Genomic DNA, 114,065 nt, shown 5'->3' with positions numbered 1-114,065 from the left:
TGGTGGGCGGCTATCTGGTGGAAGGCCACGTGCCAGCCGCCGATGTGCACAAGCTGCTGAGGCAAAAACCCAAGGCCCTGGGCATCGCCGTACCGGGCATGCCCATTGGCAGTCCCGGCATGGACGGGCCCGAATATGGTGGCCGCAAGGACCCCTACGACGTGCTGCTGGTCAAGAGGAACCTCATGAACAGCGAGGTCAGCACTTCCGTCTTCACCAGCCACCGCGGCTGACCCCCATTCAGGAGAACATGATGAAAAAACTCTTTCACACCCCTTGGACAGCCCTGAGCCTCGGCATTGCACTGGCTTCTCCCGCCTTCGCACAGGATCACTCGGCGCATGCAGGTCACGCTGCGACGACCAATGCTGCGGCAGCCGCACCAACCGGCCAGACCGAGGTGCTGACTGCAGGTGAAATCACCCGTGTGGATGGCCGCACCGGAAAGCTGACGATCCGCCATGAAGAGATCAAGAACCTGGACATGCCTCCCATGACCATGGTGTTTGCGCTGTCAGACTCCGCACAGTCGGCCTCCTTCAAGCCCGGTGACAAGGTGCGGTTCCGTGCGGAGGACAGGGACGGCACGCTGATCATCACCCGCATTCAGCCAGCTTCCTGATGCTGCCTCGCGGCTGAGCCGATGGCGACGCCATGCGACCATGGCATCTCGTCATCCCGTCACCGCCCTGTGGGCGGGGCGGCCACATGGCCTGCCACACGCTCCAGCAGATCCCCGGGCACATCACGACCGCCGTGCACCAGCAGATCATGGGCATTGCGACCCTGGGCGTCTCTTCGCCGGAGATCGACCCCGGCCGACCAGAACCAGCGCACAGCCTCCCAGGCGCCATGCTCCACAGCCAACAGATACGGGGTGCGGCCTTTGCCATCCCCGGTCTTGTCGAGATCTGCACCCGCTTGCCGCAACACCTGCAGCATCTCTGTGCGCCCGTTGAAGGCCGCCCAGGCGGTAGCAGTCATGCCCGTTGCCAGGCTCACCTGATCCAGCGGGCTGCCTTGCTCCACCAGCCATTGCGCTGCGGCATCGTTGCCGCAATTGAGGGCCGTGATCAGCGCATTGAGGCCTGTGCTCTTTTGCACATAGGCAATATCGTCACCGTCCTTCAGGCGCAGCGCCAGTGCCGAGATCTCCCCTTTTTCAGCAGCCTTGAGCAGTTTCAGGCTCATCTCCGTACCTCCATCGTGCGTGGAGCTTAGACTGCGCGTCCTATGTTGACGCTAGAACAGTTTCACTCCGGGCTGGCCAATGGTTCACTGGCCGGCGCCCACCATATCAGGCTCAGCGATGGCCTGAGCGAGTTCCCAGCCGCGCTTTATCAGCTGACCGAGACGCTGGAGATCCTCGATCTTTCGGGCAACCAGCTCAGCACCCTGCCCGATGATCTGACGCGTTTTACGCGGCTGCGCATTCTGTTTGCCTCGAACAATCCGTTCGGTGAACTGCCCCACGTGCTGGGCCGCATGCCGCAACTCGAAGTGGTGGGCTTCAAGGCGTGCCGCATCAGGCATGTGCCAGAGGACAGCCTGCCGGCGCGCCTGCGCTGGCTGATTCTCACGGACAACCACGTGCAACAGCTGCCAGAGTCCATTGGTCAATGCACGCGCCTGCAAAAGCTCATGCTGTCGTGCAACCAGCTGGGCCAGCTCCCCCGGAGCCTGGAGCATTGCCAGGCACTGGAGCTGCTGCGCATTGCAAGCAACCGCTTCGAAGATGCGCCCGAAGTCATCTTCCGGCTGTCACATCTGGCATGGCTGGCGCTGGCAGGCAATCCAATGACTCAAAAACAGGAGCTGGATACGATTTCAGGGCATGGGATTGAGCCCATTTTTTATCAAAATCTGCAAATCGCCGGCAAGCTGGGCGAAGGTGCCAGCGGCCATCTCTACCGCGCCAGCCTCAACGGACAGGATCTGGCGCTCAAGGTTTTCAAGGCCGCCCGGACCAGCGACGGCACACCGCAGTCCGAACTGGCAGCCGGCATTGCGGCAGGGCAGCACCCTCATCTGCTGACGCCACTGGCGCAGGTCATGGGTGCGCCCGGCGGGAAAATGGCCACGGCCCTGCCTTTGCTGGATTCCGCCATGCAGCCGCTGGCCGGTCCGCCCAGCTTCGACAGTTGCACACGGGATGTCTATGACCCCGAACTGCGTCTTCAGGCGGGCTTGGCGCGTCAGCTGCTGCAAGGCATACGCTCTGGCATCGCCCACCTGCACGGCCGAGGTCTGCTGCATGGCGATCTGTATGCGCACAATGTCCTGTGCAATCTGCAGACCGGGCAGGCAGTGCTCGGCGACTTTGGCGCCGCCGCGCTTTTGCAGGGTCTGCCCGAAGCGCAGAAAGCGCAGCTGCAGCAGATCGAGCTGCGTGCGCTGCGCCATCTGGAGCATGAGGTTCAGGCCCTGGTCGGCTGAGGCCTATTGCAGAAAGGCAGGCTTGGCATAGCCCGCAAACCTGCTGTCCACCACGCCCTTGAACTCGGCGGACTTGTAGGCTGCAGCCAGATCCTTGGCCCACTGCGCATCCTTGTCCCTGGTCTTGACGGCCACGATGTTCAGATAGTGCTCGGGGGTCTTTTCCAGCAGCACCGAGTCTGAAAGCTTCAGGCCCGAGGAAATCGCAAAGTTTCCGTTGATGATGGCGTACTGCGCATCGTCAAGCGCACGCGGCAGATGGGCCGCATCCAGAGGCACGAGCTTGATCTTCTTGGGATTGGAGGCCAGATCCAGCTCGGACACCCGCAGCGGGTTCACGCCTTCCTTGAGCTTGACCAGCCCCGCCTGCTGCAGCAGCAGGATGCCCCGCGCCAGGTTGCTGGCGTCGTTGGGCAAGGCGATACGATCTCCCTCCTTCAGTTCGGCCAGGCTCTTGCGCTGCTTACTGTAGACGCCCATCGGCGCAATCGGCCCCTGCACCAGGGCAGTCAGATCCAGCTTGCGATCCCCCTTGAACTGGTTGAAATACACCTCGTGCTGGAAGAAGTTGGCGTCCAGCGAACCGTCGGCCAGGGCCAGATTGGGCTGCACATAGTCGTTGAACTCCACCAGGCGCACCTTGTAGCCCTTCTTCTGCAGGATGGGCACGATGCCATATTGCAGCTGATCGATGTTGGAGCCGGCCGTGCCGCCGATGACCAATTGCTTTTTGCCGGCGTCCTGCGCCGCCGCCGGCAGGGCGCCCATGACCAGTGCAGCGCCTGCCAGCAGAGTGGTGGTCAGAAAACTGCGGCGGCGCGGTGCCACGGAAAAAAGGTGGGTCATGCTTGCTCCTCGTCGATGTACTGAGTTTTGATGCGAAAGGTTTGGCTCTGCAGCATGCAGAGGCCTTTGCAGTATCCAGACCGCGGAGGCAAATTCCAACTAATAAAAACCCATGCTCTTATTTGCTTTTCATCTAAAACCAGCCAATCCACGGGTATGAAAAAAGGGCCGCATTGCGGCCCTTGGCGTCTTCAGTCCAGCCCGATCACTTCAGGAAGGCAGGCTTGGAGTAGCCGGGAAACTGGCTGTCCACAACGGCCTTGAACTCAGGCGAGCGGTAGGCGGCGGCCAGATCCTTGGCCCACTGGCTGTTTTCGTTGCCGGTCTTCACGGCCACGACGTTCAGGTAAAGATCGGGAGTCTTTTCCAGCACCACGGCCTCGCTCAGCTTCAGGCCCGAGGAAACGGCAAAATTGCCGTTGACCACCACATAGTCGGCATCCTCCAGCACGCGCGGCAGCTGGGCGGCCTCCAGCGCCACGAACTTGAGCTTGTGGGGGTTTGCGGCCAGATCCAGCTCCGAGATGCGAGCCGGGTTCACGCCATCCTTGACCTTGACCAAACCGGCCTGCTGCAGCACCAGCAATGCACGGGCCAGATTGCTGGGATCGTTGGGCAGAGCCACCTTGGCACCACTCTTGATATCGACCAAGGATTTGTGCTTCTTGCTGTAGACGCCCATGGGTGCCACCGGGCCTTGCGCAATCGCGCTCAGCGCCAGCTTGCGGTCAGTGGTGAACTGCTCGAAATAGGCGCGATGCTGGAAGAAGTTGGCATCCAGCGATCCGTCCGACAGCGCCAGATTGGGCTGCACATAGTCGTTGAACTCGATCAGCTTGATCTGGTAGCCCTTTTTCTGCAGCTGGGGCACGATGCCTTTTTGCAGCAGGTCGTAATTGGAGCCGGCGGTGGCGCCAATCAGCAGGTTCTTCTTGACCGGGTCCTGCGCCAGAGCGGGCACGCCGGCGGTCGCCAGCAATGCGACTGCAGCAGTGGCGAGAACGGCCCGGCGACTGGCAGCAAAGGAAAAATGGGCGGGCATGGATCACTCCTTGAATGTGGTGCGCGTGGGCAGCACGGCTCTCATTTGTTTACCGCGCTGCAACAATGTAGTAAGTATGAAGCTTGCACGGGCAAACCCTAAAGAATAAAAAACCATTCATTTATGCAAATAGTCACATAAAGAATTCAAGGAGCACAGTCATGAGCGCTATTTCAACCATTCAGGACCTGCTCGCACATGAGGGCCATATCGGCCTTGTGCAGGGCATTTCCGTCGGGCATTTCAGCGACTCGCGCCGCCCCACGGGCTGCACCGCCGTGCTTTGTCCCCTGGGTGCCGTGGGCGGGGCGGATGTCCGCGGCGCAGCCCCTGGTACGCGCGAGACCGATTTGCTGCACCCCAGCAACCTGGTTCAGGAGGTCCACGGCATCCTCCTGGCGGGCGGCAGCGCCTGGGGGCTGGACGCAGCCACAGGGGTGGTGCGCTGGCTGGAAGAACAAGGCGCGGGCCTGAATATCGGCGTGGGCCGGATTCCGCTGGTGCCCGCAGCAGTGCTCTTCGACGTGATGATGGGCGACTGGCGCATCCGCCCCGATGCCGCCTCCGGCTATGCCGCCTGCAGGAATGCGGGGGCGCACTCCGTCACGGGGCGACCCGCAGAGGGCAGCGTGGGTGCCGGCACCGGTGCCGTGGTGGGCAAGGTCTTCGGACATGAGCGCGCCATGAAGGGCGGTATAGGCACGGCCAGCTTCAGCGTCGATGGCGTCACCGTGGGAGCCATCATTGCCTGCAATGCCCTGGGCGATGTGTTCAATCCCTTTACCGGCGAGTTGCTGGCCGGGGCACGCACGGCAGACGGCCTGCAATTGCGTGGCACCCGCGATGCCCTTCTGGCGGGCGAAGAGCCCAGGCCGGTGCTGGCCGGCAGCAACACCACGGTCGGTGTCGTGGCGACCGACGCCGTCCTCACCAAGGCCCAGGCCCACCGCCTGGCCGTGGTCGCCCACGATGGCCTGGCACGTGCCATCAATCCCGTGCATACCATGAGCGATGGCGACAGCCTGTTTGCCCTGGGCACGGGGCGCAGTGGCAAGTCGCCTGGAATGATGACGCTGAGCACCTTGGCAGCCGAAGCCGTGGCCGTTGCCACCGCCCGCGCTGTATTGCTCGCCCAATCGGTGCGGATCGAAGGCCAGACAACACTGCCCAGCCATCAGGATTTGCGCACAGGCAGCTAAGCCATCGCCTCAAGCCGCCGCAGCTGTCCCTGAGCCAGCAGCTTGTCGCGCATCCGACGCGTCATCGACTGCGTGCTCCCATCCTCGGCAGTGAACAGAAAAAGGCTCTGCTGCGGGCTGACCCAGGTCAGCTTGGTTCGCAGTTGCTGGCGCTCGTTGCACAGTTCCACCCACGTGCCCAGTGGCCACTCTGCAGCCTCCACGGGTCTGCTCTGGATCGGGGAAGCCTGCAGCGGCGACGCAGGGCAGGCAATGGCTCCCGGGCCAAGCTCGGCGTCTGCGACCATCTTCTGCGGCAGCGTCTTGAAAACAGGCCGGGAAGAATACTGTGCCGCCCGGGTGTGCATTTCTCGCGCATCCGTCTCCAACGGCATGTCCTGGATGCTGTCGGTCAGTACGGGCAAGGTGATCTCCAGCCCTGCACCCACGGTTTCCGCGCCTCCTTCCAGGCTCGACAGCAGGCTGGGCAGTTCCCCCAGCACACCCCCTCGGGCCAAATCGTCCGAGCCGATCCGATTCGCGGCCTCGGCCGCATCGAGCGCCCGCTGGTGCAGACTGCCCAGACGCGCTGCAAGCGCGGCGATCTCGGCGTCGGTACGGCCGACGCTGCGCAAGCCACGGGCCAGACGACGTTGCAGTCTGGGCGCAAGTTCCACCAGTCGCGCCGCATCCTGAGCTGCCTGCGGGGACACACTCCACAGCAAGCTGGGAACCAATGCCAGATAGCCGCCAGGGTCGCGCTCCTGTCCTGGCTCGGCCTGCTGATGTGCCTGGGCAATCACGCCGGCCCAGGGGCCGGTCACGAAATCCAGAATATCCTCGGGCACGCCCTTGGCACTGGGCAAGCCGCGAATCATCTGGGCGACCTGCCGGGCATCCGGCTTGATCCGTCCGACGGAACCCGCGATCGGCCCCTCCAGCGACGCCAGCGCCAAGCCCATCAGCCCCGACCGGGTGGATGGCTCGGCTTCGGTCTGCTGGCGTATCGCCGTGGTGCGGCTCATGCGACCTTCCGGCGGCCACTGCTCGCGCACGAACTGCAGGACCTGCGCAAACACATGGGCATTCGCGCCGCCGGAGCCGGCCAGCTGGTTCGCCGCAGCCTCGGCAACCGCGATGAAATGCGCGAATCCCAGAGCAGATTCACTGGCAAACCAGAGACTTCGAGCCGTCAGCTCATCCAGCAGTTGCCGCGCAGGATGCCAACGATCCTCGAAGAACGACGCGTCATGTGCCACCAGCTGGCTCAACACGGGCTCGATTCTCAGCAGGATCCGCTGCACGGGCGGCAACAGTCGACCGTCACTGGTCATATGGCTCATCATGCGATGCAGCGTGCGTATCTGAATCAGAGCGCTGGGCGCCTGACTGGGCTGCGCGGAGCGCTGCCCCCCCAGCACACTGGGCACCCAGGGCTGCCGAGAGGTCTGCAAGGCATTCGCCGAGTAGGAAGTCCAGCCAGGCTCCAGACCTGGATCCTGCACGGAAGACATGGCAACGGCAGCAGGCTCGGTCTCAGGCCAGCTCGCCAGCATGGAATCCGTCAGCGACTGGGGCACGGTGCAGCGCGAGTCATCGATCCAGCGCAGATCCGAGGCCAGCTCCTGCAGCAGCCGAAGGGTCAGCAGACATGGATGCCGGGTATCCCCCTCCGCGCCATAGCGGGCAGGCTGCACACCATGCTGGCGCAGCACATGGGCTGCGCGGGAATATTCCGAAGCCAGAATGGGCCCCAGCTGCTGCGACATGAACTCGTGCCAGCAATCGGCCACTTCGGTGGCGGGCTGCACGGCCGTCAGCGACTGGCTCAAAGCCCGTACATAGTTCTGCAGTCGCAACGGGTTGCATTCGGGTCGGGCAGACTCCAGTCCCTGCGCCCCGCTCATCAAGGCATCCAGGTCAGCCAGCACCAGCTCGACCTGGGGCTCGACCATCTGCGCCATCTTGTGCTCGGCCTTCAGCTGCCGACTGGCTGACTCGGCCACGGCCGCCAGCGGCAAAAGCGGACCATTGACGGTATCCAGTGTCTGTGCCGAAAAGGAAAAAGGCTGGCGCGCCGACAGTACCAGCGCTTCGAGCAAATTCTGCGCAAAGCTGCTGATCACCGAGGCCCGGTGCTGCTGCAGGTTATGCAGTGCGGCACCAAGCACATCGCGCCTTGCGGAGTGGAAACCTGTTGAAAGCGACTGCTCCAACGCATATTCGGTGCGCTGCAGCAATCGCAGCGCGAATGCATCAGCGCCACGCACTGCCTGGACAAGGCAGGTGCGCAGCACGGAAACGGATGCATGTGCGAGGCTCATAGCCCCTAAGAATACCCGTTCCAGCCGAGGCTGGAATCATTTTGTCGCTTACTTCAACGCCTTGTAACGAACACGCTTGGGTGCAGCACCTTCCTCACCCAGTCGCTTCTTCTTATCAGCCTCGTATTCTTGATAGTTTCCATCAAAGAAAACCCATTGCGAGTCACCTTCTGCGGCCAGGATATGCGTGGCAATCCGGTCCAGGAACCAGCGGTCATGCGAGATCACCATCACGGTGCCAGCGTATTCGAGCAGTGCGTCTTCCAGCGCACGCAGGGTTTCCACGTCCAGATCGTTGGAGGGCTCGTCCAGCAGCAGCACGTTGCCGCCCTGGATCAGGGTCTTGGCCAGGTGCAGGCGGCCGCGCTCGCCCCCGGAGAGGTTGCCGACCTTTTTCTGCTGGTCCTGGCCGTTGAAGTTGAAGCGCCCCGCGTACGCTCGGGAGGCCATGGTGAACTTGCCCACGTTGATCATGTCCAGACCACCGGAGATGTCTTCCCAGACGGTCTTTTCATTGGAGAGTTCATCGCGATGCTGGTCGACAAAGGCCATCTTCACGGTCTGGCCGATGTCCACCGTGCCGGAATCGGGCTGCTCCTTGCCCGCGATCAGCTTGAACAGCGTCGACTTGCCCGCGCCGTTGGGGCCGATGATGCCGACGATGGCACCAGCCGGAACATTCATCGACAGGTTGTCGATCAGCATGCGGTCACCAAAGGACTTGGAGACATTGGTGAACTCGATGACCTTGGAGCCCAGGCGCTCGGCCACAGGAATGAAGATTTCCTGTGTTTCGTTGCGCTGCTGGTATTCGTAATCGCTCAATTCCTCGAAGCGTGCAATACGGGCCTTGGACTTGGCCTGACGTCCCTTGGCGTTCTGGCGCACCCACTCCAGCTCCTTCTTCAGGGCCTTGGCGCGGGCTTCCTCGCCCTTTTGCTCGGCTTCCAGGCGGTTGCCCTTCTGGATCAGCCAGTCCGAATAGTTGCCCTTGTAGGGAATGCCATGTCCACGGTCCAGTTCCAGAATCCACTCGGCGGCGTTATCGAGGAAGTAGCGGTCGTGGGTAATGGCCACCACGGTGCCGGAGAAGCGATGCAGGAACTGCTCCAGCCAGTCCACGGACTCGGCGTCCAAGTGGTTGGTCGGCTCGTCCAGCAGCAGCATGTCGGGCTTGGACAGCAAGAGCTTGCACAGCGCCACGCGGCGCTTTTCACCACCGGAAAGCTGGCCGACGATGGCATCCCAGGCAGGCAGACGCAGCGCGTCGGCAGCGATTTCCAGCTGGTGCTCGGAGTCCGTTCCCGCAGCAGCGATGATCGCTTCCAGTTCGCCCTGCTCGGCGGCCAGGGCGTCAAAGTCCGCATCTTCTTCCGCGTAAGCGGCATAAACCTCTTCCAGGCGTGCCTTGGCGTTGTTCACTTCCGCCATGGCTTCCTCCACCGCCTGGCGCACGGTGTGCTCGGGGTTCAGCTGGGGTTCCTGAGGCAGGTAACCGATGGACAGGCCTGCCATGGGGATGGCTTCGCCTTCATACTCCTTGTCCACGCCAGCCATGATCTTCAGTAGCGACGATTTGCCCGAGCCGTTCAAGCCCAGCACGCCGATCTTCGCGCCCGGGAAGAAACTCAGTGAAATATCCTTCAAGATCTGGCGCTTGGGCGGCACAGTCTTAGTCAGGTGATTCATCGAAAAAACGTATTGAGCCATGTCCGAAATGCTTTGAGTTACTTGAATTTATGCAAAAAAGTGTGCCGCTTTACACGGCAATCAAACCATGATTATCGGTGCATGCGACAATACCCCTCGCAACAGGCGTCCAGTTGCCTGCTGCAGCAGCACTTCAGCTGGGGACAAAGGAAGCGTTTCCAAGCTCCCGACACGCAAACTTATCTGCCTACAACTGGCCAGGTGCCCCACGGGCGCCATGACAGGCTGATACCCCGCGCCCAGGATTGGCGCAATTGATCACAATGACATTTGAAGAACTGAATCTGGCCCCAGCCATTCTGAAGGCCGTACAAGAACAGGGCTATGAAAACCCGACCCCCATTCAGGCACAGGCCATCCCTCTCGTTCTAGCCGGTCACGACCTGCTGGCGGGTGCCCAGACCGGCACCGGCAAGACGGCCGCCTTCACGCTGCCCATGTTGCAGCGCCTGGCAAACGGCACTGCGCCCAAGAACAAGTTCGGCGGCAAGGGCATTCGCACGCTGGTTCTGACCCCTACTCGCGAGCTGGCGGCCCAGGTGGAGGAAAATCTGCGCAGCTACGCCAAGTATCTGGACATCACCTCCACCGTGATTTTTGGCGGTGTGGGCATGAAACCGCAGATCGCCCGCATCGAAAAAGGGGTGGACGTTCTGGTCGCGACTCCCGGCCGTCTGCTGGATCTGGCCGGTCAGGGCTACATGGATCTGTCCACGGTCGAAATGCTGATCCTGGACGAAGCCGACCGTATGCTGGACATGGGCTTCATCCATGACGTCAAGAAAGTGCTGGCACTGGTGCCCAAGGACAAGCAAAGCCTGCTGTTCTCGGCCACCTTCAGCGACGAAATCCGTGAGCTGGCCAATGGCTTGCTGCGCAACCCCCAGTCGATTCAGGTCACTCCACGCAACACCACCGTGCAGCGCATCAAGCAGGTGATCCACCCCGTAGGTCGCAGCAAGAAGAAGCAAGTGCTGCTGCACATCATTCAGGAAAACAACTGGAGCCAGGTGCTGGTCTTCACCCGCACGAAGTTTGGCGCGAACAATGTCGCAGAGTACCTGACCAAGAATGGCGTCTCCGCCATGGCCTTGCACGGCAACAAGAGCCAGAGTGCCCGTACACAGGCCTTGGAAGGGTTCAAAACGGGTGAACTGCGAGCGCTGGTCGCGACAGATATTGCAGCACGCGGCATCGACATCGACGAACTGCCCAACGTGGTCAACTACGAGATCCCCAATATCTCGGAGGACTATGTGCACCGTATCGGCCGCACAGGCCGCGCCGGCCGCGAAGGCAATGCCGTCAGCCTGGTCTGCATGGACGAGGAAGGCTTCATGATGGATATCGAACGCTTCACCAAGCAGGAGATTCCGGTGCAGCCCATCGACGGCTTTGGCCCAGAGGAAGGTGAGGTTGCAGAGCCTATCGCCATGGGCCGCCAAACCCTGTGGGGTGGCGCTGGCAAGCCCCCCAGCCGCGATGTGATGCAGGCAGCTGCGAAAGCGGCCCGACAGGAAATGATGGAGCGCATCCGTTCCAACAAGGCCCCCAATGGCGGCCGCGGCGGCCGTCGTCCTGCCGCAGATGCCCAGCCAGGCGAAGCGGAAGGCGAAGCACAACAACGCCCCGCACGCCAGCACAAGCCCCGTGGCAGCAACCGCGTCAACAACCAGCGCGGCCAGGGTCCGCAAACCGCGGAACGCAGCGAACGCATCCCGGACCGCGGTGCTGAGCGCAGCGGCTCCTTCGGTCAAGGCGACCGTGCTCCACGCCCTCAGGGCAACAGCGATCCACAGCGCGCTCCCAAGCGCGGTGGTGCCCGCCAGTTCGGGGATCGCGAGCGCGGCAACCGCTACGACGACCAGCCACCGCGCGCCGATGCACACCTGGGTACGCAGCAAGGCCATGCACGCCACAACGGCGCGCGCGGCAGCAATGCCGGTGGCCAGCCCGATCCCATGCGCACCAGCGTGGACAGCATGGCCGACCGTGGTCGGCGCGGCGGCTTTGGCGGCGGACGCGGTGGTTTCGGTGGAGGCAATCGCGGTGGCAATCGCGGAGGCTTTGGCGGCGGCTACAGCCGTTAAGTCACCACTCCCATGGCTGAAGGTGTGAAATCGCCTTCAATCCAGGCTTCGAAGGGCTGCAATCTCCAATATTGCAGCCCTTCTGTTTTTCAGCGGCAACATCGCTGCCCGCTGACAGCGGATCGCAAGCCAGCCGGCCTAATATGGGTTCCAGATGTGCGAAGCTTGGGCTCTCGCTCTTGGCATGTTCTTTCTATCTGCGTTGAACTTATGACATTTCTCACCAAGCCTGTTTCCTCTCATGCCAAGCATTCTCAGTCCATCTGGACTCAAAGCATGCTCAAGCTGACGACGGTGGGCTCGGCAGTGCTGTTGACGGCCTGTGCCAATGTGCAACTGCCGCCCTGGACTGGCATGTCAGGCCCGGCACCGGCCACGGTGCCCCCGGCAGCAAGTTCTCCTGCTGCCCCCAATGCGACTGCTGCCCCCGCGCCGCCGCTGACCACCCTGCCCTACAACCCGACCATCGAATCTCGGTTCACCGACCCCGCCACGGTCTATGACACGCCCGGTCTGGGCAACGGAAGACAACAGTTCAGTACACAGACAGAAATTTCTGCGTGGCTGCAGTCACTGAGCAGCAAAGCCGGCAGCGGCACCCAACTGTCCGCCGTCACCATCGGCACGTCGCAAAGAGGACTGCCGATTCAGGCACTGATCGCGACCCTGGCTCCCAGCACACAGGCAACGGCCATCAACAACAGTGGCAAACCCACGGTGCTGCTGGTCGGAGGCCAGCGCGGCGACGAGCCCGCCAGCACCGAGGCCCTGCTGGTCGTCGCCCGCGAGCTGGGCCAGGGTGGCCTGCTGGCACCCTTGCTGCAGCAGATCAATATCATCATCCTGCCACGTGCCAACCCTGATGCGGCAGCCACGGCCAGCCACGTCACGGCGGACGGCACAGACCTGATTCACGACCATCTATTGCTGAGCACTCCGGAAGCACAGGCGCTCGCGCGCCTGAGCCGCAATTACCGCCCTGCTGCAGTGATTGATTTGCGTGAATTTGCCGCTGCGGGTGCCCTGCTGCAGAAATTTCAGGCCGTGCAGCGCTACGACGTGCTGCTGCAGCCCGCTGCCACGGCCAACGTCCACGAATTTGTCAACAAGGCTGCACGTGAGTGGTTCAGCCTCCCCGTACGCGCCGCTCTCAAGCAGGCAGAGCTGAGCAACGAATGGTTTTTTCAGCCCAGTGCTCAGCCCGAGGACAAGTCGCTTTCCATGGCCGGCTTGAACGCCGACACCCTCGCCAACACCAGCGGCCTCAAAAACTCTGTGGCCCTGCTGATCGCCAGCCGCGGCTCCGACCTGGGGCGCCTGCACATTCAGCGTCGCGTGCACAGTCTGGTCACCGCAGCAACGGCTGCATTGCGCGCAACGGCCGACAAATCGAGAAATCTGAAGCAGGTCGAGTCCTTCGTCTCACGCGATATTTCCGCCCTGGCTTGCCGCAACACCCTGACCATTCAGGCCAGGCAAACGCCCGAGCAGCGCACCATCAGCATGCTCCAGGCCGAATCCGGCCAGGAAGTTGAGGCCCGCGTGGACTGGAATTCATCGCTGAGCATCAAGGCCGAACAAAGCCGCCCTCGCCCATGTGGTTACTGGCTGTCGGCGGACTCCGGGCGAGCCGTCGATCGCTTGCGCCTGCAAGGAGTGCAAGTCATGCAGATTGCGGAATCTGGCCAGATGCTTGCCGAAAACTACACTCCGTCCCGCTCTGGCAGCAACGCCCCCGTGCTGACACGTGGCGCCATTGAAGCGCCCATGGGCAGCTACTACATCACCCTCAACCAGGCAAAAGCCCATCTGGCGGTGGCAGCCCTGGAGCCTGACACCCCGTTCAGCTATGTGAGCAAGAGCCTGATTACAGCCCCCACGGACATTGCACGCGTCGTTGCCGCACCGTCGGTCGTGTTTGAAGAAGAGATGGAATGAAGGAGTAGAGACAGATCTGCGAAGCTTTCAATACCCTCCGCAGCAGGCCGCCGACACGTCGAAAAAAAAAAAAAAATCCACTCATGCCGCGGCATGAATGGATTTTTCATATGGCCTGCCCGACAGGGATCGAACCTGTGACCCACAGCTTAGAAGGCTGTTGCTCTATCCAACTGAGCTACGGGCAGATGATTGATTTCACTAGGCTTTTCTACTTCACCGGAACCTAGATTTGCGGAGCGCTCCGCATCGGTCATTTCTCGTTTGATATGACCGGTCGTTATTATGCCTTGGTTCGGGCCGTCCTCGGCACAACGTGCAGCAGGGACACATCCACCACCAAAAGGGTCGCACCGCACTTGACGGTGATCCATTGATATACTGTATTTATGTACAGTCACCGACTCTTGAGCGGCATGCCCGTCCCACTCACCGCCTCCCCGGTTGCCTTGCCGCTGGTCGACAGCGGCATGCCGGCCGGCATGCCCGCGGCAGCCAATGACTTCGCAGGCAAGTGCCTGAATGTTGCAGAGTTGCTGGTGGAGCACCCGCACGCCACGTTCGTGCTGCGCGTGGCGGGTCCGTCCATGCAGGAGTACGGCATTGATGACGGCGATATCGTCGTGGTGGACAGGGCACTGCGCGCTCGTGATGGAAGCGTCGTCGTGGCGCTTGTCGACAGCGACTTCACCATCCGAGTGCTGGACAGCGATGGCGGCACCTGCAAGCTCAGGGCAGGCTCCCCCTCTTCCCCAGACATCGCTCCGAAAGAAGGACAGGCTGCGGAAATCTGGGGTGTCGTCACCAGTTGCATCAAGCGTTTTGCCAGGTGAGCACATGCACATTCCCGCCCAGCGAAGGCCAGAATTCGAAGCGGCCCGCATATACGAATACCCTGAGCATCTTCTCGCCTCGCTAGAGGGTGTGCCGGCTGCACCGGGCGTCTATATTTTTCATGCGGCCGAGGACGAGCTGCCGCTGTACATCGGTAAAAGCATCAACCTGCGCGCTCGCCTGCTCTCGCACTTTCGCACCGAGGACGAGGCCCGGATGCTGCGCCAAGCCGTGCGCATCAGCTTCATACGCACTGCCGGGGAAATCGGGGCCCTGCTGCTGGAAGCCCAACTCATCAAGCAGCAGCAACCCTTGTTCAATCAGAAGCTGCGCCGCAACCGGCAACTGTGTGCGCTGCGGCTGTCCGGCGATCTGCCGGAAGTCATTTACTCCCGAGACATCGACTTTGCCAACACGCCGGACATTTTTGGTCTGTACGCCAGCCGCCATGCAGCCCTTGAGGCGCTGCGCGACTTGGCCGACCAGCACCAGCTTTGTTACGGCGCGCTGGGTCTGGAAAAGCTGGCCAAAGGCCGCGCCTGCTTTCGCAGCATGGTGCGCCAATGCGCAGGCGTCTGCCATGGCGCAGAAACCTCCGAGCAGCACCGGGCCCGGCTCATCGAGGCCCTGGAAGGCCTGCGCGTGGTGACCTGGCCCTTTGCAGGCGCCATCGGCATTGAGGAAAAGTGCCAGGACATGCGGCAGATCCATGTCATCCACAACTGGTGCTACCTGGGCAGCGCCCCGACCCTGCCAGCCGCGCGCAAGCTCAACAGCGTCGCCGCAGGCTTCGATGCGGATGGCTACAAGATCCTTTGCCGCCCCATCCTAGGCGGCAGCGCCAGGATCATCCCTTTGTAGGGGGAGCCCATGTTTGCGCTCATTGACGGCAACCATTTTTTGTCAGCTGCGAGCGGGCATTTCGCCCTTCCCTGCAAGGCGTTCCTCTTGTTGCCCTGGGTAGCCGTTTTTTCAGCTGCACGACCCGGTCAAGTCCAAGGGACTGGTCTGCCTCTGGGCCAGACGATGTGGCCGACGAACGCGGCGAACTGGCTGCAGCCCTGCAACTGGGACACAGGTCAGTGCAGACGACCCAACGCCACTATCTGCGGCACTGGGCCAAGGTTCAGGCGACCAGATAGCGGGGCTCTTGCTTCGCAGGCATTCGCGTGAAACCTTGTGCGGTCTTCAAAGGCTGGCGCAATGCCTGCAATCGACCATGAGCGGACTGCGAAGTAAAGGACGGGCGGCCACATCAAGCACCTGTCGTCTTCTCGGGCAGGCCACCGCACGATGACATTTTCCTCGATGCCCTCATTTTGAAAATGACTCCCGACTCAGGCAACAAACGTAACGCCTCATGGTGAGGGTTCGCCCGCATTACCCGATATCTAGTCGATTCCAGCAATCAACTCATTGACTGTTAGCTGCCGCAAAGCATGGAGTGCGACCAGAACGGCCGAGCAGCCGTGAGCTCGATCCGTGCACCGGCTCATGGAGTTTGTTTCGTTTCCTTTGGCTACTTTTGGCCGAACTTCATGCACTAGAGTCCGCCGTTTAGCTAATTGTCGAGAGTCAGCGGAGGTGCGGTCACCGCCGGTGCTGCCAGCCAGAAGCCGTCACACCCTACCGTTGCCATGCCTCGATTCGTATTGATCCAAGTGAAAAAAATCATTGCACCATTCATTGAGGGATGCCGCATGAAAGCGCTTATCCCATTTTGCATTGCCTCTCTGTGCTCCGTCGTATCGGCTCAGACCAACGTGCCCTCGGGCCGCATAGTCCCGACTCCCATCTACGGCGTCACCGTGGACGACGTGAGCAGGCTCAGCGACATCACACGCAGCCTATCGTCGCTGGCCTACCGGCCTACCACGCGCATCGTCTTCGATGAGTTCGTGAACCCGGACTATTACCGCAAACCCGCAGTGGAGATCTCCAAAGTTTCCTATGTGATGGGTGAGATATTGGACTCGTACTACGTCAAGCAGTACAGCGTGGATGGGTATATACAACGGACCAACCAATACCTCAGTGCATTGTCGGATGTGGTGGATATCTGGGAAGTAGCCAACGAGGTCAACGGCGAGTGGCTGGGGGCCAATGTCGATGTGGTGGCGAAGATGACCAGCGCCTACAACATCGTGAAGGCGCAGAACAAGACGGCCGCGCTCACGCTCTACTACAACCAGGGCTGCTGGTCGCAGCCCTCCAATGAAATGTTCAAGTGGGCCGAGGCCAATGTTCCTGCCTACATGAAGCAGGGTCTGGACTACGTCTGGATTTCCTACTATGAGGATGACTGCAATGGACTCAAGCCCAACTGGCAGCAGGTGTTCGACAAGCTGCACGTGATGTTCCCCAATTCCAAGATCGGGTTCGGGGAAGTGGGTACCTCGCGCAAAACCAAGAAGGCCGAGTACCTGACCCGCTATTACACGATGAAGATCACCACCGCGAATTACGTAGGCGGTCACTTCTGGTGGTACTTCAGGCAGGACATGGTGCCCGTCACCAAGGAGCTGTGGGCAACCCTGAATGCGGCGATCAAGGCGGAGCCGACGTCCCCCCGTTTTCAGTAGCACAAGGCTTTGGAGTCCGAGGTTAATTTAACTGCTTTTGCATCAGCCTCTGGGCATAGGCTGTGGGCGTGAGTCCACCAAGCGATCTCTTGGGCCGCTCTTCGTTGTATTCCCGGCGCCAAGCCTCGACGATCACACGGGCATGTGCCAGACTGGTGAACCAATGTTCGTTCAAGCATTCATCCCTAAAGCGCCCGTTGAATGATTCGATGTAGGCGTTCTGGTTGGGCTTGCCCGGTTCGATCAGAAACAGCTGAACGCCCCTGGCGTGGGCCCAGTTCAGCATGGCTCGACCGCAGAACTCCTTGCCGTTGTCAGTTCGGATCGCCTTGGGTAGCCCCCTTGTCCTGGCGAGTTGCTCCAGGATGCGCACCAGTTGGTTGCCACCCAGGGCCCGCTCCGGCACGATGGCCACAGCCTCATGGGTTGCGTCATCCACTACCGTGAGGTTTTTGATGCTGCGTCCTTCCGCTGTGCGGTCAAAGACAAAGTCCATGGACCACACCTGGTTGGCAACTGTCGGGCGTACCAAAGGGTGGCGCTCCGATATCGGGATCTTCTTGCGCCTGCGCTTTTTGATCTGAAGACCGGCTTGGGCATACAGACGATCCACCCGCTTGTGATTCACGATCTCTCCGGCTTGGCGCAGCTTCAGATAGATCATGCCGGCCCCGTAGCGACGATGACGCTGTGCCAGAGCGATGATCTTCTCCTTCAAGGCACAGTTGTGGTCGCAGGCTGGTTTGTAGCGCAGGGCACTGGCGCTCATGCCGATGACACGCAGCGAACGACGCTCGCTCAGTCCACGGCTGACCATGTGACGCACCAACTCGCGCCGTGCGGGTGCGCTCACCACTTTTTTCTCAAGGCTTCTTTCGTCGCCTCGTTCTCAAGCAGGGCTTCGGCCAGCAGCCGTTTGAGCCGTCCGTTTTCGGCTTCCAGCTCCTTCAGACGTTTGGCATCGGACACGCTCATACCGCCAAACTTGCTGCGCCAGAGGTAATAGCTGGCCTCGGAGAAGCCGTGCCGCCGGCACAGCTCGGCCACCGGTAAGCCCGATTCGGCTTCCCGCAGGAAGCCAATGATCTGTTCTTCCGTAAATCTCTTCTTCACGTCCAATCTCCTGTTGCATGGGATTGGACTCCAAGCTCACCTGCTACTCAATTCCGGGGAGACGTCGGAGGCAGCCTTATCGTAGCGCGCAACCCGCTCCACTGTTTGCGTGGGACCTGCGTGAAACCTAGTTGTTATGGTGCCGGAGACATGAATCGAACACGCGACCTTCTCATTACGAACTCTGGCGCGGAGTATTGCCGATTGATGCTCAGTACTGTCTTCACTCGAGACAAGTCAATTTTAGCATCCCAGATTGATGCCGAATAGTGCTGAAATTTTCCTCCAACTGTGACATAGCTGTGACACGGCAGAGGCCCATCAAACATCCATGATGACTTCTGTCTAGACTAGGGGCAAAGCATCCCTTGGAGCACTTTTGGCTGAAGAATCTACATCAACACCTGAGCCCTCGAACGAGCGGACTGCACAACAATGGGCATGGCAATTTCTGCGTCGTAATCCAGAGTATCTGATGGCCTACGAGATGCTCTCCGCACTTACATGGGAGCAATTTTCACAGCTGCAGTTTCTCATTGCACAGGCTCAGAATTTACTTGTCAGTGACTTATTTCTTGACGAGAAAATAATACGGACAATTGATATACGATTTTTTGAATCAGAAGGCTTGGAAATGCTTGATGAGAAAATAAAAGAAACAATTGGGGAATATATAGACAGAACTAGTAATTTTCCGGGACTTGAAGAGAAAATAATTTTCAGAGTATCAAAGCGTTATTGGCTCGAAACATACTGTTTGGTTGAGTGGCGCGATCCTCTAAAATTTTTAGAAGTTGATGTTGATACTGCTGCACATATGTGGCGATATACACCATTTATCGAACTAGGTACGGTAGCTACGCCTTGGTTGGAAAGGATAAAAGGTATAGATTCAGAAGGATTTAAGCCCTTGAAACGTAGCAAGCGTGGTAAGGGATATGAACTTAACGATCAGATGGTAAGAGGCGCTGACGGCTCAATTTTCATGCGCAGCGCAACAGTTTGGGGTGATGATTACGTTACCCCTTCGCTAGGGGTAACGGAGGTTGATATTCGGTTTGATTTGGAATTTCCTCTGGATTTTCAATTGAAAAATGCGGAGAAGGAGTTGTTGAAGCAATATTCACTACTTATCAAGGCAAATATTTTAGAAAAAACTCCAAAGCATGTTGATAGATTTGGCTTATATCAAGAGTATATTATGATCTTGGATGAATATAATAATGGAGCAGATATTAATAAGCTTGCCTTGAAATTTGGTGATGGGATTGTCGAAAAAGTTGTCAGATGGAAAAGAAAAAATAATAGTGTGCCAGTGCCGGAACGTGGACTAATTAATCCAGGTAGGCCATCGGATGATCGTGAGAAAATTACAGAAGGAGTCCGGCAAAAATTAGTTAGAGCAATTAAATTGCGTGATCAAAATTATAAAAAATTAGCCTTTCTTCGTTGCTGAGTTTTTCATTAAAATGAAATTTTAGTATTCCGATGAATTCATTTATATTTTTATCTATTTGCTTCAGAAATGAATTAAAGATACCACCGGAACCCTGATTCATATCGAATTTTCGCTATAGAAGAAGTCTCGAGTGACGCAAAATTTTGTGCGTTGTGCGTCACTGTTTCCGAGCCTAGAACCTGCAAAAGTAGAGGTTGTCAGCAAGTGCTGATGAACAATTTTGCAAGGATGAACAATTTTGCAAGGATTACGGTATGAAAATTTCTCTTGCGCCTTTGGCTGGCGTGAATCTTGTTGGTGGTGCTTACTTGGCAAGCGGCTCGAAACCTTTCTCTGTCCATAGCTATGTCCATCACCAAACGGAAGATGCCAAACTGAAAGTATCTTCTGCGCCCGAGTTGAAGGAAGTGCCTCCTAAAATTTCCTGGCTGACGGTGGCGCAGTTCAATGTTAAGCATCCCGCATTTAGCGAAAACGCGTTAAGAGCGCTCATTTTTGCGGCGAAGCCTCGTGTTGCTGCCGTTCGCAACGGTGTTGAAACCGTTTTACCCGGGAACGGGTTGGCAGTTGCAATCCGCCGTATCGGTCGACGAGTTCTCATCAACGAGAACGAATTCTTGAACTGGGTGGATCAACAAGGCCGCAACGCGCCCCCAGCACACCGCTAAGTCTGCACTGTCAGGGGCAGTGAATTGCTCTCTCAGTGCCTTCGCGCACTGTAGTAAGCCTATCGCAGCACCGACTCCGACCTTGCGATGAATCGCTAAACATCCCCGCACTTTTTCGTATCGCATGTGCTTGTTGATCAGGTGCAGGGGCTTCGCTTTGCCAATTTTTTCCACCGAGGAGCTATCAGCCCATGAATACGCCAAATCCAAGTGAAATCAATGCTCAAAAACCTGCAGCGCCAGCTGTGAAGAAGGATGCCCAAAGCAGCGATTCAGCCAAATCTTCAGTCCCTAGCAAATCCTTGCCTCTGGCTGAGTCTCGCTGCTATGGGGTTTCGGTAGGAGTAGGTGCTTCTGCCACCTTGGTTGCCTATGGAATCGCGGCTGACTTGTGCGCGGGAGGCACGATCTTCGGGTTACCTGTAGGAAAGCAAAAGAATGTCGAGATATTCGCGGCTGATCATGTTTCCGCAAGTGATCTGAAATTTCAGGTGTCGCGTTTGATCGATAGCGAAGTCAATATCTCCGTGCTCGTCCCTAAGACGCTGAATCCTCCCGACTATCGCAGCCAAGAAGGCCGTGCTCTCATGGGGCCGCCGAAAGCAGGGGGCTGTCGCGTCGTGGTTGTCCCCGCAGCTAACAAAAAGGCGCGCTGGTCCGAAGCTAATTTGTCTGCATTCAAGCGTGCTGTAGTCGGCAAGGGCGCGCTGGTCATTTTTATCTTTCAAGGGTTTAGCAAAGAGGAAGAGGCCTACTTGTCTTCCTGCTTTAACTGCGTATTCACAGTCTGCCCCTGTGAGCCTGACCAGGGCTACCCATCGGCGTTTACGGTCGCTCCCATCTCCGGTAGTTTTTTTGCAGCGACGGGCCACAGTGCTGTGATCGAAAACATCCGCGTGGACGCTGAGGGCCGCATTAAACGCCACTGCCTGCCCTGCGTTTCTCCAGACAGACGGGATCGCGAAATCTATCGCCTTCGTAAAGAAGAAAACAAATCGTTGGAGGAGATCGGCGAAGTCTTGGGCTGCAACAAGAGCACTATCTCCCGCCGCTTGAGCGCACTGGCTTTTCATTTGCGCGGTCACTGCCTGTGATCCCTGTGTTGCACGTGTTGCGTGATTTGCGGCTTTCCCATGCAAAGCCTGATTTCACGCAACACCTGCAACGTCCCTCCCCCATCTCAAGAAGACTCATCATGATTATCGAGAACAACGCGGTGTCTCGTTCACCTGTATATGGGGCTGATCGTGTGACGATATGGCTAGACCGCCCGGCATCAGAAGCTGAGTTTGAAGAGCTGCGCGAGCACTGCACCTTTCTGACTGTGACGAACGATCAGCCCAAGTTTCAGGCCAACCGCAAGTGCAAGTTGGACCTGTTTCAGCCGACGCGCAAATGCCTGCCTATAGCGAAAGAAATCCTGAGGGCGGAAACTAATGCCGATCCAACCTATGCCGAGTTGGCACGTGATGTGACTCTACCCAACAAGGCTCGCACGGCGCTACTTACTGCGTTTCTCGGTTCCGTAAAAGTGACGAGCCAGCGGTCACACTTCGTTCAATGTAAAGGCACCTTTTACTGCGGCAAGCGGGCAGGAAATGGTGGCCGTGACGGCAGTGTCCTGGCGGTCTACGCAGATAAAGCCAGCAAGATCAACAATGCGCGTCCAGGTGCCGATGCCATCAAGTGCTTTCACGTTGAGCTGCGCTTGAGTGGCAAGGATGCCTTGAGAAAGCACGGCATCCGCACGTTGGAAGACCTCATCTCTTTTAACCATAAGCAGCTCTGGGAGAAATGCTTGAAGTTCTACGCGCTGCCGCGAAGCAAAACCGAGTTGGGCCGTTTGCTGGCCGCTTGCTGTGGTGGCCGCGCAGATGCTTCGGACACGGCATACCTTAAACGTGCAAACCGTTGGATCGACAAGCACAGCATAGATGCGAAATTCATCATGCATAACGCGCTGAAGGCGACTCCCAAGCTTGAGTGCTATCTGGCAAAAATAGACTGGAACGGCCTGATGAAGAGCATCAAGAAGTAGGCCGAGCGCTACTGATATAGAAGCCAATTATTTCGGAAAACACATCAAAAAAACGAATCATCTCACCAGCTATTTTCTTCAAAAAACATGTGTTTTCTCGATGATTCTTTGATCTGCATGGCACATGCAATCACTGAGTTTCAGGCCATAAAACCATAACCCAAATGAAGCCAACCAGTCATCAGCGCCAGATAGTGCGGACCACGCTGCAAAACGTGGAAGTGCGCGCCAGTCCTGGCAGTGGCAAGACCACCACGCTCATTCAGCGTATCAAGCACTTGGTGCGCAACGGAACACCAGCTTCACAAATTTTGGTCTTGAGCTTCGCCAAAAATTCTGTAGGTGAGTTCCGTGATCGACTTCAGCGCAGCCTCGAGCAGAAGGGCAATTCTGGTAAGAATTTTTCAACTAGCAAGAAGACTGCTGATGGTAATGAGTTGCCCACCACACAGACCACTCACGCCTTTGCCCTGAGTCTAGTGACCCGCGCAGGTGGCGGCGGTGGTGGTGTGCCTACAAGCACAGAAAGTCTTGCGTTGTTGAAAGAGGCTTTGCGCCGTTGCCGGAAAGATGCCACTGATCAAAAACTGTGGCAAAAACTAGATGACACCACACGCCGGGAGCGGCTTCGTCTGGTGCGTGAGTTGCAGAAGGACTCGCGTCGTTTGAAGCAGTTGTTGAAAGCGCTGAGCTTTGCTCAGGCCTCGAAGCAGAAGCTCCGTGAGGTGGTGACCTCACGAAAGTTCTCAGCTGGTCTGGCTACTTATGCCCCCATTGCGTTGGCTGTGCAGAAGCGCTTTGCGCACGCCAAGAAAGCGGCGGGCAAGCTGGACTTCGGAGACATGCTAGAAAAAGCGGTTGATGTACTTGATGGCGGCGCTGAAATTCCCTACACCCATGTGCTGGTCGATGAGTTCCAAGATGGCAGTGCCGCCCAAAATTTGCTGCTCGCCACATTGGTTAAGCGTGGTTGTCAGCTTATGGTCTTTGGCGACCCTGAGCAGGCGATCTACGGCTTTAGCGGTAGCAGCTACACGCCGCTGGATCAGATCGTCGATGGCGCTGTGGTCATGCCTCTGCCGGAGTCTCACCGCCTGCACCGCCAGACCGCAGAGCTGGCAATGGCTGTTGCTGGCAAGAGCACTCAGAAGATAGTGACCATGCGAAGCGGTGTGAAGCCAGTATTGGTGACCAGTGGTGGCCCCATAGAGCAAATCCACGCTGTTGTCCGCGATATTCAGCAGTTGCTGGAGCAGGGCGTTGATGCCTCAAGCATTGCCGTGCTTGCTCGTACTAAAGCAATTCTGAAGACAGTGGAGCAGAGCTTGCTGGCTCTGGACATAAATACTGCGAGGAAGGGCGTTGTGCGTGATCTACAGCATGTTCAGCGTGTGCTGCGCCTAGTTCGCCTGGTTGACCGGAATGCACGTACTCAAACGCCAATTGATGCTAATGCGGTGGCTCATGTGTTTCGCAAGGTGAAGCTGGTGGACGAGCAGGACTGGAAAAGCAGGGCGCGCAGTCTGCAGAAAGCAGCCAGCTCATCCTCGCTAGAGGGGCGCTACAAAGAATGCCGGGACATTTACTTGAAAATTCTCGGCGGCGTTCGTTCTAACAATGAAGTCCGAGTTGGTCTAAATTTTTGGCTCGCGAAATGCCGTGACTATGCCAATGGCCTTGAAATGCTCCGGGCCACCAAGCAAGAGAAGCCTGTGGTGCAGACCATGACCATCCACACCGCAAAGGGTGGTGAATGGGACTACGTCTTTGTGGTCGGTGTCGCTGACGGTGAGTTGCCGATCTTCTATGCCAAGTCAGAGAGTGCGTTGGCAGAGGAGCGCAGGCTGCTGTATGTGGCCGTTACGCGGGCTCGCAATGCCGTTTGGCTGTACTACGCCCCTATGCCGCATACTCACAGCTATAAAAAGTCTAAGGAACTCAGTAGTCTGCTGCAGCCAGCCAATGTTCAACGAACTTTGACTCAGGTGCTGGGCTAGCTTTTTGTGATGTTGGTGGCCGTGTGGCATGCGCTGTCTGGTCATTTTTCGTTCCAAGAGCGTTTTTTTTTGTCGCCAAGCTACCACCATAACCAAGCTGCAGAAAACGTCGCCATGGCCGTTTTGGTGGCTTCTCGCTGGCATTGCGGATTACTGCTGATGTGCAACCACGCTGCAAACGTTGATTGGCCGATGCCGTCCAGACTGTCCAGTTGGCTTTGAATTGGTGACTGCTGGCTGCAACCAAAAGACCTTGCTTGAATAGATTCTTATCTCAGGCGTTCCGGTGAATATTCGTTGTCGGCGCTCAATGTGAAAATCGATCCTCTTTTCGTAAATTCCCAGAAAGTGGCGGCTTCAGGCTGGTTGCCGCCGCTGAGATTTTGCAAGCCTGTGGCAACTGCTGCCGATACCAGACATTGATCTGCGATCTGGAAAGACTTCCTCTGTTTGCCTCAAACCGGAAACTGGCTGGATTGCAGTAAGCCAGCCAATCTGAACGGCGGCTCTCGTAAGTACCGAACTGGTGCTGCCGACCCGTATGCGTCACTCGACGATCCGTACCGAGCGACTGCAATAGCGGCAATTGCCGCCAATGATCACAATGGCCTGGTCTATTAGCGGCAGTTCTATAGCTGCCCTCCGACTGCCGCGTTTGACTGTCACCCGATAGAGCGAAATTGAAGTTTCTGATCCTTGTTCATGTAGCGCGCGACACGAAGCGCATGAATACCCCGATTCAGTCCTACTCACGCTTGGGCATGGGCCTCACCAGGCCTCGGAAAACAACATAGTTGCTGTCATCCACGTACTGCAACTCTTTCCCGTCACGCACCACTCGGTAGCAGATCGGTTCGACCTTGCTTATCTCTGGTTGCAGCAAGCACAGCCGGTCGTTCTTGATAGACCAGTGAGCTGATTTCAATCGCTCGTTCTCAAGCCGCTCAACGCGCCCATCAGGGAAATACTTGTGCCCCCAATGGTGGTCATCAGTCACATACTTGCCAACGATTACGGCGTGAATTTGCGAGCCGGTGAGCTCGCCATGCCCAACTGCGGCTGAAGCGGCAGTCAGGCTTACGGCCTGGACACATACGGCGAGCGCGAGGCGGGAGACCCAGGCTCGATGACGGACCTGGGGTTGTAGAGAGAGGGCAAACATTTTGATGATCTCGATCTAGGTGATTAGGCAGTCATCGCGGGAGGCCACTTGTGCGTCTCGGCCTGACAAGAGCGGCACCATGCATAGAGCGCGTCGTACATCACGAGCCCATGCTTGAGCATCTCGTGGTCGTCGCTGAAGTTGTGCGACAGCCCAAGCGACAGCGCATAGAGCCCGGCCGACTGTGGCGTCAGGTCGAGCCGCGAGGTGTCGGCGCCGCGCACGATCCCGGCCAACTGATCCAGAGCCGGGTTATGAAGGCTGTACTTCGTCAGAAACGCATCGAAGCTGCACAACTCGCCCACGTGGCTCAGCTCGATATTCGGGATGTCGTAGGGGATGGCATCGGTGGCCTTGGCGGTGCTCAGCACCTCGCTGGCCGGCACATAGAGAAACTCGGGCTCCTTGTCGATGAAACGCGCGATCAGCCAGGGGCAGGCGATGCGATCGATCTTCGGGCGTTCTCGGGTGATCCATTTCATGGTGTTACTCCTTCGCTTCCAGCGCCACGCCAGCGGCGCGACTGGCCTCGATGCCACCGGCCACATAGCGCGCATCGAAGCCACGTGCCCGCAGCGCGAGCGCCACGGACTGGCTGACTTCATGGCCGTGCACGCAGTACACGAGGACGGGTTGGGATACGTCGAGCTCGGCGCTCCATTCGGCCAACCGGGCGGGGTCGTGCCACCTGGCCCCAGCCACGCGGTCGGCGGCCCCTGCGTAGCCTGCGGCGCGGCGCACGTCGATGAGCTGCACGCTGCCTCGAGCGGCCTCGGGTTGCACCGACCAGGGCAGCGCGTCGGCCTCGACGGCCGTACCGTAGCGCCGCGCCACTTCCTGCCAGCGGATGTTCTGCATGAAGGCATCCACATAGGCAGCCGCCTTGGCGCCGAAGTCCATGTGGTAGGCGTGCTCGTACATGTCCAGCGCCAGGATCGGAGTGGCCCCGGCCAGCAGGTGCGTGTGGTCGGCAGCCCAATGGGTGATCAGCCGCGATTCACGGTTTGACCAGGACAACAGTGCCCAGCCCGAGCCGCCCCCCATGGCCTTGGCCAGCGCGGAGAATTCCGCGCGCCAGCGGTCGGTGCTGCCGAAGTCGCGGGCCAAGGCCACGGTCAGGCCCGAGTCTGGCAAGGCGCCGTCACCGCCCAACGAGTCGAAGTACAGCTCATGGAGCCAGGCCGAGTTGGCGGCGATCAGCTCCTCGCGTTTCAGCCCATTGACCGTGAACACCGGCGAACTTGACCAGTCCAGCTGCGCCAACTGCTGGCGGATGGCGCCCAGGCGCTTGACGGCCCCGGTGTAGTTGTTCGCGTGGTGGCTGACGATCAGTTTCTCCGACAAGCCGTTGAGGGTCGCCGGGTTCAGGGCAAGGGGGCGGGGTTGCATATCCATGGGATGCTCCTGTGTGGGGATGTCGTTAGTTGCTTGAACCCGCGTGAAAGCGGCTGAAGGCGGTGACGCTATCGGCCTTGGTCCAGACGCCAGCAGCGCCAGGGCCGGAGATATGGCTGTCGTCCAACTCGATGTAGCGCTTGCCGTCCAGCGCAACCGAGATATGCGTTCCGGAGAATTCAACTCGCAGGGTGTGCCACGAGGCAGCGGCCACTGGTGCATCGGTGTACTTGATGGTCTTGCGGCTGCCACCCTCAACGTAGTACAGCGAAACGTTGTTCTCCAACGCATTGGCGCGGGCGACGTAATAGTTGTCGGCGTTTTTCCAGCGCCAGACGACGCCGCCTGCCTGGTCTTCCCGGCCCGCCAGGGGCTTGAACCGTGTTTCGACATAGCCGTCGGTGATCGAGGTTCCGACTTTCACGCACCAGGGATAGGTGCCGTACCCATCCTGCAGCAACACCGTGCCAGAATGAGAGGCGCCGGGTTCGGTAGTGATGACCCAATGGGGTGTACCGCCGCCAGTGACGCCGCAGTTCCAATAGTGAGGAGATGCGCCAAGGACAGTGCCATCGAAGCCCGGAGCCTGCGCACTCGCACTGGAAGCCAGCGCAGCCACGGTGATACCAATCAAGATGCGTTGCATGCTGTTCTCCAATCAGCCGTGCGTAACCAGCGGGTGGACGACCAAACCGATGACGGCTGCCGCAACCACGATGACCGGCTCAGGAAGCTTCTTGAAGCGCCACAGGATAGCTGCGGTCGCCATGGCCAGCGCAGCGGTGATCCAGTCGGAGATCGAGCGCTGACCGATGACGATCACTGCCCCCGCGATGGAGCCGATGGCGGCGGCCGTGACGCCATCGACAAAGGCGATGACATCCGGGCGCTTGCCGTATTTCTTGAAGTACGGCGCGGGGATCACCGTGAACAGGTAGCAAGGCACGAAAGTGGCTAGCGCTGCCACCACGGCGCCCCAGAAGCCTGTGACCAGATAGCCGATGAAGCCCGTGGTGATCACCACCGGGCCCGGCGTGATCATGGCCACTGCCACCGCATCCACAAACTGCTGGTCGGTCAGCCAGCCGTACTCCTTGACGACACCACCGTAGAGAAAAGGCACGATTGCCAGGCCGCTGCCGAAGACAAAGCTGCCGGCATAGGCAAAGTACAGACCAATCTGCTTGAGCTTGATCCAGTCGATGGTGCTGAGCGCGAACATTCCGACCAGTGGGGCCGCCACGCCGTTCAAATTGCCGCCGCGCTTGAGCCATACAGGGGGAGCACGCCAGAACCACACCAACACGCCAGCACCGAGGAACAGCCAGACCTCTTCTGACTTGGTGATCACCGTGACGGCTGCGCTTATCAGGAAAATAGGCCACAGCAGCTTGTCCTTGCCGATGCTCTTGGTCGTCAGCTTGTAGGCGCTCATGGCGATGATGCCGATCACGGCGGCGCCCACGCCGTAGAACACCGACTGCATCCAGCCGATGCCGCCGTAGGCCGTGTAGGCCGCGCCCAGTCCGACCACCATGAAGAAGGATGGCAGCACGAACGCCACGCCGACTAGCGAGGCACCGACAAAGCGGTAGTGCACGTATCCCAGGTAGATGGCCAGCTGTGCGGCTAGCGGCCCTGGCATCAACTGGGCCAAGGCCAAGCCTTCCTTGTAGTCCGCTTCGGTGATCCACTTCCGCCGCTCCACCAGGTCGCGGTACATATAGCCCGCCAGTGCCACGGGGCCGCCAAAGCCCCAGGTGCCCAAGGCCAGCATGTAGCGCACGAGCTGCCAGAGCGTGTAGCCGGGGGGGCTTGAGGCGCTCTCTTCGGGCGCCTTCGTTGTGTTGAGGTCGTTCATATGGGTCTTTGCAGTTGTTAATGCTTACGGTTTGCGCGGGCTGGAAAAATGGGCATGAAGCGAGTCCAGCACTCCACCGATGTCTGTGAGGAGTGAGTCGTCGTCGGACCAGCGCTTACGCGCCCCGGCCAGAACAGCCTCAAAGCCGCTGGCCTCGGGCGTTGCTGCACCGCCTACGTCCAACGCATGCACCATCTCCGCGAGGCGTGACAAGCCCCGTTCATCCTCCAAACCAAAGCTCGTGAGCAGCACCTCGAAGGTCACGCGCTCGCCCACATGCGTAAAGGTCGCGCCATCGAAATCGAAGCCCAGCGCATCTGCAGGGCAGTCGGCCGGCGCCTCCAGCCACTGGAAGCGTGCGTGCGGGTCAATAAAGCGCTGGATGAGCCAGGCACTGGCCACGCGATCTACCCAGAGATTGCGGCGCGTCGCCCAGAGACGCCCTTGGTATTGCATGCGATCGCGCCGGGCTATGCGTCCAGCAGTGGCCTGTGGTTCGCCCGGCGACTGCAGGGCTTCGATGGCGTTGTTGAAGTCCCGCCACTGGGCTTCGGCGCGGATCGAGGTTTCTGCAGGGAAGAAGTCGATCCTGCGGATGGCTTCATAGGCCCGCGCGTGCTTGCGCTGCACACGGCCCAACTCGGTCGCGCTCAGGCCGGAAAGTGTCTGACGCGCTTGCGCCAGTTCTTCCAGCCAGGGGGTGTAGTCGACCGTTCGGTCGAAGAGCGCCTGGAAAGTGGCTTGTTCGGCTATATCGCGCGCTCGCACTTGTAGCAGCCAGGCTTGGCCACCTTCCTGCAGCGCATCGTCGGCAAGGGCTTGCAATTGTGCAGCTTGCTCAACTTGCGCTGGAAGCAGGTAGGCGCCGTCGCGCAGGGAAGCACAGCCTAATGTCTTCACGGCGCGCCAAATCCGCATGCGCGGCGTAGCGCTTGAGGCGGGGAGGCTGATGATCAGAGCCAGCCAGGAGTCCGAAGTGAGAGTCATGGCAGCAGCTTAGAGCGCTGTCATGAATGCTGCAATGATGTAGTGATCTCTACAAAATCATTCCAAACTTCATCAAAAAAGCCGTTGTGAAAGCCGCGGTTGCCTGAGAGCAGATAGTCCCGGAAATACCTCAAACATCAATGTTTGTGCTGATGATGAATATCTGGAAAGTGCTCATGGCTGTGTGTCATCGGCTCATGAGTGTGCAAATGCGTGTGCTTACCAGTTGGCGTCGACCCGCCCGAATGGACATGCTGATGATGCTCATCATGTTCGTGCTCATGGCTATGCTCTATCAACTCATGGGTGTGCTCGTGCTGATGGGTTTCAGTAAGGTGTAGCCAAACCCCGATACCCATCAGAACGCCTGCGATGAGCAATCTAGGCGATGCTGGCTCTCCCAGGAGAACGATCGCCAGGATGGCTCCAAAAAATGGCGCGATGGAGAAGTACGCGCCTGTGCGAGCTGTACCCAGATAGCGCAAGGCGATCACGAACAAGACCAAGCTCGTGCCATAGCTCAGGAAGCCAATCACTGTACCCAAGACCACGACTCCTGGTGACGGCCAGACTGCACCAGTTGCCAGAGCCAGCAATAAATTGGTAGCACCGGCAGCCAGGCCCTTCATCATGGCAATGAAGGATGCGTCGGCAATCGACACTTTGCGGGTCAAGTTGTTATCAATGGCCCAGGATAGACAAGCCCCGAGCACTGCAAGCGTGGGCCAAAGACTCGCGGAGCCCGTTTGACTCGGCCAGCTGAGCACGACGGCACCAGCGACGATCGCCACCATACCCAAGGCGATACGGCGATCAAAGTTTTCTTTGAACACAAACCACGCGAGAACGGCTGTCAGTACGCCCTCGGCGTTGAGCAGCAAAGATGCGTCGGTCGCAGCCATCCCAGACAAGCCTGTCATCAAAAGCAGCGGCCCCACCATGCCGCCCGCAATGACAGCCCCAGCAAGCCATCCCATCTCATTTCGCTTCAGGGCGACTGCGGGAGCTTTCGTAATCAGCCTGTAGATCAGCAGGCCGATACCAGAGCCGAGGTAGAGAATGCCTGCCATCAACCAGGGACTGGCATGCTCCAGCAGCATCTTGACTGCTGGGGTACCTGCACCAAACAGAACTGCTGCGCTGAGTGCGGCCACAACTCCACGGTTTGCCAGAACATTCATAGCTACCTCGTCTTACCTATGCTTTGTCGAGCTGGGTATTACTTGACCGAAAAACGCACGGTGACAGTTTGGCCTTCAACGCCGGTGATTGCTGCAACAACTTTGCTGCCCTTGGCAACCTTGATACCTGTTGCTTCAAGTTTGTTGCCACCGGCAGGCTTGATGTCGGCTTCAGATTTTTCCGCACCATTGAGCACGGTCAGTTTTCCGCCCATCTTGCTCACGTCAGCAGGATCGTCGTGATCGATTACGTAGATGGCAGCACCATTGGCTTGTGGAACCAGTTCAAAGGACAGATCGCTGGCCGATTGGACAATGCCGCCGTGCTGAGGCTTGGCAGTGCCATGCGCGATGGCGTTCATGCTGATCAGAGAAAGGCCCAGGACAGCTGCAGACAGCAGTTTTTTCATAACTATTCCTAGCTAAAGCGAGGCGCATCAAGGGCTGCGCCTCAAAGCCCGTAATTGCTTTAAAACGCTTCTTGCTGCTCAGGCGTGCCTTCGGCTTCTGGATTTGAAGCCAGAAGCTTTTCGGTGGCCGTTCGACCAAATGCCAGGTACATCAGTGGAGTCAACAACGTATCTAGGAGCGTGGAGCTCACCAAACCACCGAAGATGACCACCGCAACTGGATGCAAGATTTCCTTGCCAGCAGCATCGGCAGACAGCAGCAAAGGCGTCAGGGCAAACGCAGCCACCAGTGCAGTCATCAGAACAGGCGTCAGGCGCTCCAGCGAGCCCCGGACAACCATGGACTGGCCGAACTGCTCCCCTTCAAACTTGCAGAGGTTGATGTAGTGGCTCACCTTGAGGATGCCGTTGCGAACTGCAATGCCTGTCAAGGTAATGAAGCCCACCATGGAGGCCACGGAGAGCGTGATTCCCGAAAGCCACATTGCAATCACACTGCCCACCAGAGCCAACGGGATATTGGCCATGATGATCAAGGCCAGCGTCGTGGAGCGGTAGCGTGTGTAAAGCACCAGGAACACCAATGCCAGAGACATCAGCGATAGCCACGCAATCTTTTGCGCAGCCTGCTCCTGAGCCTGGAACTGCCCCTCCAGAGAGATGGAGTTGCCTGTCGGCAACTGGGTGCGATCTATCGCCGCACGAATATCACGCACGATACGACTCATGTCTGAACCGTCCGTGTTGGCATAGACCACGATTCGACGACGACCGTTTTCCCGGCCAATCTGGTTGGGTCCATCCGTCTCGGAGACCGTCGCAATCGCTGAGACAGGAATCCTGCCAGCCGGCGTGTCGATCTGGGTTCGAGCCAGGTCTTGCGGGCTGCGACCTTCATCGGGCAAACGCAACACCAGTTCGTAGCGACGAGGGCCATCCACGATCTGTGCACCATGAGCACCATCCGTCAGCGCTTGCAGCACACGAATAGCCTCCCCGGGAGCCAACCCCACCTGGGCGGCTTTCTGATGGTCAAGACGCACAGTAATCTGAGGAATCAGCACTTGCTTCTCGACGGTCAGGTCAACCAGGCCAGGGATGCTCGAAAGGCTTTGGCGCATCTGCTCGGCCAAGCCACGCAGCGTGTCGGTATCGTCGCCGGAAATCTTCAGGGCGATCTGAGCGCGGACACCAGACAGCAAGTGATCCAGGCGGTGAGAAATCGGCTGGCCTACAGCAACTTGTGCGGGTAGCACAGACAGCTTTGCGCGAATATCGGCCATCACGGCTTCACGATCACGCTCGCTGCGCTTCAGATCAACGTCGATTTCGGCAGAGTGAACGCCTTCCGCGTGCTCATCCAGCTCAGCCCGGCCTGTTCGGCGCCCAACCTGAGTGACCTCTGGCACTTCCATGATCAAGGTCTCAGCCAAGGAGCCCATGCGATTGGCTTCTGCCAACGACGTACCTGGGTTGAACACCATGCCCAGAACCAGCGAGCCTTCATTGAAGGCTGGCAGGAACGCTCTCGGGAAGAAGGGAACGCTAGCTAGTGCAATCACTACTGCAGCCAAGGCCGTAGCCATCAGCGCTTTGCTTCTTGGGAAAGACCAAGCCAGCAGCTTTTCATCCCATTGCTTGAGGCGTCTGACGATGGGGCTGTCCCCGTGATCAATGCGCTTCATTCTCGGCAAAAGGTAGGAACACAGTACCGGCGTCACCGTCATCGACACCAACATGGAAGCCAGAATGGAGATGATGTAGGCGATGCCTAGCGGCGAGAACAAGCGGCCTTCGACCCCTGGCAGGGCAAACAGCGGCACGAATACCAGCACCACGATGGCGGTGGCATAGACGATGCCGGAGCGAACCTCCACACTGGCTTTGCGGACAACCTCAAGCGTCGGCGCCGGGTGCTCCAGCTCCCGGTTTTGCTTGAGTCTGCGCAGAATGTTTTCTACGTCCACAACCGCATCGTCAACCAATTCACCAATAGCGATGGCAAGTCCACCCAGAGTCATCACATTGATGGATTGACCCAGCCAGTGAAATACCAGCGCCGTGGCAGCCAGCGACAGTGGGATCGCGACCAGTGAGATCAGAGTGGTTCTGGCTGACAGCAAGAAGGCAAACAGAACGATGGCGACCATGATGGCTCCATCACGCAGTGCTTCTGTCACGTTGCCAATGGAGGCTTCAATGAAATCCGCCTGTCGGAACAAGGCTCTGGGTTCGTTGATGCCTTCAGGGCGGCCCTTGCTGAGCTCTCGAAGTGCTTGCTCGATGTCACGGGTCACGCGAACGGTATCAGCATCAGGCTGCTTCTGAACGCTGACAATGACCGCGGGAGAGCCGTTGTAACCACCGTCACCGCGCTTCATGGCCGCAGCAAACCGGACGTTGGCAACCTGCTCCAGGCGGATCGGACGGCCATCACGCCAGGCCACTGCAGCTGCCTGCAGGTCCTCGACCTTGTTGGTGCGCCCAATGTGGCGGATCAGATATTCCTTGCTATTGAGGTCGATAAAGCCACCGCCAGCATTGCCTGCAAACCCTTTGAGAGACGTCTCCAGCTGAGAAAGGGTTACACCAAACTGAGCCATCCGGGCGGTGTCAGGCTCCACACGCAATTGACGTACTTCACCACCAATGGGAATGACTTGCGAAACACCCTGTACAGCCAGTAATCGGGGGCGCAGCACAAAGTCTGCATACTCCCGTGCCTGCATGGGTGTTGCGGCCGATGCGCCTTTTTCGCTCACATTCAAGGGCAGGGCCAGCAACATGACCTCACCCATGATGGAAGACACAGGGCCCATCACCGGCACCACATCGGCGGGAAGTCGCTCGCGCACGAGGGCAAGCCGCTCCGCCACCAACTGGCGATTACGGTAGATGTCAGTTCCCCAGTCAAACTCGGCATAGAGAATCGACAGACCGACCCCAGACATGGAGCGCACGCGAGTGACCCCCGGCATGCCATTCAATGCTGTTTCAATGGGGAAAGTCACCAACTGCTCGACTTCTTCAGGGGCCATTCCCCCGGCTTCGGTCAGAACAGTGATCAGAGGTTTGTTGAGGTCCGGGAAGACATCAACAGGCGTTTTGACTGCCGTGATGATCCCGTAGACCATCAATATCGCAGCGAACGCTAATACAAACAGCCGGTTATGCAGGCTGTTGCGAACAATCCAGTTGAACATGTGTCACCTCACAGTTCAGCGGATTTGTGCGATCAGCGCCGCACCTTGAACCACGACCCGGTTTTCATCGCCAAGCCCCTTGGTGACGACGATCCGGTTCGCGTCCAGCGCTTGGTACTGCACGGGTTGCGGGATATAGCGCTCTGCACCTGACTTGATCCAGACGACTGGCTCATTGGCCGGATTGCGGGTGATCGCCTGTGCGGGAAGAACAAAGCCTTTGACGCTTTGCTTGGAGTTGGCAATCACGGTGACAGGTTGGCCAATAGCAATCGGTAGCTGTTGCGTACCATCGGAAGCAACCGCCTTGAAGGTCAATGGCAACACGCCGTCACGCAAGCTTCGACCAGCACCGATGAGCTCCAAACGGACTCCCGGCGTCGCTTTGATCGTTGCTGCACTGATGTTGGCTGCTAGAGCAGGATCGGCCGTTGTGGCCTCCACCATGACCTTGGCTGGATCGGTGATCTCAAACAAGACATCCTTGGATTCAACAACCTGGCCGAGCACCACATTGGCGCTGGCGATGACACCTGAGACGGGAGCTACCACGTTTTCCTTGGCAGCAAGACCGCCACCAATTGCGCTTTCCCGTGCCCTTAGGCTTGCAAGCTCTGTCTGAGCTGCTTCAATCTCTTTGCGTGGGACAGTGCCTTCAAGCCCCTTGAGTCGCTCCACACGTTTTTGCGCGATTTCTCGGGCACCTCTGAGTTCTGCCAACTGAGCACGCTGTCCAGACAAGGCAAGTGGCTCTGCGTGGTGGGCTACGACCGCCAGGACTTCTCCTTTGCGTACAGTCTTGCCAGCGAACGGCAAGCCTTGGGCTCCGGCCTCAATCTTTCCGCCCACAACCGTCTGAACCAGGCCACTTGCATTGGGGTCCGCAATGACTTTGGCTGGCAGTTCGGTTGTTGCGCTTGCTTCGGACATCAAGGCAATTTCCGTGCGAATTGCCAATCGGCGCTGGGACAGCATGGGCACATTGACACTGCCATCAGGCAAGCGACTCAAACCTGCTGCCGATGGAGTGGCCGAGGCCGTATCCAGATGCTCTCCGTTGGGGCCATGAGCACCCGGAGAGGCTTGAGCCATGGTGACTGCCAAGACCGCAGACATGATGACGATGCGCTTCATTGGGCACCTCCCTTTGCTACCTTGCTGTTAGAGCCACGGCCCAAAAGCCATCCCAATCCGCCCACGGCGGCCAATGCGGCAATCGCCAATGCGCCAAACAGCAAAGCGTTTTCATCTCCGTGAGCATGGGCAGCCTCAGCAGCAGCCTGGGTCGCCCCGACTTCCAAAGTGCCGTCCAGCAGGTCAGACTCTTTGCCGTCCAGAATCGTGATCACCAGCGCGTGGGACCCTTTTTTGCCGAGTTCTGCCAAAAATTTCTCGTCAGCCACGGCATAGTCACCCTGGTCCGAGTGATAAGGCGCAGGGGCTTTCAGTTGGCCCAGCTCGACTTCCACCTTGGCTTGATCTACGGGCTCATTGGTAGCGAATCGATTGATGAACATCGAGAACTCGCCACCCTGCAGGCGACCAACCAGTTCGTAGTTTTCGGACTTAGCCTCGAACCTGGGTGCAGAAGAAGTGGCTCCTGCCGTAGGTGCTGCGTCCAAATGCTCTCCATTGGGACCGTGTGCACCAGGGGATGCCAAGGCGATCCCTGTAGTAAGGGCGAAGCCACCCAGTAAGAGCAAGCGCTTCACAGCGCAAGGAGTTGAAAACGGGGAATTCATGGCAGTTGTCCGTAGGCTTGTTGAAGACGTGCACGTGCGAGGCCAAATGCAGCTTCTTGCCGAGCAGCGCTGTAGTCGGCTTGAGCTGCGGCACTGGCTGCGCGCAGAAGCTCTGGGAGCGATGTCTCGCCTGCATTGAAGGAGGCACGAATCAGCTTGGCTCGTTCGTTAAGCAAAGAGGCTTTTTCACGCTCGGTCTGCAACTGCAACTGACTTGCCTCTGCTGCAGCCTTGGCGCTTTCCATGCGAGCAGACAACTGAGCACGAAGCACCTGTTCCTTGCGCTGAGCTATGTCCAGCTCGGTCAAGGCGGCAGCTTGCAAGGGTGCATTTCTATCGTCTGTGCCAAACGGGATACGAACAGCAAGCCCCAGGCTGTAGGCGGAACCCTGGCCATGGCCTGGAATGTCTTGCCTGAGCTTGGTGATCAGCTCTGGAGCACTGCGATTCGATTTGGTAGCCAAATTCAAACGCTTACGTGCCAGGTCTACTTGCTGTTCTGCACGCAACAACTCGGGATGCTCAGCCAACAGACGAGGAGATGGGTTTTCAGCACTTGCTAACGTAGCTTCAGGTGCTTGGGCCAACCCTGTCAGGGCTGTCCACTGGTGCATTGCTGCTTCAAGCTGGGTTTCAGCCTGTGACTGAGCTGCTTGTGCGCTTAAAAGCTCCCCCTTGGCTGCCAACGCATCTGCTCTGGCCAGATCACCAGCTTTGACACGTTTATCCACGTCGGATGCGATGGCCGCAAAAGTGCTGGTCTGCTGCTTTGACAAAGATTGGCTGGCCTGCAGCTCCGCAATCTGCCAATGCAACTCACGAACTACCTCGGCAACTCGCAACCTGCCTTCAGCTTCAGACAACTGCGACAGCGATGACAGCGCGTCTGCGGTTTGCTGTTTGGCATTTTTCTGCCCAGGGAGCCAGAGCGGCACTGCCAAAGCTACTTCAGTCTCGCGGGCGCCATTGTTGCTTTGCAAGCGGTCATTGCGGTGGCTCAGCTCCATTGAGGGAGGTGCAGCCCAGAGAGCGCTTGACGCTTTCTTTTCTGCCGTGGCCTGGCGAGAGATACCTGCCGCCTCTGCAGAGGCAACGGCACGGCTCCAGGCCACCTCAACGGCAGTCGCCAAGGTTGTTTTTTGAATATTGCTGCTCGATTTTGGCGAAGCAACGCTTTCCATTGGCTGTGCGTACGAAGTACACGCCAACGTCAGCCCTGCAAGGATGCAGAGCTTCCATTTGAATTTGGGGTTCACAAAGCCTCTAAATGCTCTGGGTACATAGCAGTACCGTCGCGAGGTACTGCGACAGATATGACATGCACGAACGAAGGGATGGCTTCAGACGGATGAAGCCGACCTAAAGAGAGCTAGGCTGTGAGTCTGGGAGGCCGTCGAAGACCTTCCAAGATGGGGTATGGGAGTATGGAATCGAGGGCTGAGCTGGGGGGGGAGCTTCCCCAGTCAGGCACAGGAATGCTCAAGGCAAACACTTCGAGCGCTGCAGATGGCATTCCATCGGCCATCATGTGCAGTTTGGAATCAGAGGACTCATCAAGCTCCACTGCGCCATCATCATGGTGGTGATGACCTTCCTCTTGAAGGTGCATTGCCGCATGCTCAAGTTCTTCATGAGACGCGAAAACGGGCATCTGGCCAGCCACAGCAAGGGCTTGCCAGAAGATGCTCAGCATCACGAAGAACATGGCCAGACGGCGGGTCATAGTTCAGAAATTATATGTGGGAGATATCTCCCACGATCTTTGTGGGCGCTGTCTAATTGTTCGATTCTCGCTAGAAACGGCATTGACCATGCAGCCTGAATGTATGCAGTGCCCCCTTTGTGATTGAAGCTGCAACTCCATGAAAAATCATGTGCGGCTGCTTCTGGCCGTTCACAGCCAGGATCTAACCGGCGACTGGTGTTGACGTTTACTGGCTCGCAGCCAGAAACGACAAAACATCTTGAACTGCTTGCTCACGAGCTTTGGGGTTACTCTCCACCGTAATCCAGAGCGTTGCAGCACATTGCTTGAGTGCTGCATCGCGCTCCTGTGGCGTTGCCAAAACTTGATTCGTGGCGCGATTGAACGCAGGTCCCCAAGGAGCAGGATCTTTCGCGCTGGCTGGCATCACTGTGTCGATAGTGCATTTGGCAAACGTACCTTCTTGGAACTTGCGGTACGGCTGGTTGGGTCGGTCAAACACGTGATATGCGCCGGGGTAGACCTTGTAGGTGATGGGATTGCCTTCGGCTGCGAGCTGTTGAGCTTCTTCAACACAAGCCGGTGCGGGTGTCATGTCATCTTTTTCGCCAAGCAGATACAGCACTGGAGCGGTGATCTTGAGTGTGGGATTCTTGTAGCGCTGGTTGCAGCCAGGATAGAGCGCGATGCTTCCTGCCCACTTGATGGATTCTGACTTGGTGATGGGCAGGCGGTAATTCGGCCACATGGCAGAAGTCACGGCGCTGCCACCGCGTGACCAGCCCATGTGATAAATGCGTGATGCATCAATCTTCGGGTGGGTGCTCAAAAGCTTGAGCGCATAGACTGCATCAGAGATGTTGACCGTGGTGTTCCACGTCAATTGCTCTCCAGTGCCAGAGATTTTCTTGCTGTCTCGTGGTGTGAAGCTGTCCACCATAAAGACGGCATAGCCCGCCTCATTCAGTGGCTTGGCCCAGACTTCGTGCATGCCTGTGGTGATGCCATCACTGCCATGGCTCATGACGACGACAGGAACCTTGCCAGCCACATTTTTCGGCATCAGAAGATCACCCGTAATGACTTGCTGAGGACCCAGGCGTCCGCGAATCAACGCCCAGCGATGCTCTGGGTTCGATGCCATGAATTCAATGCGCCCGGTTTGTCCTCCAGACAAGTCGGACAGCGGCTCCGCAATTGCTGCCCCGGTGAAGATGCCGGTGATCGACAGCGCGGCGAGCAGGGTTCTGGTGATGTACTGCATATGGTTCATTTCAAATTTTGTATGGGTTTTGAGAATCACGCCCGCAGGTCGCTCCGCTAATAAAAAGCGACGACTGTGCGGACATGCTTGATGTTTGGACTCGTGCGAGCGCTCAGGGCAACATGAGTGGGCGCAGGTCTTGGCTGAGACCCATGCGCTGCAGTTTGGCGGTATCCAGCTCTGACAGGCGATCCGCTTGGCAATTCAGATTGGCAATGCGCTTGCCGTTTTGCTCCACCAAGACGCCCTGCATGGTGGCGCTTGTGCCATAGACCGCATAGCGGTAGTTGCCCTTGTCAAATGACACAAATGACAGGGGCTGGCCATTGGCACCAGCATGCGTGCCTTGCTGGAATGCGGTGCTTGCGGCCGAAGCATTGGCCGGATAGACCATCTCTGGTGCACCGTCCAGTGGTGCCAGTCGATATGCCAGCTGGTTGCTGCCAGTCATGCACAGCGAGGCACGCTTTTTGCCGGTAGAGCATGCAAACACCGGAGTCTCTTCGGCCGAGCACAGCGTGGGCACTGTCGCGGTCTGGCTAGGCGCAGGCAGCGCGGCTTGATTTTGCTGGTGTGCTACAGGCATTGGTGTTGTGGCAGGAGCAGAGTCTGAGGGGGCACCTTCAGACTCTGCTTCCATTTCGGCCTGGCTCGCTGACGGCGCCACAGGGAGCTGTGTTTCGGCAGCTTTCTTCGCCGCCGCTTGTGCACGCAGCATGCGGTCATAGCGATCCATGGCTATGTCGTGGAAGTAGCCCATGAATGGCATGAAGCCGTTGAGTGCCACTTGCAATGCTCCGGTGTCTTCGGTGCGCTGCACGGTATAAGTCACTTGGCCGCGAAGCTTGGTGCCATCCAGCACTGCGCCTTGTTTTTCATAGATGGCCCGCATGTATTGTTCCATCTGCGGCTCGGCCTTCACAGCATCTTCCGGGAAGACTGTTGTCAGCTGTGCCGAGCAGACCGCTTTGCCAGTATTAGCGTTGCTGGCATCAGTAGTGATGTTCTCCAACGCAACAGTCGTGTCCTTGACCGTGAACTGCACACGCTGCTGACGCTCTTCACTCATGGCGTTGTGCTGCTTGTTGAACTGCTGCTGGTATATCTGTTTGACCAAGCTGACAGTCTCCGCATCAGCGCAGGTCGGGGTCTTACTGCCGCATCCGGTGAGTACAGCCGCAGCAACGCAGGTGCCGCTTATTAGAGTTTTCCTCATCACTTCTCTCTCCTGTTGTATGTGTTTTATACGACTCAAATCTTAGTGTAATGTGTCGTATAAGACGTTGGTTAAAAAGACACATTGACAGACCCTCAGCGGCCATGAGAGCCAAGGAGTCTGCCCCGTCGCAACTGAACACCACGCCCGTGGTGAAGCTGCCAAATGCCGTCACAAAAACATTGGGGGCCAAGCTGCGCAGCTACCGCGAGCTGGCGCAAAAATCACAAGAGCAACTGGCGCATGACGCCGAAGTGGAGCGCTCTCGCATCTCCAAGCTGGAAAACGGCCACATCAATCCATCGCTGCTCACGCTGGCAACGCTGTGCCACTGCTTGAGCATTACGCTGGAACAACTCTTTGAAGGCGTGACAGACACGCTGCCACCCGCTTCGCAAGGTGGTGCTCTGCGCCGCCGTAACCAAGCACATGCCGAGAAGAGTCCAGCACCGTCCAAAGTCGTCGGTGCCGATCACCGCGCCAAACGCACCAAGGCATAGGCTGATCACTGCAGCTTGCGCACGCGCACCGCTGCCAATAACCGCACCAGCTCTGCAGACCACGATTCGGACTCGTAGTGCCAGAACACTGTCCACGGCTTGGCGTCCTGAGCAGGCAGATGCAGCTGCTTGGCACGACGACTGCCGAGGCCAGTGGTTGGCAATCGCAGCCGTGCGTTGAATGCTTTAAAGCTTGGCTCACCACCGCCAGGGTCCAGCAGCAAGATGCGTTGCGGCTGATGCTTTGATCCAGAAGCCACGCCTTCCACACCGACCGCCAATGCCCAGTGCTTGGTACGCTGATGTTTGACCGATGCGAAGGCAAGCGCCACCAACTCGCCACGCATCAGCCAGTCGAGCGCATGTCTATCCACATGCTCTTTGGCTCCGTACTTGGCAGTCAGCTTCAGGGGCAGCTCTAGGCTTTTAACCAGTTCCACCCACTCTTTAGCATGGATGCCACTGAAGTACTTCGGGCCGAATGCATTCCAGACAGCTGCGGCCACGCCGTACTTGCGCTGGCTCATGTCGTACATGGCCGAAGCCTTGGCCAGATCAAAGATCACCAAGAGCATCGCCAGTACATGCGTTCCGCAAGCGCCATCGAGCATGGATTGCTGCATAAAGCAGCGCACTGGCTCTTGGCGTTGCTGCTGTACGGTCAACGCATGGCCTGTCTGCAATGCGGCATGCACACGCTGAAATCCATAACTCTGTGGTGCTGAGATAGACGTTCCTGGACGCATCAATACTCCGATGGAAGCAATAACGTGGTCACCGAGCGGTCAGATTCCGTGATGATCCACAGGGTAGGCAAGCTGCTGCGTTTGTCTTGCGGTGTCTGCTGCAACGCTTCTGCATCCACCAGCCGGTAAACGCTCATGATCCGCATGCGCTGCCGGACTGCTGCTTCGTTGGTGGCTTTGTCTTCGTCACAGCAGTCACCCCAATCGCCATGCACATGGCGTGACACCAATGCCAGCGCACTGAAGCTGGTTTGCTCCAGCAGCGCCATGGCACCAGGTGTTGCCACGATCTGGCCAAGTGCAAAGCGCGGGGCATTGCTCATCAGCGTCATGCGGCGTGCCGCAGTAGAACGAGAAGAATTTGCTGACATGGAAGTACTCCTTGGTTAAACGTCAGACACAAAACTCCACGTGCGAATCGCCGGCACCACCACGCCGCGAGGGCGAGCACTGTCCTTCGCATGCGTGGAAATGGATAAAAAAATGGACCGGCAAAGCGGTCCATCGGAAGATCAAGAATTCACAGTGACTTCACATCACTGGCGTGGGCGCAAGAGCGGCACTACGCAGCGAACGGCAACGCATCAAATAACTCAGCATCCGTCGCATGGCTGAGGCTCAGTGCTTGAACCGCAGCGGCAGACATGGGTAGCCGAGACGCCAAGCTGCGGGAGTCCGAACCGGCATCGCATGGATCGGGTAGCTCCAGCAAGCCAAGCAGGCTTAGTCGGTCATCCAGTGCAGCCTCGACAGCAGCCAGATCGACATGCCACCATGTGGCCAACAGGGTGCGCAGGATTGGAGCAGGTAGTTCAAAACACGGCCACGCTGCGCCGCCATAGTTCAGGTATGCGCACAGCAGCAGCTGCCACTGTGCCGAAGACAAGTCGAAGTGCTTTCGCAGCCGCTCCAGATTGCGAGCCGCTGGTGCCACATCCACTGGCAGCGGTGGGCACGGCGCGGTCATCAAGCGCTCTACCACCAAAGCGGGCTCCAGCGGCTGATCCGAGGGCGATGTGCCAAGGAAGGCCGGTATTTCAAAAAAGCATGGGCTCCGCGTATGGCCCAGTTCCGGCCAATACAGCAGCTCCAGATCACGCGACGTATCCGCCAGTTGCTGCTCGTCCAACACATCTATCAGCTGCGGTAACAAGCTATGTAGCAACTTCATACGCTGATGCCGGCGAAAAGCCAGATTGCTTGGCGATTCCAAACCAACGATATAGCAAGGGTTGGGATTAATAATCGCTGCATTCATATTGAATCCGATGATATTCATCAATGCTGCACTGCACTATAAATACTGAATATTTATTCATGCTTGGTGGTATTATATCAATAATTCACTAAAACGCCGTATTTTTAGCCGTTTTATAAATATTTAATCCGTATATGTGGAATAGCAGCGTGAATTCTTCGAATCACAGCTGAAATGCAAATTGTTCATCGTAACGGCTGATCTCCTTCAAGCACTCCTCGGTGCCTGCAGCGATATGCCCGTCGCAGCGACTCACTTCATCTGCACATGCGTTGGAGTAGGCTGAATCCTATTTAAATCCTAGGTAGCGATAAGTCACAGTTATCGTTAACCAGAAAGTGAATTAAATTTTTAACAACCGTTCGACCATGGCGGTCATTGACCAATCGCGCTCTTCGGAAATGGAGAATAAATTGAAGAAGAAAAATACATCAGATCAAAAGAATATAAACAGCGCAGTTCAAAAATATATAGCTGCTAGCCAGGCAAGTTCCACAAAGCGTGCCTATGCTTCGGACCTCCGTCACTTTCTTGCACATGGAGGCAGCTTTCCTTGCACACCAAGGCGATTAGCTGAGTACTTGGCCGAGTCTGCTAATAGTGGTTTGGCGGTTGCTACGCTGGAGCGGCGTGTCACGGCTATCCATAAAGCGCATTTGGAGCAGAGATGGAAGTCTCCTATACACAGCGAGATTGTGAAGCAGGTCATACAAGGCATACGCCGGACGCAAGGCACCAAACAACGGCAAGTAAAACCGCTGATGAAGGCGGACTTATTGAAAGCCCTGTCAACAATAGGGCACCAACAGATGCCACTCAAAGCCGCACGTGATCAAGCCTTGCTGCTGGTGGGTTTTGCTTCTGCAATGCGGCGGTCTGAGCTGGTGTTGATTCGCACAGAGCATCTAAACCACACTGCCAATGGCATTGAAATCAAACTGCCGATCAGCAAAACAGATCAGGAGCGGCGCGGGCGAACCATATTCATTCCTCGCGCTACTACTGGTGAGCACTGTCCTGTCACGGCCCTGGCACATTGGCTGAAGGTCGCAGGCATCAATGAGGGCTATGTTTTTAGAGCAGTGAACCGCCACGGCCGCATCGCCAATCAAGGGCTGTCACCCCAGTCTGTTGCCCTGATCGTGAAAGCTGTAATGACGCAGGTTGGCGTCGATGCCACGAACGTCAGCGGCCATAGCCTACGAGCAGGTTTCTGCACATGCGCCGCAGAGGCAGGACTGCAGCTATGGCAAATACGAGACCAGACCGGACACAAGTCGAATGTGACGGTACTCAAGTACATTCGCCGAGCTGCTCAACAAGCGGTTCCCAGCTTGCTTTGATTGGACCACTCTGGATGAGCACAACCGAATCTAAAGGCCTCTTGTCAATCTATGGCGACCGTGCCTGTTGCCATCGAAAGCAGTGAGCCACGCTTGGTCTCTTGCACTTGTTGTGGGGGCAATGCCTTTAGGAGACCATGGTACCTGTGCGTTGCTCAGCAAGTTGGACGATTGTGTCCTTAAGACGCTGACCGATCTCGGAGGCTTCCCGCTTAGCAGCGCATGCCTTGTTGAAGCAGCTGGTATTGTGGTCAACCTTCTTGCCCTCGCTTTCGAGATGGAGCACGTTTTTGAAGTTGCCCCAGAAGTGGCTCATTTGGCTTCTTAATGCCTCAATGTCTTTCGACAGCACGGGCTCGTGAATAGCCGCGATTGCGCGCAGTTCGTCCATGTGAGAGTAGGCTTGAAGATACTGCCGATCGTATGCCTCAGGGTCCGGCTTTGCAGACCATTGGATTACCAAGTTGTCCATTGAGAATTCACGCACAATTTTGCTCACCAGCTTGTGGGTATCCTCCAATCGCTTAATGGATTCGGCTTTGAGCTTTACAGCCTGTTCTCGGTCAAACTTGGCCTTCTCACTGCGAAGCTGGAAAGATTGACCAAATCGGAGGTTAAAGTGCGTCACTACACCAGTGATGCTTGCCCCGAGGAGTGCTGCGAAAGCGGCGATACCCGCGACGTAGATCGGAGTTTCCATATTCTGTGCTCAGGACTTATGGTTAAAAATTAATGAATTGCCACGGATTTTTTTGGAGCAGCTGATGTGAATTGGCTCGATAAGGCCCGTCGGGTCACTTGTGGCATTGTGTGTCAACGGGACTGCTTAGCCGTTGACGCCTGAGCTACGAGACTTCATCAAGCGTTGCGAGCTCGACGGGCGCCATGCCCTTCGAGAGGGTCTATTGGGCCGTGGATAGTTAGCGAATACTGTGCAAACGATAGTCGTGATTGCTGCCCTGGAGTGCACGCCATACATAGTCATGCAGGCCACGAAGCTCTGGTGTCAAGGGATGCGGTGACACGGATGAGTGTACAACTCCTAGATATTGATGCAAACTGTAACGTCTATGTCTAGGCCTGCAAGGCTGTTTCGATAGGCTCGGTGAGCTCTCTCACCGGCAACGGCAGTAAAGAATTTCCACACTCATATGATCGAATTTGCTCACAAGGATAGCTGTGAAGACCTCATCCTTTTTGTCCATGGCTTCACGGGCGGAAAAGATACCTGGAAGCATGCGGTGGATGGCTATTTTCATGAGCATCTACTCGAAGATCAATTTGTGCGAGAGAACTTCGATATAGCATATTTTGAATACCACACAACTCTTTTAAATCTTTTTCCTGCGGCCAACTCTATAAGGCAGAGGCTGACTTCATTGTTTAAAACAATGCAGCCTAAATCAGTTAAAAATATTTCGGTTGAGGAAATATCTAAGCTTCTTCGCTCAAGAATTAGATTTGAGCTTAGTGATTATAAAAATATAGTTGTTATTGCCCACAGTATGGGAGGGCTAGTGACAAAATCTTGTATTTTGCAAGATTTGAGTGAAGGAAAGAATTGTCAAATTAAACTACTTATATCTTTAGCTGTGCCTCATTTGGGAGTTAATCTGGCTTCGTATGGGAAATTGTTATTGAACAATAAGCAGGTTGAGGATTTGGCTCCATTAAGCGAGTTATGCCCAAAGCTTAACGATGCATGGGTGAAACAATCGTTGAAGCCTGATGTTAAGTATTTTATTGGTGCCTACGATGAAATAGTTCAAAAGAATAGCGCTGTCGGAACTGATACTGAGCAACAGGATGCTATTTCATGTGATGATGATCACATAAGCATATCTAAGCCCGAGAAAAAAGGACTTGTAGTTTCTGCGACATTGAGATTTTTAAAAGATTTCAAAAATTCAATTACTCCGTTTGAGGTTCAGAAAATATTAAACTCTGATCAATATAAGGATGAGATATTTGTATTGAAGCTTCTTTTGGCAGATGTGCATGATGCTAGTGTTCGCCATTCAAAAGAGTATTTCCTTAACGCCGAATATATTCGGAAATTATTGAGTAGCTCATCAGATCAGCAAAAGCTGAAGGATTTGTATGATCGGATTAGGGTTATTTACCAAAACAGCTATGAAAAGCATGTAGGAGTGCCTAGCGGTAACTCTACAACACTGGTGGCTGCGGTTCACGATGCAATAATTCAAGAAGATTCAAAATTCTTGAAGGTGGCGTCGCCTATGCTACAAGCACTTCACAAGATGGGGATGCTCCACCAACTAGCAAATGATTTAGGCAATGATGTATGGTGGAGCGAAGAGCGATCGCATGATGCTTTAAGCAACCTTCGTAGTAAATCCGTAGAGCCTTTGTTATGAGCGGACTACCGTACTTTATTCCAGATGATGAGGAGTCATTAAATTTGGCACTCATATTATTAATTATTAGAGATTTGGGTGCAACAAGTAGAGGTAAGCTTTTATTAAATAATGAAAGACTGCGTGCATGCCTATTTTTGATAAAAAATCCTATAATTATGAATAGGGTTCTTGCATCATTTTCTCATCCAGTTGCCAATCTGGAAATTTATGACGAATATTCCATTGCAGGGATCGCAATAAACATAGATACGCTATATGATGACCATCGTCTTAAGCGTTACCTACTGCAACTCGCAAGTCTTGATCTTTTGAAGGTTATCTATAAAAAGGCAACTGGATTCATGTACACGCTAACCCTCGAGGGTGAGCGTGTGGAGCGCTTAATAGCGGGTGACTACTTTAATACCGCACGTGGCTATGCAAAGGCCATACAGGCACTGAACTCGGTATCTACCGCAAATATTAATGCCGCTGTGGAGTTTGAATAATGAATAAAAATTTCCCTAGCATAATTGTTGATTACCTGGTGCTTGTTGGGCATAGGAAAAATTATACGATTCCCTTCAGTGAGGGGCTTAATATAATTTATGGTGACTCTGCTACTGGGAAAAGCAGTGTCTTGGAATGTCTCAATTATTTATTTGGTTCATCGAAATTGAATTTCGATGATGAAATAGAAGCTGCTGTTAAGCATGTCATGATGCAAGTAAACCTTAATGGGTTTACATATGTTGTGAAACGAGATATTTTCAACGTTAAGGCTGCAGTTGAGGTTTACCCATCGTCGCTTGATAGCATGGGTGATATATTTCCAAAGCGCTATTCTCCAAATTATGTAGATGAAGGTCCGGATGGCTATTTTTCGGACTTTCTATTAACTGCCTTGGGTATGCCAATTGTCTTGATGCGACAAGCTCCGACAAAGAGTGATTCTGCATCCATACGACTAAGCTTTAGAGATGTATTTAAATATTGCTATTTGAAACAAGATGATGTAGGGTCGAAAGCTCTTCTTGGTGAGGGGTCATTTGCAGGGGTTAAAAATAAAGAGACGTTCAAATACCTTTTTAATCTTCTTGACTCAACCTTATCAGACCTTCAGCGTGATTTGGCTGAAGCGATTGGGGAGCGAAAGAGCCTTGAGGCGACTTATAAAGCTGTTTCTGACTTCTTAAGAACCGTCGAGTTTAAAGACGAATATAGTCTGGATGATTTAAAGAAGGAAAGCAATCAGCGTAGGAAGCTTGCAAAAGATGAGTTAAATAGACTCAACTCTGAAATAGTTTCAAGTAATGAGAGCTATTCTGTTCTCAAAGAAATTCTACAGACTATGGCCTTGCGAATTTCTGATATGGACCATGAAATTCAGGAGGCTGAGCAAGCAATCGAGAAATTCTCTCGGTTGAAGAACGACTACCAAGCGGATTTAAGTAAGTTAAAATCAATTAAGAAATCAAGAGAGCTAATCGGATCGCCGAAGGTTATGTTCTCTTGCCCGCTTTGCAGTAGCTCTGTTGATTTAGGGGGGATAAAGAAGATACATGAAATAGAAGACGGTGATAATATTTCTCAAGAGCAAAACTCAATTAGCCGGCGGATTAAAGATTTGGAGCAATTGATTTTTAGGGAACGTAGTCGGAGGGAGAGATCGCAAAGCGATCTTAAGTTGCTTGAGGCTGAGAGAAATAATGCCCGACGGATGCTTGATGAGGAAATGGCATCTGCAGTGACTCCATATCTAGCTGAGCGAGACAGTTGGGCATATGAGGCCGCGAAGGCCGAAGAAGAGTATAAATACATCGAGCGAAATATAAAAATACGTAACCAGCAAAAATCTATCTTTAGTGATCTTGAAAAATCACAAGATCGAATAATTATTTTGGAATCTAAGATAGAAGAGGTTAAGAAAAAGGCTCCTTCTATTGTGGAAATAATCAATGATTTAGGTGACTTACTGTCTCAGTATTTGCGAGTTGTTCAGATCAATGATATTAGGGATGTAAGTATTGGGAATACTACATTTTTACCTGTTCTAAGAAATAGAAATTATCGTGATACTACTTCTGGTGGTTTGCGTACAATATTATCTATTGGGCACTATTTGGGTATACTTCGATTGTCTTTGGATAAGTCTTCAAATCATCCAAAGTTTCTTATGATCGACACTGTCGGGAAATATTTGGGAAAAACAAACTCGAAGTATGATGAGACTGATATTGGAGAGGATCGCAAAGAGGGTGTCTCTGACCCTAAGAAATATGCGAATCTTTACAAATCAATGCTCTTGTTGACTGAGTATGCGGTAAAGAAAGAGCAGCCAATTCAAATAATTGTTGTAGACAATGACATTCCCTCAGAGGTGCAGGCAAGCAACCCAAGCTCTATTGCGGCATATTTCAACAGTGAGGGGCTAAATGGGAGTTCGCGAGGACTGATTGATGATGCTCACATTAGTTGAATTTCGTCGTCAAACGAATATTTGAAATGTTGCGAAATTCCTTGCCCTGATTCATAAAATTAGCGCGTAGTCCACTTGGTTTTAGAATTACTTATGTTCGGTATATGAAGTTGGGTTTCGTGCTAACTGTGGTTGAAGCAGGAGCGTGAAGCCTTCACTTCATTCCGAATTTTTTTTCATTCATGCTGCGCACCACCTCATCAATGTGGGATGTTGCCAAGTGGGAGTAGCGCTCCGTCATCTTGGTGGTCTGGTGGCCCAGCACTTTGCTAATGGACAGAAGGCTGGCTCCATTCATAGCAAGATAGCTAGCTGTTGTGTGACGTAGGTCGTGGAAGCGGAACTCCTCAATGCCAGCAACTTGAAGTGCACTTCCCCATGGTTTGCGAAGATCGACGGGCTGATCTGCGTTCACAGCACTCGGGAAAATGAGCCCGGTAGCAGTCTTGGCTTGCAGGCTATCAAGCAGCTTTGTGCGCCGCTCTTCGAGCAACTCCAGGGCAGGGGAGGTCAGCAAGACGGAGCGAGCTTTGTCGTTTTTGGTCTTGGTCAGGTGCACGCGGGTGAAGCTCTGATCTGGTGCCGTGTGAATGTCTTGCCAACGCATGCCCATGATCTCGCCTTTGCGCATGCCAGTGGAAATTGCCAGAAGCACAACCAAATAAAGGTCGGAGTTCGGAGAGCTTTTGCATGCGTGTAGCAAAGCTTCTCGCTCGGCATCTGTTAGATAGCGGGTGCGCTCGTTTTTGACTTTGGGGCGCTGGACATTCTCGACCGGAGATGACTCGCACCAGTTCCATTGCTTGCGAGCCACATTGAATGCATGAGAGAGCGCCATCAAGTAGCGCAACACGGTCGCAGGAGCCGGGGATTTGCCCAGCCGTGTCTTGGACTTCTTGAGCTTATCCATGCTCCGTGTCACAAGGTCTGTTGTGACTTCAGAGAGGGCATAGTGGCCAAGCTCATCAATCCACCATGCAATGTGCGTTTTGTGGTCTTTGCCGCCGTTGGCTTTGTCGATCAGCACATTGTCGCGGTAGCGCTCCAGCATTTCGCGCACAGTGTGCTTGCTGGCGGTGTTTTTACGGATAGTCATGCCGGTACGGATTTCAGTTTCCGTCTGGATGGCCCATTGTTTGGCGTCGGTTTTCCTCAGAAACGTCTTGGACTGAGGTGGGTAGCCTTGGATACGGACTTGAGCTTGATAGCTCACTTTGCCGTTCTGATCTTTTCGTTCGCGGATTGCAGCCATGGTGCGTCTTGTGTGTGGTCAGCGAAATGTGACGGCACAAGAACTGGCTGGAGAGAGATAGCGCTACTGCGCAGCGTTGTTCAGTTGTGCCGTCTACTGTGACTTGAGTGTGACAGGAGACGACACTTTGAACAATCACGACTCGTAAGTCGTTGAATTTATTGGTGCCGGAGACATGAATCGAACACGCGACCTTCTCATTACGAATGATTGGTGAGTGGTGTTTGTTTGCGTAGAATAGCGTTGAGTAGGCATTGAAAAACAAAGGCTTATGCGATTGGTGGGCTGAATGCCTGTTGATTTGTACATGTCGGTGTTTACCGAATTTGCCTACAGATTGCCTACAAATATCGAGTGGCACGTTATGACCGCAAACAGCAACCGTGTACGGCTGACAGCAGGCCGCATTGCAGCCTTCACTTGCCCGCCTGGGAAGTCGCAGGCATTTTTATGGGACACCGATGTTCCAGCCTTAATGCTGCGCGCCACTCCCACCGGCCGGAAAACCTATGCCTTTGAGGCTCGCCTTTTTGGCAAGACTCTGCGCATAGGGATTGGCCCAATAGAGGCGTGGACGTTGGAGCAGGCCCGTGAGCAGGGACGCAACTACTCTGTTTTGGTGGATAAGGGGCAAGACCCAAGGGAGCTAAAAACCCAGCACCAAGCAGAGAAGGAAGCCCAGCGCCAGCAGGCCAAGGCTAGAGCTCTGACTGTTGGTGAGGTTTGGCCGCTGTATCTGGAGAACGGCAGGCCCAAGCGACGGGATGCATGGAAGCCGCGCTACCTAGAGGATTTGCACAAGATGGCTGTGCCAGGTGGCGTTCCTAAGAAGAGAGGGGAGGGGCTGACCCGGCCCGGTCCGCTTTACCCATTGCTGGCGCTGCCACTGGCCGGAATCAATGAGGACTCGCTCAAACTGTGGCATGACAAAGAGTCCAAATCAGGGAAGCATCAAGCCGCGCGGGCTTTGATGATGTTTCGTGGCTTTCTGCGTTGGTGTGCCTCACAGCCCGAATACCGAGCTATGACCGACCGCGAGGCAGGGCAGGCTCCGGCCATCGTTCAGAACCTGCCGGCCATGACCCGCCGCACCGATGCGCTGGAAACTGCGCAGGTTGAGGCGTGGTGGTCTGGTGTTGAGCAACTGGACAACCGCACTGCCAGTGTCTATCTGCGTGCATTGCTGCTGACGGGGGCCCGTCGCGAGGAAATGGCTACTCTGCGCTGGAAGGATGTGGACTTCAGGTGGTGCAAACTGACCTTGGCCGACAAGGTAGAGGACAGCCGCACCATCCCGCTAACTCCGTACCTGCACCACATGCTGGTGGGGTTGCCTAGGGTGGGCGAGTTCGTTTTTGCCAGCTCAGGGGATAAAGGTCACATCGTTGATGTGAGGGCCAGTCATGCCAAGGTACTGAAGTCTGCTTCTATTGAGCGGCTGACCTTTCACGGCCTGCGCCGTAGCTTCTCCCTACTGGGTGAGGCAGCAGGCGCACCAGCTGGAGCGATTGCCCAGGTGATGGGGCACAAGCCCAGCGCCACAGCAGAGGGCTACCGGCCCCGCAGTGTGGATGCCTTGCGCCCGTTCTTGGGGCACATCGAGGCGTGGATTCTGAAACAGGCAGGCATCCAGTTCGACAGCGCCAGCAAACCTGGTGCATTGAGAGTCGTAGAGGGTGGCAAATAATACGCACGCGACTTCTATTTTTGTGTGCTACAGGTGTTATGCGTGCTACAGCAATGATTCATAAGGAATAAAGTCGTAGCACCATCATTTTTTTTGGTGCTACGCGTGCTACAAAACAAGCCGCTAAACGGCATTCACCAAGGGAGGCATTTATGGTGAGTGGTGCAATTCTCATTGCGTCTGCATTTGTGTGGTTAGTGGCTATCGTGCTTGGACTGACCATCTTTGCAGCTCTCCTGCCACTGTTGTTGAAGCTCTTGAAATGGGGTGCTATTGCAGTCGTAGTGGTTGGTGGCGGCCTGTATCTCTCCAGTTCTGCGCTGGACGGACTGGGCCTCAACTGGCGTGAAGCGGGCAATTTCATCGCTGTCTCTATATCTGTTGTACTGAACTGCGCTTTGCTCTTTTTCCTTTGCAAGTGGGGTCGCGATGTTTGGCGCGACAGTCGTATCAGTTACTCCGAGCGAGAGGCGCAGCGACGAAAGGCTCTCGGCTACGACGAATAGGTCAATGTTTGATACCCCTGGCTAGGCCCGCGAACCGAAAAGCGGGGGAACCTTCACCCGCCTGCCAGGGCGTTTCTTGAAGGGCACCAGAAGGGGTGCAAAAGTGAGCGAGAACAAGAGCCCGGTAGAGAGGCTGCGCTTGGCGTTAGCCAATCGAGAAGAGGAAAAGCAACGAGAGGCGCAACAGTGTGAAAGCGAAGCCCTACAAGCCGCTGAATTGGCCGAGTTGTACAAACAGCTTGAAACGCTACCCCGACAAGAGCGACGTCGAATACTCGTTCAGGCTGGCATTAAGTTAACAACTGAAGCGCCACCACCTATTACTCCACTGCGTGGGGGGCGCATGTTTGCCAGCGCTAACACAGAGATAACTCGGGACGATTTGTCGGCGCCTGGGGGGCGTAGCGGAATGCCGCTAGAAATGAAAAAAATCATCTGGCCGGCCAAAAAAATAGCAATTCCGGTTTCAGATTTGCACTGCCTATTGGCGGATGCTGTTACCCGCAATCCTCCCCCGCACCCGGATGAGGATGATGAAGAGTGGGCAATCTATGAGCTAGAGTTGGGTCTCAACTTGGTGCGTTACGAGTCCTCCATCAACGCCGCAATAACTAGGGGTGAACTTCCAATACGTGACCCTATCACCGGGGAACGCTTACCTAGCTATGTCAACGCTCAGCATGCAGTGGTCAGCATGAAGGACCTGGAGGAGTATCTGAAGCGTTCAGGTAGTTTCGTTGAACTGAGTATTGAGCCCGAGTCAGTTTCTGCAGAATCGCGCCCCACTCCATTGTCCATGACGGCTCGGATATGGTGCGGCGACGAAGAAAAGGCTCCACCTGATTGGACTGATGAAGAAATAGAAGCAGCAAGGGCGGAGGTTGAAGCTATTCAGGTGGCCGAGAGGCGAGGGAAGGCTGAGACCCAAGACTGGGTAGTCAAAAGGCCGAAGCGTTTTTCACCATACAGTGCCCCGCTTTACAAGCTCCTGTACAACGAATGGCAGAAAGGCCGGCTACGCCGTCCGACACCAAGGGATGTTTTGGATGAATGGAGCACATCCAAACCTGCGGAGATTTTCGAGGTTATGCAGGATGGCTTGAAATACTACGCCAGCAATGGCGATGTGAAGACTGTGGACCTTGCAGCGCTAAGAGAGGCCATCGCTCGAATGACAGAGCGGCACGTTTGACACGATAAGCACGATAGGCGCTCGACAAGCACTCTAGAGGCACGATAAGCACGCCAAGCTACGTATTTCGGAGCACAAAAACGAGCATCAACGCACCAAAACTCTGAAAGGTGCGAACAGATGCAAACGCAAGCCGACACGGCTACTAAAACACAGGTCTTCCCACCGCTGGAAGCTGTGAGCCGCCCTACAGTCCCTACAGAGCAGGCTGCGCACTACCTGCTGCGTCGCCCTCAGACCTTACGCACCTGGGCCTGCAATGAGAACGGACCCTTGAGCCCCATTCGCGTGGGAAATCGCCTGGGCTGGAAGGTCGAAGATATTCGACGTGTTTTGGGAGTGGCGTAACCATGACTCAAAAAAATAACGCCCAGCCCCACAAAAATGCAGAACTGAGCGCCGGTAGCAAGCGCATTCTCACATACCCCAGCCAAAAAAGCAGCGCCTGCGCAGAAGTTTTGGCCCATTTGTTGGCTGGAGAGGTTCTGACGGCTGTCGATACCTTAGACGATGCCAGCACCATGCGTGCTGCTGCCCACGTGCATTACCTCAGCAACCGCTACGGCTGGCCTATTGCTGCCGAGACTCGCGCAACCGGCTGTGCTGACGGTCGCATGGCGCTGGTTGCCGCATACCGCCTGCCTGTTGATTGCATCCATGAAGCCCGCGCTGCTGGTGCTGGTGAATGGTGTGCCGAGGTTCACAAGGCTCGCAAAGCTCTTCGCGCTAAAGCCCCTGAGGCCTATCGCCTTGCAGCTGCAATTAACGGCACCCGAGGTTACGCCGAACCTGGTGTTGGGAATCAAAAGGGGGGTGCGTAATGCATACCCCCTTCCATTCGCGCTGCGCTTCGTGGCAGAATCGCGCTAAGCCGAAAGGCCCGGTGCGTAGAAACACCATTAGCTCAGAGGTTGCAGCCCCCACCTGTAAGCGGGGTTTTGTCATGCCCAAATTCTTGGGACTGGTGCGTCCGCATGCACCAGTTCAACGGTTACGGGGCATGGCGGGGGCTACCCGTAAGGATGTCCGCACGGCTGAGCTCGTGTTTCTAACCGCCATGCTCCACCAACTGCGCGTAGAAACGCAAATGGTGGTTCTTTTGACTCGCTCAGGAGCCAAGACCATGTCCACTACCACGGCCATCCGCGCCGCTGCATCCACGCCCGCCATGGGCACCCCTGACCCTATCCAACTGCATGCCGACGCGCATAACGCGCTGTCCATGGCCGTGTTCTACCTGCGCCAGCCGGCAGCCAATGTCCCTGGCGCGCGCCGCAAAGCCATTCAAGCTCTGACCGCCTTGCGCGGCCTGTCGCTGGCGCTGGAGGGCTCAGCCATATGACTACCTCCAGCATCACCTTTCAGATTGACGCTGACAAGCTGCCAGGCATCAACGACAGTTATCTGGCGCAGCTGTGGCATATCGCACAGGCCAACCCTGCCGAATTTGCTGAGCGCGTAGGCCGCGAGATTGTGCGTCGCTGGCTAGCTGCCACTCCTCCTGAACTGTGGCACCACCAAGGCCGCCACGCTGCATCGCGCACCACATCCTCAATCTACCCAGAGGGTTAAATCATGAATGCACGAAATAACGCTGCTATTGAGGCAGTGAAGGCTGCCGCATGCACAAATCAGGCCGTTGGCAAGCATCGCGAAGACTTGGAGACGCCGATAGTTGGTGTGGAAGGAGCCGAGGCCCAGCCCAAGCCCCTCAACCTGCACGACTTGTATCTTCTGCAATCCGATTGCGGCTACCACAGCGCTATCACGCTACAAGCCTGCGAAGTCCAGAGCATTACGCGGCGTATGCGTGGCATCAGGGCCATTACCGGCATTTTGATGGCAGCCGCAGACCGTGATGCCTTCAGTCTCGGCGACAACTTAGAGTTCGGTCTCATTGACGCTCTGTTTGCCTTAGCCACTGATGCCGATGCGGACCTGGAAAGCGCAAATGCAAAGGCACTTAAGAAAGTAGGTGCAGCATGATAGAGGCCGCATTTACCCCAAAACAGAAGGCCGAACGAGAGCAACTGGTGCTGTTTAGCACCTACGAAATTGATTCCATTGGTCGACACCTAGTGGAAAACCTTCCGACAGAACCTGAGTGGCTGTTTATGCGCTCCATGGTGCTGCGCATCCTCGAACTGAACAGCGTTGCTATGTCTGTCACAGGCGGCGACGACGAGCGAAAAACGGCAGACATGCGCCGGGTAGTGGAGGGGCTCACATGATTGGGGACCGCTTCATCCAAGCCATCGAGGCAGCAGGTTTGGTTGCGCCGGCCGCCATCCAAGCAGACGGCCAGCTCCACCGCTTCAGCGCTACAGGTAAGCGCAGCGATTCAGCTGGCTGGTATGTGCTGCATGACGATGGCCTGCCCGCGGGCATGTTTGGCTGCTGGCGCACCGGCCTGACCGAGACATGGTGCAGCAAGGCTGAAAGTACTTTGACCCAGGCAGAGCGTGACACCATGCGCCTGCGAGTGCAGGAGGCCAAGCGGCAGAGGGATGTAACGTTACAGCAGCGTTACCGTGAAACGCAGGTAACAGCTGCAGCACGGTGGGAGGCCGCCATCGCCACGGCCCAGCACCCATACTTGGTTGCCAAAGGCATCCAGTCTTTCGGCCTGCGAGCTGAGGGCTCCATGCTGCTGGTGCCCATGCGCGACACCAGCGGCACGTTGCACAGCCTGCAGACCATTACCGCAGCAGGTGAAAAGCGCTTTATGGCCGGAGGGCGTGTGCACGGCTGCTATCACAGCGTGGGCCGTCCTGCTGGGGCCATTGTGGTGTGCGAGGGCATGGCCACAGCGCACAGCGTCCACGCCGCCACCGGCTTGGCCGTGGCCACTGCATTCAGCGCCAGCAACCTGGGACCTGTTGCTCAGGCTCTGCGCCGTAAGTTCCCGGTCTTGCCCATCATCCTGGCGGCCGACGATGACCACGCTACCGAAGGCAATCCTGGGCTGACTTCCGCCCATGCCGCTGCATTGGCCGTTGGCGGGCTGGTTTCTATACCTAGTTTCCCGGCTGGCCGGCCTCGTAAGGCCACCGACTTTAACGACCTGTTTTTGCTGGCTGGTGCTGGCGCTGTGTGCGAGTGCTTTGCCGAAGTATTGGAGGGCTTGCCCTATGACGTTTGAAACCCAGGATGCCATCGATGCCGTGGACGTTGACACAGTAGTAGATGCACCCAGCGCCAGCGCATACAACCCTATCCCCGGCGAGCAGGAGCGCCCGCGCTACGTGGTGCTGGACGATGAGTACACCGCCAGCGACGGCAGCAAGTACCGCGCTGGGGTCTGGCACTTCGGTCTCAAGCCCAGCAAGGGCGACAACCCGCCCACGCTGGTGCAGCAGTGGATTTGCAGCCCTCTGCATGTAGACGCTGTGACACACGACAGCGCAGGGGCTAACTTTGGCCGCCTGCTGCGCTTTCGCAATACGCTGGGCAAGTGGAAGACCTGGGCCATGCCGATGGAGATGCTGCGCGGCGACACCAGCGACCTGCGCGGCGTGCTGCTCTCCATGGGGGTGCACCTCGACCCCAGCAACGCAGGCCGCAACACGCTGGCCACCTATCTGCAAAGCCAGGTGCCCGCCCGCAAGATGGAGGCGGTCATGCAAACCGGCTGGGCTGGCGGGCAGTTCAAAGCCTTTGCCCTGCCGGATACCGTCATTGGCCCCCAAGCTGGGAAAGTTACGTTTCAAGCACAGTCCCTGCATTCGGATGAGTACAGCCAACGCGGCACGCTAGAAGGCTGGCGCCGGAGCATTGCGGCCCCGGCCGTGGGCAATCCTGTGCTGGTGTTGGGCTTGTGCACCGCCTTTGCTGGCCCAGTGCTGGCGCTGGTGGGCGCAGAGTCGGGCGGTGTGCACTTGATTGGCGACAGCTCCACCGGCAAGACCACGGCCCTGCAGGGGGCCTGCAGCGTGATGGGAGGCGACAGCTACCGCCGCAGCTGGAGAGCCACGGCCAACGGCCTGGAGGCCAGTGCCAGCCTGTTCAATGACAGCATGCTGGCGCTGGATGAAATTAGCGAGTGCGACGCGCGCGACGTCGGCGAGGTGGTCTACATGCTGGGCAACGGCCGAGGCAAACAGCGCGCAGGCCGCACCGGCGGTGCACGGGCTGTGACGCGCTGGCGCACCTCTGTACTTTCGACCGGGGAGCGCAGCATAGCCACCAGCATGGCTGATGCCGGCCAGCGGGTGAAAGCTGGTCAGGCGGTGCGCCTGCTGGACATTCCTGTTCAGCGAATCCATGGTGCATGGGACAACCTGCATGGCCACCCCAACGGCCCAGCATTCTCCGATGCCATCAAGCGCGCCAGTCGCCAGCAATACGGAACCGCTGGCAGGGCATTCCTGGAGAAACTCAGCCGCGACACCTCAGACATGGTGCAGAGCCTAGAGGCTATTAAGGCGCAACTGCTGGCCGGCATAGACAGCGGTGACGGGCAGCCGGCACGCGCTGCCGCACGCCTGGCAGTGCTGGCGCTGGCTGGTGAGCTGGCCACCGCATACGGAATCACAGGTTGGGACGAAGGCGAGGCCACTAGCGCTGCAGAGGTGGGCTTTGCAGCCTGGCTGACGCAGCGCGGAGAGGTGTCTGGTAATGCCGAGCAGGACCAGGTGGTGCAGGCGGTGCTGGGCTTCATCGAGCGCCACGGTGATAGCCGGTTTTCTGATGCCACTGGCCCCTACGAGGACCGTCAGCAGGCCACTGTGCGTGACCGGGCTGGGTGGTGGGAAGGCACCGCCGATGGAGTGCTGTACTTGTTCACCAAAGATGGCATGCGCGAGGCCCTGAAAGGCTTTGACTTTGCCCGCGCGCTCAAGGTACTTCAGCAGGCGGGAGTGCTGAGTCCTGGCGCAGACGGAAAGAGTGCCAAGCAAAAGCGCATTCACAGCCGCAATGTCCGGGTGTACGTGGTGCAGCCGGAGAAGGCCTATTCCGCACAGGAGGGCACAGCATGATGGACGGACTCATTGCCGGGAGGCTGCACGGCCAACCAGAGCAGCGCATGGGGCGCAATGACAAGCCCTTTGTCATCGCAAAGGTGCGCGCGGCAAGCGCCAGCGGGGATGTGCTCTTTGCCAACTGCATTGCCTTCGCACCGGATGCCGTTGCAGCACTGCTGGCGCTGGGCGATGGGGACAGCATTGCCCTTGCTGGTGAACTCACTCCAAAGGCATGGGCTGACCGAAACGGAGAGGCTCGCGCTGGCCTTGATGTTGTGGTGCATGCGGTGTTGACCTCATACCACGTACAGCGCAAGCGCAGGGCCATGCAACAGGGGCAGAACGATGAGCTGCAAGACTGAGGCCGCACAAGCCCCACTTATGCAAATGCCTGCACCGGGCTTATCGCTGGTGCACCAGGCAGCAAGGGCAAGCGCTGCCAAGCAAGCGGCACAGGCCACGCTACTGCAGCAGAGCACAGCAGGGGCTGCGCGCGACGCGCTGGTGGTGGAAAAGCGGCGACTGGAGGGCATTGCCCGCGCACTCGGACTAAGCCGCAAGACCACCGCCGAGCTTGTCAGCGCCTATTTCACCAACACACCGGTGGTAAAGCCTTGATGCCTTTTTCGGCGCATTGCACAATCCTGTGAACGCATACAGTTATTGATACGAATCTTGCCTGGGCCTGAGTGACTCGGTCCAGTGGCAAACAAACTGCAAACTGCGAAATGTCCTGAGTGATTCGGACTGGTTTGGACAGTGTTTCAGCGTGCGGCCTTTAGGCCTGCGCTGCCACGTCTTAGGGGGCACGGCTACGCCTCAGACCATTCTCGAGGACTACTCATGGCAGTTACTTGCCCATCCAACACTTTCCACGTTCCTGCCGGCGCTGTCGCGCCCGCTGGCTTCTCTTGGCACGCAGACTGTCTGCTGCCTGGCACTGATGGCGCTATTGCCATACCCAATGGTGCAGAGGGCGAACGCTTAGCGCGATTGCGTACCCACTTGTTGGCGCTGCTGGCCGTGTGTGTGGCCACCGAAGCCCAAGACCCACAATCCGAGGCGGCCGAACTGGCCCGCCTGCAGATGCGCGACATTCGCTCTGCCCTGCTACTTGTAGACCAGCACACCCGCTTCGACGTGCTGGCTGCACATGTGGATTGCGCCATCGAGCAAGGGGAAAGCATCATTCTGATGGCCAGTTGGAATGGCATGCAGACGGGCGATGAGGCTTCCGAGCTGATGAATACCGCCTTTGAGATTGCAGGGCTACGCCAGATTCGCGCCCACCTCGTGACCTTCTGTGCCATTGAGTTGCAGGACATTTAAGGGAGGCAACATGAACCAGCAATTTCCCGGCTCCACAACCCCAGCCGACTGGCTTTCAATCCTCAATCAAACCAAACAGCAGCAGGAGCCGAGCGGCTTCATGGGCCTGCTGAGTTCCCCGGTTGCTCAAGGCTTGCTGGGCGCTGGCTTCGGTGCTCTGGCCAGCCGCGGCACCACCGCACAGGCAATTGGTCGCGGCGGTCTACTGGGCCTTTCTGCCTATGGCCAGGCACAAGAGCAGCAGCGAAACCGGCTTATGGAGGATGTCCAGCGCCAGCTCTCCATGCAGAAAGAGCAAGAGCGGCAGAACGCTTTTTCCAGCATCAAGCCGCGTGAGGGTGGCGGATACGACGCAGACATTCAAGCACTGCTGCGAACTGGTGCAGTCAAGCCCGTTGACTTGCCCCACATTTCAGGCTTCAACGCCCCTCAGATTCAGGAATACCAGAACGTGCGGAACCCCGATGGCAGCGTCACCCGGACAGCCTTCACCAAGGATGGCCGCACCATCAACACAGGGGCGCAGCCGTTCAGCGACTTCAAGACGCTGGACTTTGGCGGCAATCAAGCCTCTTTTGATACCGTGACCGGCCAAGTACGCGACCTTGGTCGCAAGACGCCAACATATTCCGACGTCAGCGGCGCGACCAATGCTCAGACCAATGCCGACCGCTTGCAGTGGGACATGAGCAAGCCTAGCGACTCCAGTAAGCCGCCTCAGGGCTTCCGTTGGCGCTCAGATGGCGGACTCGAGGCTATCCCAGGAGGACCCGCCGATGAAAAAGCCACCATCGCCGGCAAGAAGGAAGATATGCGCACCAAGGGCGCGATTGCTCAAGCGGACCGCATGATTTCATCCGTAGATGAGGCTGACAAGCAATTGAACAGTTGGTTCACCACCGGCCTTAGTGGCTCTGCTGCAGCCAAGATACCGGGTAGCAGCGCCAGCGACCTTCGCGCCACGCTGGGCACCATCAAAGCCAACCTCGGCTTTGCGGAACTGCAAGCTATGCGCGAAGCTTCGCCAACTGGCGGAGCACTGGGCAGCGTGGCTGTACAGGAGCTGCAGGCCCTGCAATCCACTGTGGCCAACCTCGACACCAGCCAAAGCGAAACTCAGTTGAGGGCCAATCTGCAAAAAATTAAGACTCACTACACCAACATGCGCGAAGTGCTGCAAGGAAGGATGCCCAAAGGCTACGACCCGGGCGGACAGTCTTGGGGAACTGTTGCTCGCGAGTATGAGCAGCAAGGCATGCCGCGTGAAGTGATTCGCCAAGTGCTAACCAGTCAGGGCCAAGACCCGGCCACATGGGGGTACTGAGCATGAACCAGCAAAACTCCATCAACACGGTCGAGCAGCTCAGCCAGGCACTGGGCAATACAAATGCGCAGATGTACCTGCGCATGCTGCAGCAGGCAGAGGGTACCTACCGAGGGGCGGACAGCACTCCTTACTCCACGGCCTTCGGCGGCGGCCAGTTGCCTGACCTGCGGCAGCACCCTCGAACACTGCACAGCTTCACGCAGACCGACGGAAAGCCAAACAAGACCAGCGCTGCCGGTGCCTATCAGTTTCTGGGCTCCACCTGGGACGATGTGGCTGGCAAGTTGGGACTGCAGGACTTTGGCCCTAGGTCTCAGGACCTGGCCGCACTGGAGCTGATGCGCCGTAACGGCTCCCTGCCCGACGTGCTGGCGGGCAACTTCGGGGCGGCCGTGAAAAAAGATGGAAGAACTTGGGCCAGTCTGCCCAGTAGCCCCTACGCCCAGCCCAAGCGCAGTCAAGGCTTTGTGGAGCGCGCATTGGATACCATCATTCCGTCTGCTGGCGCTGCTGAACTGCCGCAGCAGTCCGGCCCTGATGCCCGCAGAGCATTCGAGCAAGCCATGCAGCAGTACCGAACGCAGTACGGCGGCCAAGGCCGTAACGTCAGCGCGGCGGCTGCCACACCTGCACAGCAGCAGCCCCCAACTCACGCGCAGCCTGGACAGCAATCTAATCCTTCGGGAGCAGACCCTCGCGCCGCATTTGAAGCCGCGATGCGCGACTACAAGGCCAAAACACCAGTACCAGCAGCGCCACAGGAGCGCAGCGCCATGGACGCTATTGGGCGCCAGGTAGGGCTGGCGGGACGCTATGCCTTGGAAGGCACAGGGCAATTGGCTGATATCTTTACTACGCCAGTACGCGACTTCATAACAGACCCTCTTGTGCGACTTGTGAGCGGCCCTGAGAAAACCAGCATGGGCGACTTGGTAAAAGGCGCGCGCCCAGCACCTCGGCACAGTAAGAGCACAAGCCAGATTGCATCGAGCGTGGCCGACTGGATGGGGCTGCCAAAGCCTGAGGGAGAGCTAGAAAACGTTGTTGGCACCGCCACTCGTGCCGTGGCTGGCGCTGGCGGTGCAGCAGGAGCTGCTGGTGCATTGGCGACAAAGGCGGCTAACGCCACCACGCAAGCGGTGCTCAATTGGATGGGGTCTCGGCCCCTAGCTCAGTTGGCCAGCGCTGCCACCGGTGGAGCTTCTTCGGAGATAGCCAGGCAAAACGGCGCTGGCATTGGTGGGCAGATGGTGGCTGGCGTGCTTGGGGCCATGGCTCCCGGGGCAGTCTCGGCAACGAGACAGGCGGTGCAGCAGGCGACCCGCGGCCCAGTCATGCCAGAGATGCACCGCCAGGCAGTAAAGGACGCAATCGAGGCGGGCTACAAGCTGCCACCGAGCCAGGCAAAGCCATCGACGGTAAATCGTGTGCTTGATGGCGCTTTGGACCGAGCAAAGCTCAATGCAGAGCTGACGCTAAGCAACCAGCAGGCCTCCAACAATTTGGCTCGCCGTGCGGTTGGATTGCCCGAGGGGGCGGAGCTATCCCGCCAGTCTCTGGCCAACCTGCGCCAACAGGCAGGGCAGAGTTACGAGACGCTCCGTAATCTGGGCCCCATCACCCCAGACAAGGCATTTAGAACTGAGCTCAGAGACATCGGCAAGCAATACGCCAACACCAAGAACAGCTTCCCTGGATTGGTCCCGGATAACGGGGTGGCCAAGATTGTGAAGGGCGCTAACGTCAAGACGATGGATAGCAGCTCTGCCGTCGATGCCATCAGGACTTTGCGTGAAAGAGCTGGTGACCTGTTTGCGGCCGGCAATCAGACCGCCGGCCGAGCAGCGCGAAAAACTGCGACAGCTATTGAGAACCAACTCGAGCGCCACCTGCAAGGGACAGGAAACGAAGCAGCTGTGCAGGCATTCAGGGATGCGCGGCAACAAATTGCACGGGTGCACGAGTTGGAGCGGGTATTGACGCCATCGGGGAATATCGATGCAAAAGCATTGGGTGCGGCTCTTAAAAGAGGCAAGCCGCTCACTGGCGACATGCTGTCCATTGCTCAAGCCGGCCGAACATTTCCCACGGTGATGCGCACACCTGAAGTGGTTGGAAGCGTGCCAAGCCTTGGTTTCTTTGATGCTGTGGTGCCTGCAACTCTAGGGGCGACAACTGGCAATGTCGGGGCCATGGGGCTCATCTTGGCAAGGCCGGCCATGCGCGGTCTTCTGTCTAGCAACAGGATGCAGCAAAGCCTGCTTTCGCCAGTCACACTGGTCGCGCCCAGTACTGGGTTTCAACCCGGCCTGCTGTCAGCCCCTATATCAGCTGCTGGCGCCAGATGATGAGGTGAGGTGGTCAAGGTAGGCTTTGGCCGCCTTGTACCGCCTGGCATATGGAGCGCGAACCAGCAGCGCCAGCGCTGCACCGACCGCAACGCCGATGAGCGCATTCTGGGACAGCATGAAAGCAAAGCCTGCCCAGCCCACCCCAAGAATGCCAGCCAGGTTGTCGGCCACCTTCTTAACTTGGTAGAGCTTGTCCACCTCGTATTCGGTCGGTGTCTCTTCGCGCATTACATCTCCTTGAGGTGTGTCTTGGGGCTGGATTCACCTGCGACTGCTGTCGAACTTCGATGCGCATCACGCGCGAGAGATAGCAGGTGATGTGCGCGATAGCTATGAGCGGCCGATTTTTCTAAATTAGACCGGTTTAGGCCATCCGCCGCTTGAACTCTTCCAACAACTTGATGAGCTCGTCTGCTTGAGCAGCAGACGTTGCGAATGGGTAGTCGCCCACTGTGGCTCGAATCACATCATGGTGGTCGATGTACAGCAAGTGTGTTTCTGCGTAGTCTTTGAAATCCGAGGGCGGCACGGCACTCAGTGTTGGAATGTCCATAACCTCGTTTTCGTGGCCATCGATTTTTACTGACATCCATCCTGTGTAAGCCATATCGCCCCCCTTATTTGGTGAAGTTTCATTCTATGAGAGCTGCCCGAAGGGTGAGGGCAAGGCTGGTGCCTGTTAAGAAAAGTCAAGGCTCAAAGACCAGAACCTTGATGTGCCGCGCGGTACGCATGTGAGCAGAACTTGTCAAAACTTGACATTGGCAACGCTTTTGGACGGCCCGGACGGTAGTGCCACGGTAAGGGCTGCAGCACGGGGATGTTACGGGGAGGATCCCCGCCTACTTGATAAAACTTCAGGTTGCGGCGCTGTGCATGTTGAGAAATGTTGAGGCTGATGAACCTTTGCCGACATGAGAAAACCTGAAGTCGCCCCAGAATTTCTTTATGCCTCGCGCGCGAGAGCTTGATAAAACTTCAGTTTCCCGGCGCCCTTCGAGTGCAATACGCGCGCGTGACTGTCAGCTCTTGCACGCCGCTTCCACGCGTCACAGCCACCTACATTTGAAAAACAATCACCGGAAATCAAAGCGAAGGAGCAAAAAGGTTTCTGCGAGAAGTGGGCATCGTTAACCTAACTGGGAGCGTGAGGCACTTATTCAAATCCGTGAAATTGCCTGTGCCACTTTAAGAAAGCTCTCATGCCTTCATGCTGCTGTCTTAGGCGCATATCCGCTTTAAGGTGCAGAGCCTCCATCGAGTGAACGCTCAGATTACAGTGAAGCATCACCTTGAAGTCGTCCCCAAAACTGATTAGTCCTGCATCGAAGGCCTTGTCGAGTGTTGGGCTCAGGAGTATTCCGTTGTCTACGGAGAGGCGCTCAACGTGGGTGGACACGCTCCAGGGCTTGATGTGAGAGGCAATTAGCAACGTCTTCTCGCGGCAGTCGGTTACGGCACAGCCCTTCCAACGTCGCAGAAGTCGGCGCCGATAGGCACTTTGACCGATGCGCACTTTGACCAGTGCATCCTTTTCTGTGGCTGAGAGTGGCGGTTGTGCGTTGTCCAGCCAGCTGTAGAACTCGACTAGGCTAGGCTCCTGTGAATCGCTTGAAGGTTCCGTGCCTTCCACACTATAAAACTCAAACCAGTCATCAATTTGAGCGGGTGTCGGGCCGTTGAGCTTTTTGAAGCTCTTGATTTGTTCAATGGGTACCACCACCTCCTCGAAATGCTTCTTTGCACCAGGAACGGGCCGAATGACCGTCGCTGAAGATGTGTCTTCTTCCAGGGGGGTCGCGTCGAGCCCCTTAGGGGAAGTCTTCCAAACCAATACAGCAAGTGCTAGGCCTTCTTCTTTCCGCTTAAGTGGAGTACCCCATCGACCCTCGCTGAGCAACTTGTGAGCACCTTTTGAGCCAGTAATTGCATTGTCCTGGGACTCGAAGGATGCCAGCCTCCAGGAGTTGTATTCGTGTACTGCGGCAAACCGCCAGTTCATTTCGGCTTTCGACATGAGCAGACCTCTATGTTTGGTAATGAGTGCACTGCCTCACTTGGGCATTATGAAGAGAGCCTTGACCAGCTGCTTTTGACTGGGCGTTGCTGGTTTTTGTTGGTTATTTAAACCGATGGTGGACTTATGACCGACGCAATCGATGCGAGACAGTGTGCGGAGTTGCTTTTCTGCGATGTAGCGACCATCGAAGCACTCGCCAGAAAAGGAGATTTGCCTGGACTGAAGTTTGGCCGCGGCTGGGTGTTTTTCCGTACGGACCTGCTCGTGTACTTGGCTGAGCAGGCTCGCAAAAGCGCAGAGCAGAGGCGCTTGCGGCTGGAATCCAGCTCACCGAGGTCACCACTAGTGATTCAGAGAGGGCGACGGCGAAGAGTGCCGCCGCCGCTGCCTTCACTCTAATGATGCAAGCCCCTTCCATGGGGCATCGAAGGGTCTTGAATGAGGGCGAAGGTCCTGCAGCCGTACCTGAGGCTCCCCGAAATCACGGCAGTCCTCTATTCCAAAGAAGGGAGTCCTCAAACTGGGGGCACCTTGCACTACGCCTCAAAGAAAGTTCACGAGGTGTACCGTCGCCATGCCGATGAGTTCCGGTTCGGTTCCGGTTCGGGGCACCAGATGGACGTGCAGAGCACATGGACGCGGGTTCAATTCCCCCAACCACCGTTGTCGCCCATGTTTTCTGCCAGACAACATCTAAGACAACGGTGCCGCGCCTTCGCAAGCCAATGCTGGCGCTGGTTTGATGAGAGGTTCCGACCGCTTGGGTTGAAGGGAGGCGACGTAGGGAGGGGGCACCTGGATGCAGCATGTCATTGGGACGACGTTCGTGACATGCGTGACAGGAGGGTTGTCACGCAACAAACTCTATGCACGAGATAGAGGGGGACGTTTTTCAGAAGCACTACGGGTGCTCGCGCGCATTCTGATTGAACTGGCCACCTATGTCGGTTCCGGTTGACCAGCTCGTTGGCCCTGTCCGACAGAATTCGACGCCAAAACCAGTCACTCATGGCGACCGTCCGCTTCCCATTTAGCTCGATTGAAATCAAGTGGGAAGGTGCGGTGCCTACTTGCGTTGAGCTGGGTCATAGTAGATAGCGTCCAGCAGAGCCGCGCGCCCCGCCCAGATACGACGTTCCAGCGCATCTGACGGTTCCGGGGCATTCCACCAGCGTGTGCCACGAATCCGTTGCACGATGCGTTCCCAATAAGTGTCCAGGGTCGTATTCAACGGAACGTTAAAGTGCTCAGCGATACCTCGCTTGTTAGGCGAGCAAAGGCATACGAATTGGTCAGGACGCTTCATGGCCAGGAGGCGAGTGCCATTCCCGATGCCCCCCGATGCGTACAGGTCTGAGCTCAGCGCATTCTTGAAGACCTCGACAAAGGCATCGTAGTGCTCTCGGTGTACCGGCCCTACCTGTGGGATGCAATCAAGGGCGCGCGAAAGGCCTTCGGGGTCATTGATGACCGTAGTAGAGAAGGACCCGTTCGATGCCATTGCCCCGAACCATGCCCAGTCATAGCCCTCACCATCTTTCTTGCGCGAGTCAGCCTCGCCCATCGTCCCTGCGATGCGCTTCCTGTCGTCGACGTCCAGGTCCTTGTATGAAGGCACCTTCCTAAATATGGACCTAAGGCCCTCTAGTACCCGAAGTCGCCCTTCGAGGGTGTGCGTTGAGCCGGACTTTTCAATCTTCACCAACTCCACGAACTGGGCCCAATCGAGCTCATCTGGGCCGGGGATGCCATCTTTCGCCTTGGACGGTTTGGCATCAACCCACACCTTGAGCTCTTTGTGCGCCTGTTTGGCACGCTCGTAGTTGGACTTATATGCGAAGAGCCATTCCGGCGTCACCTCCTTGCCTGCATTCCACGCGTCGCTGATGAACTTGAAGAATCCCTGCATTGAAGGGTCACAGGCCTTCCCCTGAATAAGCGTGCTCGCCTCGATATTCGCGGAGAATGCCGAGCGGGTGAGGTTGTGGCTTCCGATGACGACTGCGGTGTCCTCGCCCACCCGAAAGGCATAAAGCTTGGGATGGAAAAGTGCCCCGGTCGCATGGATAACACGGAAGTTGGGTTCCGACTGGAAGCGCTCGATGACAGAGGGGGTAGTCACGAAATTATGGGTGCCTACAACGAAATTGCGAAACTTGGCCCGATGTTCATAGGCTGCATCCCAGACCTTATGGTTCTCTGTTGCCCAAGCTACCGCCCATGCTGCCCGCTCACAACTGCCCATGAGAGCGACAAGCGTATCGGTGGCGTGCTTGCTGTCAGTTAGTAATTCGATATGCATGGTTTTCCTTGGTGCCCTTAGCATAGCGTCCGCTTTGAAGAGCGGCTTCTGCCAACGGCCAGGTCACATACGCAGGTCAGCTCCAAGCGGAATGGTGGTCAACGATGACCAGCGCCAGCAACCCGCGCATCGCCGTGACTTTCTGCAGTGGTCGCATGAGATTGGTAGCGCCTGTAGCACCACGCATTTTGATGGTGCTACACCGCAAACCCGCATGGAATAAGGCTGTAGCACGTGTAGCACCCATAACACCAGAACACAGCAAACGTCTGTACAAATCATGAGGCAAAGGACAGCTTGCGTTGAGCTGCATTTCTCAAAAGTGCCTACAGATTGCCTACAGATTCAGAAATAGAAAAAGCCCGCTACTGTTTAGATAGCGGGCTTTCTTTTATTTACTTGGTGCCGGAGACATGAATCGAACACGCGACCTTCTCATTACGAATGAGCTGCTCTACCGACTGAGCTACACCGGCGATAAGCTATAGATTATAGCGCTTTTTCATCGGCTTCGAGATGATAGCGGGTCACACGCTCCACTTCATTCTTGGAGCCGAGCACGACGCTCACACGCTCGTGCAGCTGTGTGGGCTGGATGTCGAGGATGCGCTGGCGGCCGTTGGTGGCCATGCCGCCGGCCTGCTCCACCAGCCAGCTCATGGGGTTGGCTTCGTACATCAGGCGCAGCTTGCCTGCCTTTTGCGGCTCGCGCTTGTCCCAGGGGTACATGAAGATGCCGCCGCGGCACAGGATGCGGTGTACGTCGGCCACCATGGCTGCGACCCAGCGCATATTGAAGTTCTTGCCGCGCGGGCCATCGGCACCTGCCAGGCATTCGTCCACATAGCGCTTCACGGGCGCATCCCAGTGGCGCATATTGGACATGTTGATGGCGAACTCCTTGGTGTCTTCGGGGATCTTGACGTTTTCCTCGATGAGCACGAATGAGCCTTGCTCGCGGTCCAGCGTGAACATGGAAACGCCGTCACCCACGGTCAGCACCAGGGTGGTCTGGGGGCCGTAGATGCAGTAGCCCGCTGCCACCTGCTGGGTACCGGGCTGCATGAAGTCGCTGTCATGCACGCCCGGGTGGCCTTCGGGCTTTTTGAGCACGCTGAAAATGGTGCCGATGGACATGTTGATGTCGATGTTGGACGAGCCGTCCAGGGGGTCGAACATCAGCAGGTACTCACCCTGGGGGTAGCGGTTGGGCACCACATAGATGCCTTCCATTTCTTCCGACGCCATGGCCGCCAGGTGGCCGCCCCACTCATTGGCTTCGATCAGGGTTTCGTTGGCGATGATGTCCAGCTTCTTCTGCACTTCACCTTGCACGTTTTCGCTGCCGGCCGTGCCCATGACATCGCCGAGCTCGCCCTTGTTCACGGCAAAGCTGATGCGCTTGCAGGCGCGGGCAACCACTTCCAGCAGCAGACGCAGCTGGCCGGGGATGAGTCCGTCCACGCGTTGCTGCTCGACCAGGTAGCGGGTCAGGCTGATGTTTTTCTTCATGTTTCAACTCCTTGAAATTCGATGCAAATCTGAAATGGGCCGGGGGCTGGCACGATCACTTGCCAGGATGCCGAGCATTGCGTTGCTCCAGTTCGGCCAGCAGCTCCCTTGCGCGGGCTTGATGCTCGCTGTCTTTCTGGCTCAACGCGTATTGTTCATAGCGGGCCAGCCATTGGCGGGCCTGCGGTTCCTGCTGTTGCTCATGGGCAAGGACCATGAGCTGGAAATAGCTGTCGTAGACGGTGACATGGTCCTGTGCCGTTTGCGCAATCTGCAGGCGTTCCTGAAGATAGGCCGCAGCCTGCTTCAGATCCCCCAGTTCATAGCAATTTTGCGCGATATTGGTGAGCACGCCCCGTAGCTGTGGCAGCTTGCCCATGGCGCTGAGGCGTGCACGCGCGATGGGAAGCAGCCGCTCGTTGGCCAGCCTGGCCTCGCGAAATCGCCCCAGCTCATGCAGCAGATAGCCTTCGTCCTCGTAGACGCCGAGAATTTGCATCTGGCTGGGAAAATCCAGGGCCCGGGCAGGCTTCACGCTGGAGTCCCAGCGCATCTCGGCCGGTAGTCTGGCAATCTGAGGCAGCGGGTACAGAGCCTGAAAGGCCTTGACCTGCCTGAGCGCCGCCACATGCTGACCGGCGTCCGCCAGCCAGCGGATGCCGGAGTAGCGCAGGAAGAATTGCGCATAGGACAGCTCGGTGTCTGCCTGGGGGCCGGGCAGAGCGGCCAGCGCGGAGCCGGCAGCCTTGGCAGCCTCCTCGGGCATGTTGCGGCGTGCATAGACGCTGGCTTGTGTGTAGTAGAGCCGGAAGGCGTCACGAGCAACGACTCCAGGCGTTTTCAGCAATGGCTCCAGCGCCTGCAGATCGGCACTCATGGCACGCCCGCTGAAGCTGCCGCCTTCGCTGAAGACGGTGGCATACAAGGGCGCGAAACGGGCTTCGAATCCCGCAGCGGATCTGGCGGCCTGAGCGCTCGGCGACATGCTCGCCGCAGCGACGGCAAGGGCCTGGAAGCCCCGGGCCGTGTGTCGCGCAAGCATGTGCAGGTCCATCAGTCCGCCAGGGCGCGGGTGACGACCTCGCGCACGTCGTTGGACAGGTCGGGCTTGGCGGCCACGCGGGCGATGGCCTCACGGGCGGCAGAGCGGTAGGGTTCGGCCAGCTTTTTCCAGCGATCCATCACTCGTGCCAGGCGGGAAGCCACTTGCGGGTTGAAGCCGTCGATCTCGATCACGCGATCGGCCCAGAACACATAGCCTGCCGCATCGGTGCGGTGGAATGCGCCGGCGTTGTTGCAGTAACTGAAGATCAGGCTGCGCGCTCGGTTGGGATTCTTGATCTGGAAGTCGGCATGCTTCATCAGCGTCTTGACGGCGGGAAGCACATTGCCGCCGCGGTCGCTGGCCGCGCCCTGCAGGGCAAACCATTTGTCCAGCACCAGCGCATCCTGCTTGAACAGGGCGTGGAAGCGCTGCAGCGCCTGCTCGGCCAGGGGGCTGGCGCTGTAGACCAGGGCGGAGAGGGCGGCCAGGCGATCCGTCATATTGCCGGCATCCTTGCAGCGCTGGTAGGCCTTTCCGGGCCAGACCGTGTCGCCGGTGCGGGCGGCCTGCAGGCAGAGCATGGACAGGGCACGGCCTGCCAGCGCACGGCGTCCGGCGCTGACATGGTCGGGGCGGTAGGCACCGGTGTCTCGGTTGGCTTCCCAGAGGCTCTCCCACTCGGGCTGCAGGGCACTCGCGAGCTGCAAGATCATGGCTTCGCGCACAGCATGCACGCGCTGCGGATCGACTTCTGCCAACTGCTCGGCGATGTAGCTCTCGGACGGCAGCGTGAGCACCAGGTCCTTGAAAGCCGCATCCAGCTTGTCGTCGCGCAGCACGCGGCGCATGGCTTCAATGAAGTCCGCCGGCAGGATTTCGGCACTGGTTTCGCCGCTGGCAGTGATTGCCTTCAGGGCATAGCGCAGGCCCAGGCGCTGGCTGGCTTCCCATTGGTTGAACGGGTCGCTGTCATGGGCCAGCAGGGTCAGCAGATCGGCATCGCTGAATTCATGCTCCAGTACCACGGGCGCGCTGAAACTGCGCAGCAGCGAGGGCACGGGAGCTTCGCTCACGTTGCTGAAGACAAAGCTTTGCTCGGCTTCGGTCAGCACCAGCATGCGGCTGGTGACGGCCTGGGCCGCCTCTTCTCCATGCAATTGCAGGGCGATGGGCTGGCCGCTGGCCGTGAGCAGACCCATTTGCACAGGAATGACGAACGGCAGCTTCTCGGACTGACCGACGGTGGGTGCGCAGCTTTGCGACAGCGTCAGCGTATAGGTCCGGGCTTCGGCATTGTACTGGCCCACGGCCTTGAGCACGGGCGTGCCGGCCTGGCTGTACCAGCGGCGGAACTGCTGCAGGTGCTGGGCCAGGGCTGAGTCGGGGTTGGCATCGGCAATGGCCTGCGAGAAGTCGTCGCAGGTCACGGCCTGGCCGTCATGGCGCTCGAAGTACAGCTTCATGCCCTTGGCAAAGCCTTCGCGGCCGACCAGGTTGTGCTGCATGCGCACGACTTCCGCGCCTTTTTCGTAGATCGTGACCGTGTAGAAGTTGTTGATCTCGATATAGCTGTCGGGGCGCACGGGGTGGGCCATGGGGCCGGCATCCTCGGGGAACTGCACGGTGCGCAGCACGCGCACATCGTCGATGCGCTTGACGGCGCGGGCCGAGGCCGTGCCCGCCATGTCCATGCTGAACTCCTGATCGCGGAATACCGTCAGGCCTTCCTTGAGGCTCAGCTGGAACCAGTCGCGGCAGGTGACGCGGTCACCTGTCCAGTTGTGGAAGTATTCGTGACCGACGACGGATTCGATATTGGCGTAATCGGTGTCGGTGGCCGTGGCCTGGCTGGCCAGAACATACTTGGTGTTGAAGATGTTCAGGCCCTTGTTTTCCATGGCGCCCATGTTGAAGTCGCTGGTGGCGACGATCATGAAGCGGTCCAGATCCAGGCTCAGGCCAAAGCGGGCCTCGTCCCATGCGACGGAGTGCATGAGGGAGTTCATGGCGTGCTCGGTCTTTTCCAGATCGCCGGGGCGTACATAGACCTGCAGCAGGTGATCGCGGCCGGCACGGCTCTTGATCTTCTGCTCGCGGGCCACCAGGTTGCCGGCCACCAGCGCAAACAGATAGCTGGGCTTTTTGTGCGGATCGACCCACCTGGCAAAGTGGCGACCGTCTTCCAGGTCGCCGGACTCCACCAGATTGCCGTTGGACAGCAGCACCGGATACTGGGTCTTGCTGGCGCGCAGCGTGACGGTATACATGGCCATCACGTCGGGGCGGTCGAGGAAGTAGGTGATGCGGCGGAAACCTTCTGCCTCGCACTGCGTGAAGAACGTGTCCTCGCTCACATACAAGCCCATGAGCTTGGTGTTCTTGATGGGGGCGCAGGTGGTGAAGATCTCCAGCTCCACGGGCTCGTTGCCCTCTGGCAGGTTCTCCAGCACCAGCTGGTCGCCATCCATCTTGAAAGAGGTCCCGCCGCCGTTGACCATCACCCGCGCCAGATTCAGCTCGTCGCCATCCAGTCGCAGCGCCTGTGCGCGCACCTCGGGGTTGCGACGCACGCGCATCTTGCTGAGCACGCGGGTCTTGGCCGGATCCAGGTCAAAAGTCAGGTCCACCGTATCGATCCACCAGGCCGGAGCCTCGTAATCGGCACGGTAAATGGCGGTGGCCGGGGCTTGCCCGTCACGCAGTTGCAGCATATCGATTCCTTTCTAGGATCAGAGGCCTTGCTTGAGCGAGGCTTCGATAAACACATCCAGGTCGCCGTCCAGCACCTTCTGTGTGGCCGAGACTTCGACGTTGGTGCGCAAGTCCTTGATGCGGCTGTTGTCCAGCACATAGGAGCGGATCTGGTGCCCCCAACCCACATCGGTCTTGGTGTCCTCGAGCTTTTGCTGCTCTTCCATGCGCTTGCGCATCTCGAAGTCGTACAGCCTGGAGCGCAGGCGCTGCCAGGCGACGTCACGGTTGCTGTGCTGCGAGCGGCCGTCCTGGCACTGCACCACGATGCCCGTGGGGATGTGGGTCAGGCGCACGGCCGAGTCGGTCTTGTTGATGTGCTGACCGCCCGCACCCGAGGCGCGGTAGGTGTCGGTGCGGACATCGGCCGGATTGATGTTGATCTCGATGGAGTCGTCGATCTCGGGGTAGACGAACAGGGAGGAAAAGCTGGTGTGACGGCCGCCCGAGCTGTCGAAGGGCGACTTGCGCACCAGCCGGTGCACGCCGGTTTCGGTGCGCAGCAGGCCGTAGGCGTACTCGCCTTCGACCTTGATGGTGGCGCTCTTGATACCTGCCACATCGCCAGGCGTTTCGTCTTCCACCGTGGCCTTGAATCCCTTGCGTTCGGCGTACTTCAGGTACTGGCGCAGCAGCATGCTGGCCCAGTCGCAGGCTTCGGTGCCGCCGGCACCGGCCTGGATGTCGATGAAGCAGTTGAGCGGGTCGGCCTCGTTGCTGAACATGCGTCGGAACTCGAGTTCCTCGATCAGCGGCCGGAGCTTGGCGGCTTCGGCTTCGATGGTTTCGAGGCCGGCGTCATCGCCTTCTTCCTTGCTCATCTCGAACAGCTCGACGTTGTCGGCCAGCTCGGTGGTGAGTTTCTCCAGCGTCAGCACGACGGAGTCGAGCGACTTCTTTTCCTTGCCCAGTTCCTGCGCCTTCTTGGGGTCGTTCCAGACGGTCGGGTCTTCGAGCGATGCGTTTACCGTGCGCAGACGTTCGTACTTGGCATCGTAGTCAAAGATACCTCCGGAGATCTGCCGTGCGCTCGGACAGATCTTGGAGGGTGTTGCCGATAGAGTTGACGCGTTCTGCTTCCATGGTGAGTCCGTTGTTCTTGCTGATAGATAACGGGTGATTTTCTCATGCCAAACGGCTCTGGGGATGCAATGGCCTTTGACAGGGCTTTCGAGGCCTGCATCCGGGTGTCTTTTTGACCCCAGCTATGTCCCTGATGGCACCATCGGATTTATTCATGGACAACGTTACTCGCAGTAACAAATACTGCATAGAATCCGCAGGCGCGCGCAGTGTGCACGCGCTTTCGCTTTCGGAACGTTTCCCCTATTTCCCATCTCGCGGGTGCCAGACCTTCCAGGTCGTCCAGGGCCCTCTTATCCCCCATGAACTTCTTTCGCAACCTCAAGCTGGCCAACAAGCTGCTGGTGTCTTTTGTGCTGATCCTGCTGATCAGTGCGGTATCGGGCCTGTATGGCCTGGTGCAGATGGAGCGTGTCAATGCCACGGCCACCGATCTGGCGCGTCAGTGGCTGCCGGCTGCCCGCAACCTGCAGGACATGCGTTACCAACTGCAGCGCTACCGTTCGCAGACCATGCAGCATGTGATGGCACAGACGTCCGAGGAAATGGCGGTCTATGACAAGAGCATGCCCAAGCTTTGGGACGAGCTGCTCCAGAACCTGCAGTCCTACACCAAGTACGTGAGAACCGACAAGGAGCGAGCGCTGCTGGCTGAAATCGGAGAAGAGCTCAAGGCCTATGCCGTGCAGACGGCCAAGGTGGTGGATCTTTCGCATCAACTGCTCAACGATGACGCCAGCGAGATTTTGCGCGGCGAAGCCCTCAGGATCAGTCGCGGCATCAATACGCGTCTGGAGGCGCTCAGCGAGATCAATCACCAGGCGACCGAGGAGACCAATCAGGCGGGCGACGACCTGTATGCTGCGGCCCGGTGGTGGGTGATGGCGCTGCTGTTGGGCTCCATCGTCATTGGTGTGGTGCTGGCAGTGCTGATCGCTCGCTCCATCTCGCGTCCGCTGCAGTCTGCCGTGCAGCTGGCCCAGTCCGTGGCCGCGGGCGATCTGAGCGCCAGCATCACCGTGCAAAGCCGCGATGAAGTGGGCCAGCTGCTGCAGGCGCTCAAGGACATGAACACCAGCCTGCAGCGCATCGTGGGCCAGGTGCGCCAGGGCACGGACTCGATTGCCTCGGCCAGCAGCCAGATTGCCAGCGGCAACCAGGATCTGTCCTCGCGCACCGAAGAGCAGGCCAGCTCGCTGGAGCAGACGGCTGCTTCCATGGAAGAGCTGACCGCCACGGTGCAGCAAAATGCCGGCAATGCCCAGCAGGCCAACCAGATGGCTTCTGCCGCATCGCAGGTGGCCGTGCGCGGCGGTGCCACCGTGGCCCAGGTGGTGCAGACCATGTCCGCCATCAACGCGTCCTCGCGCAAGATCGTGGACATCATCGGCGTGATCGACTCCATCGCCTTCCAGACCAATATTCTGGCGCTGAACGCGGCGGTGGAGGCGGCCCGTGCGGGCGACCAGGGCCGTGGCTTTGCCGTGGTGGCCTCCGAAGTGCGCACCCTGGCCCAGCGCTCGGCCGAGGCGGCCAAGCAGATCAAGCAGCTGATCGATGACTCGGTGAGCAAGGTTCAGGAAGGCAGCACCCAGGTCGACGAGGCCGGCAGGACCATGGACGAGATAGTGATGAGTGTGCGCCGCGTGACCGACATCATGGGCGAGATCTCGGTGGCCAGCCACCAGCAGACCTCGGGTATCGAGCAGGTCACGCAGGCCGTGACACAGATGGATCAGATGACCCAGCAGAACGCCGCCCTGGTGGAGGAGGCTGCGGCCGCGACCGACGCGCTGCGCAGCCAGGCCGCCGCGCTGGCCGAGACAGTGAGCTTCTTCAAGCTCGGTGCCCAGTCCCAGTCCGGCCTGCAAGCCACGCCGGCCCTGGCTCCAGCGGCGCTCAGGCCAGGGCCTGCCAGGGCTGCGATCAAGGCTCAGGCCCCGCTCAAGGCCTCGTCGGCTGCGCTCAAGCGCCCCGTGATGTCGGCGGCGAGCACGCCGCCGGTTCTGAGCCCCGCGAAAAGCGCAGCAGCGCCCCAGCCGCAAAAGGCCGCAACGGCAGACGATGGAGAGTGGGAGAGCTTCTAAGCCCGGTGTGGGCGTGCGGTGCCGGGCCCGGTGCCGCTAGCTATGATGCTATTGATTAAGAAGCTTTTATCGCTTTGATTCATTGAATTTCAAGATGTTTTATATCTGAAATCATTGGATATAGGGCGGTGTAAGCTTCTATATTACTAGCGGATAACAAGTCTGCCTTCGAAACAAAAACACCCCTCAGCCGTGGCTGACGGGGTGTTTTTTGTTTCCGGGCAGCAGCAGCGGCGCGATGCGCTACCGCTGTCTGGCATCAGCCGCCGCGCGTGATGGGCACTTCGGCGTTCTTGCCGTAGCTGCCGTATTTGCCCAGCTCCCACTTGGCAATGGCGTTGCGGTGCACCTCGTCGGGGCCGTCTGCAAAGCGCAGAGTGCGTGCTGCGGCATAGGCGTAGGCCAGTGGGAAGTCGTCGCACATGCCGCCGCCGCCGTGGACCTGCATGGCCCAGTCGATGACCTGGCAGGCCATGCTGGGGGCGACGACCTTGATCATGGCGATCTCGGTCCTGGCCACCTTGTTGCCGGCCACGTCCATCAGCCAGGCGGCCTTGAGCGTGAGCAGGCGCGCCATGTCGATCTTGCAGCGCGCCTCGGCAATGCGCTCCTGCGTCACGGTCTGCTGGGCCACGCTCTTGCCGAAGGCCACGCGGCTGCTGGCGCGCTTGCACATCAACTCCAGCGCACGCTCGGCCAGGCCGATCAGTCGCATACAGTGGTGAATGCGGCCCGGGCCCAGGCGGCCCTGGGCGATCTCGAAGCCGCGCCCTTCGCCCAGCAAAATATTGCCGACGGGAACGCGCACGTTCTCGAAATACATCTCCATATGGCCGTGGGGCGCATCGTCATAGCCCATCACGTTCAGCGGACGCTCGATGCGGATGCCCTTGGCATCGGCCGGGATGATGATCATGCTCTGCTGCGAATGCTTGGCCGCTTCGGGGTCGGTCTTGCCCATGGTGATGAAGACCTGGCAGCGTGGATCGCCGGCACCCGAAATCCACCACTTGTGGCCGTTGATCACGTATTCGTCGCCCTGGCGCTCGATGCGCGTGCAGATGTTGGTGGCGTCGGAGGAGGCGACTTCGGGCTCGGTCATGGCGAAGGCCGAGCGGATCTTGCCTTCCAGCAAGGGCTTGAGCCAGCGCTCCTTGAGTTCGGCGCTGCCGTAGCGGGCAATGGTCTCCATATTGCCGGTGTCCGGCGCGGAGCAGTTGAAGACTTCGGAAGCCCATGGCACGCGGCCCATGATTTCGGCCAGCGGTGCGTATTCCTGGTTGGTCAGGCCCGCGCCGTGGTAGCCCGAGGCTTCGGCGCTGTCCACGGGCAGGAACAGGTTCCACAGGCCCGCGGCCTGGGCCTTGGGCTTGAGCTTTTCAATGGTTTGCAGCGGCGTCCAGCGTTTGCCGGCGGCCGTGTTGGCTTGCATCTCCTGGGCATACTCCTTTTCTGCCGGGTAGATGTGTTCGTCCATGAACTTGAGCAGGCGCTGCTGCAGGTCTTTGGTTTTGGGCGAGTAGTCGAAGTCCATGAGTGCTCCTCTTGTTGTGGGACGGTCGGGTTGCGTGGTGGAGAATCAGGCGCGCTGGGCAAAGGACCAGGCCAGTTCGGCCATGGGGCGGGCTGTATCGCCCGAGGCCTTGGCCTGGGCGCTGGAGGCCGTTCCGGCCTCGACGCGCTTGGCAATGCCTTGCAGGATGGCCGCAATGCGGAACATGTTGTAGGCCAGGTAGAAGTTCCAGTCGCGCTGCAGCGCCTCCACGTCCGAAATCCCGGTGCGCTGACAGTAACGCCTGATGTAATCGTGCTCGGCAGGAATGCCCAGGCCCGCAATGTCCAGCCCCGCAATGCCTCGCCCCAGCTCGGCCGGGATATGCCAGCTCATGCAGTGATAGCTGAAGTCGGCCAGCGGATGGCCCAGCGTGGACAGCTCCCAGTCCAGCACGGCGATCACGCGCGGCTCGGTGGGGTGGAACATCAGGTTGTCCAGGCGGTAGTCGCCATGCACGATGGAGACGCGGCCCTCGTCGCGCGCGCTGGCCGGCATATGGGCGGGCAGCCATTCCATCAGTTGGTCCATCTCGGGGATGGGTTGGGTCACGGAGGCCACATACTGCTTGCTCCAGCGGGCGATCTGGCGCTCGAAGTAGTTGCCGCTCCTGCCGTAGTCGGCCAGGCCGCGTTCGACAAACTTCACGCTGTGCAGTGCGGCGATCACGCGGTTCATCTCGTCGTAGATTTCGGCGCGTTGTGCGGCGGTCATGCCGGGCAGGGACTGGTCCCAGAGCACGCGGCCTTCCATGAACTCCATGATGTAGAAGGCGCGTCCGATGACCGACTCATCCTCGCACAGCGCATACATGTGCGGCACGGGCACATCGGTGCCCGCCAGGCCTTTCATCACGCGGTACTCACGCTCGATCGCATGGGCCGAGGGCAGCAGCTTGGCCACGGGCCCGGGCTTGGCACGCATCACATAGCTTTTGCCGGGCGTGATCAGCTTGTAGGTGGGGTTGGACTGGCCGCCCTTGAACATCTCCACCTGCAGCGGACCCTCAAAGCCCTGCACATGACGGCTCATCCAGGCCGTCATGGCATCGGTGTCAAATGCGTGCTGATCGGAAACCGCGCGGGTGCCGACGAAATGCTCATAAGTGCTCATGCTGTCTCAGTCCTTTGTTCGATTTGCGATGGGCAAGGCGCAGCCCGCCACGCCGCACAAAAGTGCAGCGAGCGAATGCGTGAAATGGGAGTGCTGCCGCAGAACGCGGCAAGAGAGAAACAAAGGTGAAAACTGGCGCGATCCCAGCCAGAGATGCCGAGCAAGAGCCGCCTCGCGGCGATGGCATCGTCCCCCTCCCGCAAGCGCACCGAAGCGAGAGAGGGGGAAGCGGCAAAGCCGCTCAGGGGGTGAATCAGTGGTCGGTGTCTGCGATGCGCAGCAGCGTCACCCGGTCGCGCACGATGAGGCCGCCCGGTTCGATGCGAATGACTTCCTCGCGTTCCATGGACTTGAGTTCCTGGTTCACGCGCTGGCGCGAGGCACCCAGCAATTGCGCAAGCTCTTCCTGTGCCAGATGCAGGCCGATGCGGATCTCGTTGCTGTCCGACAGGCTCATCACGCCATAGCTGCGCGTGAGGTGCAGCAGCTGCTTGGCCAGGCGCGCGCGCAGCGGCAAGGTGTTGAGGTCTTCCACCAGACCGTAGAGCTGGCGTACGCGGCGGGCATTGAGGCGCAGGATTGCCTCGGAGAACTCCACATGCTCGGCCAGAATGCGCTTGAAATCTGCCTTGGTCAGGCACAGCAGCGTGGTCTCGCCATGCGCATAGGCGTCGTGTGTGCGCTTGTCGCCATCCAGAATCGCCACATCCCCGAACCAGATGCCCGGCTCCACATAGGTCAGCGTGATCTGCTTGCCCGTGATGGAGGTGGAGCTGACCCGCACCGCGCCACGCGCACAGGCAATCCACTCCTCGGGCGGTTCGCCGCGAGCGCAGATGAGCATGCCATCTTTGTATCGTTTGACGTAAGCGCATCGAAGAATGTCGTGCCGCAAAGAGGGCGAAAGGGATGAAAACCAGCGACCAGAGTTGATCGCCTCACGTTCTTCCATACTAAGAATTGGCTCGTCCATGTTCTGTCTTATGCGTGACTGGTAACCGCCCCATTGTCGCGTGTGGGACCGGCCATGCCGAAGCTGATGGACTCAGGGTTGTCACCTGTGTGTCCGCCGTTTCGGCGAAGAGGGCTTGCGTCAATCGAGAAAACCCAGCGGCCATGCGGCCTGCGCAGCTGCGCTCCAGAAAAAAGCCCGCAGACTGCGGGCATTTCTTCTGGCCATTTCCGGCGTTCTCTGCGCCGGTCAGACCTGGCACGGTGGGAGTTTTGCGTCTTTCGACGTGAAAATAGCCGCCGGCACCTGTGTATCAAGTGCCAGCGGCTATTGAATGGGAAGTCGATGTGCTTCGATACGCTCAGACAGCAGCCTGCATGCGCTGCAGCAGATGCCGGGCTGCAGCCTCGGGGTCGGGGGCATTGACCAGGGCGCGCACCACGGCCACCGAGCCCACACCCGTGGCGCGCACGGCAGGGAACAGGTCTTCGGAAATACCACCAATCGCCACCAGCGGGTAATGCCGCATTAGCCGTACATAAGCGGCCAGGCGCGCCAGACCTTGCGGTGCCGTCGCCATCTTCTTGAGCGTGGTCGGAAACACCGCTCCCAGGGCGATATAGCTGGGCTGGACGGCATGGGCGCGCACCATCTCGGCGTAGCCATGGGTGGAGACACCCAGGCGGGTGCCCGAGGCGCGGATGGTCTCCAGATCGCGTTGGCCGATCACGTCCAGATCTTCCTGGCCGACGTGGATGCCGTAGGCGCCAGCGTCCAGAGCGGCCTGCCAGTGGTCGTTGATGAACAGACGTGCGTTCGTGCCCTTGACGGCTTCAACAGCCGCCCTGACTTCGCGGGCCACGGCGGCCTGGTCGCCGGATTTGAAGCGCAGTTGTACCGTGGGCACGCCCGCGCGGGCCATGCGGCCCACCCATTCGGCGTTGGGCAGCACGCCATAGAGGCCCAGCTCGCGCGGGCAATCGGCAAAGGCCTGTGCCGGGTCGGCCGCGCCGAGACCGAAGTCGCGCGGGTCGTCGGGCCAGTGGGTGGCATCGAAGTGATTGTTGCGCTCGCTCTGGCACTGCCAGGCCTGGGCCAGAGTCTCAGCATCCACGGCAATAAAGCCCAGCTGGCTGCAGGCCTCCAGCGCGGCCAGATAGGCGGGTTCCTGGCGCAGTGCGGGCGGCACGGGCTGGGGCGTCAGCTCGACCGAGTCGGCATCGTGGTGCAGCTGGGCGCCAAAGTTGGCACTGTGCTGGTGGACGATGGCTTGCGCCAGAGCCTTGATTTCTGCGGAGTCCATGGGCAGGCCTTTATTCCTGATGCCAGAAAGGGGTGCCCAGCACGGGAGTGCTGGGCTGGGCGGCGTTCTGCTCGGCCATGGCGCCTGCGCGCCAGGCGGCGTGACCGGCATTGACGGCATCGGAGAAGGCACCGGCCATGGCCACGGGGTCTTCGGACAGTGCCACGGCGGTATTCAGCAGCACGGCGTCATAGCCCCACTCCATGACGGTGCAGGCATGTGAGGGGCGGCCCAGGCCGGCATCGACGATCAGCGGCACCTTCAGGCGCTCGCGCAGCATCTGCATGGCATAGGGATTGATGGGGCCGCGGCCGGTGCCGATGGGCGCGGCCCAGGGCATGACTGCCTGGCAGCCCACGTCAACGAGCTTCTGGCACAGCACCAGGTCGTAGGTGGTGTATGGCAGGACCTGGAAGCCGTCCTTGATGAGGATGGATGCCGCTTCCACCAGATTGAGCGTATCGGGCTGCAGCGTGTAGTCGTCGCCGATCAGCTCCAGCTTGATCCAGGGCGTGTCGAAGACCTCGCGCGCCATCTGGGCCGTGGTCACGGCCTCCTGGATGGTCATGCAGCCTGCCGTGTTGGGCAGCACGGGCACCTTGAGCTTGCGCAGCAGCTCCCAGAAGCTGGCACCGGTCTCGGCAGCATTGCTGCCCTGGCGGCGCAGCGAGGCCGTGACCATGGCGGGCCTGGAGCGCTCCACGGCCGCTTCGAGAATCGCGGGCGAGGGGTAGCGTGAGGTGCCCAGCAGCAAGCGGCTTTCAAAACGCTGGCCGTAGAGAACCAGGGCGTCGTCGGTGGTTTTGGTATTCATGGTTTATCTATATCTCTTGTCTTTGTGCCGCAATGCGCGTGGAGCCCAATGAACCTCAAACAGGCATGTGCCAAGTCAGTGGCACCCAGCAAGAGCCGCCTCGCAGCGCAGGTGCCGTCCCCCTTGGGGGGGAAGGCGCGAAGCGACTCAGGGGGATTCATTTTTCAGCCGCCGGTGACGGGAGAGATGACCTCCATCCTGTCGCCCTCGTTGAGCGCATGGTCGGCATATTGGGTCTTTGGCACAAACACCGTGTTGACCGCCACGGCAAACGGGGGCCTGGCCTGCATCTGCGCCAGGGCATCGGCCACGGTGGCATGGGCTGGCAGCTCGGTGGCTTGCTGGTTGAGAGTGATCTTCATGGCATCGAAACGGAAAATAAAGCGGGTGCTAAGTTAAACCTCTGCACGGCGGTACTTGGGCGCACCGGGGGTGCAAGTGCTGTGCGCCAAAGTTCGGGCTCGCAGCTCAGGCGTGATGCACGGCGACATCGAACTCCCGCGCCAGCGGCGAGTCGTTGTGGTCCAGCAGCTCCAGCACCACGTCCAGCATGGCGGGTGAGATCATGAAGCCATGGCGGTAGAGGCCGTTGACTTCCATGACGCGCGGGGTCAGCAGGCGCACGGCGGGCAGATTATCGGGCAGGGTGGGGCGGCACTGGGTGGCGATCTCCACAATCCGGCCTTCGGCAAAGCCGGAGTGCACGGTATAGGCTGCGCTCAGCAGCTCCAGCGTGGAGCGCACGCTGGCTGGCGACATGTCGTCGGACTCGATCTCGGTCGCGCCAATCACGAACAGATGGTCTTCCTTGGGCGCGATGTAGATGGGGTAGCGCGGATGAATCAGGCGTGTGGGGCGTTGCAGCGTGACTTCGGGTGCATGGATGCGCACCACCTCGCCGCGAATGCCGCGCAGCTGCTTCCACTGGGTGCGAGCCCCCAGGCCCCGGCAGTCGAACACAAAGTCGGGCTGGCCGGCCTCGCCGGGGCGGAAGTCGCCGACCTCGCGCGGGCTGTCCCAGTGCAGTTGCACGCCCAGGGCGCTGAGCTTGTCGACCAGCGCCGTCAGCAGCTGGCGGTTGTCCAGCTGGCCTTCGCCGGGCAGATAGACGGCCTGATTGAAGCGCCCCTGCAACGCGGGCTCGCAGTCCTGCAGCGCGGCGCCGGTTTTCTCCTGCATGGCCGGAAGGCTGGGGTTGATGCGCCGGTTTTTCTCCAGCAGGCCGAAAAAGCGCGCTGCGTCGCCCTGATCCTGGCGGTGCCAGAGAATCAGCGTGCCGTTCTGCTGCAGGAACACATGCTGCTCGAGCTGAGCTATGAGCTCCGGCCAGCGCTTGAGCCCATGCTGGCCCATGCGCACCACGCCGGGTTCGGTAATGGCCGACTCGGCCAGCGGCGCCAGCATGGCAGCCGCCACGCGCGCCGCAGCACCATCGCCTTGCGGGCCGTGCGCGTCATAGAGGTCGATGGCGTGACCGCGCTGGGCCAGGGCCAGCGACAGCAGACGGCCCATGAGGCCGCCGCCGAGAATGGCGATCTTTGAAGAGGCTTGTAGCAATGACATGTGCAAATCGTTTTCCATCCGGACACAGGAACAGGGCCATGTGCAGGACAAAACGCGGCATGCCTTGCGGCTTGTGAAACTCCCCACGCCAGCATGACCTGGATCGGGTGCAGGGGGCACAGGGCACGGATGGTGCTCTGGTGCGCAGCCGGCAGCTGGCGCAGCCCCAGGGTGTTTCTCAGTCCGCACAGGCTGCTTGCCTGCGGGACACCCCTGTTTCGTCCGTTGGACATTACAGCACAACCGCAAACAGCACGCATTGACCATGCGCATGGGCGATAATTTTTGCCATGACAGTGATTGCTCCTTCCTCTATCTCTGGCGCCGCAAAAAAGCGCTATGCACGCGTGCTCTCCATCGCCGGCTCGGACAGCGGCGGTGGCGCCGGCATCCAGGCCGACCTCAAGACCTGTGCGGCTCTGGGCTGCTACGGCATGACGGCGATCACGGCCATCACCGTGCAGAACACGCTGGGCGTGACGGGCATTCACGGCATTCCGCTGGATACCGTGCGCGGCCAGATCGATGCCGTTGTGCAAGACATCGGCGTCGATGCCGTCAAGATCGGCATGCTGGCAACCCCCGATGTGGTGAGCGTGGTGGCGGATGCGATCCGTCGCAACCGCATCAGGAACGTGGTGCTGGACCCCGTGATGGTGGCCACCAGCGGCGACCGCCTGATCGTTCCCGAGACTGCGCAGGCGCTGGTCCAGGAACTGTTCCCGCTGGCGACGGTGATCACCCCCAACCTGGATGAAGCGGCTTTGCTGCTGGGGCGCAGCATTGACGGCATCGAGGCGCTGGATGCGGCCGTGGCCGATCTGCTGGCCCTGGGGGCACCGGCGGTGCTGCTCAAGGGCGGCCATCTGAGCGGCGATCTGGTCATGGATGTGCTGGGCCGGCAAGGCCGGCAGGCCAGCGACTATCTGCGCCTGCAGTCGCAGCGCATCGTCACCCATAACGGCCATGGCACGGGCTGCACGCTGTCGTCGGCGATTGCGTCCTTCCTGGCCCAGGGGCTGGCGCTGGAGGCTGCAGTGACCGAGGCGCGGCGCTATATCCTGGGCGCCATCGAGGCGGGAGCCGAGGTCTACACCGGCCAGGGCCACGGCCCCCTCAACCACGGCTATGCGCCGCGCGCGCAGCTGATCGTCGAAGGCTGATTGTCGACACTCGCAAAAAAGGCCTGCAGTTGCAGGCCTTTGCCTTTTGGGGCGCCTGTTGCCGGGCTTACCAGCCCCAGACCAGATTCTTGGCCACCCAGCCGCTTTGGCCATTGCTGCGCTGAACCTGGGCCCAGCTACCTTGCTTCTTCAGCGTCTGCAGCACCTCGTGCTGCTCCAGCTTGCCGACCCGGTTGTGCTTCAGGCCGGGGCCGGAGCGCAGATTGGCCGTGCGCGCCGTCACCACCATGTGCGGGCTCTTGCTGGTCAGCGGGGCGTGGACCCAGCCCAGCGTGGACTCATAGTCCTTCACGCGCAGCCACTGGCCCTTGCGCTGGGTGACCTGCAGCGGGTAGCCGCGGCTCAGCTCCCAGAGGGTCGCGGAGCGGGTGTTGGGCTGCTCGCGAACATTCACGGTCTTGCCCTTGATACTGACGAATTCCTGGGCGTGTGCGAGGGCTGGCAACAGGAGCGCGCCCAGCGCGATCAGGCTTGAAGTGGCGGCGGTGCGGATCCAGCGGGCGGTGCGGCGTGGGTTGCAAGGCACGGGGAAGATTCTCCTTTTATCGATTGAAAACAGGCGGTAACGCTCATCGGACTTGCGTGGTTAGCTATAGTTCCTGTAGAAAGCTGACAGGGGCTGAACGCCCGACAGCCATCAAGGAGTGCCATGAACCAGCCAGCCGGAGCCGATGGGAGCGCCTCGTTGACCAGCCGATGGACGCATGCATTGACGGCGTCTGCCGCAGCAATGCTGCTCATGGCCTGCCAGAGCGGCACTTCGGCGAATGCTCTGGCGGCAATGCCTGCCGCTGCTGCAGCGTCAGAAGCCGGGGATTCGCAGATGCTGGGCCCGCCATTGCTGACCGCTGCCGCGCAGGGCGATGCCGTGGCGGTGCGCCATCTGCTGGCCGGCAACGCGCCCGTCGACGTGCAGGACGCCCGGGGCAATACCCCGTTGCTGCTGGCCACGGCAGCCAACCATATCGAGGTGGCACGTTCGCTGCTGATGCATGGTGCCAGCCCCAATATCCAGAACCAGATGCAGGACAGCGCCTATCTGCTGGCCGGCGCGCAGGGCCGGCTGGAGATTGTGCGTATGACGATTTCCTATGGCGCCGATCTCAAGAGCACCAATCGCTATGGCGGAACGGCCCTGATTCCGGCCTGCGAGCGCGGCCATCTGGAAACAGCCCATGCGCTGATCACGGCAGGTGTGGATGTGAACCATGTCAACCGGCTGGGCTGGACCTGCCTGATGGAAGCCGTGGTGCTGGGCGATGGCGGGCCTCGCTATCAGGCCATCATCCGGGCCTTGATCGAAGCGAAAGCGGATCTGAACCTGCCCGACAAGGAAGGGGTGACGGCCCTGGCCCATGCACGCCAGCGCGGGCAGCAGGCCGTGGTGCAGCTGTTGCAGGCGGCGGGCGCAAGATGAAAACAGAGAAAATTGCGGAAACGCCCTGTTAAAGGGCATTTGTTGCTATTGAAATTGTTTTTGCTCAGACGGTAACAGAGCGCGGCTGCAGCTGGCGTGTGGCGATTGCCACCACAAAGGTCAGCGCCAGCGTGGGCAGGGCCGAGCCCAGGGCCGTGCTGACATAGGGCAGCAGGTGATAGAAGGCAATGCCCAGCACCCAGATGGCCACGGCATCCCAGCGCACGGCGGGCGCTTTCTGCATCAGCTCCACGGCATCGGTGCCAAAGGCCAGGCGGCCCAGCATCACGCCGAACAGAGGCACAAAGCAGGAGCTGAGCAACAGCAAAAATGGCTCCAGGCTGTGCATGGGCAGCACCATGGCCAGCGCGGTACACAGGGATGCGATCAGCAGGCCCCAGCGGCGAATGCTCCAGCCCGGCTGCAGGCTGTGGGCCGACATGGCGCCAGAGTAGGCATCGCCATAGGCGTTGTCCACCTCGTCGATCAGAATCAGCGACAGGGCAACCAGCCCGCCCTGGGCCAGCAGCAGGGCCGTGACCAGGTCTTCGCTGGGCAGGGTCAGGGCCACCAGCACGCCCAGGGAGTAGCACCAGATATTGGCCAGGGCAAAGCCGGTCCAGGCTCCCGTCAGCGCGGATTTGCCGCTTTTGCCGTGGCGCGCATAGTCGGCCACCAGCGGCAGCCAGCTGATGGGCATGGCGATCACCAGATCGACGGCGCCCAGCATGCTCATGCCGCCTGCACCCTCGCGGGCCAGCAGGGGGCCGAGGCCGGTGGCGCCAGCCATTTTCAGGAATTGCCAGCTCAGCCACAGCAGCGATGCCATCACCAGCGGCAAGGCCACGCGCGAGATGATGCGGCGCACCAGGGTGGTCATGGAGCCGCTCATCAGCAGCAGGATCACGCTGCCCCAGAGCAGCGTGGCCAGCCAGGGCCAGTAGGGCGCGCCCATGATGCCGCTTTGCCGGCCCAGCGCCACGGTGGCGTCGCGCATCACCACCAGCTCGAAACTGCCCCAGCCCAGCAGCTGGATGATGTTGAGCACGATAGGCAGCCGAGCGAAGTGGCGGCCGTAGACGCTGTGCATCAGCCCGGCGCTGGACAGGCCGCTGTCGCAGCCCAGCTTGCCCACCCAGCCCAGCAGGCCGGCGCCGATCAGTGAGCCGATGGCTATCGCGATCAGCGCATGCAGCGGGCTGAGCGCGGGCAGCAGATAGGCGCCCATCTGCATGACCAGCAGGCCCACGCCCAGGCTGAACCACAGCGAGGCATGGTCGCGCCAGGCAAAGACGCGCTCCTGCGCCGTCACCGGGGCCAGGGCCCGATTGGCCGATGTGAAGGAAGATGAATTCATGAATGCTCCGCCAGAAAAACGAAGCAGGGGCCGCAGGGCTTGCGCGGCAGGCCATGAAAGAGATGGCCCGTCGCAGTCTGACACCTTGGACAGCTTCCCTGCGCGAGGATGATCTCGGGCAGGCGGTCGCCAAGACAACGCCTGCGCAATCAGGTTCAAAGGGACTCTCTCAGCCCTGACCGGTCATGGTCAGGACACCCCCAGCATGGCTGCCCGCCTTGGGCCGCAGCGAGGGCGATTGTGCCAGACATGCCAGGCCAGGGCAGGACGGAGGCGCAAAGCCATGTTGCAAATGCTTGCAAATCGGAGCGCCTGTCCTGACCCCGTTGCGTCTGCTGCTGCGTTTCAGCCTCCGACAAGTTTGTTTCAGCCGCCGTGGCTGTATCTTGAGGAGGCCTTGTCCATGTTGTCTGTCCGTATCGAACCCCCGGTTCCCGGTTTTTTGCTGTCGCGCGGCCGCTTGCTGCGCGCTTCGCTGCTCTGCGCTGTCGCAATGGCGGTCGCCGCGCCGGCTTCGGCCTGGACGCGCGGCAACCCAAAGCTGGCCCAGATCAGCATCGTCGAACGTGCCACGGGGCGGGTACTGCCCCAGTACAGCCACGAGGGCGAGCTGTGGGTGGTGGGCCGCCCCGGTGCCAACTATGCGGTGCGCATCCGCAACCTCGAGAGCCGTCGCATCATGGGCGTCATCAGCGTCGACGGGGTCAATGCCATCAACGGCCGCACGGCGAGCTCCCGCGCCGAAGGCGGCTATGTGCTGGATGCGGGCGACAGCTATGACGTGCGGGGCTGGCGCAAGAGCAATGACAACGTGGCCGCGTTCTATTTCTCCGAAAGCGATATGTCCTATGCCGCCAGGACCGGCAGGCCGCAGGAAGTTGGTGTGATCGGAGTTGCGCTGTACCGTGAAAAGCTGCCCGAGCCTGCCGCCTACCAGGGGCCGCTCCATGAACCGCAAGCGCAGGCCAGTGCCTCGGCGGCTGAGTCTGCGGCGGCGGATGTCGCCGTGTCAAAGGCGGCCAGCAAGAGCAGCAGCGCCGAGCGCCGGGCACCACAGGCCTCGCCGGCACCTTCGCTGGGCACGGGCCATGGCGCTGTTGAGCGCTCGCAAGTCACCCAGGTGGAGTTCGAGGCCGACACCGAGCAGCCCCGGCAGATGGTGCGTATCCGCTACGACAGCTATGCCAATCTGGTCGCCAGAGGCGTGATCCGCGAGCCTCGTCCACGGCCATCGCAGCCGCGCGCGCCCAATCCTTTTCCTGGCGACAATGGCTTTGTCCCGGACCCGCCCCGCAACTGAACAAGGTGAGCTGCGGAATTTGCATAATCGCGGGCATGCTCGCACCGCAGCCTGCACCAGATACACCCGCCGATGAAGCCCTGATGTGCAGCTATGCCGCAGGGCAGGCTGCGGCATTCGAGACGCTGTATGCCCGGCACAGTGTGCGCATGTGGCGCTATTTCTATCGCAACACCGGCGATGCGGCGCTGGCCGACGATCTGGCGCAAGACCTTTGGTTTTCCGTGGTGGACAGCGCCTCCCGCTATGAGGTGCGCAGCAAGTTCACGACCTGGCTGTTCACCATGGCGCACAACCGGCTGGTCGATCATTGGCGCAGGCAACGACCGGGCATCAGCCTGTCGGCCGACACGCAAGAGTCCCTGCAGCTGGCCGAAAGCCTGTTTGCGGCCTCTGGCTTCGAGCCCGAGCAGCAACTGGATCGCCAACTCATGGCCCAGGCCATTCTGGCGGCCTTGGCAGGGCTTCCTGCCGAGCAGCGCGAGTGTTTTCTGCTACAGGTCGAGGCGGATCTGACGCTGGCCGAAATTGCCCAGGCCACCGGTGTTGCCGAGGAAACAGCCAAAAGCCGCTTGCGCTATGCGCGTGCCAAACTGCGCGCCGCGCTGGAGGAACTGGCATGAATATGCACCCCGAAACCCCGTCTGGCGAAGACAGGCCCGATTTGCTGCGCGAGCTCTACCACGAGGCCGTGGCAGAGGATCGTGGCCCCAGGGCGCAAAGCAGCGCCGCCATTCTCGCGCATGCACGCCGACGTGCGGCAGGCATGGACTCGCCGTTGCCCGGGCAGTCGGGCACCCCTGCCGCCAACGACCGCTTCTGGCTGGGTCGTGCACTGGGCGGACTGGCGGCCATCGGCTTGGCGGGATGGCTGATGTTGCAGCACGCGGCCTGGTGGGATGGACCGGGCAAGGGCCCGGAGTCCGGTGCGCCGCGGTCCGCCAGCGCTGACCCTCCGTCTGCGCAGACCCACAAGTCCACAGAGCGCGAGGCTTCCGTGCAGGCAGAGCTGGCACCGGATGCCAAGGGCACGGACACCGCCGTGTCTGCGTCGGGCTCTGCGCCGCTATCCGCAGCCGCTCCCGCCGCAAGCGCGGCTGCGGCTGCACGCACGACTCCGCAAGCCAATGCGCGTCCCCGAGGCGCGGACGCTGCCCCGGCGGCGGATGTCCCGGCGCCGCAGGACCCGGCCCGGTCCGCACCATTGCCACCGTGTCCCCTGCAGACCGAGGCACGGCAGCGTCTGCAAGACGCAAAAGAGGGGGCTGATCAGGATTCAGCTGCCGCGCGCAAGATGCCGCATTGCCGTCCACGAAATCCCGAGCAGTGGCCGCCAGCTCACTCCGAGGCTGGTCAAGGTGCTTCGGAAGATGTAGCAGCACCGCAGCGATGAAACAAAAAAAGCCCGCTTGACGCGGGCTTGGGTGATGGTCTGGCCAGTCCTTTTCAAGACTGGCGTAAGAGCATGTTACTGGATTTTTGCGCTTTTGCGCAGTTGATCCTGGAATTGCTGCAGCTTTTGCTGCTGCAGCTGTTGCGTGATCTGGGGTTTGACATCTTCGAACTTGGGCATTTCGGCCTGTCGCTCGTCATCCATGCGGATGATGTGCCAGCCGAACTGGCTCTTGACGGGCGCGTCGGTCATCTCGCCCTTCTTGAGCTTGATCAGGGCTTCGGTGAACTCGGGCACGTAGTTGTTGGGGTTGGCCCAGTCCAGGTCGCCGCCACGGGCACCCGATCCGGGATCCTTGGATTCCTTCTTGGCGATGTCTTCGAACTTCTTGCCGGCCTTCACTTCGGCGATGATGGCCTTGGCGCGGTCTTCGGACTCCACCAGGATGTGGCTGGCCTTGTATTCCTTGCCGCCGTTGGCTTCGACGAATTTGTCGTATTCGGCCTTGGCTTCTGCATCGGTCACGGGGTTCTTCTTCTGGAAGTCTTCGAACAGTGCGCGGATCAGCACGGTCTGGCGTGCCATTTCCATCTGCTGCTTGTAGGCCTCGGAGGCGGCCAGGCCGCGGCGGTTGGCTTCCTGCATGAAGACTTCACGCGCAATGACCTCGTCCTTGATCATTTTGTCCATTTCGGGAGCGACGGGCTGGCCGCTGGCTTCGATCTGGGCCTTCAGGGCGTTGACACGGGCCATGGGCACGGCCTTGCCATTGACGATGGCCACATTCTGGGCCGAGGCGGACAGGGCGGCAAAGCCCAGAACTGTGGCGCCCACGATGCGGGCCAGTTGCTTTTGTTTCATGCTCATTCGAGTTGAGATCGAGAAAAGTGAATGAAGTTCAGTCCATACACAACAGGCTCCCGTCAAGGAGCCTGTAGTCAGAACCGTGGGTTCTCAAAGTACTTCAATGGCGATGGCATGAGCACCTTGGTCAATGAAGTCTTGCAGTGCATCATACACAAGGCGATGACGTGCCACGCGGCTTTTGCCATCAAAGGCAGGGCAGGCAATGCGTACGCGGAAATGCGTGCCCACTCCGCTGCCGTTGGCACCGGCATGGCCTGCATGCTGGTAGCTCTCGTCGATGACTTCGAGCAGGGTGGGGGCCAGACGTTCGCGCAGGGCAGCGTCCATGGCCTGGGCGCTGATGGTCGGGTTCATGGCTGCTTGTCCTTGGCTTCGGCGGTATCGGTTGTGCCGTCCTGGGGCAGGTAGCGGCTCATGTAGATGGCCTGGGCAATCACGAACACCATCATCAGTCCCATGCCGCCAAATAGCTTGAAGTTGACCCAGGTGTCGGTGTCGAAGTTGTAGGCCACCCATATGTTGAGCGCGCCCATGGTCGCGAAGAACGCGGTCCAGGCCCAGTTGAGCTTGAGCCAGATGGCGTCGGGCAGCTGCAGCTGCGCACCCATGACGGAGCGCAGCAGGTTCTTTTTGAACACCAGTTGACCGACCAGCAGCGCGCCGCCCATGAGCCAGTACAGAACCGTGGGCTTCCATTTGATGAAGTTGTCGTCATGGGCCAGCAAAGTGGCACCGCCAAACAGCACGATGACACCCAGGCTCATCCATTGCATGGGCTCGATCTTGCCGGTCTTGAAGCGCAGATAGGCGATCTGCGCCACGGTGGCCACGATGGCCACGGCCGTGGCGGTGTAGATGTCCCAGACCTTGAAGGCCACGAAAAACAGGATGATGGGGAAGAAATCAATCAGCAGCTTCATGCGCGAAATGGTAGTCGTTCTGAAATTCAGGCTGCGCAGCACCGGCAAGGCTCCGGGTGCTGCGAGCCAAGCCGCATCATGCCCGAAAGCCTGAGCCATACCATGAGCAAAGCCTTGCGCATTGGACGGATTCAGCTATCAAAGCTGATGGACAAGCACCGCGCAGCGGGCACGGCCCGGAAGGGCGGAGGCCTTGCAGCTCAATCCTCGTCAGCACTTATTTTCGGGGCTCGTTCTGGAAATCCAGCGAGGCCGAGTTCATGCAGTAACGCAGGCCGGTGTCGGTGGGACCGTCTGGAAAGACGTGGCCCAGATGTGCACCGCAATTGCTGCACACGGTTTCGGTGCGCACCATGCCATGGCTGCGGTCCTCGATATTGGTGATGGCACCGGGGACGGCTTGGTCAAAGCTGGGCCAGCCGCAGCCCGCATCGAATTTGGTGTGGGAGTCGAACAGCTTGTTGCCACAGCAGATGCAGTGGTAGCTGCCGTCGGCCCAGAATTGTTCGTACTTGCCGGTGAACGGCCTCTCGGTGGCCGCGTGGCGTGTGACCTGGAAGGCCGCAGCTTCGGCCCCCTTGTCCTGCAACAAGGCTTGCCATTCTTGGTCGGATTTCTGGACAGGAAAGCTCATGATGAACAACTGATTTCGATCGAGGAAGCCCAGTCGGGCGGAAATCCGGCCCATTCAGCGTGGTCCGGGTGCGGGTGGTAAGGGGATTGCAGCACGGCCAGCATCTGCTGTACCGGGGCAAAGTCGCCGGCCTGGGCCGCGCTAATCACGGTCTCGCCCAGATGATTGCGCAGCACGAAGCGCGGATTGGATTTTTGCATCAAAGCCATGGCCTGCACGCTATCCACTTGCGCCAGCTGCTCTGAATAAGTGAGCGACCAGGCGTCGAAGCTGGCCCGGTCAAGAATGATGTCACGCAGCGGCTCGAAGTCGATCGGCTTTGTCTGCCCTTGTGCGACGGCATCGGTCAGGCGACTGAAGAAGATGGTGTAGTCCACCTTGTTGTCGGCCAGGATCTCCAGCAGCGGGTTGACCAGCAGCGCAAAGCGGCCTTCGGTGGCCGGCGTGCCGGCCTCGTTCTCGGGCAGGCCCAGCTTGGCCAGCATCTGGCGCGCATAGGCGGCGGGAAAGACGGTCTTGTACGACTCCAGCGCCGCAATCGTCAGCTCTTCGTCGCCGATCAGCGGCAGCAGCGCCTGGCCCAGGCAATAGAGATTCCAGTAGGCCACCTGGGGCTGGCGGTTGAAGGCATAGCGGCCCTGGCTGTCGCTGTGGTTGCAGATATGGCCGGGGTCGAAGGCGTCGAGAAACTGGAAGGGGCCGTAGTCGATGGTCAAGCCCAGAATGCTCATATTGTCGGTATTCATCACGCCGTGGCAAAAGCCCACGCCCTGCCACAGGGCCAGCAATCGGGCCGTGCGCTCGCTCACGGCCTGCAGCAAATTGGCGTAGTGGTTGCCGTTCAGCGCGGTGGCTGTGCGGCACTCGGGATAGTGCTGGTCGATGACCAGATCTGCCAGGGCCCGGAGTTCGGTCTGCATATCGCGTGCGGCGAAATGCTCGAAGTGGCCGAAGCGGATGAAGCTCTCGGCCACACGGGTCACGACGGCGGCGGTTTCCATGGTCTCGCGCGCCACGGGCAGGGGGGAGCCTGTCAGCGCCAGCGCACGCGTGGTGGGAATGCCCAGTGCCGCCATGGCTTCGCTGCAGAGAAACTCGCGAATCGACGAGCGCAGCACGGCCCGCCCGTCTCCCATGCGTGAATACGGGGTGCGGCCTGCTCCCTTGAGCTGGACTTCAAAGCCCTGTGCGGTCTCGCCCAGCAGGATGGCACGGCCGTCGCCGAGCTGCCCGGCCCAGACGCCGAACTGGTGACCGCTATAGACCGTGGCCAGTGGCTTGCTGCCGCCGTTGCCGTCGCCGGAGACGGTATTGCCGCTGAGGATCTGCAGCGCTTCGGCGCTGCGCAGCCATTCGAGGCTCAGGCCCATCCCGCGGGCCGTGCTGGCACTGGTGGCAATCCAGTGCGGATCGGGGACGGGCGTGGGTTGCAGATAGGTGAAAAAAGCCGGGCCCAGGGCTTCGAAGCGGCCGGGCTTGCGCCATTGCGGGGCAGGGGTTTCGCTCATGCAGGCATTGTGCTTGAGCCGCATCAGGGACAGGGCTTGCAGGGTTGTTGGGACGGCTGGAGGTGAAGGGCTCCTAGGTTTTTCCCTGGGTACCTGCGGGTGGTTCAGGGAGAGGGGGCGGACAAACGTCGCCAATGTTACGCATTGGTGACAGTCCTCAGATGACGTCCCGGAAGCCCGCGCTAGGATGCATCCCGAACACCACAACGCTATCCAGGAGACTGCCAATGTTGGGTCTGATGCAAAGCCAGCCGCTGTTGATTTCTTCCCTGATCGAGTTTGCCGCGCGCAACCATGCCGACGGGGAGATCGTCTCCCGCCGTGTAGAGGGCGATATCCACCGCTACACCTACAAGGAGCTGGCGGCCCGTTCGCGCCAGCTGGCCAACAGGCTCGATGCCGTGGGTCTGTCCCAGGGTGACAGAGTGGCCAGCCTGGCCTGGAATGGCTACCGGCATATGGAGATGTATTTCGGCGTCAGCGGCTCGGGTCGGGTGCTGCACACCATCAACCCGCGGCTGCACCCCGAGCAGATTGCCTGGATCGTCAACCACGCCGAAGACAAGGTGCTGTGCTTTGACCTGACCTTCTTGCCCATCATCCAGGCGGTGCATGCCAAATGCCCCGCAGTGCAGCAATGGGTGGTGCTCTGCGATGCGGATCGCTTGCCGGCCGACAGCGGCGTTCCGGGCCTCGTCAGCTACGAGAGCTGGATTGCGGGCCAGTCCGATCAATACCGCTGGCCGCAGTTCGACGAAAACACTGCTTCCAGCATGTGCTATACCAGCGGCACCACGGGCAATCCCAAGGCCGTGCTCTACAGCCACCGCTCCAGCACCTTGCACGCCTATGCAGCCGCGCTGCCGGATGTGATGTGCCTGTCGGCCCGTGATTCGGTGCTGCCCGTGGTTCCCATGTTCCACGTCAATGCCTGGGGGCTGCCGTATTCGGCGGCGCTCACGGGCTGCAAGATGGTTTTTCCGGGACCTGCGCTCGATGGCAAGTCGGTTTACGAGCTGATCGAGGCCGAAGGCGTGACCTTTGCCGCCGGCGTACCTACGGTCTGGCAGATGCTGCTCGGATACATGAAGCCGGGCGGCCTGCGTTTTTCCAGGCTCAACCGCACGGTGATCGGCGGCTCCGCCTGCCCGCCGGCCATGATTGCGGCCTTCCAGGACGACTATGGTGTGGAGGTGCTGCACGCCTGGGGCATGACGGAGATGAGCCCGCTGGGCACGCTGTGCACCCTCAAGAACAAGCACCTGGATCTGCCCAAGGAAGAGCAGATGAAGATCCGGCAGAAGCAGGGGCGTGCGATCTATGGCGTGGAGATGAAGATCGTCAACGATGCCGGCGACGAGCAGCCCTGGGACGGCAAGAGCTATGGCGATCTGCTGGTGCGAGGCCCCTGGATCATCGACAGCTATTACAAAGGTAGCGGCAGCCCCCTGGTGCGAGGCACCGACGGCCACGGCTGGTTTCCGACAGGGGATGTGGCAACGATCGATCCCGACGGCTACATGCAGATCACCGACCGCAGCAAGGACGTGATCAAGTCCGGCGGCGAATGGATCAGCTCCATCGATATAGAGAACATCGCCATGGCCAACCCGGCCGTGGCCATGGCGGCCTGCATAGGCATGCCGCATCCCAAGTGGGACGAACGCCCCATCGTGGCGGTGGTCAAGAAGCCTGGCGCGGAAATCACGCGCGAAGAGCTGCTCAAGTTCTACGAGGGCAAGACGGCCAAGTGGCAGATCCCCGATGATGTGGTGTTTGTGGAAGCGATTCCGATCGGTGCCACCGGCAAGATGCTCAAGACCCGTCTGCGCGAGGAACTCAAGGACTACAGGCTGCCCTCGGCCGCCTGAACGGCTCCTCCGGGGCGGGCCCAGGGCAAAGCCATCGTCGTGCGACGATGGCTTTTGGGGTCTTGTGCTGCGGCCATCGGCTGGCCTCCACGCCTTCGATTCCCGATTTTTGCAACGGCTGGCCCAGGCAGAGGCTGCGGCCACGACTTGCAGCGGAGCCAGCTTCAGGCAGCCGCCTTGCTGGGCCGGTGGTGGGGGCCGGCATTGGCGCCAGCGGGCCAGAGGCCGTGCCGCGCCGACCGCACGGCGCAAGCGGTGGCCGGAGTGCGCCTTTGCCGGGCCTGCGGATTCCTTGCCGCTGTCACTTGGCGCCGTGCGGGTCGATGGGCTGGTGCAGGGCAACGAGCCGATCTGCCGATCTGGTGGCCTCCACGGCGATCGGATCCACCGGCGCGGCAGATGGCCTTCGCCGGCCATGCACCGCATTGTGCGTCAGCATCCGGTAGGCGTGCACCGCCATGGGCCCCGGGGTACGCCCGAGAGCCTCAATGATCGGTGTGTGACGCGGGGGCGAATGCTTCGATCAGCGGCCCGGCTTGGCCGAGCTGCTGGCCGGAGACCATGCGGGCAGTCGCAGCTACGCCTGCTGGATGCCCGAGAGAGGGTTGCCGCATGAGGTCGGGAATTGTCCGTGCCGCAGGTGCCGGGCAGCTCCAGCGGCCTTGCGCTGACGGAAAGCTTTTTGCCGTCGTTGGCTGCTGGAGCAACAATGCCTCAGGGCATCTTTTTCAGACCGGTGTTGCTGTCTTTTCGGTCGCTTTTTCCTGAGGTAAACCCTGCAGTCGCCAATGTGATATTCGCTAGGGCAACCCCCAGGCCGCAGGCGCTGGCTTGCCCTTTAGTCTGGGCGTCGCTCATAAACACCTACGGAGACGCTCTATGAAGTTTGCAATCAAGGCTTTGACAGCATCGGTGATCCTGGCGTGCGCGGGGAGTGCGGTGGCGCAGAAGGGAGAGACCGTCAAGGTCGCCTGGATTGACCCGCTCTCGGGCCTGATGGCAGCGCTGGGTTCCAACCAGCTCAAAAGCCTGCAGTACGTGGCGGAGGAAATCAACAAGAGCAGTGCTTCAGGGGTGAAGTTCGAGATCATCGGCATCGACAACAAGCTCAGTCCGCAGGAGACCACGGCCGCGCTGCGCTCGGCCATGGACCAGGGGGTGCGCTATGTGTTTCAGGGCAACGGCTCGGGTCCGGCGCTGGCCATCATGGATGCGCTGGAAAAGCACAATGCCCGCAACAAGGGCAAGGAGGTCGTTTTCCTCAACTATGCGGCCGTGGACCCGGACCTGACCAACAGCAAATGCAGCTACTGGCATTTCCGCCTGGATGCCGATACGTCCATGAAGATGGAGGCCTTGACCACGTATATGAAGGACGTGCCCGAGGTCAAGAAGGTCTATCTGATCAACCAGAATTACTCGCACGGTCAGCAGGTGTCCAAGTACGCCAAGGAAATGCTCAAGCGCAAGCGCCCCGATGTGGAAATCGTGGGCGACGACTTCTCGCCGCTGGCCCAGGTACGCGATTTCGCGCCCTATGTGGCCAAGATCAAGCAGTCGGGCGCCGACACGGTGATCACCGGCAACTGGGGTTCGGACCTGGCACTGCTGATCAAGGCCGCCAACGATGCCGGCCTGAACAACGTCAAGTTCTACACCTACTACGGCATTGCCACCGGCGCTCCCACGGCCATGGGGGCGGCTGCAGCAGGCAAGGTCTATATGGTGGGCTATGGTCACCTGAACATGCCCGGTGCCATGGAGAAGATCGTCAAGGGCTTCAAGGCCAAGGTCAACGAGGACATGTACACCGGCACCGTGTACACGGGGCTGAACATGCTCGATCAGGCTTTTGCGAGAGCCAAGACCACCGATCCCGTCAAGGTTGCAGCGACCATGGAGGGCATGAAGTTCCAGAACTACAACGGGGAGGTCGAGATGCGCAAGAGCGATCACCAGCTGCAGCAGGGCCTGTACATCGCGCGCTGGGAGAAGGCCGGCGGCAAATACCCCATGGACTCCGAGAACACGGGCTATACCTTTGCCCCCGTGAAGTATTTCGAGCCCTATGTGGCCAGCACGCCCACCAGCTGCCAGATGAAGCGTCCTTCCTGAGTCGAGGCCAGAGTCGCGGATTTCGGGGCGCCCTGGTGGCGCCCCTTTTTGATGCCGGATTCCATTCGCCTGCAAGTGCTGGCAGCTGTCGCGCAAGTGTCGCCAACTGCCGTGAATCGGCCCGCGAAGTCGCATGCGTGATAGTTCCTAAGGCTTTCCCCAGCGGGAAAAAGTCTACCGGCCGGTAGATTGGCGGCAGTCGCTAGCAAAAACGGTGAAAGGAGACAAGTATGAAATGGGTTATGCGTGCAGTGGCCGTCTCGGCCATGGCCGTGAGTGCCGGTGGTGCCTGGGCCCAGAAGGGCGAGACCGTCAAGATCGCCTGGATTGACCCCTTGTCGGGGCTGATGGCTGCCGTGGGGACGAATCAGCTCAAGACCTTTCAGCTGCTGGCGGAGGAGTTCAACAGAAAAAATGCCTCGGGTGTGAAGTTCGAGGTTGTGGCCCTGGACAACAAGCTCAGCCCTCAGGAGACCACGGCTGCGCTGCGCTCGGCCATGGACCAGGGCGTGCGCTATGTGGCGCAAGGCAATGGCTCGGGTCCGGCACTGGCCATCATGGATGCGCTGGAAAAGCACAACAACCGCAACAAGGGCAAGGAGCTGCTCTATCTCAACTATGCGGCCGTGGATCCAGACCTGACCAACAGCAAATGCAGCTACTGGCATTTCCGCCTCGATGCCGACACCTCCATGAAGATGGAGGCCCTGACCACCTTCATGAAGGATGATGCCGAGGTCAGGAAGGTCTATCTGATCAACCAGAACTACGGTCATGGTCAGCAGGTGTCCAAATACGCCAAGGACCTGCTCAAGAGAAAGCGTCCCGATGTGCAGATCGTGGGCGACGACTTCTCGCCGCTGGCCCAGGTGCGCGACTTCGCACCCTATGTGGCCAAGATCAAGCAGTCCGGTGCCGATACGGTGATCACCGGCAACTGGGGGGCCGATCTGTCGCTGCTGCTCAAGGCAGCCAACGACGCGGGACTGAGCGATGTCAAGTTCTACACCTATTACGCGTTTGGTGCCGGTGCCCCCACCGCCATGGGCGCGGCCTCCGACGGCAAGGTCTATACCGTGACCTATGGGCACTACAACATGGGGGCACCGATTCAGGCCAGCATGGAGAGCTTCAAGAAGAAGTTCAATGACGACCTGACGCAGAGCTCGATCTACCATGTCTTTGCCTTGCTCGATGCGGCCTTTGTCAAGACGGGCTCCACGGATCCGGTCAAGGTGGCGGCGGCTCTCGAGGGGATGAAGCTCAAGAGCTTCAACGGCGAGGTCGAAATGCGCAAGAACGACCACCAGCTGCAGCAGGGGCTGTATATCTCCAGATGGCAGAAGGCGGGCGGCAAGTTCCCCTATGACGCGGAAAACACCGGCTACACCTTCGCACCCGTGAAGTACTACGAGCCCTATGTGGCCAGCACGCCCACCAGCTGCCAGATGAAGCGTCCGTCCTGAGCCGGGCCCGCACAGTCTCGCTCCTCCCGTGCTGCAGAGCACCCGCACCGACCAGAACGTACAACAGGTGCAGTGCCGCAGCGGTCCTCTTGAACATGAGAACAAGGCAAGTCGATGACGCCTGAATTTTTCACCATATCCATGCTCAACGGCGTGAGCTACGGGCTGCTGCTCTTCATGCTCAGCTCCGGTCTGACGCTGATCTTCAGCATGATGGGCGTGCTGAATTTCGCCCACACCAGCTTCTACATGCTGGGCGCGTATTTCGCCTACACGCTCAGCGGCATCATCGGGTTCTGGCCAGCGCTCTTCGTCAGCCCGATCCTGGTGGGCGTGCTGGGCGCACTGTTCGAGCGCTACAGCCTGCGCCGCGTGCACAAATACGGCCATGTGCCCGAGCTGCTGGTGACCTTCGGCCTGTCCTATCTGATTCTGGAAGTGGTGCAGCTGGTCTGGGGGCGCGGCACCGTGCCCTATGCGCTGCCGACGGCGCTGCAGGGACCGCTGTTCACCTTGTACGGAACGCAGTTCCCCAAGTCGCGCTCCTTCGTGATGCTGGTGGCACTGCTGATGCTGGTGGCCGTCTGGCTGTTGCTGACGCGCACCCGCATCGGCCTGGTGATCCAGGCCGCACTCAAGAACCCCGAGATGGTGGAGGCACTGGGCCACAACGTGCCGCGCGTCTTCATGCTGGTGTTTGGGGGCGGCTGCGCGCTGGCCGGCCTGGCCGGCGTGATCGGCGGCAACACCTATGTGACCGAGCCCGCCATGGCGGCCTCCGTGGGCTCCATCATTTTCGTGGTGGTGGTGGTCGGCGGCATGGGATCGCTGGCCGGGGCTTTCGTGGCGTCGCTGCTGATCGGCGTGGTGCAGACCTTTGCCGTGGCGCTGGACTGGTCGCTGGCCGGCCTGTTTGCCTCCATGGGGCATCAGGTCAATGAATCCACGTTCGGCTGGCCCGTGCTGCGGCTGACGCTGTCGCAGGTCGCGCCGATTCTGCCTTACCTGTTCCTGGTGCTGATTCTGATCTTCCGGCCCAAGGGATTGCTGGGTACCAGAGGGGATTGAGCCATGTCTTCGATTGCAAAAACATCCATGAATTCTTCTGCTGCAGACAAGGCCCGGGCTCAGGCGCATTACCGCTTCAAGCCGCTGAACATCGGGCGAATCCTGGTCTGGGGCCTGTTCGCGCTGGCGCTGATCGTGGCACCGCTGATCTTCACCAGCTCGCTGGCGCTGACCATGCTCAGCCAGATCGGCTATCTGATCATCATCTGCCTGTCCTACAACATCCTGCTGGGGCAGGGCGGCATGCTGAGCTTCGGGCATGCGGTCTACACCGGCCTGGGCTCTTTCCTGGCCATTCACGCCATGAACAAGGCCGCTGCGGGCGAAATTGCGATCCCGCTGGTGCTGATCCCGATTGTGGGCGGTCTCGCAGGCATGTTCTTCGCGGCGCTCTTCGGCTATGTGACGACCAAAAAATCGGGCACCACCTTTGCCATGATCACCATGGGGCTGGGAGAGCTGGTGGCGTCCATGGCCCTGATGTTCCCCGAGTTCTTCGGTGGCGAGGGCGGCATCACCACGGACCGGGTCTACAGCAAGTTCTTCGGGCTGGACTTCGGCTCCGGACTGCAGGTGTATTACCTGATCGCCGTCTACTGTTTCGTCTGCACGGCTGCCATGTTCGCCTTCACCGGAACGCCGCTGGGGCGCATGCTGAATGCCGTGCGCGACAACCCCGAGCGTGTCGAGTTCGTGGGCTACAACACCCAGCGCGTGCGCTACTTCGCCTTCATCATCGCCGGCTTCTTTGCCGGCATCGGCGGCGGGTTGACGGCTATCAATTTCGAGATCATCACGGCCATGGACAGCGTCAGCGTGGTGCGATCGGGCGGCTATCTGCTGTTCACCTTCCTGGGCGGTGCCACCTTCTTCTTCGGGCCCATCATCGGCGCCGTGCTGCTGGTGCTGGCCTCGGTGCTGCTGTCCGAGCTGACCAAGGCCTGGCTGCTGTACCTGGGCCTGGTGTTCCTGCTCATGGTCATGTATGCGCCCGGCGGCGTGGCCAGCCTGATCATGATGAATCTGCGCGTAGCCAAGTTCGGCCACTTCAGGCGCCTGCTCATGCCCTATATGGGCATCGTGGCGGCCGGCATCGTGACGGTGGTCGGTGCCGCATCGCTGATCGAGATGATTTATCACATGCAGCTCAACGCGGCCCTCGGCCCCAAGGTACCCTTCATGGGGGCGGAGCTGGACACCAGCGCCGCCGCGACCTGGACCGTTGCGATCGTGGTGTTCGTGGTGGGCCTGGGCCTGCTGGAGGGGGTGCGCCGCCTGACGGCCCGCCGCTGGGGCAGGATACAGGAAGCGATCGAAGCAAGCATCAAGAAAGGGGAGGGCTGATCCATGTCCAGCATCGCCATCCATCAACCGGCTGCGCAAGCGGTGCAGCAGCCCTCCCATGCGCTGGAGCTGCGTGATCTGCGCAAGAGCTTCGGCAAGACCGAGATCATTCGCGGTGCCAACCTGGCGGTCAATGCCGGCGAACGGGTCGCCATCATCGGACCCAACGGTGCAGGCAAGAGCACGCTGTTCAACCTGATCAGCGGTCGCTTCGAGCCCAGCAGCGGCGAGGTACTGCTGCACGGGCAGCGCATCGACGGCAAAAAGCCCTTCGAAATCAACCGCATGGGGTTGTCGCGCAGCTTTCAGATCACGAATATCTTTCCCAAGCTTTCGGTGTTTGAAAACCTGCGCTGCAGCGTGCTCTGGAGCCTGGGCTATCGCTACAGCTTCTGGCGTTTTCTCTCCAACCTGCATGACGCCAACGAACGCGCCCACGAGCTGATGGAGATGATCGGGCTGCACCGCAAGCGCGACACGCTGGCGGTGAACCTGACCTATGCCGAGCAGCGCGCGCTGGAGATCGGCATCACCATCGGCGGCGGTGCCAGCGTCATCCTGCTGGACGAACCCACGGCAGGCATGAGCAACAGCGAGACCGCGCATTTCATCCAGCTGATCAAGAAGGTCACCGAGGGCAAGACGCTGCTGACCGTGGAGCACGACATGGGCGTGGTCTTCGGTCTCGCGGACAAGATTGCCGTGGTGGTCTATGGCGAGGTCATCGCCTATGACACACCCGAAGCCGTGCGTGCCAATGCGCGGGTGCAGGAGGCCTACCTGGGATCCTCCGTGGCGGACCAGCAGGCAGGAGCGCATTGATGCAGCCCTTCCCGCGCGGCCCTGCCGCGTTCTCTGCCTCTTCTCTCGCGTCGCGCGAGCGAGTCGAGGGCTTCGCGGCCAGTCGGCCCCTGATCTCCGTCACTGACATGGGGCAAGCATGTTTTGAGGCTTCCCGCCTATCGAGAATCTGAGAGGACAGCAGAAGATGTTGAAGATCAATGATCTGCATGCCTACTACGGCAAGAGTCATGTGCTGCATGGCGTGGATTTCGAGGTCCATGCAGGCGAGATCGTGGCCCTGCTGGGGCGCAACGGTTCAGGCCGCTCCACCACGGCCAAGGCCATCATGGGGCTGGTGCACTGGGAGGGGGCGCTGGACTGGAAGGGCCAGGACCTGAATGGCAAAAAAGCCTATGAGGTGGCCCATCTGGGTATCGGCTATGTGCCGGAGAGTCGCGATGTGTTCCCCAATCTGACCGTGCATCAGAACCTGATTCTGGGCCAGAAAGGCAAGGGCAAAGGCAGCCGATGGGGGTTCGACGACATGTACGCCATGTTTCCCCGCCTCAAGGAGCGACAGCATACCGAGGCCGGGGTGATGTCCGGCGGCGAGCAGCAGATGCTCACGCTCTGCCGGACGCTGATGGGCGACCCGGATCTCATCATCATCGACGAGCCCACGGAAGGCCTGGCACCCAAGATCGTAGAGCTGGTGGGCGAATACCTCAAGAAGATCAAGGAACGCGGCGTCTCCGTGCTGCTGATCGAGCAAAAGCTGACCATCGCCATGAATATCTCGGATCGGGCGCTGGTCATGGGCCATGGGCACATCGTGTTTGACGGCACCCCCGAGACCCTCAGGGCGAACGAGAAGGTTCGCAAGGAGTGGCTGGAGGTGTGATGTGAGTCGCCCCCTGTGGCGCTGATTGCGCCTTCTCCGTCTCTCGCGTTGCGGGAGGGGCGATGCCATTGCCTGGGCGGCCCCACCTGGGCGGCACCGTCGCGAGGTGGCTCTTGCTCGGCATCTCTGACGGCGATTGCGCCAGTCGTTGTCTCATTCAGGACAGGCATCAGTTGCGCAATGCAGCAAAACTCGGACAATAAAAACGCACGACCGTTCTTTTTACATTCATTGAACAGGGGACAACAGCATGACTGCTGAATACCAAGTGGACGGAGCCATTGCCGTCATTACCTTGAACAACCCGCCGGTCAACGGCCTGGGGCTGGCCACGCGACGAGGGGTGGTTGAGGGGTTGCGCCAGGCTCTGGCGGATGATGCCGTGAGGGCCATCGTGATCACCGGGGCTGGCAAGGCTTTCTCGGGCGGGGCCGACATCACCGAGTTCGGCAAGGAGGAGGCTTACCGCGAGCCGCATCTGATTTCCGTGATCCAGCAGCTGGACCTGTCCACCAAACCCCTCATCGCTGCCATTCACACGGTGTGCATGGGAGGCGGCCTGGAGCTGTCGCTGGGCTGCCACTACCGCATTGCGGCCCCGGGCACGGCCGTGGCACTGCCCGAGGTCAAGCTGGGTCTGCTGCCGGGCGCCGGAGGCACCCAGCGCCTGCCGCGCGTGCTGGGCGTGGAGGCTGCGCTGAACATGATTGTCAGCGGCGAGACCGTGATGAGCGAAATGCTGGCCATGCAGCCCGGCCAGCAGCTGTTCAACAGGATGTCTGCCTCGGCCGAGACGCTGCTGGCCGAGGCCAAGGCCTTTGCGCTGGAGGTCGCCGATGTCCGCCCGCTGCCGCGTGTGCGCGACCTGTCCTGCAAGCATCCTCAGGGCGAGGCCTATTTCGAGTTTGCGGCGACCATGGTCCAGGGCATGTCCAGGAACTTCCCCGCGCCCATGCGCTGCGTGGAGGCCGTCAAGAACGCCACGACCAAGAAGTTCGACGACGGGATGGTGGCCGAGCGCGAAGCCTTCATGCAGCTGATGATGACCCCCGAGTCGCGTTCGCTGCGCCATCTGTTCATGGCCGAGCGCGCAGCCTCCAAGATCCCCGATGTCCCCGGCGACACGCCGGTGCGCGAGATCCGCGCCGTAGGTGTGATCGGAGCCGGCACCATGGGGGGCGGCATCTCCATGAACTTCCTCAATGCGGGCATTCCCGTCACGATTCTGGAGACCAGGCAGGAAGCCCTGGACCGCGGCGTGGCGACCATCCGCAAGAACTACGAGGCCCAGGTCAAGAAGGGCAAGCTCTCCGAGCAGAAGTACGAGCAGCGCATGAGCCTGCTGTCCACCACGCTCAACTATGGCGATCTGAAGCATGCCGACCTCATCATCGAGGCCGTGTTCGAGGAGCTGGGCGTGAAGGAGCAGGTCTTCAAGCAGCTCGACGAAGTGGCCAAGCCCGGCGCGATTCTGGCATCCAACACCTCGACGCTCGATGTCGACAGGATCGCAGCCTTCACCAAGCGTCCGCAGGACGTGGTGGGCATGCATTTCTTCAGTCCCGCCAATGTGATGAAGCTGCTGGAAGTGGTGCGTGGCAAGGCCACGGCCAAGGATGTGCTGGCCACGGTGATGAAGGTGGCCAAGAAGATCAAGAAGACGGCGGTGGTCTCCGGCGTCTGCGACGGATTTATCGGCAATCGCATGATCGAGCAGTACTCGCGCCAGGCTGGCTTCCTGCTCGACGAAGGCGCATCGCCCCAGCAGGTCGACAAGGCCATCGAGAAGTTCGGCTTTGCCATGGGGCCGTTCCGCATGGGCGATCTGGCCGGCAACGATATCGGCTGGGCCATTCGCAAGCGTCGCCATGTCGAGCAGCCCGACATGAAGTACAGCGCCAGTGCGGACCGTCTGTGCGAGCTGGGCCGCTTTGGTCAGAAGACCGGTGCCGGCTGGTATGACTATGTGCCCGGCAAGCGCGATGCCATCCCTTCGGACGTGGTGGCCAAAATGATCGACGAGCATCGCAAGAGTCTGGGGCTGACGCCGCGCAAGATCTCCGACGAGGAAATCGTGCAACGCCTGGTCTATGCCCTGGTCAACGAAGGCGCGCACATTCTGGAGGACGGCATTGCCAGCAAGTCCGGCGATATCGACATGGTGTATCTGACGGGCTACGGTTTCCCGCTATGGCGCGGCGGTCCCATGCACTATGCGGGTGAGGTCGGCCTGTTCAATGTGGTGCAGGCCATGGGCCGCTTTGCCCAGAACCCCAATGACGATGCCAGGTTCTGGCAGCCCGCGCCGCTGCTGGCCAAGCTGGCTGCCGAAGGCAAGCAGTTCAGCTAGGTGCCGTGCACACAGACCTCGAGACGTCGTTGCGAAGCCTTGTCGTCATGCCCGTGTCGGCTGCGGCTTCGCGCCCCGTCTCCAACGCAGATCTTCGATCTGCAGGCCTGTGTGAACGGCGACTCGCCACGAAATACCCAGAATCAAAGGACAGAACATGACATCCGCAGTGATTGTTTCTACCGCGCGCACTCCGCTGGCCAAGAGCTGGAAGGGCGCTTTCAACATGACCTATGGCCCAACTCTGGGTGCCCACGCCGTCAGGGCGGCCGTGGAGCGCGCAGGCATCGAAGGAGCCGAGGTCGAGGACGTGATCATGGGCATGTCCCTGCCCGAAGGCACGACAGGCGGCAACGTCGCCCGTCTGATTGCCATTCGAGCAGGCCTGCCGGTCACGACATCGGGGCTGACCATCAACCGCTTCTGCTCCTCGGGCCTGCAGGCGATTGCGCTGGCGGCCCAGCGCATCATCGCGGGCGAGAACGACGTGCTGGTGGCCGGCGGTCTGGAGAGCATCTCCTGCGTGCAGCCCCACCTGAATCCGCACATGGCTTTCGATCCCGAGCTGACCGCCATGAAGCCCGAGATCTACTGGAGCATGCTGCAGACTGCCGAACAGGTGGCCAAGCGCTACCACATCAGCCGCGATGCCCAGGACGAGTACGGCGCCTCCAGCCAGCAGAAAGCGGCTGCGGCACAGGCAGCCGGCCTGTTCGACGCGGAAATTGCACCCATGAAGACCGTCATGGGCGTAGCCGACAAGGTGCGCGGCCTGATCACCAAGGAGGTGACCGTCAGCAAGGATGAAGGCATTCGCGAGGGCACGACCAAGGAAGGCATCAGCGGCCTGCGCAGCGCGCTGCCCGGCGGGGTGATTACCGCCGGCAATGCGAGCCAGTTCTCCGACGGGGCCGGGGCCTGTGCCGTGGTCAGCGAGGAATACGCCTCGCGCAAGGGCCTCAAGCCCCTGGGCCGTTTCCTGGGCTTTGCCGTGGCCGGCTGCGAGCCCGACGAAATGGGCATCGGCCCCATCTACGCCATTCCCAAGGTGCTCAGGAAGCTGGGCCTGTCGATCGACGATATCGATCTGTGGGAGCTCAACGAAGCCTTTGCCGTGCAGGTCATCTACTGCCGGGACAAGCTGGGCATTCCGGCCGACAGGCTCAACGTCAATGGCGGAGCGATTGCCGTGGGCCACCCCTATGGGGTCTCGGGCCAGCGCCTGACGGGCCATGCACTGATCGAGGGCAGGCGCCGCGGCGCCAAGCGTGTCTGCGTGACCATGTGCATCGGCGGCGGCATGGGCGCTGCGGGCGTGTTCGAGGTGCTCTGACATGGCAGGCGCTACCGGGGCGGCGCCCGCCGCCGTGTCGCCCGAAGCCTTCCTGGCCATGGGCCGGCAGGTGCTGGCGGCCCAGCCGTTCAGCATCCTGCTGGGTGCCGTGCTGGAAGCCTTCGAGCCCGGGCGCTGCACGCTCGCGCTGCCGATGCGGCGTGAACTGCAGCAGCAGCACGGCTTCGCGCACGGCGGCGTGCTGAGCTACCTGGCCGACAACGCGCTCACCTATGCCGGCGGCAGCGCCCTGGGCCGGCCCGTGGTGACGTCCGAACTCAAGATCAACTACCTGCGCCCGGCCGTGGGCGAACGCCTGCTGGCACGCGCCGAGGCCTTGCACGCCGGCCGCTCGCAGGCGGTGTGCCGCTGCGAGGTGTTCGTGGTGCTGGCGGACGGGCAGGAAAGGCTGTGCGCCGTGGCGCAGGGCACGATCGCGGCGCTGCCCGAGCGTCCCGAGGGGGCATCCGCCTAGTCGGCAACTCTTCTTTTGATAGCTGCTTGCGCTGGTGGATAGAGCGCTTGCAGCCTGTTTTGATAGGTAATCTATGCGCCTGCGATCCACCATTGATTTTCTGCTCTACGACTGGCTTCAGGCCGAAGGCCTGACCCGTCGCGCACGCTTTGCCGATCATTCGCGTGATACCTTTGATGCGGTGATGGACACCTGCGAGCGCATCGCGCGCGAGAAATACGCGCCCTTCAACCGCACGGTGGACTTGCAGGAGCCGCAATTCGATGGCGAGAAGGTCATCCTGCCCCAATGCACCTACGAAGCCCGCGAGGCCTATGCCGAATCGGGCATGCTCAGCGCGGCCCAGGACTACGAGATGGGCGGCATGCAGCTGCCCTACACCGTGGAGGCGGCGGCCAACTGCTTTTTCGCAGCGGCCTCGATCAGCATTGGCTCGAACATGCTGACCTCGGGCAATGCCAACGCCATCATGGCCCATGGCACCGAACGGCAGAAAAAAGTCTTTGCCGCCAACGAGTTCAACGGTCGCTGGGCTGGCACCATGGCCTTGTCCGAGCCGCAGGCGGGCTCCTCGCTGTCGGACATCGCCACGCGCGCCGAGCCCGATGGCGTCGAGTACGAGAGCGATGCGCTGGGGCCGCGCTATCGCCTCAAGGGCAACAAGATGTGGATCAGCTCGGGCGACCACGAAATGACCGAGAACATCGTGCACCTGGTGCTGGCCAAGATTCCCGGCGCCGATGGCAAGACCATTGCCGGCGTGAAGGGCATCTCGCTGTTCATCGTGCCCAAGAAGCTCGTCGATGCAGAGGGGCGGCTGACTGGCGAGCGCAACGACGTGGCACTGGCGGGACTCAACCACAAGCTGGGCTGGCGCGGCACGACCAATACCCTGCTCAATTTCGGCGAAGGCAGATACCCGGTGCGCGGACAGCATGGCGGGGGGCTGGACGGCCGCGGTGCGGGCGCGATCGGCTATCTGGTCGGCAAGCCCGGCGAGGGTCTCAAATGCATGTTCCACATGATGAACGAGGCGCGCATCTCCATCGGCATGGCAGCGTCCATGCTGGGCATGGCGGGCTACCACGCCAGCCTGGAGTATGCGCAGAGCCGCCCCCAGGGCCGCCCCATTGGCGAGGGCGGCAAGGATGCGAGCCGGCCGCAGTCGCGCATCATCGAGCATGCCGATGTCAAGCGCATGCTGTTGGCGCAGAAGGCCTATTGCGAAGGCGCTCTGGCCCTGAACCTGCTGTGCGCGAGGCTGGTGGACGAGCAGTACACCGGCCAGAGCCAGGAGGCCGCGGAAGCCCGTCTGCTGCTGGAGGTGCTGACGCCGGTGGCCAAGAGCTGGCCCAGCGAGTTCTGCCTGGAAGCCAATTCGCTGGCCATCCAGATCCATGGCGGCTATGGCTATACGCGGGACTTTGCGGTTGAGCAGTACTGGCGCGACAACCGTCTGAACATGATCCACGAGGGCACGCACGGCATCCAGGCCATGGATCTGCTGGGCCGCAAGGTCGTCATGGACGGCGGCAAGGGGCTGCAGTTGCTGGCGGCGCGCATCAATGCCACCACCCAGCGCGCCATGCAGCACGAAAAGCTGGCGAGCCATGCCAACCAGCTGGCGCGTGCGCTGGCCGATGTAGGCGCCGCCACCAAGGCGGCCTGGGCGAGCGGCAATCCCCAGGAGGCCCTGGCCAATGCCGTGCCCTATATGCAGGCCTTCGGCCATATGGTGCTGGCCTGGATCTGGCTGGATGTGGCGCTGGCCGTGCTGGCCATGGACCAGGATCTGGCGATTGCCGCGCATCGCGGCAGCATGGCGGCGCAGCGCTACTTCTTCCACTACGAGTTGCCGCGCATCGGTGCCTGGCTCCAGGTGGTCAAGGCGCGCGACATGACTTGTGCGGCCATGGAGGAAGAGGCGTTCTAAGCCGCACGGCACCGCAAAAAGGCCCGCGTCAGCGGGCCTTTGCAGGGATGTGCGCTCAGGGCTTTTCGCAATGGTCGCTGATGCCCACCATGCCGGAGAGCTTTTGCAGGCCGGATCGCTGCTTCAGGCAGTCCTGGTAGCTGGCTTCGGCAGCTCTCTGCTGTGCCATCTGGGTGGATCTGGCCCGTTCCGCGCGCAACTGGGCAATGCGTTCGCGAATCTGCGGCATCAGCGCCGTGGCCGCTTTCTCTCCCTCCACAATCGCATGGCTGCGCTGCGCGAAGTCGGCAGGCCCAATGTCCAGTACCTTGGGGCGGATGATGATGTCGGCGCGAGCCAGCTCGGCCTGACCCAGTTTCTGGCCCATGATGGCAATCGACTGATTGAGCGCGCCCAGCATATTGGCGGGAGTCTTGCCGCTGGCCTTGTTGGAGATGTCCACGGCAATCACGATGTCGGCCCCCAGATTGCGCACGGCATCGACTGGCACCGGGCTGACGATGCCGCCGTCCACATAGTGGTACTTGCCGATGGTGACGGGCTGGAAAACACCCGGCACGCTGCTGGATGCCCGCACGGCCTGGCCCACGTTGCCCCGTGCGAACACGGTGCGTTCGCCATCCTCCAGGCGCGTGGAGATGGCAACAAAGGGCTTGGCCATCTGCTCCAGCGGTTTGCGCTGCACCTGTTCGTTCACGTAGTCTTCGAGCTTCTGGCCGAGCACGAGGCCTCCGGAGGACAGTTGCAGGTCGCGGATCTTGGCTTCGTCCAGCGCCACGGCTTTTTCCTGCAGCTCAAAGGCGTTCATGCCGCTCGCATAGAGTGCGCCCACCACGCTGCCGGCGCTGGTGCCGGCCACGAACGAGGGCGTCAGGCCGTTGGCCTCGAGCATCTTGATGACCCCGATATGGGCAAAGCCCTTGGCCGCACCCCCGCCCAGGGCCAGGCCGATCTTGATCGCGGGGGCCGAGGTGGTGGCGGTAGGCGGCTCGGGTGTCGCTGCGGGGCTGGGCGGATTGCTGCCGCAGGCGGCAAGGCCGAGCAGACTCAAACAGAGCAAAGGGCGCAAAAAAACGTTCGGGCGCATGCCGGGAAATCCTGCTGTCATTAGGGCGCAAAGTATAGCGACGGGTGCCGGAGTCGCCGATGTGAGGGTTTGCCAATCCAAAAGCTTAGCTGCATACGATTTCCTGTAGTCGTTCCAGGCATGCATCCTTTGTCTGGCGCGATGCGCGAGCATCCCGTCTTGCCGACAATGTGATTTTCGCAAGCAAACCGGAAAGCGGCGGGCACCCTCCATTGTTGCGGCAGGGCAGTGGCTGCCGCAGCCCTTGGCTGCGAGTCTGCCGCTGCACCGCTGCGGCTGTGCCGGCATGGCGCTGCCGTTCGTCGCGGGAAGGTGTGCGACGGCGCTCGGGCAGGGCCTGAACATGCTGTCGGGCATGAGCATGCTCGGGGTCCGCTCTTGCGAAACCCGGCCGCCGGGCCGGTCTGCTTCCACCGAGCAGACCCTCGGGCGGCTAGGCTTCATGCAGCCCCAGCAGGCGCTGAGCCTTTTTGCCGGTTTTGTCATGCGATTGGCTACCCAATCGGGACAGGATTTCGCGCGCCATTCACACATGCGGGCCAGCCTGCTCAGAGGACGGGCTTGCAGCCCGTTTCTGTAATTTACGGAAGATTACTTTTTTCGATTGAATGTCACAAATTCGGACAAATTTGTCCTACAGGGATGCGGGAAAAGTTCGTATCCGGGTCAAAATGGTGGCTGGTTACAGTTGACCGTCATGTTTTTGCAAGCATTAAGGGAGAAATCGATATGACCACTATGTTCAAGCGTTCGGCTCAAGTTCTGGCCATCACTGCCCTGGCCTTTGGTCTGGCTGCCTGTGGCAAGTCCGAAGACAAGACCGCTGGCCAGAAGCTCGATTCCGCCATTTCCCAGACCGAGAAGGCTGCGGAAAATGCTGGCAGCAAGATTGAAGAAGGCACGGCCAAGGCCGGCGATGCTGCGGCCAATGCATTGGCCAAGGCGGGTGAAGCCGCGGGTGCTGCCGTGGACAAGGCTGGCGAGAAGATGGAAGAGGGCGCTGCCAAGGCTGGTGCCGCGCTGGACGATGCAGGCATCACTGCCGCCGTCAAGACCGACCTGATCAAGGCCCCGGAGATCAGCGCGTTGCAGATCAATGTGGACACCAAGGCGGGTGCCGTGACCCTGACCGGCACCGTGCCCAGCGAAGCCGTCAAGACCCAGGCCGGCGAAATTGCCAAGGCCGCCAAGGGCGTGACCTCGGTCAACAACAACCTGACCGTGAAGGCGGGTTGAGACCTTTCACCGGGATCTCGCATGAAGCCAGAGGACGCAAGCCCTCTGGCTTTTTTGCACCTGCATGGCACTAAGATCAGGGCATGACCCAAGCCGACCACAAGCTTTCCACCCATCTGATTCACCATCCCTACAGGGCTCCCTCGGACTTCGAAGGCCCCCAGCCAGCCGTGCACAAGGCTTCGACCGTGTATTTCGAGAATGTGCAGGCCATGCGCGAACGCCGCTGGCTGGACAAGAGCAGCTACACCTACGGTCTGCACGGAACTCCCACGACCTACACTCTGGAAGAGCGGCTGGCTTCGCTGGAGGGCGGCCTGCAATGTCTGCTGGTCCCCAGTGGACTGGCCGCGATCGCCACGGCATCGCTGGCGCTGCTCAGGACCGGCGACGAGGTGCTGGTGCCCGATAACGCCTACGGCCCCAACAAGACGCTGACCGAGGGTGAGCTTGCCCATTTCGGCATCGGTCATCAGTACTACGACCCGATGAGTCTCGATGATCTGGCCGCCAAGATCACCCCGGCCACCAGGCTGGTCTGGCTGGAGGCCCCGGGATCGGTGACCATGGAGTTCCCGAATCTCGTCGAGCAGGTACGGCTGTGCCGGGCCAGGGGGGTGACCACGGTGCTGGACAACACCTGGGGCGCGGGCCTGGCCTTTCGCCCCTTCGACCTGCTGGGCGACGGCAGCGTGGGCGTCGATGTCACGGCCCATGCACTGACCAAGTACCCCAGCGGCGGCGGCGATGTGCTGATGGGCAGCATCATCACGCGCAACCAGCCCCTGCATATGCGCATCAAGCTCGCGCACATGCGCCTGGGTCTGGGCGTGAGCGGCAACGACGCCGAAGCCGTGCTGCGCAGCCTGCCCAGCATCGGCCTGCGCTATCACGCACAGGATCGCTCGGCACGCCAGCTGGCACAGTGGCTGGCCACCCACAGTGCGGTGGCGCAGGTCTTGCACCCCGCCATGCCCGACGCCCCGGGCCATGCTCACTGGAAGCAGCTCTGCGCACAAGGCCCGGGTCAGGATGGCGTGGCTGCCGGTCTGTTCAGCGTGGTCATCGACGAACGCTTCGACCAGACAGCCGTGGATTGCTTCTGCGACAGCCTGCGCCTGTTCAAGCTGGGCTACAGCTGGGGCGGGCCCGTGAGCCTGGTCGTGCCCTACGACCTGCCAGAGATGCGCAGCCGTGCCACACCGCATATCAAGGCCGGGACCGTGGTGCGCTTTGCCATCGGCCTCGAGGATGCGACCGATCTGCAGGCCGATCTGGCCCAGGCTCTGCTCAAGGCCTTTGGTTGAAGCTATTCAGATGAGAGCTGGCAGCGCTTGCCTGCAGGCTCTTTCAAGGTTTTTATTGATCGAAGTCAACAATAGCCGGGTGCCATAAGCTCTTGTTTTCATAGTAAAAATGCGGAGGGCGGCATGCGGGCTTTCCGCAATGCAGATTCAAGGTTGAGCGGGTAACTTGTTCTTGTCGGCTGCCGCCACCGAGGCGCGGCACGGGCGACAAGGAGGGTCTCGCATGCAAGCTTCCCCTGTTTCCGAAGTCAAGGCCGAGTCCGGCAATCTGCAGATTCTGCCGCTGCGCTGGAGGCAGCCCTGGCACTGGCTGCTGCTCGGTCTGCGCGATGTGCGGCGCGCACCCGTCATTGCGCTGTTCTACGGCCTGTGCTTCTGGGGCATGGCGCGGCTGCTGGCCTGGGTGTTCCGCTCCAGTCCCGAATATGTGATGTCCATGGCCAG

The 114,065-nt window shown here is 59.5% G+C and carries 104 protein-coding genes, 2 tRNA genes, 1 pseudogene and 1 riboswitch (1 of these 108 running past the window's edge); of the genes and pseudogenes, 56 read left to right on the top strand and 51 right to left on the bottom strand.

Translation table 11 applies throughout. The features are described 5' to 3' along the window. Together E2583_RS05915 and E2583_RS05910 are read left to right on the top strand one after the other, a co-directional pair. On the top strand, nt 1-233 hold the end of the coding sequence (locus E2583_RS05915) for a DUF411 domain-containing protein (protein ID WP_291593958.1). The gene continues 256 nt to the left of window position 1, outside the view; 233 of the gene's 489 nt are visible here — the last part of the coding sequence; its start codon lies beyond the left edge, outside the window; its stop codon occupies nt 231-233. A 20-nt stretch (nt 234-253) separates the two neighbouring features. Next, on the top strand, nt 254-622 hold the full coding sequence (locus E2583_RS05910) for a copper-binding protein (protein ID WP_291593957.1): 369 nt from the start codon (nt 254-256) through the stop codon (nt 620-622). A gap of 59 nt (nt 623-681) precedes the next feature. Here the strand turns inward: E2583_RS05910 and E2583_RS05905 are convergent, their stop codons facing one another. Further along, nucleotides 682-1,191: an ankyrin repeat domain-containing protein gene (locus tag E2583_RS05905; protein ID WP_291593956.1), complete on the bottom strand. Its 510-nt coding sequence runs from the start codon at nt 1,189-1,191 to the stop codon at nt 682-684. Between the two features lie 42 nt (nt 1,192-1,233). Here E2583_RS05905 and E2583_RS05900 point away from each other — a divergent pair, with 42 nt between their 5' ends. Further along, nucleotides 1,234-2,436 (top strand): leucine-rich repeat-containing protein kinase family protein, encoded by a 1,203-nt coding sequence (locus tag E2583_RS05900; RefSeq protein ID WP_291593955.1) that lies wholly within the window; start codon nt 1,234-1,236, stop codon nt 2,434-2,436. Between the two features lie 3 nt (nt 2,437-2,439). Here the strand turns inward: E2583_RS05900 and E2583_RS05895 are convergent, their stop codons facing one another. Together E2583_RS05895 and E2583_RS05890 are read right to left on the bottom strand one after the other, a co-directional pair. Beyond that, entirely contained in the window at nt 2,440-3,282 is an 843-nt protein-coding gene (locus E2583_RS05895; RefSeq protein ID WP_291593954.1) for a MetQ/NlpA family ABC transporter substrate-binding protein, read from the bottom strand. Between the two features lie 205 nt (nt 3,283-3,487). Then, nucleotides 3,488-4,324 carry a MetQ/NlpA family ABC transporter substrate-binding protein gene (locus tag E2583_RS05890; protein ID WP_291593953.1) on the bottom strand — a complete coding sequence of 279 codons (837 nt, stop codon included), beginning with the start codon at nt 4,322-4,324 and terminating at the stop codon, nt 3,488-3,490. A 161-nt stretch (nt 4,325-4,485) separates the two neighbouring features. Between E2583_RS05890 and E2583_RS05885 the strand changes: the two genes are divergently transcribed. Then, complete coding sequence (locus tag E2583_RS05885; RefSeq protein WP_291593951.1) at nt 4,486-5,523, top strand: P1 family peptidase; 1,038 nt, start codon at nt 4,486-4,488, stop codon at nt 5,521-5,523. On the opposite strand, the gene E2583_RS05880 is transcribed toward E2583_RS05885, so the two are convergent. Both E2583_RS05880 and ettA read right to left on the bottom strand, forming a co-directional pair. Further along, a complete protein-coding gene (locus tag E2583_RS05880; protein ID WP_291593948.1) occupies nt 5,520-7,826 on the bottom strand; it encodes a DUF1631 family protein in 2,307 nt (768 codons plus the stop codon). The two genes, E2583_RS05885 and E2583_RS05880, sit on opposite strands and share 4 nt — an antisense overlap. A gap of 48 nt (nt 7,827-7,874) precedes the next feature. Further along, nucleotides 7,875-9,536 (bottom strand): energy-dependent translational throttle protein EttA, encoded by a 1,662-nt coding sequence (gene ettA / locus E2583_RS05875; protein ID WP_291593947.1) that lies wholly within the window; start codon nt 9,534-9,536, stop codon nt 7,875-7,877. Nucleotides 9,537-9,799: 263 nt separating this feature from the next. Between ettA and E2583_RS05870 the strand changes: the two genes are divergently transcribed. Beyond that, a complete protein-coding gene (locus E2583_RS05870; RefSeq protein WP_291593945.1) occupies nt 9,800-11,626 on the top strand; it encodes a DEAD/DEAH box helicase in 1,827 nt (608 codons plus the stop codon). Nucleotides 11,627-11,836: 210 nt separating this feature from the next. Further along, the gene (locus tag E2583_RS05865) at nt 11,837-13,564 is read left to right on the top strand and encodes a M14 family zinc carboxypeptidase (protein WP_291593944.1); all 1,728 of its coding nucleotides are present in this window, start codon (nt 11,837-11,839) and stop codon (nt 13,562-13,564) included. Nucleotides 13,565-13,675: 111 nt separating this feature from the next. On the opposite strand, the gene E2583_RS05860 is transcribed toward E2583_RS05865, so the two are convergent. Continuing rightward, nucleotides 13,676-13,752, bottom strand: a tRNA-Arg gene (locus E2583_RS05860). Nucleotides 13,753-13,980: 228 nt separating this feature from the next. Between E2583_RS05860 and E2583_RS05855 the strand changes: the two genes are divergently transcribed. The 3 genes from E2583_RS05855 to E2583_RS05845 all read left to right on the top strand — a co-directional run bounded on the left by E2583_RS05855 (nt 13,981) and on the right by E2583_RS05845 (nt 16,980). Next, nucleotides 13,981-14,397, top strand: coding sequence for a LexA family transcriptional regulator (locus E2583_RS05855; RefSeq protein ID WP_291593941.1), 417 nt, complete (start codon nt 13,981-13,983; stop codon nt 14,395-14,397). A gap of 4 nt (nt 14,398-14,401) precedes the next feature. Next, nucleotides 14,402-15,259, top strand: coding sequence for an excinuclease Cho (gene cho, locus E2583_RS05850; protein ID WP_291593939.1), 858 nt, complete (start codon nt 14,402-14,404; stop codon nt 15,257-15,259). A gap of 839 nt (nt 15,260-16,098) precedes the next feature. Further along, nucleotides 16,099-16,980, top strand: a complete 882-nt coding sequence (locus E2583_RS05845) for a hypothetical protein (protein ID WP_291593937.1) — start codon at nt 16,099-16,101, stop codon at nt 16,978-16,980. 22 nt (nt 16,981-17,002) lie between these two features. Here the strand turns inward: E2583_RS05845 and E2583_RS05840 are convergent. After that, nucleotides 17,003-18,093, bottom strand: a protein-coding gene (locus E2583_RS05840; protein ID WP_291593936.1) for an IS3 family transposase whose coding sequence is annotated in 2 segments (ribosomal slippage) — nt 17,003-17,835 and nt 17,835-18,093 — 1,092 coding nt in all. Because the reading frame shifts where the segments join, the coding sequence is not laid out codon by codon here. 379 nt (nt 18,094-18,472) lie between these two features. Here E2583_RS05840 and E2583_RS05835 point away from each other — a divergent pair. From E2583_RS05835 to E2583_RS05815, 5 genes are all read left to right on the top strand, one after another. Next, nucleotides 18,473-19,549, top strand: coding sequence for a hypothetical protein (locus E2583_RS05835; RefSeq protein ID WP_291593934.1), 1,077 nt, complete (start codon nt 18,473-18,475; stop codon nt 19,547-19,549). Nucleotides 19,550-19,806: 257 nt separating this feature from the next. Continuing rightward, nucleotides 19,807-20,220, top strand: a complete 414-nt coding sequence (locus E2583_RS05830) for a hypothetical protein (RefSeq protein WP_229227371.1) — start codon at nt 19,807-19,809, stop codon at nt 20,218-20,220. A gap of 191 nt (nt 20,221-20,411) precedes the next feature. Beyond that, nucleotides 20,412-21,314 carry a sigma factor-like helix-turn-helix DNA-binding protein gene (locus E2583_RS05825; RefSeq protein WP_229227370.1) on the top strand — a complete coding sequence of 301 codons (903 nt, stop codon included), beginning with the start codon at nt 20,412-20,414 and terminating at the stop codon, nt 21,312-21,314. A gap of 101 nt (nt 21,315-21,415) precedes the next feature. After that, a complete protein-coding gene (locus E2583_RS05820) occupies nt 21,416-22,258 on the top strand; it encodes a hypothetical protein (RefSeq protein WP_229227368.1) in 843 nt (280 codons plus the stop codon). 164 nt (nt 22,259-22,422) lie between these two features. Next, nucleotides 22,423-24,255, top strand: coding sequence for an ATP-dependent helicase (locus E2583_RS05815; RefSeq protein WP_229227367.1), 1,833 nt, complete (start codon nt 22,423-22,425; stop codon nt 24,253-24,255). 745 nt (nt 24,256-25,000) lie between these two features. Here E2583_RS05815 and E2583_RS05810 read toward each other — a convergent pair. The 15 genes from E2583_RS05810 to E2583_RS05740 form a co-directional block, all read right to left on the bottom strand. Continuing rightward, the gene (locus E2583_RS05810) at nt 25,001-25,417 is read right to left on the bottom strand and encodes a hypothetical protein (protein WP_229227365.1); all 417 of its coding nucleotides are present in this window, start codon (nt 25,415-25,417) and stop codon (nt 25,001-25,003) included. A gap of 23 nt (nt 25,418-25,440) precedes the next feature. Then, the gene (locus E2583_RS05805) at nt 25,441-25,899 is read right to left on the bottom strand and encodes a chromate resistance protein ChrB domain-containing protein (protein WP_229227364.1); all 459 of its coding nucleotides are present in this window, start codon (nt 25,897-25,899) and stop codon (nt 25,441-25,443) included. A gap of 4 nt (nt 25,900-25,903) precedes the next feature. Then, nucleotides 25,904-26,812, bottom strand: coding sequence for a Fe-Mn family superoxide dismutase (locus E2583_RS05800; RefSeq protein WP_229227363.1), 909 nt, complete (start codon nt 26,810-26,812; stop codon nt 25,904-25,906). Nucleotides 26,813-26,837: 25 nt separating this feature from the next. After that, complete coding sequence (locus E2583_RS05795) at nt 26,838-27,458, bottom strand: hypothetical protein (protein ID WP_229227361.1); 621 nt, start codon at nt 27,456-27,458, stop codon at nt 26,838-26,840. A gap of 12 nt (nt 27,459-27,470) precedes the next feature. Further along, complete coding sequence (locus E2583_RS05790) at nt 27,471-28,673, bottom strand: chromate transporter (RefSeq protein WP_229227360.1); 1,203 nt, start codon at nt 28,671-28,673, stop codon at nt 27,471-27,473. A gap of 24 nt (nt 28,674-28,697) precedes the next feature. Next, the gene (locus E2583_RS05785; RefSeq protein WP_229227359.1) at nt 28,698-29,660 is read right to left on the bottom strand and encodes a chromate resistance protein ChrB domain-containing protein; all 963 of its coding nucleotides are present in this window, start codon (nt 29,658-29,660) and stop codon (nt 28,698-28,700) included. Nucleotides 29,661-29,797: 137 nt separating this feature from the next. After that, nucleotides 29,798-30,841, bottom strand: coding sequence for a DMT family transporter (locus tag E2583_RS05780; RefSeq protein WP_229227358.1), 1,044 nt, complete (start codon nt 30,839-30,841; stop codon nt 29,798-29,800). A 38-nt stretch (nt 30,842-30,879) separates the two neighbouring features. Then, a complete protein-coding gene (locus tag E2583_RS05775) occupies nt 30,880-31,251 on the bottom strand; it encodes a hypothetical protein (RefSeq protein ID WP_003055055.1) in 372 nt (123 codons plus the stop codon). Between the two features lie 59 nt (nt 31,252-31,310). Beyond that, complete coding sequence (locus tag E2583_RS05770) at nt 31,311-34,454, bottom strand: efflux RND transporter permease subunit (protein ID WP_229227357.1); 3,144 nt, start codon at nt 34,452-34,454, stop codon at nt 31,311-31,313. 15 nt (nt 34,455-34,469) lie between these two features. Continuing rightward, nucleotides 34,470-35,588 carry an HlyD family efflux transporter periplasmic adaptor subunit gene (locus E2583_RS05765; RefSeq protein WP_034371144.1) on the bottom strand — a complete coding sequence of 373 codons (1,119 nt, stop codon included), beginning with the start codon at nt 35,586-35,588 and terminating at the stop codon, nt 34,470-34,472. After that, the gene (locus tag E2583_RS05760) at nt 35,585-36,076 is read right to left on the bottom strand and encodes a hypothetical protein (RefSeq protein WP_229228801.1); all 492 of its coding nucleotides are present in this window, start codon (nt 36,074-36,076) and stop codon (nt 35,585-35,587) included. The genes E2583_RS05765 and E2583_RS05760 overlap by 4 nt, the downstream gene beginning before the upstream one ends. Nucleotides 36,077-36,192: 116 nt before the next feature. Further along, complete coding sequence (locus E2583_RS05755) at nt 36,193-37,452, bottom strand: TolC family protein (protein WP_229227356.1); 1,260 nt, start codon at nt 37,450-37,452, stop codon at nt 36,193-36,195. A gap of 113 nt (nt 37,453-37,565) precedes the next feature. After that, nucleotides 37,566-37,919, bottom strand: coding sequence for a hypothetical protein (locus E2583_RS05750; RefSeq protein WP_229227355.1), 354 nt, complete (start codon nt 37,917-37,919; stop codon nt 37,566-37,568). Between the two features lie 208 nt (nt 37,920-38,127). Next, nucleotides 38,128-39,165, bottom strand: coding sequence for a dienelactone hydrolase family protein (locus E2583_RS05745; protein ID WP_229227354.1), 1,038 nt, complete (start codon nt 39,163-39,165; stop codon nt 38,128-38,130). 112 nt (nt 39,166-39,277) lie between these two features. Beyond that, entirely contained in the window at nt 39,278-40,381 is a 1,104-nt protein-coding gene (locus tag E2583_RS05740; RefSeq protein ID WP_291593920.1) for a hypothetical protein, read from the bottom strand. Between the two features lie 149 nt (nt 40,382-40,530). Between E2583_RS05740 and E2583_RS05735 the strand changes: the two genes are divergently transcribed. After that, on the top strand, nt 40,531-40,881 hold the full coding sequence (locus E2583_RS05735; RefSeq protein ID WP_291593918.1) for a helix-turn-helix transcriptional regulator: 351 nt from the start codon (nt 40,531-40,533) through the stop codon (nt 40,879-40,881). A 5-nt stretch (nt 40,882-40,886) separates the two neighbouring features. Here the strand turns inward: E2583_RS05735 and E2583_RS05730 are convergent, their stop codons facing one another. The 3 genes from E2583_RS05730 to E2583_RS05720 all read right to left on the bottom strand — a co-directional run bounded on the left by E2583_RS05730 (nt 40,887) and on the right by E2583_RS05720 (nt 42,906). Further along, nucleotides 40,887-41,504, bottom strand: a complete 618-nt coding sequence (locus E2583_RS05730; protein WP_291593916.1) for a hypothetical protein — start codon at nt 41,502-41,504, stop codon at nt 40,887-40,889. A 122-nt stretch (nt 41,505-41,626) separates the two neighbouring features. Then, nucleotides 41,627-41,959: a type I restriction endonuclease subunit M gene (locus tag E2583_RS05725; protein ID WP_229227350.1), complete on the bottom strand. Its 333-nt coding sequence runs from the start codon at nt 41,957-41,959 to the stop codon at nt 41,627-41,629. 230 nt (nt 41,960-42,189) lie between these two features. Then, a complete protein-coding gene (locus E2583_RS05720; protein ID WP_229227348.1) occupies nt 42,190-42,906 on the bottom strand; it encodes a hypothetical protein in 717 nt (238 codons plus the stop codon). A gap of 347 nt (nt 42,907-43,253) precedes the next feature. Here E2583_RS05720 and E2583_RS05715 point away from each other — a divergent pair, with 347 nt between their 5' ends. Then, nucleotides 43,254-44,228: a site-specific integrase gene (locus E2583_RS05715; protein WP_229227347.1), complete on the top strand. Its 975-nt coding sequence runs from the start codon at nt 43,254-43,256 to the stop codon at nt 44,226-44,228. A gap of 127 nt (nt 44,229-44,355) precedes the next feature. Here E2583_RS05715 and E2583_RS05710 read toward each other — a convergent pair whose 3' ends face one another. Further along, a complete protein-coding gene (locus tag E2583_RS05710) occupies nt 44,356-44,928 on the bottom strand; it encodes a hypothetical protein (RefSeq protein ID WP_229227346.1) in 573 nt (190 codons plus the stop codon). Nucleotides 44,929-45,379: 451 nt separating this feature from the next. Between E2583_RS05710 and E2583_RS05705 the strand changes: the two genes are divergently transcribed. From E2583_RS05705 to E2583_RS05695, 3 genes are read left to right on the top strand one after another with little or no spacing between them, the layout of a single operon-like run. Next, the gene (locus tag E2583_RS05705; RefSeq protein WP_229227345.1) at nt 45,380-46,606 is read left to right on the top strand and encodes an ABC-three component system protein; all 1,227 of its coding nucleotides are present in this window, start codon (nt 45,380-45,382) and stop codon (nt 46,604-46,606) included. Then, nucleotides 46,603-47,097, top strand: coding sequence for an ABC-three component system middle component 4 (locus E2583_RS05700; protein WP_229227344.1), 495 nt, complete (start codon nt 46,603-46,605; stop codon nt 47,095-47,097). Before E2583_RS05705 ends, E2583_RS05700 begins: the two co-directional genes overlap by 4 nt. Further along, nucleotides 47,097-49,067: an ATP-binding protein gene (locus E2583_RS05695; protein ID WP_229227343.1), complete on the top strand. Its 1,971-nt coding sequence runs from the start codon at nt 47,097-47,099 to the stop codon at nt 49,065-49,067. Before E2583_RS05700 ends, E2583_RS05695 begins: the two co-directional genes overlap by 1 nt. 154 nt (nt 49,068-49,221) lie before the next feature. On the opposite strand, the gene E2583_RS05690 is transcribed toward E2583_RS05695, so the two are convergent. Then, nucleotides 49,222-50,319: a site-specific integrase gene (locus E2583_RS05690; RefSeq protein WP_229227342.1), complete on the bottom strand. Its 1,098-nt coding sequence runs from the start codon at nt 50,317-50,319 to the stop codon at nt 49,222-49,224. 307 nt (nt 50,320-50,626) lie between these two features. Between E2583_RS05690 and E2583_RS05685 the strand changes: the two genes are divergently transcribed. From E2583_RS05685 to E2583_RS05610, 15 genes are all read left to right on the top strand, one after another. Next, entirely contained in the window at nt 50,627-52,006 is a 1,380-nt protein-coding gene (locus tag E2583_RS05685) for a tyrosine-type recombinase/integrase (protein ID WP_367158585.1), read from the top strand. Nucleotides 52,007-52,158: 152 nt separating this feature from the next. Then, nucleotides 52,159-52,512, top strand: a complete 354-nt coding sequence (locus E2583_RS05680) for a hypothetical protein (protein WP_291593908.1) — start codon at nt 52,159-52,161, stop codon at nt 52,510-52,512. A 103-nt stretch (nt 52,513-52,615) separates the two neighbouring features. Then, nucleotides 52,616-53,704, top strand: coding sequence for a hypothetical protein (locus E2583_RS05675; RefSeq protein ID WP_291593907.1), 1,089 nt, complete (start codon nt 52,616-52,618; stop codon nt 53,702-53,704). A 350-nt stretch (nt 53,705-54,054) separates the two neighbouring features. Beyond that, nucleotides 54,055-54,525, top strand: coding sequence for a hypothetical protein (locus E2583_RS05665; protein ID WP_291593903.1), 471 nt, complete (start codon nt 54,055-54,057; stop codon nt 54,523-54,525). A 302-nt stretch (nt 54,526-54,827) separates the two neighbouring features. Continuing rightward, nucleotides 54,828-55,046: a hypothetical protein gene (locus E2583_RS05660; RefSeq protein WP_291593901.1), complete on the top strand. Its 219-nt coding sequence runs from the start codon at nt 54,828-54,830 to the stop codon at nt 55,044-55,046. Continuing rightward, nucleotides 55,043-55,276 (top strand): hypothetical protein, encoded by a 234-nt coding sequence (locus E2583_RS05655; protein WP_291593899.1) that lies wholly within the window; start codon nt 55,043-55,045, stop codon nt 55,274-55,276. The genes E2583_RS05660 and E2583_RS05655 overlap by 4 nt, the downstream gene beginning before the upstream one ends. A 3-nt stretch (nt 55,277-55,279) precedes the next feature. Then, nucleotides 55,280-55,690, top strand: coding sequence for a hypothetical protein (locus E2583_RS05650; RefSeq protein WP_291593897.1), 411 nt, complete (start codon nt 55,280-55,282; stop codon nt 55,688-55,690). After that, nucleotides 55,687-55,935, top strand: coding sequence for a hypothetical protein (locus tag E2583_RS05645; protein ID WP_291593895.1), 249 nt, complete (start codon nt 55,687-55,689; stop codon nt 55,933-55,935). Before E2583_RS05650 ends, E2583_RS05645 begins: the two co-directional genes overlap by 4 nt. Further along, nucleotides 55,932-56,846 (top strand): toprim domain-containing protein, encoded by a 915-nt coding sequence (locus E2583_RS05640; protein WP_291593893.1) that lies wholly within the window; start codon nt 55,932-55,934, stop codon nt 56,844-56,846. The genes E2583_RS05645 and E2583_RS05640 overlap by 4 nt, the downstream gene beginning before the upstream one ends. Beyond that, a complete protein-coding gene (locus E2583_RS05635) occupies nt 56,836-58,683 on the top strand; it encodes a DUF927 domain-containing protein (RefSeq protein ID WP_291593891.1) in 1,848 nt (615 codons plus the stop codon). Before E2583_RS05640 ends, E2583_RS05635 begins: the two co-directional genes overlap by 11 nt. Further along, entirely contained in the window at nt 58,683-59,030 is a 348-nt protein-coding gene (locus E2583_RS05630; protein ID WP_367158584.1) for a single-stranded DNA-binding protein, read from the top strand. The genes E2583_RS05635 and E2583_RS05630 overlap by 1 nt, the downstream gene beginning before the upstream one ends. A gap of 19 nt (nt 59,031-59,049) precedes the next feature. Then, nucleotides 59,050-59,286: a hypothetical protein gene (locus E2583_RS05625; protein ID WP_291593888.1), complete on the top strand. Its 237-nt coding sequence runs from the start codon at nt 59,050-59,052 to the stop codon at nt 59,284-59,286. 225 nt (nt 59,287-59,511) lie between these two features. Continuing rightward, nucleotides 59,512-59,997 (top strand): hypothetical protein, encoded by a 486-nt coding sequence (locus tag E2583_RS05620; RefSeq protein ID WP_291593886.1) that lies wholly within the window; start codon nt 59,512-59,514, stop codon nt 59,995-59,997. A gap of 10 nt (nt 59,998-60,007) precedes the next feature. Then, nucleotides 60,008-61,321, top strand: coding sequence for a hypothetical protein (locus E2583_RS05615; protein WP_291593884.1), 1,314 nt, complete (start codon nt 60,008-60,010; stop codon nt 61,319-61,321). A gap of 2 nt (nt 61,322-61,323) precedes the next feature. Beyond that, nucleotides 61,324-63,672 carry a glycoside hydrolase family 104 protein gene (locus E2583_RS05610; protein WP_291593882.1) on the top strand — a complete coding sequence of 783 codons (2,349 nt, stop codon included), beginning with the start codon at nt 61,324-61,326 and terminating at the stop codon, nt 63,670-63,672. Here E2583_RS05610 and E2583_RS05605 read toward each other — a convergent pair. The 3 genes from E2583_RS05605 to E2583_RS05595 form a co-directional block, all read right to left on the bottom strand. Further along, on the bottom strand, nt 63,652-63,903 hold the full coding sequence (locus tag E2583_RS05605; RefSeq protein ID WP_291593880.1) for a hypothetical protein: 252 nt from the start codon (nt 63,901-63,903) through the stop codon (nt 63,652-63,654). The two genes, E2583_RS05610 and E2583_RS05605, sit on opposite strands and share 21 nt — an antisense overlap. 136 nt (nt 63,904-64,039) lie before the next feature. Next, nucleotides 64,040-64,282 (bottom strand): hypothetical protein, encoded by a 243-nt coding sequence (locus E2583_RS05600; RefSeq protein ID WP_291593879.1) that lies wholly within the window; start codon nt 64,280-64,282, stop codon nt 64,040-64,042. 549 nt (nt 64,283-64,831) lie between these two features. Beyond that, complete coding sequence (locus E2583_RS05595) at nt 64,832-65,692, bottom strand: HNH endonuclease (RefSeq protein ID WP_291593878.1); 861 nt, start codon at nt 65,690-65,692, stop codon at nt 64,832-64,834. 126 nt (nt 65,693-65,818) lie between these two features. Here E2583_RS05595 and E2583_RS24660 point away from each other — a divergent pair, with 126 nt between their 5' ends. Further along, nucleotides 65,819-66,094, top strand: coding sequence for a helix-turn-helix domain-containing protein (locus tag E2583_RS24660; protein ID WP_367158583.1), 276 nt, complete (start codon nt 65,819-65,821; stop codon nt 66,092-66,094). 667 nt (nt 66,095-66,761) lie between these two features. On the opposite strand, the gene E2583_RS05590 is transcribed toward E2583_RS24660, so the two are convergent. The 6 genes from E2583_RS05590 to prfB all read right to left on the bottom strand — a co-directional run bounded on the left by E2583_RS05590 (nt 66,762) and on the right by prfB (nt 74,388). After that, nucleotides 66,762-68,021, bottom strand: coding sequence for a phospholipase D family protein (locus tag E2583_RS05590; protein ID WP_291593877.1), 1,260 nt, complete (start codon nt 68,019-68,021; stop codon nt 66,762-66,764). Between the two features lie 376 nt (nt 68,022-68,397). Next, nucleotides 68,398-68,473, bottom strand: a tRNA-Thr gene (locus E2583_RS05585). Nucleotides 68,474-68,486: 13 nt separating this feature from the next. Continuing rightward, entirely contained in the window at nt 68,487-69,509 is a 1,023-nt protein-coding gene (locus E2583_RS05580) for a class 1 fructose-bisphosphatase (protein WP_291593875.1), read from the bottom strand. A 55-nt stretch (nt 69,510-69,564) separates the two neighbouring features. Next, nucleotides 69,565-70,551 (bottom strand): hypothetical protein, encoded by a 987-nt coding sequence (locus tag E2583_RS05575; protein WP_291593873.1) that lies wholly within the window; start codon nt 70,549-70,551, stop codon nt 69,565-69,567. A gap of 11 nt (nt 70,552-70,562) precedes the next feature. Further along, the gene (gene pepN / locus E2583_RS05570) at nt 70,563-73,265 is read right to left on the bottom strand and encodes an aminopeptidase N (protein ID WP_291593872.1); all 2,703 of its coding nucleotides are present in this window, start codon (nt 73,263-73,265) and stop codon (nt 70,563-70,565) included. A gap of 18 nt (nt 73,266-73,283) precedes the next feature. Beyond that, nucleotides 73,284-74,388 (bottom strand): peptide chain release factor 2 gene (gene prfB, locus E2583_RS05565; RefSeq protein WP_291593870.1). Its coding sequence is split into 2 segments (ribosomal slippage): nt 73,284-74,306 and nt 74,308-74,388, totalling 1,104 coding nucleotides; the frame shifts between segments, so codons are not numbered across the junction. A 302-nt stretch (nt 74,389-74,690) separates the two neighbouring features. On the opposite strand from prfB, the gene E2583_RS05560 reads away from it, so the two are divergent. Continuing rightward, the gene (locus tag E2583_RS05560) at nt 74,691-76,475 is read left to right on the top strand and encodes a methyl-accepting chemotaxis protein (RefSeq protein WP_291593868.1); all 1,785 of its coding nucleotides are present in this window, start codon (nt 74,691-74,693) and stop codon (nt 76,473-76,475) included. Between the two features lie 259 nt (nt 76,476-76,734). On the opposite strand, the gene E2583_RS05555 is transcribed toward E2583_RS05560, so the two are convergent. The 7 genes from E2583_RS05555 to E2583_RS05525 all read right to left on the bottom strand — a co-directional run bounded on the left by E2583_RS05555 (nt 76,735) and on the right by E2583_RS05525 (nt 83,772). Continuing rightward, entirely contained in the window at nt 76,735-78,009 is a 1,275-nt protein-coding gene (locus E2583_RS05555; RefSeq protein WP_034377687.1) for an acyl-CoA dehydrogenase family protein, read from the bottom strand. A gap of 45 nt (nt 78,010-78,054) precedes the next feature. Then, nucleotides 78,055-79,140, bottom strand: coding sequence for a phosphotransferase (locus E2583_RS05550; protein WP_291593865.1), 1,086 nt, complete (start codon nt 79,138-79,140; stop codon nt 78,055-78,057). A 253-nt stretch (nt 79,141-79,393) separates the two neighbouring features. Then, complete coding sequence (locus E2583_RS05545; protein ID WP_291593863.1) at nt 79,394-80,113, bottom strand: Crp/Fnr family transcriptional regulator; 720 nt, start codon at nt 80,111-80,113, stop codon at nt 79,394-79,396. A 340-nt stretch (nt 80,114-80,453) separates the two neighbouring features. Next, nucleotides 80,454-81,395 carry a thiamine phosphate synthase gene (thiE, locus tag E2583_RS05540; protein ID WP_291593861.1) on the bottom strand — a complete coding sequence of 314 codons (942 nt, stop codon included), beginning with the start codon at nt 81,393-81,395 and terminating at the stop codon, nt 80,454-80,456. A gap of 10 nt (nt 81,396-81,405) precedes the next feature. After that, complete coding sequence (locus E2583_RS05535) at nt 81,406-82,209, bottom strand: thiazole synthase (RefSeq protein WP_291593859.1); 804 nt, start codon at nt 82,207-82,209, stop codon at nt 81,406-81,408. A gap of 164 nt (nt 82,210-82,373) precedes the next feature. Continuing rightward, nucleotides 82,374-82,571, bottom strand: coding sequence for a sulfur carrier protein ThiS (gene thiS, locus E2583_RS05530; RefSeq protein WP_182283326.1), 198 nt, complete (start codon nt 82,569-82,571; stop codon nt 82,374-82,376). A 106-nt stretch (nt 82,572-82,677) separates the two neighbouring features. Beyond that, nucleotides 82,678-83,772 carry an FAD-dependent oxidoreductase gene (locus E2583_RS05525; protein ID WP_291593855.1) on the bottom strand — a complete coding sequence of 365 codons (1,095 nt, stop codon included), beginning with the start codon at nt 83,770-83,772 and terminating at the stop codon, nt 82,678-82,680. 63 nt (nt 83,773-83,835) lie between these two features. After that, nucleotides 83,836-83,997, bottom strand: a riboswitch (TPP riboswitch). Nucleotides 83,998-84,062: 65 nt separating this feature from the next. Between E2583_RS05525 and thiD the strand changes: the two genes are divergently transcribed. After that, a complete protein-coding gene (gene thiD / locus E2583_RS05520; protein ID WP_291593853.1) occupies nt 84,063-84,935 on the top strand; it encodes a bifunctional hydroxymethylpyrimidine kinase/phosphomethylpyrimidine kinase in 873 nt (290 codons plus the stop codon). A gap of 67 nt (nt 84,936-85,002) precedes the next feature. Here the strand turns inward: thiD and E2583_RS05515 are convergent, their stop codons facing one another. After that, nucleotides 85,003-85,482, bottom strand: coding sequence for an SH3 domain-containing protein (locus tag E2583_RS05515; RefSeq protein WP_291593851.1), 480 nt, complete (start codon nt 85,480-85,482; stop codon nt 85,003-85,005). Between the two features lie 123 nt (nt 85,483-85,605). On the opposite strand from E2583_RS05515, the gene E2583_RS05510 reads away from it, so the two are divergent. After that, nucleotides 85,606-86,373, top strand: coding sequence for an ankyrin repeat domain-containing protein (locus E2583_RS05510; protein WP_291593849.1), 768 nt, complete (start codon nt 85,606-85,608; stop codon nt 86,371-86,373). A gap of 64 nt (nt 86,374-86,437) precedes the next feature. On the opposite strand, the gene E2583_RS05505 is transcribed toward E2583_RS05510, so the two are convergent. Further along, on the bottom strand, nt 86,438-87,730 hold the full coding sequence (locus tag E2583_RS05505) for a cytosine permease (protein WP_291593848.1): 1,293 nt from the start codon (nt 87,728-87,730) through the stop codon (nt 86,438-86,440). Nucleotides 87,731-88,133: 403 nt separating this feature from the next. Between E2583_RS05505 and E2583_RS05500 the strand changes: the two genes are divergently transcribed. Genes E2583_RS05500 through E2583_RS05490 form a run of 3 tightly spaced genes read left to right on the top strand, consistent with a single transcriptional unit; the run spans nt 88,134 to nt 90,423 of the window. Further along, a complete protein-coding gene (locus E2583_RS05500) occupies nt 88,134-89,030 on the top strand; it encodes a hypothetical protein (RefSeq protein ID WP_291593846.1) in 897 nt (298 codons plus the stop codon). A 35-nt stretch (nt 89,031-89,065) separates the two neighbouring features. Further along, nucleotides 89,066-89,653, top strand: coding sequence for an RNA polymerase sigma factor (locus E2583_RS05495; RefSeq protein ID WP_291593844.1), 588 nt, complete (start codon nt 89,066-89,068; stop codon nt 89,651-89,653). Then, entirely contained in the window at nt 89,650-90,423 is a 774-nt protein-coding gene (locus E2583_RS05490; protein WP_291593842.1) for a hypothetical protein, read from the top strand. Before E2583_RS05495 ends, E2583_RS05490 begins: the two co-directional genes overlap by 4 nt. Before the next feature lie 75 nt (nt 90,424-90,498). Here E2583_RS05490 and E2583_RS05485 read toward each other — a convergent pair whose 3' ends face one another. The 5 genes from E2583_RS05485 to E2583_RS05465 form a co-directional block, all read right to left on the bottom strand. Further along, on the bottom strand, nt 90,499-91,284 hold the full coding sequence (locus E2583_RS05485; RefSeq protein ID WP_291593840.1) for a peptidylprolyl isomerase: 786 nt from the start codon (nt 91,282-91,284) through the stop codon (nt 90,499-90,501). Between the two features lie 93 nt (nt 91,285-91,377). Then, complete coding sequence (locus E2583_RS05480) at nt 91,378-91,644, bottom strand: BolA family transcriptional regulator (protein WP_291593838.1); 267 nt, start codon at nt 91,642-91,644, stop codon at nt 91,378-91,380. Next, nucleotides 91,641-92,210 carry a septation protein A gene (locus E2583_RS05475; RefSeq protein ID WP_291593836.1) on the bottom strand — a complete coding sequence of 190 codons (570 nt, stop codon included), beginning with the start codon at nt 92,208-92,210 and terminating at the stop codon, nt 91,641-91,643. Before E2583_RS05475 ends, E2583_RS05480 begins: the two co-directional genes overlap by 4 nt. A 217-nt stretch (nt 92,211-92,427) precedes the next feature. Next, complete coding sequence (gene msrB, locus E2583_RS05470; RefSeq protein ID WP_291593834.1) at nt 92,428-92,844, bottom strand: peptide-methionine (R)-S-oxide reductase MsrB; 417 nt, start codon at nt 92,842-92,844, stop codon at nt 92,428-92,430. Further along, nucleotides 92,841-94,352, bottom strand: a complete 1,512-nt coding sequence (locus E2583_RS05465; RefSeq protein ID WP_291593832.1) for a YdiU family protein — start codon at nt 94,350-94,352, stop codon at nt 92,841-92,843. Before E2583_RS05465 ends, msrB begins: the two co-directional genes overlap by 4 nt. Nucleotides 94,353-94,579: 227 nt before the next feature. Here E2583_RS05465 and E2583_RS05460 point away from each other — a divergent pair, with 227 nt between their 5' ends. The 11 genes from E2583_RS05460 to E2583_RS05410 all read left to right on the top strand — a co-directional run bounded on the left by E2583_RS05460 (nt 94,580) and on the right by E2583_RS05410 (nt 109,991). Beyond that, nucleotides 94,580-96,223: a 3-(methylthio)propionyl-CoA ligase gene (locus E2583_RS05460; RefSeq protein ID WP_291593830.1), complete on the top strand. Its 1,644-nt coding sequence runs from the start codon at nt 94,580-94,582 to the stop codon at nt 96,221-96,223. Nucleotides 96,224-97,102: 879 nt separating this feature from the next. Further along, entirely contained in the window at nt 97,103-98,338 is a 1,236-nt protein-coding gene (locus tag E2583_RS05455) for a branched-chain amino acid ABC transporter substrate-binding protein (RefSeq protein WP_291593829.1), read from the top strand. Between the two features lie 230 nt (nt 98,339-98,568). Further along, a complete protein-coding gene (locus tag E2583_RS05450; protein ID WP_291593827.1) occupies nt 98,569-99,804 on the top strand; it encodes a branched-chain amino acid ABC transporter substrate-binding protein in 1,236 nt (411 codons plus the stop codon). A 114-nt stretch (nt 99,805-99,918) separates the two neighbouring features. Further along, complete coding sequence (locus tag E2583_RS05445; RefSeq protein ID WP_291593825.1) at nt 99,919-100,872, top strand: branched-chain amino acid ABC transporter permease; 954 nt, start codon at nt 99,919-99,921, stop codon at nt 100,870-100,872. A gap of 3 nt (nt 100,873-100,875) precedes the next feature. Further along, nucleotides 100,876-102,216 carry a branched-chain amino acid ABC transporter permease gene (locus tag E2583_RS05440; RefSeq protein WP_291593823.1) on the top strand — a complete coding sequence of 447 codons (1,341 nt, stop codon included), beginning with the start codon at nt 100,876-100,878 and terminating at the stop codon, nt 102,214-102,216. A 3-nt stretch (nt 102,217-102,219) separates the two neighbouring features. Continuing rightward, complete coding sequence (locus E2583_RS05435) at nt 102,220-103,038, top strand: ABC transporter ATP-binding protein (protein WP_291593821.1); 819 nt, start codon at nt 102,220-102,222, stop codon at nt 103,036-103,038. 166 nt (nt 103,039-103,204) lie between these two features. Continuing rightward, nucleotides 103,205-103,900 carry an ABC transporter ATP-binding protein gene (locus E2583_RS05430; protein WP_291593819.1) on the top strand — a complete coding sequence of 232 codons (696 nt, stop codon included), beginning with the start codon at nt 103,205-103,207 and terminating at the stop codon, nt 103,898-103,900. Nucleotides 103,901-104,150: 250 nt separating this feature from the next. Then, nucleotides 104,151-106,250, top strand: coding sequence for a 3-hydroxyacyl-CoA dehydrogenase NAD-binding domain-containing protein (locus tag E2583_RS05425; protein WP_291593817.1), 2,100 nt, complete (start codon nt 104,151-104,153; stop codon nt 106,248-106,250). 157 nt (nt 106,251-106,407) lie between these two features. After that, nucleotides 106,408-107,583, top strand: a complete 1,176-nt coding sequence (locus E2583_RS05420; protein ID WP_291593815.1) for an acetyl-CoA C-acyltransferase — start codon at nt 106,408-106,410, stop codon at nt 107,581-107,583. A gap of 1 nt (nt 107,584) precedes the next feature. Next, the gene (locus E2583_RS05415; protein WP_291593813.1) at nt 107,585-108,058 is read left to right on the top strand and encodes a PaaI family thioesterase; all 474 of its coding nucleotides are present in this window, start codon (nt 107,585-107,587) and stop codon (nt 108,056-108,058) included. A gap of 73 nt (nt 108,059-108,131) precedes the next feature. Continuing rightward, nucleotides 108,132-109,991, top strand: a complete 1,860-nt coding sequence (locus E2583_RS05410) for an acyl-CoA dehydrogenase (RefSeq protein ID WP_291593811.1) — start codon at nt 108,132-108,134, stop codon at nt 109,989-109,991. A gap of 55 nt (nt 109,992-110,046) precedes the next feature. On the opposite strand, the gene E2583_RS05405 is transcribed toward E2583_RS05410, so the two are convergent. Then, complete coding sequence (locus tag E2583_RS05405; protein WP_291593809.1) at nt 110,047-111,078, bottom strand: patatin-like phospholipase family protein; 1,032 nt, start codon at nt 111,076-111,078, stop codon at nt 110,047-110,049. Between the two features lie 286 nt (nt 111,079-111,364). Here E2583_RS05405 and E2583_RS05400 point away from each other — a divergent pair, with 286 nt between their 5' ends. From E2583_RS05400 to E2583_RS05385, 4 genes and pseudogenes are all read left to right on the top strand, one after another. Further along, nucleotides 111,365-111,658, top strand: a complete 294-nt coding sequence (locus E2583_RS05400) for a hypothetical protein (protein ID WP_291593807.1) — start codon at nt 111,365-111,367, stop codon at nt 111,656-111,658. A 149-nt stretch (nt 111,659-111,807) separates the two neighbouring features. Further along, complete coding sequence (locus E2583_RS05395) at nt 111,808-112,314, top strand: BON domain-containing protein (RefSeq protein WP_291593805.1); 507 nt, start codon at nt 111,808-111,810, stop codon at nt 112,312-112,314. An 83-nt stretch (nt 112,315-112,397) separates the two neighbouring features. Next, on the top strand, nt 112,398-113,621 hold the full coding sequence (locus E2583_RS05390; protein WP_291593803.1) for a PLP-dependent transferase: 1,224 nt from the start codon (nt 112,398-112,400) through the stop codon (nt 113,619-113,621). Nucleotides 113,622-113,844: 223 nt separating this feature from the next. After that, nucleotides 113,845-114,065: pseudogene (locus E2583_RS05385) on the top strand (hypothetical protein); the annotation flags it as partial.

This window comes from Comamonas sp., from assembly GCF_009360615.1.
Taxonomy (GTDB): domain Bacteria; phylum Pseudomonadota; class Gammaproteobacteria; order Burkholderiales; family Burkholderiaceae_C; genus Comamonas.
Note: the sequence above shows the minus strand (reverse complement) of the source record. Positions and strands in the feature narration are given on the sequence as shown.

Coding starts and splice junctions, on each gene's coding strand:
- E2583_RS05910 (WP_291593957.1), top strand. CDS start 254: ATGAAAAAACTCTTTCACACCCCTTGGACAGCCCTGAGCCTCGGCATT.
- E2583_RS05905 (WP_291593956.1), bottom strand. CDS start 1,191: ATGAGCCTGAAACTGCTCAAGGCTGCTGAAAAAGGGGAGATCTCGGCA.
- E2583_RS05900 (WP_291593955.1), top strand. CDS start 1,234: ATGTTGACGCTAGAACAGTTTCACTCCGGGCTGGCCAATGGTTCACTG.
- E2583_RS05895 (WP_291593954.1), bottom strand. CDS start 3,282: ATGACCCACCTTTTTTCCGTGGCACCGCGCCGCCGCAGTTTTCTGACC.
- E2583_RS05890 (WP_291593953.1), bottom strand. CDS start 4,324: ATGCCCGCCCATTTTTCCTTTGCTGCCAGTCGCCGGGCCGTTCTCGCC.
- E2583_RS05885 (WP_291593951.1), top strand. CDS start 4,486: ATGAGCGCTATTTCAACCATTCAGGACCTGCTCGCACATGAGGGCCAT.
- E2583_RS05880 (WP_291593948.1), bottom strand. CDS start 7,826: ATGAGCCTCGCACATGCATCCGTTTCCGTGCTGCGCACCTGCCTTGTC.
- ettA (WP_291593947.1), bottom strand. CDS start 9,536: ATGGCTCAATACGTTTTTTCGATGAATCACCTGACTAAGACTGTGCCG.
- E2583_RS05870 (WP_291593945.1), top strand. CDS start 9,800: ATGACATTTGAAGAACTGAATCTGGCCCCAGCCATTCTGAAGGCCGTA.
- E2583_RS05865 (WP_291593944.1), top strand. CDS start 11,837: ATGACATTTCTCACCAAGCCTGTTTCCTCTCATGCCAAGCATTCTCAG.
- E2583_RS05855 (WP_291593941.1), top strand. CDS start 13,981: ATGCCCGTCCCACTCACCGCCTCCCCGGTTGCCTTGCCGCTGGTCGAC.
- cho (WP_291593939.1), top strand. CDS start 14,402: ATGCACATTCCCGCCCAGCGAAGGCCAGAATTCGAAGCGGCCCGCATA.
- E2583_RS05845 (WP_291593937.1), top strand. CDS start 16,099: ATGAAAGCGCTTATCCCATTTTGCATTGCCTCTCTGTGCTCCGTCGTA.
- E2583_RS05830 (WP_229227371.1), top strand. CDS start 19,807: ATGAAAATTTCTCTTGCGCCTTTGGCTGGCGTGAATCTTGTTGGTGGT.
- E2583_RS05825 (WP_229227370.1), top strand. CDS start 20,412: ATGAATACGCCAAATCCAAGTGAAATCAATGCTCAAAAACCTGCAGCG.
- E2583_RS05820 (WP_229227368.1), top strand. CDS start 21,416: ATGATTATCGAGAACAACGCGGTGTCTCGTTCACCTGTATATGGGGCT.
- E2583_RS05815 (WP_229227367.1), top strand. CDS start 22,423: ATGAAGCCAACCAGTCATCAGCGCCAGATAGTGCGGACCACGCTGCAA.
- E2583_RS05810 (WP_229227365.1), bottom strand. CDS start 25,417: ATGTTTGCCCTCTCTCTACAACCCCAGGTCCGTCATCGAGCCTGGGTC.
- E2583_RS05805 (WP_229227364.1), bottom strand. CDS start 25,899: ATGAAATGGATCACCCGAGAACGCCCGAAGATCGATCGCATCGCCTGC.
- E2583_RS05800 (WP_229227363.1), bottom strand. CDS start 26,812: ATGGATATGCAACCCCGCCCCCTTGCCCTGAACCCGGCGACCCTCAAC.
- E2583_RS05795 (WP_229227361.1), bottom strand. CDS start 27,458: ATGCAACGCATCTTGATTGGTATCACCGTGGCTGCGCTGGCTTCCAGT.
- E2583_RS05790 (WP_229227360.1), bottom strand. CDS start 28,673: ATGAACGACCTCAACACAACGAAGGCGCCCGAAGAGAGCGCCTCAAGC.
- E2583_RS05785 (WP_229227359.1), bottom strand. CDS start 29,660: ATGACTCTCACTTCGGACTCCTGGCTGGCTCTGATCATCAGCCTCCCC.
- E2583_RS05780 (WP_229227358.1), bottom strand. CDS start 30,841: ATGAATGTTCTGGCAAACCGTGGAGTTGTGGCCGCACTCAGCGCAGCA.
- E2583_RS05775 (WP_003055055.1), bottom strand. CDS start 31,251: ATGAAAAAACTGCTGTCTGCAGCTGTCCTGGGCCTTTCTCTGATCAGC.
- E2583_RS05770 (WP_229227357.1), bottom strand. CDS start 34,454: ATGTTCAACTGGATTGTTCGCAACAGCCTGCATAACCGGCTGTTTGTA.
- E2583_RS05765 (WP_034371144.1), bottom strand. CDS start 35,588: ATGAAGCGCATCGTCATCATGTCTGCGGTCTTGGCAGTCACCATGGCT.
- E2583_RS05750 (WP_229227355.1), bottom strand. CDS start 37,919: ATGACCCGCCGTCTGGCCATGTTCTTCGTGATGCTGAGCATCTTCTGG.
- E2583_RS05745 (WP_229227354.1), bottom strand. CDS start 39,165: ATGCAGTACATCACCAGAACCCTGCTCGCCGCGCTGTCGATCACCGGC.
- E2583_RS05740 (WP_291593920.1), bottom strand. CDS start 40,381: ATGAGGAAAACTCTAATAAGCGGCACCTGCGTTGCTGCGGCTGTACTC.
- E2583_RS05730 (WP_291593916.1), bottom strand. CDS start 41,504: ATGCAGCAATCCATGCTCGATGGCGCTTGCGGAACGCATGTACTGGCG.
- E2583_RS05725 (WP_229227350.1), bottom strand. CDS start 41,959: ATGACGCTGATGAGCAATGCCCCGCGCTTTGCACTTGGCCAGATCGTG.
- E2583_RS05720 (WP_229227348.1), bottom strand. CDS start 42,906: ATGAATATCATCGGATTCAATATGAATGCAGCGATTATTAATCCCAAC.
- E2583_RS05715 (WP_229227347.1), top strand. CDS start 43,254: ATGGCGGTCATTGACCAATCGCGCTCTTCGGAAATGGAGAATAAATTG.
- E2583_RS05710 (WP_229227346.1), bottom strand. CDS start 44,928: ATGGAAACTCCGATCTACGTCGCGGGTATCGCCGCTTTCGCAGCACTC.
- E2583_RS05705 (WP_229227345.1), top strand. CDS start 45,380: ATGATCGAATTTGCTCACAAGGATAGCTGTGAAGACCTCATCCTTTTT.
- E2583_RS05700 (WP_229227344.1), top strand. CDS start 46,603: ATGAGCGGACTACCGTACTTTATTCCAGATGATGAGGAGTCATTAAAT.
- E2583_RS05695 (WP_229227343.1), top strand. CDS start 47,097: ATGAATAAAAATTTCCCTAGCATAATTGTTGATTACCTGGTGCTTGTT.
- E2583_RS05690 (WP_229227342.1), bottom strand. CDS start 50,319: ATGGCTGCAATCCGCGAACGAAAAGATCAGAACGGCAAAGTGAGCTAT.
- E2583_RS05685 (WP_367158585.1), top strand. CDS start 50,627: ATGTCGGTGTTTACCGAATTTGCCTACAGATTGCCTACAAATATCGAG.
- E2583_RS05680 (WP_291593908.1), top strand. CDS start 52,159: ATGGTGAGTGGTGCAATTCTCATTGCGTCTGCATTTGTGTGGTTAGTG.
- E2583_RS05665 (WP_291593903.1), top strand. CDS start 54,055: ATGACTCAAAAAAATAACGCCCAGCCCCACAAAAATGCAGAACTGAGC.
- E2583_RS05660 (WP_291593901.1), top strand. CDS start 54,828: ATGTCCACTACCACGGCCATCCGCGCCGCTGCATCCACGCCCGCCATG.
- E2583_RS05655 (WP_291593899.1), top strand. CDS start 55,043: ATGACTACCTCCAGCATCACCTTTCAGATTGACGCTGACAAGCTGCCA.
- E2583_RS05650 (WP_291593897.1), top strand. CDS start 55,280: ATGAATGCACGAAATAACGCTGCTATTGAGGCAGTGAAGGCTGCCGCA.
- E2583_RS05645 (WP_291593895.1), top strand. CDS start 55,687: ATGATAGAGGCCGCATTTACCCCAAAACAGAAGGCCGAACGAGAGCAA.
- E2583_RS05640 (WP_291593893.1), top strand. CDS start 55,932: ATGATTGGGGACCGCTTCATCCAAGCCATCGAGGCAGCAGGTTTGGTT.
- E2583_RS05635 (WP_291593891.1), top strand. CDS start 56,836: ATGACGTTTGAAACCCAGGATGCCATCGATGCCGTGGACGTTGACACA.
- E2583_RS05630 (WP_367158584.1), top strand. CDS start 58,683: ATGGACGGACTCATTGCCGGGAGGCTGCACGGCCAACCAGAGCAGCGC.
- E2583_RS05625 (WP_291593888.1), top strand. CDS start 59,050: ATGCAAATGCCTGCACCGGGCTTATCGCTGGTGCACCAGGCAGCAAGG.
- E2583_RS05620 (WP_291593886.1), top strand. CDS start 59,512: ATGGCAGTTACTTGCCCATCCAACACTTTCCACGTTCCTGCCGGCGCT.
- E2583_RS05615 (WP_291593884.1), top strand. CDS start 60,008: ATGAACCAGCAATTTCCCGGCTCCACAACCCCAGCCGACTGGCTTTCA.
- E2583_RS05610 (WP_291593882.1), top strand. CDS start 61,324: ATGAACCAGCAAAACTCCATCAACACGGTCGAGCAGCTCAGCCAGGCA.
- E2583_RS05605 (WP_291593880.1), bottom strand. CDS start 63,903: ATGCGCGAAGAGACACCGACCGAATACGAGGTGGACAAGCTCTACCAA.
- E2583_RS05600 (WP_291593879.1), bottom strand. CDS start 64,282: ATGGCTTACACAGGATGGATGTCAGTAAAAATCGATGGCCACGAAAAC.
- E2583_RS05595 (WP_291593878.1), bottom strand. CDS start 65,692: ATGTCGAAAGCCGAAATGAACTGGCGGTTTGCCGCAGTACACGAATAC.
- E2583_RS24660 (WP_367158583.1), top strand. CDS start 65,819: ATGACCGACGCAATCGATGCGAGACAGTGTGCGGAGTTGCTTTTCTGC.
- E2583_RS05590 (WP_291593877.1), bottom strand. CDS start 68,021: ATGCTAAGGGCACCAAGGAAAACCATGCATATCGAATTACTAACTGAC.
- E2583_RS05580 (WP_291593875.1), bottom strand. CDS start 69,509: ATGAAGAAAAACATCAGCCTGACCCGCTACCTGGTCGAGCAGCAACGC.
- E2583_RS05575 (WP_291593873.1), bottom strand. CDS start 70,551: ATGCTTGCGCGACACACGGCCCGGGGCTTCCAGGCCCTTGCCGTCGCT.
- pepN (WP_291593872.1), bottom strand. CDS start 73,265: ATGCTGCAACTGCGTGACGGGCAAGCCCCGGCCACCGCCATTTACCGT.
- E2583_RS05560 (WP_291593868.1), top strand. CDS start 74,691: ATGAACTTCTTTCGCAACCTCAAGCTGGCCAACAAGCTGCTGGTGTCT.
- E2583_RS05555 (WP_034377687.1), bottom strand. CDS start 78,009: ATGGACTTCGACTACTCGCCCAAAACCAAAGACCTGCAGCAGCGCCTG.
- E2583_RS05550 (WP_291593865.1), bottom strand. CDS start 79,140: ATGAGCACTTATGAGCATTTCGTCGGCACCCGCGCGGTTTCCGATCAG.
- E2583_RS05545 (WP_291593863.1), bottom strand. CDS start 80,113: ATGGACGAGCCAATTCTTAGTATGGAAGAACGTGAGGCGATCAACTCT.
- thiE (WP_291593861.1), bottom strand. CDS start 81,395: ATGGACTCCGCAGAAATCAAGGCTCTGGCGCAAGCCATCGTCCACCAG.
- E2583_RS05535 (WP_291593859.1), bottom strand. CDS start 82,209: ATGAATACCAAAACCACCGACGACGCCCTGGTTCTCTACGGCCAGCGT.
- thiS (WP_182283326.1), bottom strand. CDS start 82,571: ATGAAGATCACTCTCAACCAGCAAGCCACCGAGCTGCCAGCCCATGCC.
- E2583_RS05525 (WP_291593855.1), bottom strand. CDS start 83,772: ATGTCATTGCTACAAGCCTCTTCAAAGATCGCCATTCTCGGCGGCGGC.
- thiD (WP_291593853.1), top strand. CDS start 84,063: ATGACAGTGATTGCTCCTTCCTCTATCTCTGGCGCCGCAAAAAAGCGC.
- E2583_RS05510 (WP_291593849.1), top strand. CDS start 85,606: ATGAACCAGCCAGCCGGAGCCGATGGGAGCGCCTCGTTGACCAGCCGA.
- E2583_RS05505 (WP_291593848.1), bottom strand. CDS start 87,730: ATGAATTCATCTTCCTTCACATCGGCCAATCGGGCCCTGGCCCCGGTG.
- E2583_RS05500 (WP_291593846.1), top strand. CDS start 88,134: ATGTTGTCTGTCCGTATCGAACCCCCGGTTCCCGGTTTTTTGCTGTCG.
- E2583_RS05495 (WP_291593844.1), top strand. CDS start 89,066: ATGCTCGCACCGCAGCCTGCACCAGATACACCCGCCGATGAAGCCCTG.
- E2583_RS05490 (WP_291593842.1), top strand. CDS start 89,650: ATGAATATGCACCCCGAAACCCCGTCTGGCGAAGACAGGCCCGATTTG.
- E2583_RS05485 (WP_291593840.1), bottom strand. CDS start 91,284: ATGAAACAAAAGCAACTGGCCCGCATCGTGGGCGCCACAGTTCTGGGC.
- E2583_RS05480 (WP_291593838.1), bottom strand. CDS start 91,644: ATGAACCCGACCATCAGCGCCCAGGCCATGGACGCTGCCCTGCGCGAA.
- E2583_RS05475 (WP_291593836.1), bottom strand. CDS start 92,210: ATGAAGCTGCTGATTGATTTCTTCCCCATCATCCTGTTTTTCGTGGCC.
- msrB (WP_291593834.1), bottom strand. CDS start 92,844: ATGAGCTTTCCTGTCCAGAAATCCGACCAAGAATGGCAAGCCTTGTTG.
- E2583_RS05465 (WP_291593832.1), bottom strand. CDS start 94,352: ATGAGCGAAACCCCTGCCCCGCAATGGCGCAAGCCCGGCCGCTTCGAA.
- E2583_RS05460 (WP_291593830.1), top strand. CDS start 94,580: ATGTTGGGTCTGATGCAAAGCCAGCCGCTGTTGATTTCTTCCCTGATC.
- E2583_RS05455 (WP_291593829.1), top strand. CDS start 97,103: ATGAAGTTTGCAATCAAGGCTTTGACAGCATCGGTGATCCTGGCGTGC.
- E2583_RS05450 (WP_291593827.1), top strand. CDS start 98,569: ATGAAATGGGTTATGCGTGCAGTGGCCGTCTCGGCCATGGCCGTGAGT.
- E2583_RS05445 (WP_291593825.1), top strand. CDS start 99,919: ATGACGCCTGAATTTTTCACCATATCCATGCTCAACGGCGTGAGCTAC.
- E2583_RS05440 (WP_291593823.1), top strand. CDS start 100,876: ATGTCTTCGATTGCAAAAACATCCATGAATTCTTCTGCTGCAGACAAG.
- E2583_RS05435 (WP_291593821.1), top strand. CDS start 102,220: ATGTCCAGCATCGCCATCCATCAACCGGCTGCGCAAGCGGTGCAGCAG.
- E2583_RS05430 (WP_291593819.1), top strand. CDS start 103,205: ATGTTGAAGATCAATGATCTGCATGCCTACTACGGCAAGAGTCATGTG.
- E2583_RS05425 (WP_291593817.1), top strand. CDS start 104,151: ATGACTGCTGAATACCAAGTGGACGGAGCCATTGCCGTCATTACCTTG.
- E2583_RS05420 (WP_291593815.1), top strand. CDS start 106,408: ATGACATCCGCAGTGATTGTTTCTACCGCGCGCACTCCGCTGGCCAAG.
- E2583_RS05415 (WP_291593813.1), top strand. CDS start 107,585: ATGGCAGGCGCTACCGGGGCGGCGCCCGCCGCCGTGTCGCCCGAAGCC.
- E2583_RS05410 (WP_291593811.1), top strand. CDS start 108,132: ATGCGCCTGCGATCCACCATTGATTTTCTGCTCTACGACTGGCTTCAG.
- E2583_RS05405 (WP_291593809.1), bottom strand. CDS start 111,078: ATGCGCCCGAACGTTTTTTTGCGCCCTTTGCTCTGTTTGAGTCTGCTC.
- E2583_RS05400 (WP_291593807.1), top strand. CDS start 111,365: ATGGCGCTGCCGTTCGTCGCGGGAAGGTGTGCGACGGCGCTCGGGCAG.
- E2583_RS05395 (WP_291593805.1), top strand. CDS start 111,808: ATGACCACTATGTTCAAGCGTTCGGCTCAAGTTCTGGCCATCACTGCC.
- E2583_RS05390 (WP_291593803.1), top strand. CDS start 112,398: ATGACCCAAGCCGACCACAAGCTTTCCACCCATCTGATTCACCATCCC.